This window comes from Mycolicibacterium phocaicum (assembly GCF_010731115.1).
Lineage (GTDB): Bacteria > Actinomycetota > Actinomycetes > Mycobacteriales > Mycobacteriaceae > Mycobacterium > Mycobacterium phocaicum.
Map to the genome: position 1 here is coordinate 1,027,731 of NZ_AP022616.1, position 112,817 is coordinate 1,140,547.

Below are 112,817 nucleotides of genomic sequence, written 5' to 3' on the forward strand. Positions count from 1 at the left end.
CGCGATTGGTACCACCGCGGTATCGATGACGGCCGCTTCGACCACCAGCCGTTCGACTACAACGGCCAGTGGGTGAACCCGGTGTTCGAGCCACGCTTCAGCGCGTGGGGCTTCTGGCTGGGGCCCATCTGGATTCCGCTGTGACATAGGTGCCCGGCCGGTACGTTCATGCCGATGGCTGTCGCGTACCGGTCGCTGTGCGTCCTGATGCTGCTGTTCGCCACGCTGACGGCGAACATCGCAGCGCCGGCCTGGGCGTGCGGTTGCGGCGCCTACATCCCGGACCATCCTGGCGCGACTGTCGTCGACGAACGTGCACTGATCGCCTGGGACGGCAGCACCGAGGACATCCTGATGTCGTTCGGGGTCAGCGGCGCCTCGGATCGGGCCGCCTGGGTGATGCCCGTGCCGTCGGCCGCGCAGGTCACGCTGGGCGATGACGCAGTGTTCGACGAGCTGGCGCGCCGCACTGCACCCCGGATCGAATACCGGGACAGCTGGTGGCCGACCTTCGGCTGGCTGGGAATCGGCGCGCAGGGTGCGCTCGAAGCGGCCGGCACGCGCCCCGGCGGCGTCAACGTGCTGGGCAGCCGGCGGATCGGGCCGTTCGACGTCACGCGCCTGGCCGGCGACGACCCCGCGGCCCTGGCGCACTGGTTGACGGCCAAAGGCTTCCCCCACCCCGACGGGCTCGATACCAACCTGGCGCCATACGTCGCGGCGCGCTGGGAGATCGTCGCGATCCAGCTCGCTCCGGATGCCGCCGGCGCGACACTGTCGGGAACCCTGCAGCCACTGCGGCTGTCGTTCGCCTCGGACACCGCCGTCTATCCGATGCGGCTGTCCCGGTCGGCGAAGGCACCGCAGCGTGTCGATCTGTACGTGCTGGCCGACCACCGGATGGATCCCAGTGCGTTGCCCGTGCCCGGTAACGCGGCGACGCTGCAGTACGCCGGACGCGTCGACGCACCGGCGCTCACGTCGTACCGCGGCCACTATCTGACCCGCTGGACGAATTACCTCGGCGAGCCGCAGCGCATCGACGGCGACTACGTATTCACGCGGGCCGCAACCGATTCCGACTACGCGCAGGTGATCTACCTGACGCGTAACCACGGCGATGTCTCGGGCCTGGCACTGATCGGCGCCGGGCTCGGCGCCGGGGTACTGGTCGCGGTGCTCTGGTGGCGCCGCAGGCGTCAGGCCAGATAGGCGACGGCGTCGCGGAGCTTCTCCCCCGCGGCGCGCACGGCCGCGACGTCCGGCCCGGCCCGCAGCACCTCCCGCGACACCGCGGGCAGCAAGGTGCCCGGCCGGGCGCCGCCGAGCCCGGCCAGCGCGTCCGGTCGGCCGCCTTGCGCGCCGACCCCGGGCAGCAGCACCGGCCCCCCGAGCTGCGACAGATCCGGCACCTCGGTCAGGGTGGCGCCGACGACGACACCCACCGAACCGTCACCCGCGGCGTTCGCCGCGGCGACATCGTCGACGATCGTCTGCGCGACGGTCCGCTCGCCGGTCAGCGCGCGCTGCACGGACGCGCCCTCCGGATTCGATGTGGCGGCCAGGACGAACACGCCGCGGCCATGCGCGGCCGCGACGTCGAGCAGCGGCTGCAGCGAGCCGAAGCCCAGGTACGGCGAGGCCGTCACCGCATCGGCGGCCAGCGGCGACTCCCCCGCCCACGCCTGCGCATAGGCGGCCATGGTCGAGCCGATGTCACCGCGCTTGGCGTCGGCCAGCACCAGCACACCGGCCTCCCGCAGCCGCGCGATGGTCCGTTCCAGCACGACGAAGCCCGCCGACCCGTACGCCTCGAAGAACGCGACCTGCGGCTTGACGATCGCGAAGCCCGCGAATGCCTCGACGCAGATGTCGCTGAACTTCGCCACGCCGTCGGCGGACACCGGCAGCCCCCAGGCGGTCAAGAGCTCGGGGTGCGGGTCGATGCCCAGGCACAGCGGACCCCGCTGTGCCATGGCGGCCCGAACCCGCGAGCCGAAACTCACTTCTCGGCCAACTGGCTGTGCAGTTCCTGCAGCGACCGCACGCCGATGTCACCGCGGATACCGGCCTCGATGCCCTGCACCGCGGCCGAGGCGCCCTGCACCGTCGTCACGCACGGGATGCTGGCCGACACCGCGGCCGAACGAATCTCGTAGCCGTCGATGCGCGGACCCGAGTTGCCGTACGGCGTGTTGATCACCATGTCGACCTCGCCGGCCTTGATGGCGTCGACCGCGGACATCGCCGGGCGGTCCGGGCTGGGCTCCTCGAAGTTCTTGCGGACGACCTCGCACGGAATGCCGTTGCGGCGCAACATCTCCGCGGTGCCCTCGGTGGCCAGCACCCGGAAGCCGAGATCGGCCAGACGCTTGACCGGGAACACCAGCGAACGCTTGTCGCGGTTGGCCACCGACACGAACACCGTGCCGCCCGAGGGCAGCGAGCCGTAGGCCGCGGTCTGGCTCTTGGCGAAGGCGGTACCGAAATCGCTGTCGATGCCCATGACCTCACCGGTCGACTTCATCTCCGGCCCGAGCAGCGAATCCACCTGCGAGCCATCGGCTTTGCGGAACCGGTGGAACGGCAGGACGGCTTCCTTCACCGCGATCGGCGCGTTGGGCGCGACGCTCGCGCCGTCGCCCTCGGCGGCCAGGATGCACTCGGCCCGCAGCTCGGCGATGGTGGCGCCCAGCATGACCCGGGCGCACGCCTTGGCCAGCGGTACCGCGGTGGCCTTCGAGACGAAGGGCACCGTGCGGCTGGCGCGCGGGTTGGCCTCCAGCACGTAGAGCACGTCGTCCTTGAGCGCGTACTGCACGTTGAGCAGACCGACCACGCCGATGCCGTGGGCGATGGCCTCGGTGGCCTTGCGCACGGCGGCGATGTCTGTGCGGCCCAACGTGACCGGCGGCAGCGCACAGGCCGAGTCGCCGGAGTGGATGCCGGCTTCCTCGATGTGCTCCATCACGCCGCCGATGTACACCTCGGTACCGTCGCACAGCGCGTCGACGTCGATCTCGATGGCGTCTTCCAGGAACCGGTCGACCAGCACGGGGTGTTCGGGCGAGAGCTCGGTGGCCCGCTCGATGTAGCCCTGCAGGGTCTGCTCGTCGTAGACGATCTCCATGCCGCGGCCGCCCAGGACGTACGACGGGCGCACCAGCACCGGGTAGCCGATGTCGGAGGCGATCCGGCGGGCCTGCTCGAAACTCGTTGCGGTGCCGAAGCGCGGCGCCGGCAGGCCGGCGGCGCGCAGCACCTCACCGAATTCGCCACGGTCCTCGGCGAGGTCGATGGCCTTGGGGCTGGTGCCGACGACGGGCACCCCGGCCTTCTCGAGCCGGTCCGCCAGACCCAGCGGGGTCTGGCCACCGAGCTGCACGATCACGCCGACCACGCCCGGACCACCGGCCCCGGAGGCCTGCTCGGCGTGGTACACCTCGAGCACGTCCTCGAAGGTGAGCGGCTCGAAGTACAGCCGGTCGGCGGTGTCGTAGTCGGTCGAGACCGTCTCCGGGTTGCAGTTGACCATGACGGTCTCGAAACCGGCCTGGCTCAACGTGGTTGCCGCGTGCACACAGCTGTAGTCGAACTCGATGCCCTGCCCGATGCGGTTCGGGCCCGAGCCCAGGATCAGCACCTTGGGCTTCTCGGTCTGCGGCGCCACCTCGGTCTCGGCCGCGGGGTCCAGCTCGTAGCTGCTGTAGTGGTACGGCGTCTTGGCGTCGAACTCGGCCGCGCAGGTGTCGACGGTCTTGTACACCGGACGGATGCCGAGCCGCTCGCGCAGTGCGCGCACCCCGACCTCGCCCGCCAGTTCCGGCCGCAGCGCGGCGATCTGGCGGTCGGACAGACCGCTGTGCTTGGCGCGGCGCAGCAGGCGCTCGTCGAGCACGGGGGCGTCGACGAGTTCGCCGCGCAGGGCCACCAGGGTGGCGATCTGGTCGACGAACCACGGGTCCACACCGGACGCCTCGGCCACGGCCTCGACCGAACCACCAAGGCGCAGTGCCTGTTCGATGTCGTAGAGCCGGCCGTCGGTCGCGGTACGCAGCCCGGTCAGCAGCTCATCGAGCGTCTTGTCGGGATCGTCCCCGGTCCAGAATCCGGTGCGCTTGGTCTCGAGCGACCGCATCACCTTGCCGAGCGCCTCGATGAAGTTGCGGCCCAACGACATCGCCTCGCCGACAGACTTCATGGTGGTGGTCAGCGTCTGGTCGGCGCCGGGGAACTTCTCGAACGCGAACCGCGGCGCCTTGACCACGACGTAGTCAAGGGTCGGCTCGAAACAGGCCGGGGTCTCCTTGGTGATGTCGTTGACGATCTCGTCGAGCGTGTAGCCGATGGCCAGCTTGGCGGCGATCTTGGCGATCGGGAAACCCGTTGCCTTGGAAGCCAATGCGCTCGAGCGGGACACGCGCGGGTTCATCTCGATGACGATGAGGCGACCGTCGGCCGGGTTGATGGCGAACTGGATGTTGCAACCACCGGTGTCGACGCCGACCTCGCGCAGGATCGCGATGCCCAGGTCACGCAGCTTCTGGTATTCGCGGTCGGTCAGGGTCATCGCGGGCGCGACGGTCACCGAGTCGCCGGTGTGCACACCCATCGGGTCGAAGTTCTCGATCGAGCAGACCACCACGACGTTGTCGCGGTGGTCGCGCATCAGCTCGAGCTCGTATTCCTTCCAGCCGTAGATCGATTCCTCGATCAGCACGTTGGCCGTCGGCGATGCGGACAGTCCGTCGCCGGCCATCCGCTCGACGTCTTCCTTCGTGTACGCCATGCCCGAGCCCAGGCCGCCCATCGTGAAAGAGGGGCGGACGACGACAGGCAGTCCCAGCTCGGCGACGGTGTCGCGCACCTCGTCCATGGTGTGGCAGACGCGGGACCGCGCCGATTCACCACCGACCTTGGCGACGATGTCCTTGAACTTCTGCCGGTCCTCGCCGCGTTGGATGGCATCGAAATCGGCGCCGATCATCTCGACGTCGTACTTCTCGAGGACGCCGTTCTCGTGCAGCGCGACGGCGGTGTTCAGCGCCGTCTGCCCGCCCAGGGTGGCCAGCACGGCGTCGATCTTGTTGCCGCGCTCGGCTTGTTGCGCGATCACCTTCTCGACGAACGCCGGGGTGATCGGCTCGACATAGGTGTTGTCGGCGTACTCCGGGTCGGTCATGATCGTGGCCGGGTTCGAGTTGACCAGGCTGACCTGCAGGCCCTCGGCGCGCAGCACGCGGCAGGCCTGGGTGCCCGAATAGTCGAATTCGCAGGCCTGGCCGATGACGATCGGGCCGGAGCCGATCACCAGGACGTGGTTGAGGTCTGTGCGGCGTGGCATTACTTGCCCTCCCCTGCCATCAGGTTGGCGAACTTGTCGAACAGGTACTCGGCGTCGTGCGGACCGGCCGCGGCCTCCGGGTGGTACTGCACCGAGAAGGCGCGCCCGTCGAGCAGCGAAACACCTTCCACCACACCGTCGTTGGCGCAGGTGTGGCTGACCACGGCGCGGCCGAACGGGGTGTCGAACTCTTCCCCGGCTTCGCCTTCCAGCGCGAAACCGTGGTTCTGTGCGGTGATCGCGATGCGGCCGGTGGCCTGCTCAACGACCGGGATGTTGATGCCGCGGTGCCCGAAGGTCATCTTGTAGGTCGAGCGACCGAGCGCGCGGCCCAGAATCTGGTTGCCGAAGCAGATGCCGAACAACGGGATTCCGGCTGCAAGCACCTGCTGGGTGACCTCGACCATGTGGTCGGCCGTGGCCGGGTCGCCCGGGCCGTTGGACAGGAACACCCCGTCGACCTTGAGGGCGGCGATCTCGTCGAACGTCACCGCCGACGGCAGCACGTGGCTGCGGATGCCGCGGGCGGCGAAGTTCCGCGGGGTGTTGGTCTTGATCCCGAGGTCGATGGCCGCGATGGAGAAGCGCTCCGCGCCAACGGGTTCGACGACGTACCGGTCGCCGGTGCTGACCTCGCCGGCCAGGTCGGCGCCCAGCATCGACGGCTGGTTGCGGACGCGGTCCACCAGCGTGTCGATGTCGGCCAGGGCCGGACCGGAGAAGACGCCGGCCTTCATCGACCCGAAGTTGCGCAGGTGCCGCACGATGGCGCGGGTGTCGACGCCCGCGACACCGACGATGCCCTGGCGCACCAGTTCGTCGTCGAGGGTGCCGGTGGCGCGCCAGTTGGAAGCGCGCGGCGACGGGTCGCGCACGACGTAGCCGGCAACCCAGATCTTGTCGTCGCGGCTTTCGTTGTCCTCGCCGTTCCAGCCGGTGTTGCCGATCTGCGGGGCGGTGGCCACCACGATCTGCCGGTGGTAGCTCGGGTCGGTCAGCGTCTCCTGGTAGCCGGACATGCCGGTGGAGAACACTGCCTCACCCAGGGTCTCGCCCACGGCGCCGAACGGCGTGCCGGTGAACACCCGGCCGTCCTCCAGCACCAGTACGGCGGTCTGATCGCTCGTCACTTACTGTCCTCCTCAACCCATTTGGCCAGTTCGCGACGGTCGTCGCTGCGGAATCCGGTATCGATCTCGGTGCCCGACGGCAGCCGCCACCGGATGGCGAGAATCCCGTCGTACGTGAGCACCTTGCCGGCGATGGCCCGCTCGGTGCGGATCGCGGTGATGGATTCGTCGGGAATCCAGATCGGGCTGCCGCCCGTGAGCTGCAGCATGATGCCCTCGGGATACCGCGTCATCACGGCCTTGCTGCGAAATCCGAGGGAGCCCACCGCAATTCGGTCCTGCCAGCTCGGTGCCAGGGTGCTGCCGACGTACAAGCCCTTGGTGGCCGAGACGATCGCCGGCCCCACGGTGTCGGGCAGCGCCGGGAGCAGTCCGACGGCGCCGGCCTGCCGCTGCACCCTGTGCATCCAGCCCTTGAGCATCTGCCGGATCGCGAACCCGGCCAGCACCACCACGACGGCGGCCAGTACCAGGTAGGTGATCAGCGTCCCGGTGTTCATGCGGGGCTGACTCCGTCCCGCGCGGTGACCTTGCCGCGCAGCATCGTCAGGGTGACGGTGGCGGGCAGCGTCATCGACTCGTACGGCGTGTTGTCCGAGCGACTGGCCAGTCCGGTGCCCTGCACCGTCCAGGTCGCCTCGGGGTCCACCACGGTCAGGTTGGCGGGTTCGCCGACCGCGAGCGGACGGCCCTGGTCGGGCAGACCGACGATGGCGGCCGGCGCCTCGCTCATCACGCGGGCGACGTCGCGCCAGCTGAGCAATCCGGGCGCCACCATGGTCTCCACGACGACCGACAGCGCGGTCTGCAGGCCCAGCATGCCGGGCCGGGCGTGGGCGAATTCGCACATCTTCTCGTGCTCGGCGTGCGGGGCGTGATCGGTTGCGACGCAGTCGATCACCCCGTCGGCGAGGGCCTGCCGCAGTGCCTCGGCGTCGCTGGCCTCGCGCAGCGGCGGGTTGACGCGGTTGCGGCCGTCGTAGTCCGCGAGCCGGCTGTCGTCGAGCAGCAGGTGGTGCGGCGTGACCTCGGCGGTGATCGAGATGCCCTGGGCCTTGGCCCATTTGATCAATTCGACGGTGCCCGCCGTGGAGGCGTGGCAGATGTGCACGCGGGCACCGGCGTCGCGGGCCAGGATCGCGTCGCGGGCGACGATCGACTCTTCCGCCGAGCGCGGCCAGCCGGCCAGTCCCAGCCGGGCGGCGTTCGGGCCCTCATGCGCGACGGCGCCCACGGTCAGGCGCGGTTCCTCGGCATGCTGGGCGATCAGAACACCAAGTCCCGCAGCATATTCCAGCGCCCGGCGCATCACCAGCGGATCGTCGACGCAGATGCCGTCGTCGGAGAACATCCGGACCTGACCGGCACCGGCGGCCATCAGGCCCATCTCGGTGAGCTGCTTGCCGTCGAGCCCGACGGTGACGGCGCCGACCGGATGCACGTCGACCAGGCCGACCTGCTGCCCGCGGTGCCAGACGTGGTCGGTGACCACCACGGTGTCGGCGACCGGATCGGTGTTGGCCATCGCGAACACCGCGGTGTAACCACCGAGTGCGGCTGCCGCCGAACCGGTTTCGATGTCCTCGGCGTACTCGCGGCCGGGCTCACGCAGGTGCGTGTGCAGGTCGACGAAGCCGGGCAGCATGATCTGGCCGGCGGCGTCGATGACCTCGTCGGCCGTCAGACCGCTACCGATTTCGGCGATCTGCCCGTCGGCGATCAACACATCGACCGGATCACCCTCGCCGTACAGCCGGACCCCGCGAATGAGAACCGTCATGAGATCACCCCCACCCCTTCAGGTCCGGCACCCACGAGAAGCTGGAACAGCACCGCCATACGAACATGCACCCCATTCGAAACCTGTTGCAGTACAGCTGATTGCGACGAATCGGCGACCGACGAGGCGATCTCCATGCCGCGCAGCATCGGACCGGGGTGCAGCACCACCGTGTCCTCGCTCAAGCCGGCCAGGCGCTTCTCGGACAGCCCGTAGCGCACCGAGTACTCGCGCGCCGACGGGAAGAAGGCGCCGTTCATCCGCTCGGCCTGCACCCGCAGCATCAGTACCGCGTCGGCGGCCGGCAGTTCGGCGTCCAGGTCGTGCGAGACCGTCACCGGCCAGTCCCCGACCCCGACCGGCAGTAGTGTCGGCGGCGCCACCAGCACGACCTCGGCGCCCAGCGTCGACAGCAGCGAGACGTTGGAGCGCGCCACCCGGCTGTGCAGGATGTCGCCGACGATCACCACGCGCCGGCCCTCGAGGCCGCCCAGGCGCTGGCGAATGGTCAGCGCGTCGAGCAGGGCCTGCGTCGGGTGCTCGTGGGTGCCGTCACCCGCGTTGATCACCGACGGCCCGCCGTGTTCGTCGCGGGTCCACGCCGCAAGTTGTTGTGCCGCACCGGAAGCCGGGTGCCGGATGATCAGCGCATCGGCGCCCGCGGCGCGCAGGGTCAGCGCGGTGTCCCGCAGCGACTCGCCCTTGGCCACCGACGAACCGGAGGCGCTGACGTTGATGACGTCGGCGCTCATCCACTTACCGGCCACCTCGAACGACACCCGCGTGCGGGTGGAGTTCTCGTAGAACATCGTGATGACGGTGCGGCCACGCAGCGTCGGGAGCTTCTTGACGTCGCGGCCCAGCAGCGCTTCGCGGAACTTGTCGGCGTCATCGAGAATGGCCGTCGCCGCGTCGCGGCTCAGGTCCGAGGCGGACAACAGGTGTTTCACCGGGTGGGTCCTCCATAGGGCGCAATGGAGACGTGATCGTCTCCGCCGTCGGTCTCTGACAGCCGCACCTTGACGTTCTCGGTGCGCGACGTCGGGACGTTCTTGCCGACGTAGTCGGCGCGGATGGGCAGTTCGCGGTGGCCGCGGTCGACGAGGACCGCCAGCTGCACCATGCGGGGGCGGCCGATGTCGCGCAGCGCGTCGAGGGCCGAGCGCACGGAGCGGCCCGAGTACAGGACGTCGTCGACGAGGATCACCGTCGCGTTGTCGATGCCGCCCTCCGGAATAGAGGTCGAGGCGAGCGCCCGCGGCGGTTTGAAGTTCAGGTCGTCGCGGTAGAGCGTGATGTCGAGGGCGCCGGCCGGCAGCTCGACACCGGAGAATTCCTTGACCTTTTCGGCGATCCGGGTGGCCAGGGTGACGCCGCGGGTCGGGATGCCGAGCAGCACCACGCGCGGGGCGTCGGCCGCGTCGAGCGCGGTCTTTTCGATGATCTGGTGCGCGATGCGCGAGATGGTCCGGCCGACATCAGCGGCGGACAACAGTTCCCGGTCCGAGCCGCCGGGCACGCCAGTTGCATCGTTGCCTGTGACAGCCACGAGTACCTGACCTCCTTCTCCGCCTCTCTGGACGGGTCGTTAAAGGACGTCTAACTAGCCGCGTAGCTTAGCAGGCCGCCAGGGCGTCCTCGTCGGGCATGTCGCCGGCCGTATCGTCGAGCTCCGTCCCCCGGGTTTCGGGCAACACCAGCGTGCAGACGATGCTGACCAGCACGAAGACGGCGATCATCAGCCCAACCGCCCAGCTCCCGAGGGCGGCGACGAGCGGGCCGGCGACCAGCGGCGGCAACGCGCCGCCGACGATTCCGGCGAGATTGAAGGCCATGCCGGCCCCGGTGTAGCGGTAGCGGGTGGCGAACGTCTCAGGCAGGAACGCGCCGATGGGTCCGTAGGCGAGCCCGAAGATGCAGAAGATGCCGGCGATCGCCACCGCGAACCCGACCGGCGAGCCGGAGTCGATGAGCGGCATGACGAGGAATGCCCACGGCAGCGCCAACCCGAACCCGACCAGGATGACGCGGCGCCGCCCGTACCGGTCGCACAGCACCGCCGAGATCGCCGAGAACACCATGAGCGACACCCCGGCCAGGACGCCGACCGACAGGATCAGCGTCCGCGGATGGTGGATGCGGGTGCTGGCGTAACTCATCAGATAGGTGCCGCCGAGGAAGCTCATGGTGAAGATGCCGACCATGCAGCCCGCACCCAGCAGTACCTGCTTGCCCTGCCGGCGCACCAGCTCCGAGAACGGCGCGCGAGGCACCGTGCCGCGCTTCTGCTCGGCGACGAAGACGGGAGTCTCGTCGATGGTCAGCCGCACGTAGAGCGCCACGGCCAGCAGCACCGCGCTGAAGAGGAACGGCAGCCGCCAGCCCCAGTCCAGGAACACCGGGCTCTTCTCCCCGATGGTCACGTTGGCGATCAGCACCACCAGATTGCTGACGGCCAGGCCGGCGCCGGCGCCCAGCTGAGTGAACATGCCGTAGGTGCCGCGCTTGCCGACCGGCGCGTACTCGGCGCTCAGCAGGGCCGAACCGGCCCATTCCCCGCCGACGGCGAAACCCTGGAACACCCGCAGGATCAACAGGATGATCGGCGCTGCCAGGCCGATCGTGGCCGAGCTGGGCACCAGGCCGACGCCGACGGTGGACAGCCCCATGATCAGCAGCGTCGCCACGAGAGTCTTCTTGCGGCCCAGCCGATCCCCGAAATGCCCGAAGACCGCCGCGCCGATGGGGCGGGCCAGGAACGCAACCGCGAATGTCGCCAGCGACGAGATGGTCGCCATGGCGGGCGGCAGGTTCGGGAAGAACACCTGCGGGAAGATCAGCGCCGCGGCCGTCCCGTAGATGTAGAAGTCGTAGAACTCGATCGCGGTGCCGATGAAACTGGCGAACGCCACCTTGTTCATCGGTGTGCTCGGGGTCGACGGGTCTGCAGCCACGTCAGGCAGGCTAACGTGACCGGGGTGAATCTCGACGCGAACACCGAATCGGTCAGCGCGGCGATCGACACCGGCCTGCTGGCCGGCGCGGTCACGCTGGTGTGGCAGGACGGCGCGGTGCGGCAGGTCAACACGCTCGGCCACCGCGACGTGGAAGCCAGGCTGCCGATGGAACGCGACACCGTCTTCCGCATCGCGTCGATGTCCAAGCCGATCACCGTGGCGGCGGCCATGACGCTCGTCGACGAGGGCCGGCTGGCCCTGACCGATCCCATCGCGAACTGGATTCCCGAGCTGGCCAACCCGCGTGTGATGACGAGCATCGACGGGCCGCTGGACCGGTCCGTGCCGGCCCGGCGGCCCATCACCGTCGAGGACCTGATGACGCATCGCGGCGGCCTGGCCTACGGGTTCACGGTGCCGCCGCCACTGGGCAAGGCCTACAACAAGCTGCAGTCGCTGCAGGATCCGGATCGCTGGCTGGCCGAGCTGGGACAGCTGCCGCTGGCTCATCAGCCCGGTGACGCGCTGACCTACAGCCAGTCGACCGACGTGCTGGGCTTCCTGCTGGCGCGCGTCGAGGGCAAGCCGCTGCCAGATGTGTTGGCGGAACGCATCTTCAAACCGCTGAACATGGTCGACACCGGGTTCGCGGTGACGCACTCGGGCCGGCGCCGTGCCGCGACCATGTACCAGCTGGCCGCCGACGGCGACGCCCTGCGCCTGCAGCCCGGGAAGATGGGGCCGCCGCAGGTGATGCCGCCGACCTTCTGTGCCGGCGGCGGCGGACTCTGGTCGACCGTCGACGACTATCTGACATTCGCGCGGATGCTGCTGGCCGGCGGCGAGGTCGACGGCGTGCGGGTGCTGTCGGAGGAATCGGTACGGGCCATGCGCACCGACCGGTTGACGGCCGAGCAGAAGTCACAGAACTTCCTGGGCGCGCCGTTCTGGATCGGCCGCGGCTTCGGGCTGAACCTGTCGCTGGTCACCGACGAGGCGAAGGCCACGCCGTTCTTCGGTCCGGGCGGCCCCGGCACATTCAGTTGGCCGGGTGCCTTCGGCACGTGGTGGCAGGCCGACCCGAACGCGAACCTGATCCTGATCTACCTGATCCAGAATCAGCCCGAACTCAGCGTGGATGCCGCGGCTGCCGTTGCCGGCAATGCCTCGCAGGCCAATCTCCGTTCCGCGCGACCGAAATTCGCGAAGCGTACCTACCAGGCGCTGGGCTTGTAGTTAGCCGGCCCGGGCGGCGGTCAGCCGCTGCATGTCGGCCATGCCCTGCTCCTGGGCGTCATGCATCCAGGCCGGCAGCGGTGCCCGCAGCTCGGGCAGCACCTCGCCCTCGAGCAACGCCTGCAGCTTGGCCTGCTTGCCGCTGCGGCCCGCCTGGTTGTCGAGTTCGTGTGCGCCCCCGGGCGATTCATAGTCGTAGAGCTCGTAGTCGACCTTGCGGGCATGATCGGCCTCCATGCCGCCGGGCTGCCAGTACGAGTAGCGGCCGAGCTTCGCATCGGGTGTCCGCACCGCGACGATGTGGCTGGGCGCCGAGGTCGGAATCTCGGTGGGCACCGGAGCGCCGCCGAACATCTTCTGTACCGCAGGCGATTTCATCAGCGTCGCCATTTCTTCGACCGACATGTCGTCGGTCGCGTGGGCCACCCAGGGGCGGCCCGCCGCACCGGGATCGGCCGCGATGGCGGCGATGTCGCCGCGCGCCTGCAGGTAGGCGTAGCGGCTGTCCGATCGCCAGCCGTTGCCGCCCGCGGCGATGGTGAGCAGCAGCGGCGCGATGTCGACGCTCGAGGTGAGCTGACGCCGGCGCTCACCCGGTTTGGGGGTCAGGTGACCCGCCGGGTCGTGGATGTACAGCGGCACCCGGATGGACTCTTCATAGATGGCCGCACCCTTGCCGCGCAGGCCGTGCGATCCGGCGTACTCGCCGTGGTCGGAGGTGAACACGACGACGGTGTCGCGTTCGACATCAGGGCGGGAGGCCAGAGTGTCGAGGACGCGGCCGATCTGGACATCCACCTGCTGGTGCAGCCACAGGTAGTTGTCGAGGCACCGGGCCCACTGCGCGGCCATGTCGGGACCCGAATACGGCACCGGGCCGGTCATCAGCGGCGACATGAAGTTCATGTAGTCGATCTGCAGCTGCGGCTTGCCGCGCCGTCGGAGATCGTCGGCGTTCTCGAAGTTGACGGGCGTCCCGGAGAACACGTGCGGAACGTCGTCCGGCAGCGGGTTTCTCGGCCACCAGCAGATGTCGTGCGGGTTCACCAGGGACACCGTGGTGCACCACGGGCCGCTGCCGGCGTGGTCGGCGAACCAGCCGTCGAACTGGTCGGCGATGCTGCCGTCGACCTTGAGCCCCTGGTTGGGGCCGCCGTTGGGCGACGGGTACGTGCCGCCGGAAAAGCCATGGGCGTCAAGGCCGTCCGGGTTGGTGTCGGCGATGTGGCCCAGGTGCCACTTCCCCCACCACCAGGTCTGGTAGCCCTGGTCGCGCAGCATGGTGCCCCACGTCGGAAAGCGGGGCGCCAGCGTGGATTCGGTGGGTCCCTCCCCGGTGTACAGGCACCCCGTCTGGTGCGAGTAAAGCCCGGTGGTGAGGACGCCGCGCGATGGCGTGCACATGTTGGATGCCGAGTAATGCGACTCGAAGGACACGCTGCGCTGCCGCAGGCGGTCCAGGTTGGGCAGTAGTTCGCCGAGCTGTCTGGCATCGGGAAACCATTGGGGCGCCCGCATCTGGTCGACGATGATCGCCAGGATGTTGGGTCTGCCCGCCGAATGCTCCCGGCCCGCCCGCGACAGGAACTGGTAGCCACCGATCCCCGCCGCGGCCACCCCCGCTGCCGCCGCCGTGCCTTTGAGGACGGTGCGCCGGTCGATGTCCGCCATGGGGCCAGCCTAGGAGCCAATGCTGAGAAAGCCATAGGCTTTCGCCATGGTGCAGCAGACGGTGTTGATCAGCGGCGCCGGAGTCGCCGGACCGGCCCTGGCCCACTGGCTGGCCGGCAACGGCTATCGGGTGGTCATCGTCGAGGCGGCACCGAGTATGCGCCCGGGCGGGCAGACGGTCGACCTGCGCGGCGCGGGTCGCGAGGTGGTCACCCGAATGGGCTTGTTGCCCACGATGACCGAGCGGTGCCTGTTTCAGCGCGGCATCGCCTGGGTGCGAGCCGACGGCACGCGGCGTGCGGAGATGCCGGTCGAGGCGTTCGACGGCAACGGGATCGTCTCGGCACTCGAGATCCTGCGCGGTGATCTGACCGACGTGCTCTACCAGGCCACCCGGGACGTGGCCGAGTACCGCTTCGGCACGCGGATATCCGCGCTCGAGGCGGACGAGTCCGGGGTCCGCGCCACGCTGACCGACGGCTCCGTGGTGGAGGCCGACCTGGTCGTCGGCGCCGACGGCCCGCATTCCGCGGTACGGCAGTTGACATTCGGCCCGGAGGAGCAGTTCGTTCGCCGCCTCGGTGGCTACAACGCGTGGTTCACCGCACCGGACATGATCGGGCTCGACGGCTGGTACCTGATGTTCCAGGCGGCCGGCGGGCTCAACGCCTCACTGCGGCCGTCGCACGACGCGGCGACCGCCAAGGCGGGTCTGGCATTCCGGTCCGAGCCGCTCGAGTACGACCGTCGCGACCCGGACGCGCAGCGCGCGCTCCTGGCCGAACGCTTCCGCGACGCTGGCTGGTACTGCGACGAACTACTCAGTGCCGCAGCGGAATCCGACGACTTCTATTTCGACGATTTCGTCCAGGTACACATGGACACCTGGTCGGCCGGCCGCATCACGCTGTGCGGTGATGCCGGGTACTGCGCATCGCCGCTGTCCGGCATGGGCACCAGCCTGGCGCTGGTCGGGGCCTATGTGCTGGCCGGGGAACTCGGGCCGGCCGCGGCGCTCGACGCGGCCGGCATCGCACCGGCGTTACGGCGCTACGAGACGGTCATGCGGCCGTACGTCGACCGGTGCCAGGACCTCCCCGGCGGCCTCGACGGGTATGCGCCGATGTCCGAACGCCAGATCGCGGGTGCGGCCTCCGCCATGAAGTGGGTGCAGCGCTGGCCGCTGCGGCGGTACGCCGGCCGCAAGTGGTTCGCCACGGCCGAGTCGATCGACCTGCCCGACTACCAACCGCGCTAACGGTCGTGCGTGGGCGGATGACCCGTCCATTTGATGTACGCCCGGCGGAATTCCCGCGGATCGGTGAATCCGACCTCGGTGGCGATGGCGTGGATCGGCATCGCGGTCTCGCGGACCAGGTACCGCGCGCGTTCACTGCGCACCTTGTCGCGCAATGCGATGAACTGCTGCCCACCGGCACTGAGGCGCCGCCGCAATGTGCGTTCGGTGATGTTGAGCCGCTTGGCGACCTGGGCCATGGTCAGCGGGTCGCGCACGCTCTCGCGCAGCATCGTCTCGACCGTCCGCACCACGTCGGTCGGCTGCTCGCCCTGCGTCACCATGTCGCGGCACGCGGCGACGGCGACGGCGTGCGTCGCCGGATCGGCGCGCGGTAGCCGCTGCGACCACAGCGGGTCCGGGAACGCCAGCCGGTTGGCGTCGGCGTTGAACAGGACCGGACAGCCGAAGAATTCGCGGTATCGCTGCGCGTACACCGGCGGCGGGTAACTGACCTGGACGTACTCGGGTGTCTGCTGCGGCAGCTCGAGCACGGTCCGCACGGTGACCAGCACGCTGCAGAACAACTCCTCGCACAGGAACGGCAGCAGCTCCGGTTCGGGGCGGCGCTCGTAGGCGCGCAGCGCGAAAGTGTCGCCGATCAGCTCGGCGCCGACGTCCATCAGGCTGCCGGCGCTCTGGTGCAATTCCAGACCCACTTGCATTGCCGCACCGAGGTTTTCGGCCGAACGGATGGCCAGGCCCAGCACGCCGAACGACACGAACATGTCGCGGGCCCCGACGTCGATGCCCAGGCCCCGGTCCGGCATGGCACGCACGGCACGCCGCAGCACGAGCGCCGCCTGCCGGAACGACACCCGGGTCTCGGGCGAATTGAGCGTCGCGGCCGTCAGCCCCGCCGCCGCCAGCCATTGCTCGGTGGGCAGACCGGCACGGTCGGCGACGTCGACGACGTTGACGAGCACCGACGTCGGGATGAGCGCCGCGCTTTCCCTGTCCACCCCACCTCCAACACGTGTCCGGTTTTCCCCCCATTGTGGTCACCGATGCCCTCGTGCGCACCCACCGACATGCGGTTAGCTCCCGACCCATGGTGTCGTCAATGCCGGTCGATCTGTCGGAATCGCTTTCCGCTGAGGGGTCGTGGGCGCGTCCGGACACGTATTGGCCGGCATTGACCGACGCGACCGCGCATCTGGAGACGCCGCTGGCCGCGATCGACCTCGGCGCATTGCGCCACAATGCGCACGATATGCGCCGCCGCGCGGCCGGGACACCGATCCGCGTGGCAGCCAAATCCGTGCGGTCGCGGACCATCCTGGACGCCGTCACGGCTCTCGACGGTTATGCGGGCGTACTGGCGTTCACATTGCCCGAAGCGCTGTGGTTGGCCGCCGGCGATGACGCGCACCCGCCGCAGGATGACGTCGTCGTCGGCTACCCGACGGCCGACCGCACCGCGATCGCCCGACTGGCGTCGTCCCCGGAGTTGGCGACGCGGGTGACGCTCATGGTCGACGACGTGGCGCAGCTCGATCTGGTAGACAGCGTCGCCGCGCCGTCGGCGCGACCGCCGCTGCGGGTCTGCCTCGACCTCGACGCGTCCTGGCAGGCTCCGGTACTCGGACACCTCGGGGTGCGCCGCTCCCCCGTCCACACCGCGGCGCAGGCCGCTGCCCTGGCCAGGACCGTCACCGCCCGCAGTGGTTTCGCGCTGGTGGGCCTCATGTCCTACGAAGCCCAGATCGCCGGCGTCGGCGACGACGTCCGGGGTCAGGCCGCACGCTCGCAGCTGATCCGGTGGATGCAACGACGGTCCAAGGACGAGCTGCTCGAACGCCGCGGTCTCGCGGTGTCCGCGGTACGGCAGGTGGCCGACCTCGAATTCGTCAACGGGGGCGGCACCGGATCGCTCGAATACACCGCCTCGGACCCGGCGGTCACCGAGATCGCGGCCGGCAGTGGGCTTTTCGGCCCGCACCTGTTCGACACCTATCGCGGCTTCGCGCCGGCGCCGGCCGCGGCGTTCGCGCTGTCGGTCGTGCGCAGGCCGGCCCCGCAGATCGCCACGGTACTGGGGGGCGGCTGGATCGCCTCCGGACCACCGGCCAGAGATCGTGTGCCGCTGCCGGTCTGGCCGCCGGGGCTGAGTCTGCTGTCCACCGAGATGGCCGGCGAGGTACAGACCCCGGTCACCGGGAAAGCCGCCGGGGCGCTGAACGTCGGCGACCGCGTGTGGTTCCGGCACTGCAAGGCCGGTGAACTCAGCGAGCACGTCGACGCGTTCGCCATGGTCGATGACGGTACGACCGTGGGCACGGCGCCCACCTACCGAGGCGAGGGGAAGACGTTTCTGTGAGCTGGACGAACTGGGGGCGCTGCGAGACTGCGCAACCGACGGAAGTGCTGCGGCCCAAGAACATTCAAGCAGTGTGTGACGCCGTCATCCGCGCGACGGCGACCGGCAGGCTGATCAAGGTCGTCGGGTCCGGGCACAGCTTCACCGGCATCGCCGTCGCGCCCGACATCCAGCTCGACCTGGGTGCCCTGACCGGCGTGATCGCCGTCGACCGCGATCGCCGGCAGGTCACCGTCGGCGGTGGAACTCCGCTGTGGCAGCTGACGCGGCTACTGGCACGACACGGACTCGCGCTCGAGAACATGGGCGACATCGACCGCCAGACCATCTCCGGCGCCATCTCGACCGGCACCCACGGCACGGGGCTGGCCTTCGGCGGCCTGGCAACCCAGGTGGTCGGGCTGACCCTGGTCTCGGGCACCGGCGAACTGGTGCGCATCGATGAGGAGCAGAGCAGCGAGTTGCTGCCCGCGGCACGGGTCGGGCTGGGCGCGCTGGGGATCATCGTCGAGGTGACGCTGCAGTGCGTGCCCGGCTTCGCGATCCACGCCATCGAACGTGTCGAGCCGGTAGACGAAGTCGTCGCAGCCTTCGACGAACGCTGCACGCACACAGACCATTTCGAGTTCTACTGGTTCCCGCACACTGACACCGCGTTCACCAAGGCCAATATCCGGCTGCCCGCCTACACCCCGCTCGAGTCCACCAACCGGGTATCGCAGTGGATCGAGGAGGAACTGGTCGAGAACGGTGTGCTGGGCGCGATCTGCGCCGTCGGCAGTGCACTGCCGGCCACGGTGCCCGTTCTCAACCGCACCGTCACCCGGTTTCTGTCCGATCGCGAACACACCCAGCGCTCGGACCGCGTGTTCACCTCGCCGCGGCGGGTGCGGTTCCGCGAGATGGAATACGCCGTCCCCTACGAATCGGTCGGGGCCGCGTTCGACGAGGTACGCAGCCTCATCGCGGAACGGGGTTGGCGCATCGGCTTTCCCATCGAGGTCCGCGCCGCCGCCGCCGACGAGAACTGGTTGTCCACCGCGTACGGGCGCCGCAGCGCCTACATAGCGGTGCACCGCTATGTACGTGACGATCCGGCCGAGTACTTCGCCGCGGTCGAGCAGATCATGCGCCGCTACGACGGGCGTCCGCACTGGGGCAAGATGCACAACCGCACGGCGGCTGATCTGCGGGACAGCTATCCACGATTCGACGACTTCCTCGCCGTCCGCGAAAAGCTCGATCCCCGAAGAACATTCGTCAACGACTATCTACACCGAGTACTCGGAGAATGAGGGCAGCCATGACCACGATCCACGCCTTCGGCGATGACGCACTCGGTGACCACGACGCCGTCGAGCTGGCCCGGTTGGTGCGCGATATGAAGGTCAGCCCAGATGAACTGGCCGCCGCCGCAACCACCCGAGCACAACTCGTCGACCCCGAACTGCGAGCGGTGGCATGCGATCTGCCACCGCGGCACGGCACGGACCCGGACGCCGAATTCTTCGGCGTTCCGACCTTCATCAAGGACAACACCGACGTCGCCGGCCTGCCGACCACGCACGGTTCGGAGGCCTTCACGGCCCGGCCCGCAAAGCAGGATGGCACCTACGCGACGCAGCTCCTCAGCACGGGACTGACGCTGCTGGGCAAGAGCCGGATGCCCGAGTTCGGTTTCAACGCCACCACGGAGTACATGACCGAGCCGCCGGTCCGGAACCCTTGGCACACAGAGTTTTCCGTCGGTGCCTCGTCGGGCGGATCGGCTGCCCTGGTCGCCGCCGGCGTCGTGCCCATCGCGCACGCCAACGACGGCGGCGGCTCCATCCGCATCCCCGCCGCCTGCGCGGGCCTGGTCGGGCTCAAGCCGAGCCGGGGCCGGCACCGCGACGGCGAACAGGCCGGTCATCTGCCGATCAACATGATCTCCGAGGGCGTCCTGACCCGCAGCGTCCGCGACACCGCCGCGTTCGTCGCGGCATGCGAGAACCATTGGCGCAATCCGAAACTCGCGCCCATCGGCCGGGTGAGCGGGCCGGCGCAACGGATGCTGCGCGTCGGCGTGCTGTTCGACAGCGTCACCGGCGAATCTGTCGACGCTGCCACTCGGGCAGCCGTCGAAGACACCGCGGCGCTGCTCGAGGCCGCAGGCCACGTCGTCGAGCCGATCACGTTGCCGGTCACCGCCCAGTTCGCCGACGACTTCGTCCAGTACTGGGCGCTGCTGGCCGATCTCGCGGTCGGCACCGGCCGGTTGATCCTGGACCGGTCGTTCGATACTGCCAAGGCCGACGGCCTGAGCCTGGGGCTGCGCGCGCACCATCGCCGGAACCTGCACCGCACCCCGGGTGCGTTGTGGCGCCTGCGCCGTGTCGCCGATCAGTACGCGCGGATGTTCGCCCGGCACGAAGTCGTGCTGTCGCCGGTGCTGTCGCACACCACTCCGCGTCTCGGCTACCTCGCGCCGACGGTCGAGTTCCCTGATCTGATCGACCGTCTGCGCCGGTATGTCGCCTACACCCCGCTCAACAACATCGCGGGGACGCCGGCCATCTCGCTGCCGGCAGGCCTGTCCCCCGATGGTCTCCCGGTCGGGGTCCAGCTGTCCGGCGCGTACGGCGATGAGCGCACGCTGCTCGAACTCGCGTTCCTGGTGGAAGCCCAGCGGCCGTTCGCCCGGATTCAGCAGGTAGCGAGCGCGTGTCGCGCGTAGGCCCGCACGTCGGCGTCGCCGTCCTCCAGCGCGATCCCCAGCGCCTGGCGGGCCGCCTCCTCGGAATCCGCCCAGCGGGTCAGGCTCAGCACCGCCGCCTTGCGCACATCCAGGTGCGGGTCGTGCAGCGCCTGCGACAGCGGTTCGACGGCGACCGCCGGGGCCGCGCCCGACAGTGCCCGCACCGCGCCCTGACGGATCTGCCACGCTGATTCCCGAAGCGCGCGTTGCACTTCCGGCACGTCCTGCTCGGCGCAACCCACGGCGGCCAACGCGGCGAGCGCGGCCGCACGCACCAGCGGGTCCCGGTCGGCCAGCAACTGCCGCACGGTGTCGGCACCGGAGCCGAGCGTGGCCAGACCATTGCTCGCGGCGATCCGCACCTCGCGGTTGTCGTCGTCCGCCGCCGCGGCCACCCCGTCGACATCGTCTACGGAGACCAGGGCACGTACCGCCTCGATCCGCACGCGGTGATCGGAATCGGTCACCGCGGCACGGTAATCCGGGGCCGCACCGACGCGGCGCGAGCTCAGGACGTACAGCGTCACGGCCCGCACGATGGGGTCGGCAGAGGTCAGGTACGGGGCGACGGCCGCCGGATCGGGCAGCACTTCGACCAGTTCGCGCAGGGCGTCGGCACTCTCCGCACGCACCGCGCCGTCCACGTCACCGAGCGCGGCAACCAGGTCCGCCTGGTAGCCGTCCGGCAGGTTCTCGACCAGCACGGCGACAGCGGCGCGGCGGACTCCCGCGTCGTCGTCCTGAAGGTATTCGGTCAGATCGGCGAGCGTCGGCTCGTCCAGGACCACCACGGCAGCGATGCGCGGCGACGGCGGCGTCGCCGGTTCGGTGGGCCGCAGCCGCGAGCCCGCCGTCGCAGGCGCCTTGCCACCGACCAGGTCCGGCTGGTGCACATGCTGCACGGCGTGGTCGGACGGTAGGTGGTCCAGGTCGGGCACCGGCACGAAATAGGGTGCCACGGGCCGCTTCAGGAACTCCATCTCACCGTCTGAGCCCTTGCGCAGGTTCAGGTGATAGCGCCACTGTTCGTCGTCGCGCTCGGGGATGTCGGCACGATCGTGGTACAGGCCCCAGCGTGATTCGGTCCGGGTGAGCGACGACCTGGCCGCCATCTCGGCACAGTCCCGGATGAACGAGACCTCGACGGTGCGCATCAGCTCGTGCGGCGTGCGGGCACCCATCTGCTCGATCTCCTCGGCCATCCGCTCGAACGTGCGGACCGCGATGGACAACTTGGTCGCTGTCTTCGGCGGCGCCACATAGTCATTCACGAAGCGGCGCAGCTTGTACTCGACCTGCGGCTGCGGGGGCCCGTCCGGATGCCGCAGGGGTCGGTAGATCAGCTCGTGCGCCTCGGCCAGCTGGTCCTGCGGAAGGTCCACGGGCGCTTCGACATCGGCGAGGGTCGACGCGGCGTGTTCGCCGGCCAGGTCGCCGTAGACGAACGCCCCGATCATGTAGTTGTGCGGGACGCACGCCATGTCGCCCGCCGCGTACAGCCCGGGCACGGTGGTGCGGGCGTGTTCGTCGACCCACACCCCGGACGCCGAATGCCCACTGCACAAACCGATCTCGGAAATGTGCATCTCGATGTCGTGCGTGCGGTAGTCGTGGCCACGGTTGGCGTGGAACGTACCGCGCGTCGGCCGCTCGGTGGTATGCAGGATGTTCTCCATCGCGGTGATGGTCTCGTCCGGCAGGTGCGTGACCTTGAGGTAGATCGGGCCGCGGGCCGATTCGATCTCACTCTTGACCTCGGCCATCATCTGGCCCGACCAGTAGTCCGAGTCGACGAACCGCTCCCCCAGTGCGTTCACCTGATAGCCGCCGAAAGGATTGGCAACGTAGGCGCAGGCGGGCCCGTTGTAGTCCTTGATCAGCGGGTTCACCTGGAAGCACTCGATGCCCGAGAGCTCGGCGCCCGCGTGGTACGCCATGGAGTAGCCGTCACCGGCGTTGGTCGGGTTCTCGTACGTGCCGTACAGGTACCCCGAGGCCGGCAGCCCGAGCCGGCCGCTGGCGCCGGTCGCCAGGATGACGGCCTTGGCCCCCACTGTGACGAATTCGCCTGTGCGCGTGTTGAAGGCGGCCGCACCCACGGCGCGCCCGTTCTCGGTCAGCACGCGTACCGGCATCAGCCGGTTCTCGATGCGCAGCTTCTCCCGGATGGACTTCTGCCGCATCACGCGATAGAGCGCCTTCTTGACGTCCTTGCCCTCGGGCATCGGCAGCACGTACGAGCCGGACCGGTGCACACGGCGCACCGCGTATTCGCCGTGCTCGTCCTTCTCGAACTTCACGCCATAGCGTTCCAGCCGCTGCACCATGGCGAAGCCGCGGGTCGCGGTCTGATAGATGGTGCGCTGGTTGACGATTCCATCGTTGGCCCGCGTGATCTCGGCGACGTAGTCCTCCGGGGTGGCCTTGCCGGGAACGACGGCGTTGTTGACGCCGTCCATGCCCATGGCCAGGGCTCCGGAGTGCCGCACGTGGGCCTTCTCCAGCAACAGCACCTGGGCGCCGTTCTCGGCGGCCGTCAGGGCCGCCATGGTGCCGGCAGTACCGCCACCGATCACCAGGACGTCGCAGTCGAGGCGGACGGGATCGGCGAGGTCTGGAATCTCCAGAGTGCTCATTGGTGTAGTGCTCCAAGGATTTCGGCCCGCAACTCGGTGCGGGACACTTCGGCATCACGGGGGCTCGGGACGTCCAGCAGCGCACGCAGCGGCCGGCCGGCGCGGCCGAGGACCGCCACCCGGTCGCCCAGGGCGAGGGCTTCGTCGACGTCGTGCGTGACGAACACGATGGTGGTCGGATGGGCCTGCCAGGTGTCGATCAGCAGGTGCTGCATGGCATTCCGGGTCTTGGCGTCCAGGGCGCCGAACGGCTCGTCCATCAGGACGGCCCGTGGCGCCCCGGCCAGTCCGCGCGCCAGCTGGACCCGCTGGCGCATGCCACCGGACAGGCTCTTGGGCAGGAAGTCGGCGAACCCGGTGAGCCCGACCTCGTCGATCCAGCGTTCGGCACGCTCGCGCCGGCCGGCCCGCGGCACGCCGCGCAGCTGCAGTGCCAGTTCGATGTTGGATCGCACTGTGCGCCACGGCAACAGCGCGCTGTCCTGGAACACCATGCCGCGGTCCCGCGACGTGGTGGTCACCGGTTCGCCGTCCGCCAGGACCCGCCCGGCGTCGGGCTTCAGCAGCCCGGCCAGCGCCCGCAGCACCGTCGATTTGCCGCAGCCCGATGGTCCGGTCAGCACCAGGATCTCCCCCGGCTGCACCGTCAGGCTCAGTTCGTCCACGACGGGCTCGCCGGTGTAGGACAGTCGGATTCGGTCGAGTTCGAGGCGGAGGCCGGAGGTCAGTACAGCGCTCATCGCCCGTTCTCCTCACCGCGCGGCAGCCAGCGGGTGAGCCGCCGGCCGATCAGTTCCACCGCGGCCGAGGTGCCGAACCCCAGCGCTCCGATGGTGATGATGCCGACGAAGACGCTCGGGTAGTCCAGCACCGTGTAGGCCTGCCAGGTGCGGTAGCCGACACCGAGCCGGCCGGAGATCATCTCCGCCGACACCACACAAATCCACGCCACACCCATGCCGACCGACAGGCCGCCGAACAGCCCGGGCAGGACACCCGGAAACACGACCTGCCGCAATACATCCCAGCGGCTGCCGCCGAGGGTCCGCACTGAGTCCTCCCACAGCGTCGGCAGCGCCCGCACGGCGTGCCGGGTGCTCACCATGATCGGGAAGAACGCCGCCAGGAACGTGATGAACACGATGCCGGCCTCGTCGGTCGGGAACAGCAGGATGGCGACGGGCACGAGGGCGATGGCCGGGATCGGCCGCGCCAACTCGGTGAGCGGCCCGACGACGTCGGCAAAAAGCCGCGACCGGCCCAGCGCGATACCGACAGCGGCGCCGATCACCGCCGCCAGCCCGAAGCCACTGACGATCCGGATCACCGACTGCGTGAGGTCGAGCCAGTACTGCGTGGCACCGAGTCGTTCGATGAACTTCGCGGCGATCTGGGTCACCGTCGGCAGGTTGTCGAACCGCAACCAGAACCGGACGTGGCCCGCCGTCAGCAGCTGCCAGATGCCCACGGCCGCAACGACCGACAGCGTCTTGACGGTGTAGCCGCGCCATTTCGCGGGTCCCTGCCGCCGCGACACCTCGGTCTCGGCCGGCCGCGCCGGCGCGGCGGTCACCGCGGCGATGGCTGTCATGCCACACCCACCAGCGCCTGTTGGTAGGTCACCACCGCGGAACCGGGATGGGCCGCCTGATAGCGGCGGGCGCCGGCGTCGGTGTCGAAGGGCACGAAGTCCGTACCCTGCTGCACCCACACGGATTTGTCTGCCAGCCAACGGGTTCCGAGCTCGGCATCCGGCACATAGGCGGCCCGGACCTTAGTGCCCTTGGCCTCCGCGGCCCGGATCGCCTTCAGCAGGCAGGTCGGGTTGGCCGCCGGCTGCGTGGTGTCGGAACCGTCCAGCCACAGCTCACCGGCCAGGGCGGGGTTGTCGACCGGAATGTTGCACACCGGATCGGTACCGTGCACGACCGACGGATTCGCGGTCCGGGCCACCTCGGCGTTGTAGTCGCGTCCCCGCGCGGCCAGCGCCTTGCGCAGCGGTCCGTCCTCGACGAACGTGGCGACGTCCAGGTCGGCGAAGTCACCGATCGACTTCAGGTACGGCACATCACCTTTCAGCGCGTCCACGAGCGACGGCTTGAGCGTGGTGTCGAACCGGGTGCCGCCGGGCCCGTTGTAGAGGTAGACGACTTCCGGCGGCAGGCTGCTGCCCTGCGCGACGATCTTCGCCGCCTCCAGCGGTTTGGTGTTGAGGAAGTCGGTGGCATCGAGCTGTGCCTGCAGGAACGCGTCGAGCACCTCGGGGTGTGCGGCGGCGTAGGCCCGCCGCGCGACGACGCCATGCCAGGTCGGGTAGTTCAGCTCGGCTCCGTCGTACAGCAGGCGGGCCTTGTTCTGGAAGACCAGCAGCCCCGGCCAGGCGACGAACTGCGAAAGCGCCTTCACCTGACCCGATTCCAGCGCCGACGCGCCGATCTGCGGCTGCTGGTTGAGCACCTCGACGCCGGTCTTGGGGTCGATGCCGATCTTCGACAGCGCGCGTACCAAGGTGCCGTGGCCGGCCGAACCGACGCTGGCGGACACCTTCTGCCCGGCCAGCTCGTTCAGCGACTGCACCGGTGAATCCGGGCTCACCACAACCATGTTCAACGATCCGGTCGGGCTGGAGCCCGTGGCCGCCACCAGTTCGGTCTTGGCGCGCTCGTTGCTCTGGGTCTTCGATCCATTGATCAGCATCGGGTAGTCACCCATCGAGCCGATGTCGATCTTCTCGGCGACCATCTGCGCGGTGATCGGCGCACCGGTGTCATAGTCCTGCCATTCGACGTGGTACTTCTTGCCCGTCTTGGCGCCGATGTCGTCGAGGCGTCGCTCGAGATAGCCCTGGGCGCGCAACAACGTGCCCGCGGTGACGGTGTTGATGGTCTTGGACTGGTAGCCGATGACCACGTTGACGGCGTTGTCGTCCTTGCCGGCCGAATCGACCGAGCAGCCGGTCGCGGCCAGGACGACGGTGGCGACCAGGGCGGTGAAGTGCTTCATGGGGGTCCTTAGCGGATGAGGTAGGGCATGTTGACGGAGACGGCACCGGTTGGGCAGCGCGCGGCGCACGGCCCGCAGTACCAACATTCGTCGACGTGCATGTAGGCCTTGCCGTTGTCGGGATTGATGGCCAGCGAGTCGAGCGGGCAGACATCGACGCACAGCGTGCAGCCCTCGATACACAGCGACTCGTCGATGGTGACGGGCACGTCGGCTCGTTGGTTGTTGACCAGCGTCATGATTCACTCCGTAACAGGTTGCCGCGCATGGTGATCCGGTCACCACGCAATCGGATGTATTCGAGGTCGACGGGACGCCCGTCGTCGAGAGTCGTGAGCCGTTCGAGCATCAGGATCGCGCCGCCGGCCGGGATGTCCAGCGTGGCCGCGGTGTGCGGATCGGCCGAAACCGCTTCCAGCGCAATGTCCGCCGAGCCCAGACGTTGTCCGGTGACCTGCTCGATCAGCGCGAACACATCGTTGTTCTCCAGCGAGTGCTCGAGTACCGCCGCGCCGATGTCGGGCACCAGGTACGTCAGATCCAGGCTCAGCGGCAGGTCGCCCAGGTACCGCAGCCGCTCGATGAACACGACGGGCTCTCCGGGAGTCAGCTGCAGGCGGCGCGCCACGGCCGCCGGGGCCGGCAGGTGCGTGGCGGCGCGCACTTCATTGCGGACGTCGCCGTAGTCCTTGAAGGTCTCCTTGAGCCCGACCAGCGCGTGTAGCCCGTGATCGTATTTGCGCTGCGCCACGTGGGTGCCGACGCGCGGTCCCCGGTCGATCAGCCCCTCGGCCTTGAGGATCGCCAGCGCCTCGCGCACGGTATTGCGGGACACCGAGAACTCGGCGACCAGCTCGGCCTCACCGGGCAGACCCGCCGCGTAGACCCCGTCGCGCACCTGGTGGCGCAGCACGTCGGCCACCTGGCGGGCGCGGTCGGCGCGCCGGCGCAGTGGCGTCGGGGAGGACTCGGGCATGCGGATGACGGTAGGGACCTGCGCCCCTCAGGTCAGCACCGGAGAATCGGGGGGTTCGACGGTACCTGCATTGCGCCGCCTTGCCCCAGGCTTGACCTGCGCAAATACCCATTTCAACCACCATTGCGCCACCTCGAAAACGCCCGACATTTCAAATCTCGGTGAGTCCAACCGAGCCTGCCGCTCGCGCCAACCTTCGACTCCGCGAAAGTGCGTGAGTTCAATCGTGATGAAAATTTGCCGTGGTGATTGAGCTGAGGGACCGCTGACGGCCCGAAGTAGTACCTGGCTTCAACCGGGACGTCCAACAGTGCCTGCTGAGTGAAACCAAGTATCTCTCCGCGCACTCGGCAGGCCGTAGAACGCAGCCGCTAGCTCCCCGCGGCCGACACCGTCACCGGAATCCCGTTGAGCGCACCATTGCCGGACGGCTCGTCGAGGAAGTCGGGCAGCGACAGGATGTTGGTGTTCACCCCGGGCGAGGAGTTGGCGATGCCCAGGCGGGTGCCGGCCTGTCCGTGCCCCCAGCCGTGCGGCATGGACACCACACCCGGCTTGATCGCATCGGTCACCTCGACGGGGACGACGATCTTCCCGGCGCCTGAGGCGACTTCGGCGTCGTCGCCGTCCGCGATGCCCCGCGCGGCGGCGTCGCGGCTGTGCATCAGCAGCGTGCAGCGGTCGCGGCCTTTCATCAGCGCGCCCACGTTGTGCAGCCAGGAGTTGTTGGACCGCATATGCCGCCGGCTGACCAGCACCAGCTCGTCGGCCGGACGCTCCAGCCGCGCGGCGAGCCGGGGCAGGTCATCGAGCAGGTACTGGGGGGCCACGCGGATCTTCTTGTCGGCGGTACCGAGAATCTCGGGCACGCGCGGCACCATCGGGCCGTAGTTGATGCCGTCCGGGTGGGCCTTGAGCTTCTCGAGTGTCAGCCCGTCGGGTTTCTCGCCGTACCGGTCGCCGAATGCCGCGGTCCGCAGCGTCAGGTCGAGCATGCGCTCGGGGCCGCCGTGGTCGTACTTCTTGCGAATCTCGGCGCCGTCGAGCCCCTGCGTGAAGCACAGGTAGTCGAACCAGCCGTCGTCGAGCGCGGCGACGTCGACGTCCTCGGCCGGGGTGCCGGTGCACAGCCCGGTGAGCCGGATCAGGATCTCCCACTCCTCCGGCGCGGCGGGGTCCTCGCGGTGGAACACCGGCGGTGAGTACCGCGCAAAGCTGTTGATGGCCGCACCCAGGAGCAGGTCCGCGGAGTGCGCCTGCTCGAGAGGCGAGGCGCCGGGCAGGATGACGTCGGCGTGCCGGGTGGTCTCGTTGAGCCACAGGTCCACCGCGATCATGGCATCCAGATGCGGCAACGCCTTGTCGAGTTTGTCGCCGCCCGGCGTCGACAGCACGGGGTTGCCCGCAACGGTGATGAGGGCTTTGAGTTGGCCCGCGCCCGGGGTGGTGATCTCCTCGAGCATGCACGAGATCGGGACCTGGCCGAGCACTTCCTTGGCGCCGCGAACCCGGGTCTGGTAGCGGCCGAAGTTCGGCGCCCCGTCCTCCAGTCCCGGGATGGTCTGGCTGGTGACGGTCCATGCGGTCGGGGTGGCGAACATCGCGCCGCCGGGGACGTCGAAATGTCCGGTGACGATGTTGACGACGTCGATGAGCCAACTCGCGAGGCTGCCGAATTCCTGATTGCAGGTACCGATCCGGCCGTAGACGACGGCGCGGGGCGTGCCGGCCAGCTCACGGGCCAGCGCCCTGATGCGTTCCGCATCGATACCGGTTGCCGCGCAGACTCTTTCGGGTGACCAGTCGGCGACGGCCCGGCACAGCTCGCCCACCCCGTCAAGGTGCTGCTCCACTTGGCCGAGGTTCACCAGCCCTTCGTCGAACACCGCGTGGATGACGCCAAGTAGTAGCGCTGCATCGGTGCCCGGCGTGATCGGCAGCCACTCGTCGGCCTTGGCGGCGGTCTGGGTACGCACCGGGTCGATGACGATCACCTTGCCGCGCTTACGGATTCCGCCGATGATGCCCATGATGTCGGGGGCGGCCAGCAACGAACCCTGCGACGCCGCGGGGTTGGCGCCCATCACCACCAGCAGGTCGGTGCGCTGCACGTCCGGTGTCGGGAAGGCCCACCAGCTGCCGTACATCAGGTGCGACGACAGATTCTTCGGCCACTGATCGATGGTGCCCGGCGAATAGGTGATCGGCATGCCGGACAGTCCCAGCAGGATCGCGGCATACCGGGACAGCGAAAACGAGTGCGCCAGTGGGTTTCCCGTGTACGCCGCGACCGCGCCGATGCCGTGCTCTGCGATGATCGGAGCGAGCAGCTCGGTGCAGCGGCGGAACGCGGTGTCCCAGTCGACCTCGTGCCACTGTCCGTCGACCTTGATCATCGGCCGGCGGATGCGGTCGGGGTCTTCGTGCAGCGCGCCGAGCGACGCGCCCTTCGGACAGATATGACCCGCGCTCCACGCGTCGGCCTTGTTGGGCCGGATGCCGGCGACTTTGCCGCCGGACACCCGAATCTCCAAGCCGCACATGGCTTCACACAGGCTGCAGGCGTGCAGGTGCAGGCCGTCTTCGCCGACCTCGGCGATCACTCGCTCGGTTCCCATCATCCGACTGTAACGGCGTTACTGAGACGTGGGTCACGATTTCTCCCGATGTCCGGGAGGTGGGCTACAGCGCGTGCGAAAGCTCCCGGCCGAACTGCAGCAGCCGCTGCATCTGGGCCAGACCGCCGTCGTCGACGGATTTGGTGTACCGGAACGACTCGCAGAAGAAGTCGGTATCGATGGCCGACTTCTGCCGGCTACGGGTGATCAGCTGGGTGTACATCCGCAGCCGCACCTCGGCCAGGCGCCGGGTGCCATCGGCCAGGACCTCGAACTGGGTCGTCAGGATGTGGTCGGTGATGGTGGACAACAGGATGGTCCGCACCGACGTGTCCAGCGTCCGGCGCAGGTGTTCGTCGTCGCCAGTGGCGTCGTCGTCGGCCCGCCACATGATCAGCCGCTCACCGTCGGTGAGGACGACCTCCTGCCACACGGCGTCGCCCCACGACTCCTCGGACGCGCCGCGCGACATGATGAAGGACTTGATGGACCGGAAGTCGACCACCGACCGCAACTGCTCGAGCGCCAACTCCGGATCGCGCAGGTAGACCTTCGCCGCGTCCGTGACACTCGAGTACGGCGCCCAGTCCTGCGGCTCGTCCACGGCTACTCGCCCCGGACCGCCGCCGCAGCCGCCCGGATCTGCGGCGTCACCAGCATCACCTGGCCGAGGACGCCGTTGACGAAGCCGGGCGACTCATCGGTGGACAACGTCTTCGCCAGCTCGACCGCCTCGTCGACGGCGACCGGTTCCGGCACGTCTGTCGCATGCAGCAGTTCCCACACCGCGACGCGCAGGATCGCCCGGTCGACCGCGGGCAGCCGCTCCAGGGTCCAGCCCTGCAGATGCGCCGAGATCAGATCGTCGATGTGCGCCGCGTGCTCGGTGACGCCGTTGGCGACGGTCACCGTGTACGGGTTCAGCGCCGATACCTCGGGGTCGCTGTCGGCGAGGGTGTTGCGCAGCTTCGCGCCCTCGGCCGCGGTGATGCCGCGGGCCTCGGCCTCGAACAGCAGGTCGACGGCGCGCTTGCGCGCCTGGTGCCGACCTTTGTCGGAACGACGGTCAGGCATTGACGCGGCTGATGTAGCTGCTGTCGCGGGTGTCCACCTTGAGCTTGTCGCCGACGTTGATGAACAGCGGCACCTGGATCTCGGCGCCGGTCTCGAGGGTGGCGGGCTTGGTGCCGGCGTTCGAGCGGTCGCCCTGCAGGCCCGGCTCGGTGTGCGCGACGACGACCTCGATGCTGACGGGCAGCTCCAGGTACAGCGGCGCACCGTTGTGGAACGCGATCTGCACCTGCAGGTTCTCCAGCAGGAAGCCGGCGGCGTCGCCGACGAGTGCCTCGGTCAGCGGGTGCTGCTCGAAGTCCTCGGCGTCCATGAAGACGAAGTCGCTGCCATCGCGGTACAGGTAGGTGGCGTCCCGACGGTCGACGGTCGCGGTCTCCACCTTCACACCGGCGTTGAAGGTCTTGTCGACGACCTTGCCCGACAGCACATTCTTGAGCTTGGTGCGCACGAAGGCCGGGCCCTTGCCGGGCTTGACGTGCTGGAACTCGATGATCTGCCACAGCTGGCCCTCGATGTTGAGGACGAGACCATTCTTGAAGTCGGCGGTAGATGCCACGGTCGGTACTGCTCCTAGCTCTCTGTCATCAGAGGATGGCCAGTTCCTTGGGGAACCGGGTAAGCAACTCGGGTGTGTGTGTCGTATCGCCGCTGACGACGAGCGTGTCCTCGATCCGGACGCCGCCCCGGCCGGGCAGGTAGACACCGGGCTCCACGGTGACCACGGAGCCAGCAAGCAGTGTACCGGCGGCGGCGGAGTTGATTCCCGGCGCTTCGTGAATCTGCAACCCGACCCCGTGCCCGAGTCCGTGGGAGAACTGCTCGCCGTACCCGGCATCGATGATGACCTGCCGCGACGCGCGGTCCACCGCCGACAGCGTCGTACCCGGCACCAGTGCTTCCCGGCCGGCCCGCTGCGACGTCGCGACCAGGTCGTAGATGTCGCGCTGCCACTGTGCCACCGGCGACAGCACGAAGGTTCGGGTCATATCGGAGTGGTAGCCCGCGACCAGCGCGCCGAAGTCGATCTTGACGAAGTCGCCGGCCGCCAGCACCGCGTCCGTCGGGCGGTGGTGCGGTATCGCCGAATTGGCGCCGGTCGCGACGATGGTCTCGAACGACGGGCCGTCGGCACCGTGGTCGAGCATCCGCGCCTCCAGTTCGCGGCCGACCTCCTTCTCGGTGCGGCCGGCCCGCAACCCACCGGATTCGATGAGGTCTTTGAGCGCGGCGTCAGCGGCCTCGCAGGCCAGCCGCAGGATCGCGATCTCTCCGGCGTCCTTGACCTCACGTAGCGCCTCCACCATGCCGGGTGCCCGGACCAGTTCGAGATCGCCGCCGACCCGCTGCAGCGCCGCGTGGGCGTCCACCGTCAGGACGTGGCTTTCGAAGCCGAGCCGCTTCACGCCCGCGGCCTCCGCGGCGCGCACCAACGCAGGCGCGCACGCCCGCTCGATGACGATCTGCGCGTCCGGGGCCTGCTGCGCGGCCTGCGTCCGGTACCGCCCGTCGGTGGCCAGGACGGGAGTCTCCCCGTGAGTGGGAATCAGCAGTGCCGCGTTCGATCCGGTGAAGCCGGACAGATAACGGACGTTGACCAGGTCGGTTACCAGGATCGCATCCAGCTCGGCGGCCGCCAGATGGCGACGCAGAATGTGGCGCCGGTGGGAAATTGTCACGATATGTGACGCTACTCGCTACGCTGTCTGCTCATGAGTAAGTGGTTGCTGCGCGGAATCGTCTTTGCGGCGTTGATGGTGATCGTCCGATTGCTGCAGGGCGCGATGATCGGTGCCTGGGAAAAACAGTCACTGATCATCAGTGTCACGCTCGTCGTGCTGTACATCGCCGCCGCCTTTGCCTGGGGCGTTCTCGACGGCCAGAGCGACGCGAAGGCGCAGCCCGACCCTGACCGCCGCGAGGACCTGGCCATGGCATGGCTGGTCGGCGGTCTGTTCGCCGGCATCGTCAGCGGTTTCTTCGCGTGGCTGATCGGCCAGTTCTACGACAACATCTATGTCGACGCCCTCGCCGCCGAGGTCACCACGTTTGCCGCGTTCACCGCGCTGATCGTCTTCGTGGGCGGCGTCTGCGGTGTCTCACTGGGCCGTTGGCTGATCGACCGCAAGGCCCCGCCGGCCCCGAAGCACGACCACGCCGGTGAGGGCGAGCGCGCCGACACCGACGTCTTCGCTGCGGTCGCCGTCGCGGTCCCGGTCGAAGGTGCCGAAGGCAAAACCGAGGTCATCGAGACGACCCCCAAAACCAACCCCGAGTCCTGAGCACCCACACCAAAATCGCGGCCCGTCCTCGGACGGGCCGCGATTTTTTTTGCCGAAAAAGTGTAAGACTCGCGCGGCCTGATTCCTCTTACCAGTGAAAGCGGCTCAACCGGAGCCGCAAACCCGAAAGAGGAACACCATGAACCGCACGAAGTCCGTCACCGCCGCAGCTGCCCTGGCGATGATCTGCCTCGGAACAGGAACCGCGCACGCCGCTTCTGTGCTCGATACGGCAAGCGACGCGGCGGGCGTCACGGTCCACATCACCTCCACCGGAAGCGAAGGCCTGTGCTTCTACTCCGCCGAGCCGTGGTTCGGCTGGCAGACGGTCAAGCACCTGCCGGTGTACAAGGTGCCGTTCCAGCTGCAGGCGAACCAGAGCCACAACCTGTGGTTCCCGGGCATTCAGACCGGCACGACGTGGAAAGCCGAGGTCGAATGCCCCGTCGGCGGCACCGACTTTTTCAATCCCGTCTACTGAGCGCGGCTCAGTCCTTCGCCACCACCGAGTAGGCGGCCGCCAGCAGCGAGGGGTCCGGGCCTTCCAGTCGGCCCGGCTTGGCGAGCCCGTCGAGCACCACGAAGCGCAGCACGCCCGAACGGGTCTTCTTGTCCCCCGCCATCGACTCCAGCAGTTGCGGGAAGGCGTCGGCGTCGTAGCTGACCGGCAGACCCAGGGCGGTGAGCACGCGGCGGTGGCGGTCAGCGGTGTCGTCGTCGAGACGTCCGGCAAGCCGGCCGAGCTCGGCGGCGAACACCAGGCCCACCGAGACGGCGGCGCCGTGCCGCCACTGGTAGCGCTCGCGCCGCTCGATGGCGTGCGCCAAAGTGTGTCCGTAGTTGAGGATTTCGCGCAGCGCCGACTCCTTCTCGTCGGCGGCGACCACCTCGGCCTTGACGGCGATGGCGCGGCGGATGAGTTCGGGCAGCACGGTGCCGGCGGGGTCCAGCGCGGCCTCCGGGTCGGCCTCGATCAGGTCCAGGATCACCGGGTCGGCGATGAAGCCGGCCTTCACGATCTCGGCCATGCCGGCGATGATCTCGTTGCGCGGCAACGAGTCCAGCGTCGCGAGGTCGACCAGCACGGCCAGCGGCTGGTGGAAGGCGCCGACCAGGTTCTTGCCGGCGTCGGTGTTGATGCCGGTCTTGCCACCGACGGCAGCGTCGACCATGCCGAGCAGCGTCGTGGGCACGTGCACGATGTCCACACCGCGCAGCCAGGTGGCGGCGGCGAACCCGGCGACGTCGGTCGCCGCACCGCCGCCGAGGCTGACGATGGCGTCCTTGCGGTCGATCCCGATGCGCCCCAACACTTCCCAGATGAACCCGACGACGGGCAGTTCCTTGCCCGCCTCGGCGTCCGGGATTTCGATGCGGTGCGCGTCGATTCCGTTGTCCGCCAGGTAACTACGGATCGCTTCGGCCGTCTGCGTCAGTACCGGCTGGTGCAGGATCGCCACGCGGTGCCGGCCCTGCAGGACACGGCCGAGGTCGCCGAGCAGCCCCGTCCCGATGATCACCGGGTACGGCCGGTCGACGTTCACATTCACAACTACGGGGTCGACGACAGCGTCAGTCACACTGCGAGCCTTTCAATCGTTTTGCCAGTGCCGCAGGGCTCGGCGGGGCCTCGGTGGTCGGTCCGGGGTTCAGGACCGTGGGCAGCCGGCGCCATGCCGAGCGGCGGCGGCGCCGGGAGTGCTCGTCGCAGCGTGGCTGCTCGAGCCGGTGCACGATGTGGCGGACCACGGCGCCGGGATTGCGCCGGTTGGTGTTCACCCGCAGCGTGGCGACCTGCCGGAACAGCGGCACGCGCTGCGCCATCAGCTCGCGGTACTTGGCGCCCGGATCGTCGCCGGCCAGCAGCGGACGCCCGCCGCCCGCGGTACGCCGAACACCTTCTGCCGCACTGATTTCCAGGTAGACGACGGTGTGGCCGACGAGCGCTTCGCGCACCTCCGGAGTGGTCACCGCACCGCCGCCGAGCGACACGACACCGTCGTGTTCGGCCAGCGCGTCGCGGATCACGTCGGCCTCGATCTTGCGGAACACCGGTTCGCCTTCGGCGAAGATGTCGGCGATGCTGCGACCGGTGGTCTCGACGATCTTGGCGTCGGTGTCGAGCATCGGCACCTGCAGCGCCTTCGCCAACCGTCGACCGATCGTCGACTTGCCCGAACCGGGCATGCCGACCAGTACAGCCTTGGGCGCCATCGAGCTATCCGGACATCTGCGGTTCGCGCTCATGCACCGCACGCAGGTAGTTCTCGACGTTGGCGCGGGTCTCGGCCAGCGAGTCGCCGCCGAACTTGTCCAGCGCGGCCCGGGCCAGCACCAGCGCCACCATGGCCTCGACGACCACACCCGCCGCGGGCACGGCGCACACGTCGGACCGCTGGTGGATGGCGACGGCCTCTTCGCCGGTGGCCATGTCGACGGTCGCCAGCGCGCGCGGCACCGTCGAGATCGGCTTCATCGCGGCGCGGACGCGCAGCGGCTGGCCGTTGGTCATGCCGCCTTCCAGACCGCCGGCCCGGTTGGTGGAGCGGGTGATGCCGTCGGCGCCCGGGTAGATCTCGTCGTGGGCGACGCTGCCGCGGCGCCGTGCGGTCTCGAAGCCGTCACCGATCTCGACGCCCTTGATGGCCTGGATGCCCATGACGGCGGCGGCCAGCTGGCTGTCCAGCCGGTTGTCGCCGCTGATGAACGAGCCGAGCCCGACGGGCAGTCCACTGACCACCACTTCGACGACACCGCCGAGGGTGTCGCCGTCCTTCTTGGCGGCCTCGATCTCGGTGATCATCGATTCTTCGGCGGCCTTGTCGAAGGCACGCACCGGGCTGTCGTCGATGGCCGCCAGATCCTCGGGCTGCGGGACGGGGCCGTCGTAAGGCTTCGATGCGCCGATGGAGATGACGTGCGAGACGACCTCGACGCCGAGGGCCTGCTTCAGGAACGCGCGGGCGACGGTGCCGGCCGCGACGCGGGCCGCGGTCTCGCGGGCGCTGGCGCGTTCGAGCACCGGGCGGGCGTCGTCGAAGCCGTACTTGAGCATGCCGGCGTAGTCGGCGTGCCCGGGCCGGGGCCGGGTCAGCGGTTCGTTGCGCGCGGTGTTGGCCAGCGCCTCCGGGTCGACCGGGTCGGAGGCCATGACGGTCTCCCACTTGGGCCATTCGGTGTTGCCGATCTGGATGGCGATCGGGCCACCCAGCGTCTGACCGTGCCGAACGCCGCCGAGCAGCGTGACTTCGTCCTTTTCGAACTTCATCCGGGCACCGCGGCCGTAACCGAGACGACGCCGCTGCAACTGCGTGGCGATGTCGTCCGAGGTCACCGAGAGACCGGCCACCATGCCTTCGAGCATGGCCACCAGGGCGCGGCCGTGGGATTCACCTGCTGTGGTCCATCGCAACACGTGTCCCATTGTCCCATGAGGGCCTTTACCGGCTGAAATCCGTCAGCCCAGGCTGCATTGCAGCAGCACGGTGTCGATGTCGCGGCCGTGCTTGTGACCGACCTGCCGCAGCCGTCCGGCCTCGTCGAAACCCAGCTTCTTGTGCAGCGCGATCGACGACGCGTCGCCGCTGTCGGCGATCACCGCGATCACCTCACGCACGCCCGCGGCGCGAGCGCCATCCAGCAGCGCGCCCAGCAGTTCTCGGCCGGCGCCCTGTCCGGTGGCCCACGGCGCCAGGTAGATCGAGTCCTCCACCGTGCCCTGATAGGCCGGCCGTGATTTCCAGGGCAGGCAGTACGCGTACCCCGCGACCTTGCCCTCGCGCTCGACGACCAGGAACGGCAGGCCCGCGGCGGTGACCTTGGCGAACCGCGCCTGCCATTCGTCGGCCGCGGGCGGCTCGAGCTCGAACGACGCCACGCTATTGAGGACGTAGTGCGCGTAGATGTCGGCAATGGCAGGCAGGTCAGCGGTGGTGGCGGCGCGGGTGGTCATGGTGAGGCAAAGGTACCGAGCGCGACGGCCGCGGCGCTCGCCAGGCACATCGACGGGCCGTGCGGGACGGTCCGGTCATGCCGCCGCAGTAGGACGACCACCGCACAGACCGCGGTCAGCAGCGGCGCCCCGATCGCCGCGAGCACCCAGACATCGGCGCCGCACATCCCGGTGAGCGCGCCGAGACCGAGCGCGAGTTTGACGTCGCCGCCGCCCATGGCGCGTGGGCTGACCACATGAATGAGGAGATACAGTCCGAAGAGTGCGGCTGCCCCGGCCAGCGCGGCAATGCCCTTGCCCGTCATCGCCCCAGCCACCAGCATCACCGCCGCGCCCGGCAACGTGAGCCAGTTCGGCAACCGGCGCTCACGAAGGTCGTAGACGCACAGCGCGGTCATCCACGCACCAATAGCCAAGCCCGCCCCCATGTTTCGAGGCTAAGTGCGCTGCGCCGGGCGTCCCGACACGAATGTGCCACGGGTGCCACACAGAAAAGTACGTGGCTTCATTCACGAGAAACGTGGCGCGCGATGATTGAAGTCAGGTACCTTTCCAGGCTCGCCGACGTCCCTGAGTTCAATAACCCCCGGTGGATCACGACCGCGATTGCAGTCATGTACTTCTTGACCCCAATTTCGGCTCTACCAGCTGAGCCGCGGGTCACGGGCAGGCGCTCGGAACTGAATTGCCACGACCGTGGTCTCACGCGCTCGTGCTTTTATGCCCAGCAGGCGGTGGCTCACGACTGTGCAATCAGAGCGCCTCACACGCGGATCTGACGGTCTTTACGCACCCTCGACGCAGACCAGACTCAGCTCGCAGCCAGCGCCGCCGCCATCACCTCGCGCGGCGCGGGCATCCCGGTGAACTGCTCCACCTGCGCGTAGGCCTGGTTCAGCAGCATCTGCAGGCCGCTGACCACCCGGCCACCGGCCGCGGCAACCGCGGCGGCAAGCGGCGTCGGCCACGGGTCGTAGATGGCGTCGAGCAGCACCGCCGTGTCGGCCACAGTCCCGGAGAACTGGCCGGCCACCGTGGCGGGCAGCGTATTGACCACCACGCCAAGGGAATTCAGCTTCTCGCCGAGGGCGACCCACCGGGTCGCGACGCCCAGCCGCTCCCCCAGCTCCACGAGCGCCCCGGCCTTCGAGGCATTGCGCGCGACCACCGCGACGTCCGTGATGCCCAAAGAAGCCAAGGCCACGACTGCCGCGGGCGCAGTGCCACCGGAGCCCAGTACCGCCGCCGCACCGGACACCTCACCCAGCGCGCCGACGACCCCGTCGACGTCGGTGTTGTCGGCGCGCCAGCCACCGTCGACGCGCACCAGGGTGTTGGCCGAGCCGACGAGCTCAGCGCGCTGCGTGCGTTCGGTCGCGAACCGCAGCGCCGCGAACTTGCCGGGCATCGTGACCGACACCCCGACCCATTCCGGGCCGAAACCGCCCACCAGGCCCGGCAACTGCTCCCCGGTGCACTCGATGCGGTCGTAGGTCCAGTCGGTGAGCCCGAGCTCCCGGTAGGCCGCCAGATGCAGCTGCGGGGACCGCGAATGTGCGATGGGCGAGCCCAGGACCGCGGCCCTCATCGGGCACTGTCGAGCACGCCGTTGCGTTTGGCGAGCTCGATGCTGGCGAGGTGCTGCTGGTAGTCGCGGGTGAAGACCGTCGTGCCCTGCAGGTCGATGGTCACGAAGTACAGCCAGTCGCCCGGGGCCGGATCCTGCGCCGCGACGACGGCGGGCGCCCCGGGTGAACAGATCGGCGTGACCGGAAGTCCTTCGCGCGCATAGGTGTTCCACGGCGTCGGCTGCTCGCGGTCGGCGTCGGTGGTGGCCACCTCCTGCCGGTCCAGCGGGTAGTTCACCGTCGAGTCGAACTGCAGCCGGCGATGGTCCGGGGTCGCCAGCCGGTTGTAGATGACGCGGGCCACCTTGGCGAAGTCCTGCGGGTTGGACTCGCGCTGCACCAGCGATGCCACGATCAGAATCTGGTACGGCGTCATGCCCGCGGTCGCGCCGGCGTCGAGCAGGCCGCCCTGCTCGTACTGGCGGCTGCTCGAGCTGATCAGGCCCGACAGGATCGACGTCGGCGTGCCGGCCGGATCGACGTTCCACGTGCCGGGTGCGATGAGGCCCTCGAGCCTGCGGTGGTCGGCGCCCAGCGACTTCACCGGCCCCGCTGCCCAGCTCGGTATCAGCAACGCCGAGACGTCGGCGGCACCGGCGGCCTTCTTCAGCTCCTCGGCGGACACGCACTTGCGTTTGCCGTCCAGGTCGACGCAGGAGGCCGCCGAGATCAGGCTGAAGATGCCCTGGTTGATCTTGTTGGTCTTGACGTCGGTGGTGTCGTCGAGCTGGCGGCCCTCCGGGATCACCAGGCGGCCCACCCGGTTGTTCTTCTCGGTGAGCCGGGACACCGCGTTGGCGGCCGAGATCTCGGTCCGCAGCTTGTAGAAGCCCGGCTGAATCTCGGTCATCGCCTTGTTGCCCTCGGCGGCCTGGACGAACGTCTTCACGTTCGCGACGACGCCGTGATCGAACAGGGTCTGCCCGATCGCGGTGGTCGAGTCGCCGTTGTGCACCTCGACGACGAGGTCGCTGCCACCGTCACCGGAGTAGTCGTTGCCCGACCCGAAGATGCCGTGCCACAGCCGCGAACCGAGGAACACCGCGGCGACCACGACGACGATGAACACCGTCAGCGCCACGACGCTGCGGCGCCGGCGGCGCTTGCGGTTGCGCTCGGCGCGGACCCGCTCGGCCCGGCTCATGCCGCGGCGGGGCCGGCCCACCGATTCGGGCTTGATGCGGGTGCTGCTGCCCCACTCGTCGTCATCGCCCGGGGCGTCGGGACGCATGTCCTCGGCCGGGGTCACTCGCCGGCCTCGCGCTCCGCGGCGGCCAGCACCGACCGGCGCATGTCCAGCCAGTTCTGGAGGATGCCGACGGCTGCCACCTGATCGATCATCTGCCGCTGGCCTTTCGCGCGTACTCCGGCTTCCCGCAACGAACGCTGCGCGGTGACCGTCGTCAACCGTTCGTCGGCCATCCGCACCGGGATCGGGGCCACCCGAACCGCCAGCGCGTCGGCCACCTCGATCGCATCCCGCGCCGAGGCGCTCGACTTGTCCTTCAGTGTGCGCGGCAATCCGACGACGATCTCGACCGCCTCCTGCTCACCGGCCAGCTTCACCAGCCGGCCCAGGTGCTTGTCGGTCTTGTCGCGACGCACGGTCTCCAGCGGAGTCGCCAGGATGCCGTCGGGGTCGCACACCGCGACACCGATCCGCACCGTGCCGACGTCGATGCCGAGCCGTCGACCGCGACCGGGGTCACCGGTCCCGGGACGGTCGGGCATGCGGTCGGTATCGGCCAAAGCTAGCTCCGGCCCAGTTCAGCGCGTAGCGCGGCCAGACCCGCGTCGATACCCGCTGCCCCCTTACCGGAACCCTGTGCCAGATCGGCCTTTCCACCACCACGACCACCGACGGCGGTGCCCAGCTGCTGCACCAGTTCGTTGGCCTTCAATCCGAGGTCCTGCGCGGCGGGGTTGACGGCCACCACGTACGGCACCGAGTCGCCCGCGTCGGCGATGAGTGCGATCACCGCCGGCTCCGAGCCGAGCTTGCCCTTGATGTCGCCGACAAGCGTGCGCAGGTCGCCACCGGAGAAGCCGCCGGCCATCCGCTGCGCGACGACGCGCACCTTGCCGATCAGCTCGGCACCGGCCGCGGCGTTCGCGGCGGCGGCCTTGGCACCGGCCAGGCGAACCTTGTCGAGTTCCTTCTCGGCGGCCTTGAGCTTCTCGACCAGCGTGGCCACGCGGGCGGGCACCTCTTCCGAGGGCACCTTCAGCGACGAGGCCAGCCCGGCCATCAGCGCGCGCTCCTTGGCCAGGTGGCGGAACGAGTCCAGACCGACGTAGGCCTCGACGCGACGCACACCCGAACCCACCGAGGACTCGCCGAGGATGGTGACGGGGCCGATCTGCGCAGAGCGCTGCACGTGGGTACCACCGCACAGCTCCATGGAGAACGGTCCGCCGATCTCGACGACGCGGACCTCGTCCGGGTAGGACTCGCCGAACATCGCCATGGCGCCCATCGCCTTGGCCTTCTCCAGCTTCTCGTTGAAGGTGTGCACCTCGAAGTCGGCCTGCACCGCTTCGTTGGTGACCTCCTCGACCGCGGTGCGCTGCTCGTCGCTGAGCGCGCCCTGGTAGTTGAAGTCGAACCGCAGGTAGCCCGGACGGTTCAGCGAACCGGCCTGACCGGCGTTGGGGCCCAACACCTGTCGCAGCGCGGCGTGCACCATGTGCGTGCCGGAGTGGCCCTGCGTGGCGCCGCGGCGCCACGTCGGGTCGACGGCAGCGGTCACGGTGTCGCCTTCGACGAACTCACCGGACTCGACGTTGATGGTGTGCACCCACAGCGACTTGGCGATCTTCTGCACATCGGTGACCGCGGCCTTGGCGGTGGCCGACGAGCCGGTGCCGGTGATGGAGCCGGTGTCGGCGATCTGGCCACCCGACTCGGCGTACAGCGGCGTCCGATCCAGGACGAGCTCGACACGGTCGGAGCCTTCGGTGCCGTGCGTCACCACGGGAACCCGCTTGCCGTCGACGAAGATGCCGAGAATCCTTGCCTCGGAAGTCAATTCGTCGAAGCCGGTGAACTCGGTCGGGCCGGCGTCGACCAGGTCGCGGAAGGCGGACAGATCGGCGTGCGCGTGCTTGCGGGCGGCGGCGTCGGCCTTGGCCCGGGCGCGCTGCTCGGCCATCAGGCCGCGGAAGCCCTCTTCGTCGACCGACAGGCCGGCTTCGGCCGCCATCTCGAGGGTCAGCTCGACGGGGAAACCGTAGGTGTCGTGCAGCGTGAAGGCGTCGCTACCGGAGACGACGGTCTTGCCGGCGGCTTTGGTGGCTGCCGCGGCGTCCTCGAACAGCCGCGAGCCCGCCGCGAGCGTGCGGTTGAAGGCGGCCTCCTCGGCGACCGCGATGCGGTTGATGCGCTCGAAGTCGGTGACCAGTTCCGGGTACGACGGACCCATCGTGTCGCGCACGGTGGCCATCAGGTCGGACATGATCGGCTGCTCGACGCCGAGCAGCTTGGCGGCCCGGATGATGCGGCGCAGCAGGCGGCGCAGCACGTAGCCGCGGCCCTCGTTACCCGGGGTGACGCCGTCGCCGATGATGATCGCGGCGGTGCGGCTGTGGTCGGCGATGACGCGGTAGCGCACGTCGTCGGCGTGGTTGTCGGCGCCGTAGTGCCGGGGCGCCACCGACGCCACCTTGTCGATGACGGGACGGACCAGGTCGGTCTCGTAGACGTTGTCGACGCCCTGCAGCAGGCACGCGATGCGCTCGACACCCATGCCGGTGTCGATGTTCTGGCGCGGCAGCGGGCCGAGGATTTCGAAGTCCGTCTTGCTGGTGCCCTCGCCGCGCTCGTTCTCCATGAACACGAGGTTCCAGATTTCGATGTAGCGGTCCTCGTTGGCCTCGGGGCCACCGTCGATGCCGTACTCGGGTCCGCGGTCGTAGTAGATCTCCGAACACGGGCCGCAGGGTCCCGGAATGCCCATGGACCAGTAGTTGTCGGCCTTGCCGCGGCGCTGGATGCGCTCGGGCGGCAGCCCGGCGATCTCCTCCCAGAGTCCGATGGCCTCGTCGTCATCGAGATAGACGGTGGCCCAGAGCTTTTCGGGGTCGAAGCCGTAGCCACCCTCGGAGACCGGGTTGGTCAGCAGATCCCAGGCGAGCGCGATGGCGCCACGCTTGAAGTAGTCGCCGAACGAGAAGTTGCCGGCCATCTGGAAGAAGGTGTTGTGCCGGGTGGTGATTCCGACCTCGTCGATGTCCGGCGTCCGGATGCATTTCTGGACGCTGGTCGCCTTGTCGTACGGCGGGGTGCGGTCGCCCAGGAAATACGGCACGAACTGCACCATGCCGGCGTTGACGAACAACAGGTTCGGATCGTCCAGGATCACCGATGCGCTCGGCACCTCGGTGTGGCCCGCTTTCACGAAATGATCGAGGAATCGTTTCCTGATCTCGTGTGTCTGCACGTGCTGCTGTCCTTCATCGACCGGGTAGTTGCCCGCATAACAGTACCGGGTGCGGTTTTCGCCCCCGCCCAAGAACCATTGTGCGTCGCGGCGCCGCGGAGGACAGTTGTCTCTATCCGGTGGCGCCACCGGAGCGCCGCCCTGAATAACGAGGGGGTGGACCGTGTTCGCACGTTCTACCACGATGATGGCGCGCCCTGATCAGATCGATGCCGGCACTGCCTACATCCGCGACGAGGTCATGCCTACGCTGCAGGAACTTCCCGGGTCGATCGGCCTGTCTCTGATGGTCGACCGGGAATCCGGCCGGTGCATCGCCACCAGCGCGTGGGAGTCCGAGGACGCCCTGCATTACAGCGCCGGCGAGGGCCGCCGGCTCCGCAATCTGGCCGCCGAACGCTTCGGTGGCGGCGCCCCGCTGGTCGAGGAGTGGGAGATCGCCGTGCTGCACCGCGAACGCGGCAACGGCGCGTGCGTGCGCGCGACGTGGCTCACCGTGCCGCCGGATCTCATGGAGGCCGGCATCGACTACTACCGCGACACGGTGCTGCGCCAGATCGAGCATCTGCCCGGGTTCTGCAGCGCCAGCCTGCTGGTCGACCGCGGCTCGGGCCGTGCGGTGTCATCGGCGTCGTTCCGCACCCGCGAGTTGATGGAGGACTACTGGCCGCAGGCCACCGCACTGAAGGTCGAATCGGTGCGGACCGCCGGCGCGACGGAGATCGACGACTGCGCCTTCGATCTGGTCATCGCGCACCTGCGGGTGCCGGAACTGGTTTAGCGCTTGCGCCGGATGATGGCGCGCAGCTTCTCCAGGCGGCCCGCGATCTCGCGTTCCGCCCCGTACGGGGTTGGCCGGTAGTAGTCGACCCCGACCAGCTCATCGGGTGGATACTGTTGCGCCGCAACGCCACCCGGGTGGTCGTGCGCGTACTTGTAGCCCTGGGCGTGCCCGAGAGCGGCAGCACCCGCATAGTGCCCATCCCGCAGATGCGCGGGCACCATGCCGGCCTTGCCGGCCCTGATGTCGGCCATCGCCGCGCCGAGGGCGACGGTCACGGCGTTGGATTTCGGCGCCGTCGCCAGGTGCACCGTCGCCTGGGCGAGCGTCAGCTGGGCTTCCGGTAGCCCGATGAGTTGCACGGTCTGCGCGGCGGCCACCGCCGTCGGCAGTGCGGTCGGGTCGGCGATGCCGATGTCCTCGCTGGCCAGGATCATCAGCCGGCGGGCGATGAACCGCGGGTCCTCCCCCGCGGTCAGCATCCGGGCCAGGTAGTGCAGCGCGGCGTCGACGTCCGAGCCGCGCACCGATTTGATGAACGCGCTGACGACGTCGTAGTGCTGGTCACCGTCGCGGTCGTAGCGCACGGCGGCCTTGTCGAGGGACTGCTCGATGACGTCGACGGTGACGCGTTCGCCCGCTTCGGCCGCGACCTCCAGCGCCGTCAGCGCCCGCCGGGCGTCGCCCGCCGACAGTGTCACCAGCAGCGCGACGGCGTCGTCGTCGACGTCGACGGCACCGCCCAGGCCGCGCGGATCGGTGATCGCCCGCTGCACGACGGTCCGCACGGCGTCGGCCGTCAGCGGTTGCAGCTGCAGGATCAGCGACCGCGACAGCAGCGGTGCCACCACCGAGAACGACGGGTTCTCCGTGGTCGCCGCCACCAGCAGCACCACCCGGTTCTCGACCGCCGCGAGCAGGGCGTCCTGCTGGGTCTTGGAGAAGCGGTGCACCTCATCGATGAACAGCACGGTCTGGCGGCCGTGAATGGCGCTGCGGCGGGCCTCGTCGATCACCGCGCGCACGTCCTTGACGCCGGCCGACAGCGCCGACAGCGCCTCGAACCGGCGGCCGGTGGCCCCCGAGATCAGCGACGCCAGGGTGGTCTTGCCGGTGCCGGGCGGTCCGTAGAGGATGACGCTGGCCGCGCCCGAGCCCTCGACCAGGCGGCGCAGCGGCGAACCGGGTTTGAGCAGGTGGTCCTGGCCGACGACCTCGTCGAGGCCGGCCGGCCGCATCCGTACGGCCAGCGGCGCCTGCACGACGGAGCTCGATGCCGGCTCGGCATCGCCTACGTCGAACAGGCCATCAGACACGGTTCAGGCTTACCACGCCGCACCGACCGGCGGTTCATTCGGCAGGTGCGGTCACGAAGTCGATCAGTTCCTCGACGCGTCCGATCAGCGCGGGTTCCAGGTCGTTCCAGTCCCGCACGCGGCCGCGGATGCGCTGCCACGCCTGGGCGATGTCGGCCTGGTCGGCATGTGGCCAACCCAGCGCGTCGCAGACGCCGTGCTTCCACTCGATACCGCGCGGAATGACCGGCCACGCCGCACGCCCGATCCGGGCGGGCTTGACGGCCTCCCAGATGTCGATGAACGGGTGGCCCACCACCAGCGTGTGTTCACCCCCCGGGCCGCGCCGCACCTGCTCGGCGATGCGCGCCTCCTTCGATCCGGACACCAGGTGGTCGACGAGGACGCCGAGCCGGCGGCCCGGCCCCGGCTGGAATTCACGCACGATGGCCGCCAGATCGTCGACACCGCCGAGGTACTCGACGACGACGCCCTCGACCCGCAGATCGTGTCCCCACACCTGCTCGACCAGTTCGGCGTCGTGGCGGCCTTCCACGTAGATGCGGCTCGCCAGTGCGGTGCGGGCCCGATGTCCTTGCACGGCAACAGAACCCGACGCCGTGCGGGTGGGCGCGGCCGGCGCGGTGCGCTTGGGTGCGGTGAGGATGACGGGCTTGCCGTCGACCAGATAGCCCGGGCCGATGGGGAACGGTTTGCGGTAACCCTCGAAGTCTTCGAGGACCATCCGGCCGTACTCGACCGAGATCACGGCGCCCACGAAGCCGGTCGTGGCGCACTCGACCACGAGCCCCTTCTCGGCGGGCTGCTCGGTCGAACGCTTCCTGGCGTTCGGGTTGCGGGACAGCACATCGGATCCGTATCGGTCACTCACGGCACCGATCCTAGGAACGATCGCGGGCCAGATCCGGTTGCGCCACCCGCGTTTTCGTCACAGACCGGTTACGGGGCCTTCTCGACCTTGATGTCGCAGGTGATGCGCTCACCGTCGACCTTCACGATCTTCATGTGCGCGACGTACTGGACCTTGCGCGGACCGGTGAAGTGACAGTCGAACTGGGCGCCCTTGGTGGCCTCCACGTCGGACGGACACTTCACATCGGTCGGGGTGAACTTGTTCTGATCCGAAACCAGCTTGACGACCTGCTTGGCGGCGTCGTCCGCCTTGACCGTGGTCTTTGAGCTACACGCAGCCGGCGACAGGGCCACCAGACCCATCAGCACCGCTGCCCCCACCCGTACGCGCATCATGGGCGCGATCGTGTCCTATCGCCGTGGGCCGAGTCAACGCGCCGCGCGGGGGGCACCGGCCTCGTCGACCGCCGTGTGGATGAACCGCATCTTCTCGAGCACCGCGGCCGGCAGCACGAACGGGTACAGGTCGTCCTTGCCCATCGACCGGTTGACCATGTTCAACGCCCAGGCCAGCGGTAGCCAGAGCTCGATGAGGGTGTCAAATCCGCTGGGGCCCAGCACCCGACGTTCGAAGGTGGCACCGGCGGGCGCGAAACCGAAGGCCGCCGCGGTGTCGAGTGCGTCCCGGATGTGCAGATAGTGCGCGAACGTCTCGGCCCAGTCCTCGGCCGGATGCATCGTCGCGTAGGACGACACGTACTGCTCCTCCCACCCGGCGGGCGCACCATCGCGGTAGTGCCGGTCCAGCGCCGCCTGGTAGTCGGCGTCGGGGTCCCCGAACAGTTCGGTGAACCGCGCGACGGCATCGGGCGACGGCTGCACCAGCCGGTAGAAGTAGTAATGCCCGATCTCGTGGCGGAAGTGGCCCAGCAGAGTTCGGTAGGGCTCGGCCATGGCGATGCGCAGTTGTTCGCGGTGCACGTCGTCACCCTCGGCGAGGTCCAGGGTGATGACCCCGTCCTGATGGCCGGTGAACACCTTGTCCACCTCGCTGGACAGCAGGTCGAAGGCCAGACCCTGAGCCGGGTCGCTGTCGCGCCCGATGATCGGCAGGCCCAGCTCCGACAGTTCGGCGATCAGCCGGCGCTTGGCCTGCTCGGCGACCGCGAAGGCCGCCATGGCCTTGGTGTCATCGTCGGCGGGCCGGGTCCGGGTCAACGCGCACGATGGGCACAGTTGCCGCACCGGCTCGATCCGGACCAGCCAATTGCATTGCGCCAAATGCAGATTCGCGCACAGCTGGTAGTCGGTCGAGGCCACCGCGCCGGCATGGTCGCTGTCGCCGTTGCTGTCCGGCGGCGCGATCACCAGCAGCGCCATGTCGTCCAGGGAGAAGCCGAGCGCGCTGCCGCAGCCCAGGCACAGCGAGTTCTCGAAGGCCAGTCGCTGCCCGCAGTTCGGGCAGTTGAAGTCACGCACGCAGTTGTCCTCCCACAATTGGTGCGACGTCGACGGAGACGTCGATGATGCTGCTCTCGGAGTCGGTGTAGATGATGCCGCGCAGCGGCGGCACATCGGCGTAGTCCCTGCCGAACCCCACCACGATGTAGCGCTCGTCGACCATCTGGTCGTTGGTCGGGTCGAGCCCCAGCCACTGGTTCTGCGGCGTCCACACCGACGCCCAGGCATGGGTGGCGTCGATACCCACCATCCGTTCCTTCCCCGGCGGCGGGTCGGTCGCCAGATATCCCGAGACATAGCTCGCCGCAAGACCGTTCGCCCGCAGGCACGCGATGGCCAGGCGGGCGAAGTCCTGACATACCCCTTCGCGGGCGGCCAAAACCTCCGCGACCCGGGTGGACACCGTCGTCGACCCGGACCGGTAGGTGAAGTCGGCGAAGATGCGCGAGTTCAGCTCGCGCAGCACCTCGATCAGCGGCCGGCCGGGCGCGAAACTCGGTGCGGCGTAATCCCGCACCTCGTCGGTGATCTCCGCGGGCTGCAGATCCAGCACGAATTCGGTGGCCAGCGCACCGTCCGGCCCGGACGGCCGGGAGTCCTCCCACGGCGCCACGGCGGCTCCCGCCGCATACCACTCGGCGGGCGGCGGGTCGACCTCGACGATGCTGCGCCCGGTCACGACGAGTTCCTGATGTGGTTGTGTCACATGGAAATACGAGCTGATGTTGCCGTAGGCGTCCCGGCTCGTGGAACGGTCGGCGGGTTCAGGATCGATGTTGAGCCGATACGACTGGCAGCGCTGCTGGCCGCTGTCGCGCGGGGTGAGGAATCCGCGGCCGTACGAGCTGGTGACGACGTCCGAGTAGCGATAGCGCGTGCGGTGGGTGATCTGGTACTCGCGGCTCATGGCATCTGCCGCCGTTCGTCGGGACCCCACAGCGGCTGCATGCCACTCGGCAGGGCCAGGTGGGCGGCGCGGATCAGCTCGGACAGCTCCCGCAGATCGGTGTGCATACCGTCGAGCAGCTCGGCGAGTTCGTCGCGCCGCCCGTCGTCGGTGACGTGCTCGAGGTCGGCCGGATCCTGGCGGCGTAGCCGGGCGGCGATCTCGTCGATCATCCGCTCCGGCCGGGTGGATCCGGTCGAGGACGGCAGTGCCCGCAGATCGGCGCGCAACCGCTCGAACTGGAAGGCCAGCGACCGCGGATTCTCCTCGTCGAACAACACCAGGTCGGCGATGGCTGCCACGCTCACCTGTCCCAGCATGCGCCTGCGGTACATCACCGCCGATTCGCACACCACGAGGACGGACTCGCTGACGGTCCGTTCGGTCTCGGCGCTGTGGGCGGTGGTGAGGGTGGCCCGCAGCAGCGCGGTCAGGCCGAGACCGCGCTCGATGCGCTTGCCGATGTCCATCATCGTCCAGCCGACGTCGCGGACCATGGATTCGGCCGCCACGCCCGACAGGGCCAGCATGCCGGCCAGCGTCTGACTCGGCGCGGTGGACAGGTACGCCTCGCCCTTGGTCTTCGAATCCGGCGGTGGCAGCGTCGTGCCCTGGCGGTGTCGAGCGCGGTCGGACGGCTGCAGCACCGCACGTTCGACGGCGGCCAGCACCATCCAGGTGTCGTTCGACATCTGGTCGCGGACCGCACGCGCGGCCAGGCCCAGCCGTTCCACCGACTGCGCCAGCGAACCCGGGCGGTGCCGGTCCGCGGTGAGCGCCCACAGCGTCGTCGGCGTGATGGCCAGCTGTTCGGCGTAGTCGCCGTCGGCACCGGTGTCGGTGCCGGTGATCCGGCCCAGTGCGGTCAGCAGGACCGGCACGCAGTCGCTGCCGCCGAGGTCCCGCCGGTACCGGAATTCGTGGTAGCGCTCGCGGGTGACGGTGAGCAGCCGCGCGGTGAACTCGGCGCGTTCGGCGTACCGGCCCAGCCAGAACAGGTCGGAGAGCACACGCGGCGAGCTCACGGCGCGGGTCGGGCTCGCCGTCATCCCCGGCAGCTCGACCGGCTGCGCCTGCACGACCGCGGCCCGGTCGGGCGATCGCACCCAGACATCCTTGGCCGCAACGGTTTCCATGCCGTAGGCGGCGTGCCCCCGCGCCAGCACGTAGCCCAGGCCGCCGATCATCGGCGCGTAACCGCCACGCTGGGCGACGGTGAACAGCCGCATCCCGACGCTGCCTGCGGACAGTCCGCTCGGCAGCAGGTCCATCGGGGCCGTGGAGAACTCGGGCAGTTCCTGGCCCATCCATTGCCAGGGGGCGGCGGTGATCCGGGCGGCCAGCGCGGACCGCTTGGCGGCGGACAGGGCCGGGCCGACGATCGCCGGGCCGCCGGTCACCGGCCGGATCAAGAGGGTGGACAGCTTGCTCAACAGATGCGAACGCTCGGCGTCGATGCCGCCCCAGAAACATCGGGCACTCGGCAGGTCCGGCGACTCCCCGGTGAGCAGCTCGGCCAGCTCGGGCAGGAACCGGGTGATTCCCGGGCTCTCGAGGATGCCGCTGCCCAGCGTGTTCACGACCGTCACCGCCCCGCGGCGCAGCACCTCGACGAGTCCCACCACGCCGAGGCGGGAGTCCGGACGCAGATCCAGCGGATCGACGTACTCGGCATCGACCCGGCGAAGTACGACATCGACGCGCTTGAGGGTGCCCAGGGAGCGCATCCAGAGGTTGCCGTCGCGCACGACGAGGTCGGCGCTCTCGACCAACGGGAAGCCCAGCACACCCGCCAGGTAGGCCTGGTCGAAGGCGGTCTCGGAATGACTGCCGGGGCTGAGTACGACGACCACCGGTTCCCGCGCGGCCTCGGGCGCCGCGTCGATCAGTGCCAGCCGCAGCGCCTGCGCCCACGGCGACGCCGGACGCGGGGCCACCTTCTCGTACAGCTCGGGCATGGCGTGCGCGACGACCCGCCGGTCGGCGAGCGCGTATCCGGCCCCCGAGGGCGCCTGCGTCCAGTCCGCGTTGACGACGAAGCCGCCGTCGCGGTGGCGGCTGACGTCGCAGCCGTGCAGGAACAGCTGGTGACGGCCCGGCACCGTGATGCCGCGGGCCGCCCGGACGTAGCCGGGGTGGGCGTACACCAGCTCCGGCGGCAGCACCCCGGAGGTGATGGCGCGGCGCGCGCCGTACAGGTCGGTGAGCACCGCGTCGAGCAGCCGGGAACGCTGCACCAGTCCGGATTCGAGGGTGCGCCAGTCGGCCGCGGACAACACCAGGGGCAGCGCATCGAGCTGCCAGGTGTCCACCACCGGCGTGCCGTCGACATCGGTGACGGTCTCACCGTCGCGGTCGACCTGCACGTAGCTGATGCCGTCGTTGTCGACGAGCTCTCGGACTACGCCACGCAGCTGATTCAGGCCGGCTCGGCCGCGGTCGCGGACGCAGTCGGTCAGCTCCTGCCAGGCCGGCCGGATCGCGCCCGACTCATCGACCAGTTCGTCGTAACCGGCCCCGGCGACGTCCCGGACGTCGAACAACGGTTCCTGGGCCCGGTCGGCCCGATACCCGGCCAGTGGGTCGCCGACGGGCGCCGCCTCCTCGGCCAGCTCTGGGGATCTGTGTGTACGGAGAACCATTACCGCAGAACGGTACGCACCCGGCGCAGATCGAGGATGCCCGACGCACCGCCATCGGTGGATTGACGGGCCCGCTTCTCCCGGAGATCGGCCAGATCAACAGTGCCCGGGGTGAATCCGATGGCCTCGAAACGACGGCCCCGACGCGACTCGGCCTCGACGGCGTTGACCGGCGGGGTGTCGTAGGCGCGGCCGCCGGGGTGTGAGACGTGGTAGGTACAGCCACCTTTGGAGAATCCCGTGAAGCCGTCCACCAGCTCGAACCGCAGCGGCCCGTCGACGGTGATGGTGGGGTGCAGCGCGCTCGGAGGTTGCCACGCCCGGTACCGGACGCCGCCGACCTGGACGTCCGGTGAGTCGGTGGCGAGCAGCGGGATGGGATGGCCGTTGACCGTGACCAGGTACCGGTTGCGGTCGGCGCCGATCAACCGGACCTGCAGCCGTTCCACCGAGGAGTCGACGTAGCGCGCGGTGCCGGTGCCGGTCGATTCCTCACCCAGGGTGTTCCACGGCTCGATGGCGCCGCGCAGCTCCAGTTCGGCGCCGTCCAGGATCACGCTGCCGATCCGCGGAAAGCGGAACTCGGTGAACGGGTCCAGCCAGCTGGTGTCGAACGCGATGCCGTGCGCCCGCAGGTCGGCCGCGACCTCGGCGATGTCTTGGATGATGAAGTGCGGCAACAGGTATCGGCCGTGCAGGTTCTCGCCGTGCCGGATCAGCGGGGCCCGCAGTGGCTCGTCCCAGAACCAGGCGACCAGTGACCGCACCAGCAGCGACTGCACCATGGCCATCTGGAAATGCGGCGGCATCTCGAAGCCGCGGAGCTCGAGCAGGCCGAGCCGGCCGCGGGCGCTGTCGGGGTTGTAGAGCTTGTCGATGCAGAACTCGGCGCGGTGCGTGTTCCCGGTGATGTCGGTCAGGAGGTGCCGCAGGGCGCGGTCGATGGCCCACGGCGATCCCTCAGCGACTCGGTCGATCTCCGCGAATGCGATCTCGAGCTCGTACAGCGCCTCGAGGCGGCCTTCGTCGACACGCGGGGCCTGCGACGTGGTCCCGATGAACCGGCCGGAGAACAGGTACGACAGCGCCGGATGCCGTTGCCAGTACGTCAACATCGACACCAGCAGGTCGGGCCGGCGCAGCAGCGGTGAGTCGGCGGGCGTGACGCCGCCGAGGGTGATGTGGTTGCCGCCACCGGTGCCACCGTGGGTGCCGTCGACGTCGAAGGACTCCGTGCCGAGCCGGGCCTGCCGGGCCGCCTCGTACAGCGTCTCCAGTTGTGCGGCCTGCTCGGCGAAGCCCGCCGTCGGCGCCACGTTGACCTCGATGACGCCGGGGTCGGGGGTGACGGTCATCTGCTGGAGCCTGGCGTCCGGCGGCGGTCCGTAGCCTTCGAGCACGACGGGCACGCCGATGTTCGCGGCGGCCTTCTCGATCCGTCCGACCAGATCGGCGAAATCGTCGAATTCCGTTGTGGGCGGCAGGAATACGTACAGCAGGCCGTCACGTACCTCGGCCACCAGGGCGGTGGTGGGCGCGCCGTCGGCGCTGACGACGGTCGCCGGTCCGGCGGGGTTGTCGGCGCGCCCGGGCGCCAGCGGGTCGGCGTCGGGCACCGGCCGCGGCGGCTGCCAACTGATCGAGTTCAGCGGCAACCGCAAGCCCGCCGGGGAATCGCCGCCCGTGAGCACCAGTCGCCCGCGGCGCAGGCGCCAGTCGGCGGAGACCCAGCCGGAGTCGTCGTCGCTGCGGTGCAGCGGCAGGACGTGGGCCGCGGGTTCGGTGACCGCGGCATCGAGCTTGTCCGCCAGGGCTTTCCGCTGTGCCGCGCCGTCGTCGGCCAGATCGTCGGTGACCGGATCCCCTTCGGGCCGGCGGACGGCGTCGGCCAGCCGGGCGAGGGCGTCCTCGTACGCCGGACGCACCTGGCTGTCCGGCAATCCGAGTCCGGCGGCGATCTCGGCAAGCAGCCGGCGCGCCGCATCCGTTGCGGCCGCATGAGACTCCCCGGACCATGGATCGGCCAGCAGCGTCGCATCGGTCCACAGCGGCGTCCCGTCGGTGCGCCACATCAGCCCGATCTGCCAGCGCGGCAACGGCTCTCCCGGATACCACTTACCCTGGCTGCGCTGCACCAGCCCGTCGGGCGCCCAGGCGGCTTTCAGCTGCGCGGTCAGCGCGGAAGCGAGTGTGCGCTTGTGCGGTCCGTCGGCGGCCGTGGTCCATTCGTCGTCGGTCTGGTTGTCGATCGAGACGAAGGTGGGTTCGCCGCCGACCGTCAGGCGCACGTCGCGTTCGGCCATCCGGTCGTCGATGACTGCGCCGAGGGCTTGGATCGATTCCCACGCCTGTTCGGTGTAGGGCAGGGTGACGCGCGGGTCCTCGTGCACCCGCGTCACCACGTTGACGAAGTCGAGGGTGGATTCGCACGGTTCGACGGCGCCGGTGATCGGGGCCGCCGATTCCGGGTGCGGCGTCGCCGACAGCGGGATGTGGCCCTCCCCGGCGAGCAGACCGGAGGTCGGGTCGAGGCCGACCCAGCCGGCGCCAGGGATGTACACCTCGGTCCAGGCGTGCAGGTCGGTGAAGTCGGCGGCGGGGCCCGAGGGTCCGTCGAGCGCCTCGATGTCGGCGCTCAGCTGTACGAGATAACCGGACACGAAGCGGGCCGCGAAGCCCATCTTCCGCAGGATCGCGACCAGGAGCCAGGCGGAGTCCCGGCACGAGCCGATGCCGGTGCGCAGGGTGAAATCCGGTGTCTGGACGCCGGGTTCGAGGCGGACGCTGTAGCCGACGTCGGCGGTGACCGCCCGGTTCAGCGACACCAGGAAGTCGATGGTGCCGGTGCCCGGCACCACGTCGAAGTTCCGGACCCAGGCCGCCGTCAGATCGTCGGCGTCGTCGACGGGACGCAGGTAGGGCTTGAGGTCCTCGAGCAGGTTGTCCGGGTAGGCGAACGGGACGGTTTCGGCCCATTCCTCGATGAAGAAGTCGAACGGGTTGATGACCTTGAGGTCGGCGATCAGGCCGACGGTGATGCTCAGGCGGGTGGCGCGGTTCGGAAATACCAAGCGCCCCACGAAGTTACCGAAGGCGTCCTGTTGCCAGTTGATGAAGTGGTCGGCGGGTTCGACCTGCAGCGAGTAGGCCTCGATCGGCGTGCGCGAGTGCGGCGCGGGACGCAGCCGGACCACGTGCGGGTACACCTTGACCAGCCGGTCGAACGTGTAGCTCGTGCGGTGCTCCAGCGCCACCTTGATTGCCATAGCGATCGATCCCACCACAAGAACCGGCAGGTCGCAGGGCGAGAAAATTAGTGGCGGCGGGCCCGGTTGTACCCGGCCAGGACCAGCACCCCCGCCGCCACGATGCCGACCATGTTGACTGCCAGCTGTCCGGCCGACGCCAGGGCCACATCCCAGTCGCGTGTGGTGGCCGCGACCACCGACATGCCGGCCGCGGGGACCGTCGTCACCGAGATGAAGACCCCAACCAGTGCAGCCGATTTCGAGGTCACGAGGGAAAGCATCCCGGCCGCTCCGGCCAGCAGTGCCACCACGAACGAGAACGGGCCGACCTGGAAGATGAAGTCGACGTTCTGCAGCTGGTGGATGCTGCGCAGCGTCACCCAGCCCAGCGCCTCGAAGCCGAGCGTGGCCACGGCTGTGACGAGCATCGCCGCCGGGAAGCCGACGAGCAGGGCCAGCGCCGCGCGTTTGGCGAGATAGCCCTTGCGCCGCACCACCGCCACCGCCAGCGCGGCCAGCGGCCCGAATTCGGGGCCCACCACCATCGCGCCGACGACGGTGATCGCCGAATCGGTCAGGACGCCGACCGCGGCCAGCAGACATGCGATGCACAGGAACGCCATGTAGGAGATGCCGAGGCTGCTCTGCTCCCGGGTGCGCAGCACCAGCTCGTCCCAGACCACGGCGTCTTCGCCGTCGCCGTCGATCTCGTCCTCGGCGCGGTAGGCGGCCGTCGACAGCACGGTGTCGAGCACCTCCATCGTGATGGCGCCGTCCTGGTCGATGCCGAGCGCCCGCAGCCCGCTGATCAGCCCGTCGGCGGCGTCGCGGGCGATGTCGGCGGTGATCACGTCGCCGCGCGGATCGATCGCGGCGCCCGGGTGGGCCACCACGTTGGCGATGCCGCCGTGGTGCCGGTAGAGCTCGAGCACCGAATCGGCGAGTTCCGGCGGGGTGATCACGCGTAGATGCAGCACGGCCGAAGATTACCGACCGCGGCGGCGTGCCAGCTTCATCCCGAGTTCGTCGGGCGGCACTTCGTGTCCGTCCGCGCACCGAATCTGGACCGTGGCATCGGCGCCGCAGCCCAGGTGGGTCAGCCGCAGGCCGGTGTCGCCCAGGTGTTTGCGGCCCCACTCGAACATCGCCCACACCACCGGCATGAAGTCCGTGCCGGCCTGCGTCAGCACATACTCGTCGCGGCTGCGCTGACCCGGCTCCTGGTACGGTCGTTTCGTCAGCAGGCCGGCCGCCACCAGTTCCGCGAGCCGTGCCGACGTGGCGGCCTTGGTGATGCCGACCCGCTTGGCGAAGTCGTCGAAACGTGTTGTGCCGTAGTAGGCCTCGCGCATGAGCAGCATGGCGGATTTGGTGCCCACCAACGACATCGTCTTCTCGATGGCGCACTGACCGACCGCCGACCACTTGTCGCGTTCGGCGAGCACACCCTGTAGCGCTGTCATGCGGATCACTCTACCGCTGGGTTGCTCTTGCCATACCCAGGTGTTAGATCTGAGTATAGGAAGCAGTACTCAGCGTGGAGTTACAGGAGGATTCTCATGTCGGGATACACAGACCGCGATGCCGTGATCGTCGCGGCGGTACGCACGCCGGTCGGCAAGGGTAAGGCGAACGGCGCGCTGCACGACGTCCTCCCCGCCGATCTGCTCGCCCACAGCCTGCGGTCCGTGGTCGAACGCACGGGCGTCGACCCCGTCCTGGTCGACGACGTCATCAGCGGCGCGGTCACGCAAGCCGGCGATCAGGCCGCCAACATCGCCCGAAACGCCGTGCTGGGCGCGGGTTTTCCCGAGAGTGTGCCCGGCACCACCGTCGACCGGCAGTGTGGCAGTTCGCAGCAGGCCATCTCGTTCGCCGCGCAGGGCGTGCTGGCCGGGTCCTACGACGCGGTGATCGCCGCGGGCGTCGAGTCGATGTCCCGCGTCCCGATGGGCGCCGCCGTCCTGCCGGGCAGCAACCCGTTCGGTGTCGGCATGGCCGAGCGCTACCCCGAGGGGCTTGTCCCCCAGGGCATCAGCGCCGAGCTGATCGCGGCGCGCTGGAACTTCTCCCGGACCCAGCTGGACGAATTCTCCGCCGCCAGCCACGAGAAGGCGGCCCGCGCCGCCAAGGACGGGCTGTTCGACAACGAACTGGTGCCGGTGGCGGGCCTGACCGCCGATGAGATCATCCGGCCGGGCACCTCGGTGGAGACGCTGTCCGGCCTGAAGCCGGCGTTCTACAGCGACGCCTACGCCGCGCGCTTCCCCCAAATCCGTTGGGAGATCACGCCCGGCAACTCGTCGCCGCTGTCCGACGGCAGCGCCGCGGTCATGATCACCAGCGGTGCCTTCGCCCGCGGCCACGGGCTCACGCCACTCGCCCGCATCCACACCATGACCGCGGTGGGATCGGATCCGCTGTATATGCTGACCGGCGTCATCCCGGCGACCGAGAAGGTGCTGGCCCGCTCCGGGCTGTCACTGTCCGACATCGACCTGTTCGAGGTGAACGAGGCGTTCGCGCCGGTCGTGCTCGCCTGGGCGGCCGACACCGGGGCGGACCTCGCCAAGACCAACGTCAACGGCGGCGCCATCGCCATCGGCCACCCGCTCGGCGCCAGCGGCGCCCGCATCATGAGCACCCTGGTCAATGCCCTCGACCAGCGCGGCGGACGCTACGGCCTGCAGGTCATGTGTGAGGGCGGCGGCATGGCGAACGCCACCATCATCGAGCGGCTGTAGCGCTCAGGCGCGGACGAGTTCGAACAGCGGGATGACGCGCGACGTCTTCGCCTGGTAGTCGGCGAAGACGGGGGCCACGGCCGTGATCAGCGGATACGTGGCCTCGCGCTCGTCATCGGGCAGTTCGCGGGCGACGACGTCGTACTCGTCTTCGCCGATCTCGATGCGGGCCGCCGGGTTGGCGCGCAGGTTGTGGACCCAGTCGGGGTGCGTGGGAGCGCCGGCCTTGGAACCGACGATGAGGATCTTCCCGTCGACCGGGAGGTACGCCAGCGGCGACATGCGCGGCTGACCCGACTTGGCGCCCGTGGTGTGCAACAGCAGCAGGTTGCCACCCTCGAACTGTCCACCGACCTTGCCGCCGTTGGCGCGGAACTCGTCGACGATGGCGGCATTGAAGGCATGGAAGGACGCGGCGTCCGTGAATTCGGTCATGCCTGACCCAACCGCCTAAACCGGCACAAATGTTCCCGTCACGGCGCGATACTTGCGTGGGAATTGACGGAGGTGCCAATGACGTCCGAAGTCGACGCCGTCGTGGTCGGAGCCGGGTTCGCCGGCCTGTATCTGGTGCACCGGCTCCGCGAGCGCGGATTTTCGGTGCGCGTCTTCGAAGCCGCCGACGACGTCGGCGGCACCTGGTACTGGAACCGGTACCCGGGCGCGCGCGTCGACATCCCGAGCCTCGACTACATGTTCAGCTTCGACCCGGACTGGCACCGCGACTGGCAATGGTCGGAGAAGTACGCCACCCAGCCGGAGCTCCTGCGGTACCTGAACCATGTCGCCGACAAATTCGACCTGCGCCGCGACATCACGTTCGGCACCCGCGTCACCAGCGCGCACTGGGCCGACGACGGCTGGCGCGTCCGCACCGACCACGGAGACGACGTGGTGTGCGGTCATCTGGTGCTGGCCACCGGCTGCCTGTCGGTCCCCAAGGAACCCGACATCGCGGGCATCGAAACCTTTACGGGCGAAAGGTATTACACCAGTCGCTGGCCCCACGAACCGGTTGACTTCACCGGCAAGCGCGTCGGGGTGATCGGCACCGGGTCCTCGGGCATCCAGTCGATTCCGCTGATCGCCGCACAGGCGGCGCAGCTGACCGTCTTCCAGCGCACGCCGTGTTTCTCCATCCCGGCGCACAACGGGCCGGTGTCGGAGGAGAAGCAGGCCGCGCTGGCCGACGAACCCGCCTACCGCGCGGCGGCACGAGCGTCGTTCGGCGGCGTGCCCCAGGAGCGCACACTGATCCCGACATTCGCGGTGCCCGAGGCCTACCGCCAGCAGCGGTACGAACGCGCCTGGGAGATCGGCGAACTCCTCGAGACGCTCAACATGTTCTCGGACCTGATGAGCAACCCGGCCGCCAACGAGTCGTTCGCCGACTTCGTCCGCGACAAGATCCGCGCCGCGGTGCATGATCCACAGACCGCGGACCTGTTGTGCCCCAAAGATTATCCGGTCGGCGCGAAACGGCTGTGCCTCGACACCGACTACTACGCCACGTTCAACCAGCCCCACGTGCGGTTGGTCGACCTGCGAACCCAGCCACTGGTCGGCGTCACCGGGAGCGGCGTCGCGACCGTGGGTGAATCGTTCGACTTCGACGCGCTGGTGTTCGCGACCGGGTTCGACGCCATCACCGGTGCGGTGACAGCCATCGACATCGTCGGACGCGACGGACTCGCACTGAAAGACAAATGGGCACAAGGGCCGTCGACCTACCTCGGCCTCACCACCACCGGATTCCCGAACCTGTTCCTCATCACCGGACCGGGCAGTCCCTCGGTGCTCTCCAACATGGCGGTGTCCATCGAGCAGCATGTCGAACTCGTCACCGACACCATGGCATATCTCCGAGAACACGGCTTCGACACCATCGAACCAACGCCGACAGCCGAGGCCGGCTGGATGCAGCACGTCGCCGACGCCGGCGCCATCACCATGTTCCCGCAAGCCAATTCGTGGTATGTGGGCGCCAACATCCCCGGCAAGCCCCGCGTCTTCATGCCCTACGCGGCCGGCGTCGACTTCTACGGTGCGGCCTGCGCCGACGTCGTCGGCCGGGACTACCTGGGTTTCCAGCTGACCGGACCGGCCGGCGCGCAGTGCCACGACGGCGTCGTCCGGCGGCTGCAACCGGACGTGCAGGCGGCGCTGGAGATGGTGGCGGCCATGAATCCCCGCCACTGGAATCACTACCGGTCGAGGTGGCCCGCGCCGCCATGACCGAGGCCAATGCCGCCCGGCCACCGGGCCCCGACGTCGGCGAGATCATCGACGGCCGATTCCCCGGCGCCGCAGGCGAACTCGAGTACCGGCTGCACCGCCCGGCGACGCCGCGCCCGCACCCGGTGGTCGTCTACTTCCACGGCGGCGGCTGGGTGCTGGGCGACGCGACGTCCGACGATCCGCTGTGCCGCGACCTGTGCGTGCGGGCCGATGCGGTGGTCTTCTCGATGAACTACCGGCACGCACCGGAGCATCCGTTCCCCGCGGCCTTCGACGACGGCGTCGCCGCGCTGCAGTGGGTGGCCGAAAACGCCGCCGCACTCGGCGGACTCCCCGACCGGCTGGCCGTCGCCGGTTGGAGCGCGGGCGGCAACATCGCCGCGGCCGTGTGCCAGTGGGCGCGCGACCACGGCGGCCCGCGCATCAGTGGGCAACTCCTGCTCACCCCGGTGACCGACGCGCAGCCATATCCGTCGTATCAGGAGAACGCCGACGGCTACGGACTCACCGCTCCGCTCATGCAGTGGTTCGCAGACCTCTACGCCGGTCCCGCCGACGATCCGCGGCGGTCACCGTTGCGCGGCAACCTCGCCGGCCTGCCCCCGGCGATGGTGGTGACCTGTGAGTTCGATCCGCTGCGCGACGAAGGCAACGCCTACGCCGCCGCGCTGGCCGCAGCCGGGGTGCCCACCGAGCACGTCCAGGCCCGCGGCCACACGCACCTGTCGACGACGATGGTCGACCTGGTCGTGTCGGGAGCCCCGATCCGCGAGCAAATGGCCGAAGCCCTGCGGAGGTTCCTTACTTCGCCTCAGGCTTGACGTCGATGCCCGACTCCTTGCGCTGCTGCGCGGTGATCGGCGCGGGGGCCTCGGTCAGCGGGTCGACGCCGCCGCCGGACTTCGGGAACGCGATGACGTCGCGGATCGAGTCCACCCCGGCCAGCAGTGCGGTGATGCGGTCCCAGCCGAAGGCCAGACCACCGTGGGGCGGCGCGCCAAAGGTGAAGGCGTCCAACAGGAATCCGAACTTGTCCCGGGCCTCGTCATGGCCGATGCCCATCATCGCGAACACCCGCTCCTGCACGTCGCTGCGGTGGATACGGATCGAACCACCGCCGATCTCGTTGCCGTTGCAGACGATGTCGTAGGCGTTGGACAGCGCCGCGCCGGGATCGGTGTCGAACGTCGACTCCGACTCGGGCGCCGGCGACGTGAACGCGTGGTGCATCGCGGTCCATTTCCCCGAACCGACGGCCACGTCACCGGACGCGGTGGCCTCTTCGGCCGACTCGAACATCGGCCAGTCGACCACCCAGGTGAACGCCCAGGCATTCGGATCGATGAGATCGAGGCGCTTGGCGATCTCGATGCGCGTGGCGCCCAGCAGGGCGCGGGCACCCTTGGCCGCTCCGGCCGCGAAGAAGATGCAGTCCCCCACCTTCGCGCCGACGTGCGCGGCCAGACCGGCGCGCTCGTCGTCGGTGAGGTTCTTGGCCACCGGGCCACCCAGCTCGCCGTCCTCGCCGACGAGCACATAGGCCAGGCCCTTGTGGCCGCGCTGCTTGGCGAACTCCTGCCAGCCGTCCAGCGTGCGGCGCGGCTGCGACGCCCCGCCCGGCATGACGACCGCGCCGACATACGGCGCCTGGAACACCCGGAACGGGGTGTTCTTGAAGTAGTCGGTGCACTCGACGAGCTCGACGGCGAAGCGCAGGTCCGGCTTGTCCGAGCCGTAGCGGCGCATGGCCTCCTCGTAGCTGATGCGCGGCAGCGGCAGCGGCAGGTCGACGCCGATCAGCTGCCACAGCGCCGCGAGCACCTCTTCGGCCACGCCCATGACATCGTCGGCGTCCACGAAGCTCATCTCGAGGTCCAGCTGGGTGAACTCGGGCTGGCGGTCGGCGCGGAAATCCTCGTCGCGGTAGCAGCGCGCGATCTGGTAGTAGCGCTCCATGCCCGCCACCATGAGCAGCTGCTTGAACAGCTGCGGGCTCTGCGGCAGCGCGTAGAACGAGCCCGGCTGCAGGCGGGCGGGCACCAGGAAGTCGCGGGCGCCCTCGGGGGTCGACCGGGTCATGGTCGGCGTCTCGATCTCGACGAAGTCGTGCCTGTCGAGCACGGCGCGGGCCGCGGCGTTGACCTTGGAGCGCAACCGGATTGCGTTGCCCGGGCCTTCCCGGCGCAGGTCCAGATAGCGGTACTTCAGACGTGCTTCCTCGCCCGGGGTCTCGTCGAGCTGGAACGGCAGCGGCGCGCTCTCCGAGAGCACTTCCAGCGTCGTCGCGTTGACCTCGATGTCGCCGGTGGCGATGTCCTTGTTGGCGTTGCCGTCCGGCCGCACCTCGACGACGCCCGTGACCAGGACGCAGAACTCGGCGCGCAGCCGGTGCGCCTGCTCCAGCACTGCGGCGTCGCGGAACACCACCTGGGAGACCCCGGAGGCGTCGCGCAAGTCGATGAAGATGACGCCGCCGTGGTCGCGCCGGCGCGCCACCCATCCGGCGAGGGTCACCGTCTGACCGGCATCGGTGGACCGCAACGAACCGGCGGCGTGGCTGCGCAACACGAAAATCTCCTCTGACGTCTGAATCGACCGCTAAGTCTAAGGGGCGCCCCGACCGGTACTTTGGCGACAGTGAGCTTTGCCCTCGTCGGACCGGGTGCCATCGGATCAACCATCGCCGCGCTGCTGTACGCCGCGGGCCATGAGGTGCAGCTGTGCGGCCGGACCGCGCGGCAACAGATCGAGGTTCGGGTCGATGGCCAGGAGCCCATCGTCGTCCCGGGCCCGGTGCACACCGACCCTGACACCGTCGCCGGGCCGGTCGACGTGGTGCGACTGGCGGTCAAGGACACCCAGTACGCCGCGTCCGGGCCGTGGCTGGCCCGTTTGTGCGGCCCGAACACCGTGGTCTGCGCACTGCAGAACGGTGTCGAGCAGACTGACCGGCTGCGGCCCTACTGCCCTGAATCGGCCGTCGTACCCGCGGCGATCTGGATCGCCGCGGAGACCCGCCCCGAGGGCTGGGTGCAGGTGCTGAGCGCTCCCCGGCTGGTGCTGCCCGACGACGCGGCCGCGGCCCGTCTCGCGGCGGACCTGGACGGCAGCGGGATCGCCGTCGAGCTGGACCCGGACTTCCTGAGCGCGGCATGGCGCAAGCTGTTGGTCAACGCCGTGGTGGGATTGATGGTGCTGTCCGGCCGGCGCTCCGGGATGTTCCGGCGCGACGATGTCGCCGCCCTGGCCCGCAGGTATCTGGCCGAGTGCCTCGCGGTCGCGCGAGCCGAGGGCGCGACACTGCCCGACGGCGTCGTCGACGAGATCGCCGACATGTTGAAGCAGGCCCCGACCGACATGGCGACGTCGATGCTGATCGACCGCGAAGCGCATCGCCCGCTGGAATGGGACATCCGTAACGGTGTCATCCAGCGAAAGGGCGCCGCGCACGGCATCCCCACCCCGATCAGTGACGTCCTGGTGCCGCTGCTCGCCGCGGCCGGCGACGGACCGGGCTAGCGCCGGCCGAAGACGAGCTCGACCAACTGGTCGCGGCTGTTGACGCCGACGCGCTGACACGCCCGGAAGATGTGCCCCTCCACGGAGCGACGGGACATCCCGAGCCGCTCGGCGATGGCGGTGTTGGTCAGCCCCTTGGCCGCCAAGGCGACGATCTCGCGTTGCCGGACGGTGATCGCCGGCGGGGTGGCCGCGGCCCGCAGCGCCGGGGTGTCGGCGCCGCCGCATTCGGCCGCCAGTCGCGCGGCGGTGGTTGCCGCGCCGAGGCCCGATCCGCGCAGTCCGGCCTGCTGGTAGACGGCCGCGGCCTGCGCCGCGGCGTCGGCGGCGGCCAGCCGGTCCCCGAAGTGTTCGTAACGTTTGGACGCCTCGACCAGCCCGTCACCGTCGGCGGCCGCCAGCGCGACGGCGTGTGCGGCAGCGGCCGCCGCTCGCGGACCCCGTACCGTCAGCGAGAGCTCGGCGAGACGATCAGCGGTGGTCTGATCACCGAATTGCGTTGCGGTCTGCAGGAGCATGACCTCCCAGCCCACCCTGCCGAGCCGCCGCTCCCGCTCAGCAGCCGTGCGGACTATCGAAATCGCTTCGGACACAGCACCTTCGGCGGCGCTGACCCACGCGCGGGCCAGGATGCGGTCGGGATCGCGCGCACAGGCGTCCGGGTCCGCCTGCCACCAGGGCGTGGCGTCGAATTCGCGGCGGGCGTCGACAGCACGACCGGCCATGGCGTCGGCACTGGCCAGCCAGAGGCGGGCGAGCATCTTGCGCATACTGCCGCTGTCGCGGGCACCGAAGTCGGCGAGCGACTCCTGGCACAGCCGGTGGGCATCGGTCAGGGCACCCCGGCTGATGGCGGACAGCCCCGCTACGAACGCATGCCACGACTCGGCGACCTGCCATGACCCCTCGATCGGCACATCGACGGTGTCGCGGCGGATGCGCGCGATGGTGACGTCGGCCTGATCGAGCGTCCCGGCGAGGCGTTGCATGTGCGCGTACAGGAAGGCCAGCGGCAGCCGTAGGTGTGACACCTCCGGCGCGGTGTCGGCTAGGCGGTACCCGGCCTCGACCACCTCGTCGACCTCGTCGATGCGGCCGAGCTCACCCAGGCTGCTCACCAGCGCCCACGTCGACAGCATCCGGGCGATCGCATCCGAGTCCGGGTCATCGATGACCCTGCGGGCCTGCTCGATGGCCGCTGCCGACCGGCCGCGCGCCACGTCGATCGATGCCCGCAACGCCAGTGCGGTGGCCGCGACAGTCGCGTCCCCGGCGGGCACTTCGGCATCGAGTTCGGCTTCGGCTCGGGCCGTGTGGCCGAGAATCACCGCGAAGTTCAGGGCACGCAACAGCGCGATCTGTACGCGCAGCGGACCCGATGTCTCCGCGGCAAGTTGAGCGAAGATGGCCTCGACTTCCTCGCCACGCTCCTGCCAGATCAACGCCATCGACAGCGCGATGCTGGCTTCCAACCCACCCCCGGCTGCGACCGCACGCGTGCCCAGCGACTCGGCGAGCCGCATGTCGGTCAGCTGGATGGCGGCCGACGTGGCCGCGTTCAGCACCGCGGGATCCGGTGCGAGATCGGAGCCAAGGGCCAGTACCGCGCGACGAACCAGGTCCCGCGGATCGGTGGCGGGCCGGGCGGTGAGCGCAGCGGCGATCTGGCCGTGCAGGCGCCGCATCCGTACCGAACCGGTGCGCCGGACTTCACCGAGCATCGGATGGGACAACCGCACCGAAGCGGGTGCCGTGCTGCGGTCGACACGGATCAGGCCGAGCGATTCCGCCTCGGCGACAGCGCCCGGTTCGGTGACCGCGGCCAGGATGTCGGTGTCGAGCGGTTCGGTGACGGCGAGCGCATCGAGCACGTCGCGCGCCGCCTCCGGAATCTGGCCGATCCTGGTGGTGAGCAGTTCGGCGAGAGTCGGTGTGAGCCGCGGCTGGCCCGCCCAGAGCCATACCCCCGAATGCCGCGTCAGCCGACCGGCACTGACCTCGGTGTCCAACAGATGGCGCAGATACAGCACGTTGCCCTGCGTGTACTGCCACAGTTGCTGCACGCACCGGGAGTGCACCGGACCGCCCAGGATGTGCTCCACCAGCTTTCCGATCTCGGGCAGCGAAAGCGGTTGCAGCTCAATGCGTTCCAGCACATCGTCTTTCCAGATGACGGTGATGGCATCCGGGGCCGGTTCACCGGACCGCACGGTCAGCACGACGGTGGCCAGCCGGCGGGTGACGAGTTGGTGCACCGCGAATGCCGACAGGTCGTCGAGCAGGTGGGCGTCATCGACGCCGACCACCACGCTTCCGTTCGGCGCAGTCCCGATCACCCCGTCGATCACCTCGCGTACCCGCCGCAGCGGATCGGGGCCGAAGTCGCTGACGACATCGGCGAACGCACCCAGTGGAATGGTGCGCGCCGATGCGGTTCCGGCGATCCACCGCGAGCGCCCGGGTGGCCGGCATACAGCGACGGCTTCACGGGCCAGGCGTGTCTTCCCGACCCCCGCCTCGCCCGCCAACACGATGCCGCGGGCCCGGTCCGCGCCGCGCCGAGTCGCACCCGAGATCACGCGCAGTTCCTCGGCTCGTCCGTGCAGGGGCCATTCGTGGAGCACCGACCGATCACCCCCGGGCCACAGCAAACTCACACCATTTGCATCAGATGCTGCCAGGTTGGCCGGGGCCAAACAATAGCTGCTCTAACGCAGCAGCTCGCGCACCTCCTCGTCACTGACCTGACCGAAATCACGGTAGGACTCCCCCACGGCGGCAAAGGGCGTCGGCATATCGGCGCACACCACGTCGTCCGCGATCCCCATGAGTTGGCGGCACGCCGCTTCGGTGCCGACGGGCACCGCCACGACCAACGTCCGCGGCCCGCGCTCGCGCACCACTTCGGCGGCGACACGCATGCTGGCTCCGGTGGCCATGCCGTCGTCGGCGAGGATCACGGTGCGCCCCTTGACGTTCGGCGGTGGCCGCCCCTGGCGGTAATCGGTTTCGCGCCGTTGTAACTCACGGCCCTCGGCTTCCGCGACCGCGGACAGCGTCTGCTGCGAAATCTGCAGTGGCCCAACGACATCCTGATTCACGACGACGTGACCGCCGCCGCCGATCGCGCCCATCGCGTACTCCTCGTGACCGGGGACGCCCAGTTTGCGAATGATCAGCGCGTCCAGCGGCGCGTCGAGAGCGCCGGCGATCTCCCGAGCGACGGGCACGCCGCCCCGGGCCAGACCGAGCACGACGACATCACGCCTGCCGCGGTACGCCGTCAGCAGACCGGCCAATACGCGCCCCGCTTCTGAACGATCACGAAAGACGCGCCTCGATGCATGGTGTCGCGTAGTTCCGATCCTATTCCCATCAGCGCTTTTCAGTGGTAATCCGTAATTGACAGGGTCAGATGAAAACCGTTTCGAGGAGGCAGAAGTGAAGGTCACCGGAACAGCTGTTGCGGTTCTCTCGGTCATCGGCATCGCCAGCGCGCCGATCGCGTCGGCCGGTTATCCACTCGTCGGCAAGCTGGGTAGCGCCATGACCATGACGGACAGCGTCGGTCAGGTCCAGCTGAGCTGGCAGGTCTCCGACCTCAAGCCGAGCTCCGATGTCATGCCGGGCTACCGGGTCGCCGGAAAGCTCTGGGAGGCCACCGCCACCGTCCGCGCCCTGAGCGGCCCGGTTACCCCGGGCATTTCGCAGTTCAACGCCGTCGCACCGAACCAGGCGGCGTACCGCGTGCTGTGGATGGTCGCGAGCCCGGTCAACATCAGCGGTGCGACCATCCCACAAGGCGGGCAATCGACCGGAAAGATCCACTTCGACGTCACCGGCCCCGCCCCCACGACCGTGACGATGAACAACGGCATGGAAGACCTGATGGTCTGGACACCGTGAACCCGTAGACACCCTGTTCTAGGGTGTCTACTCATGAAGACCTACCAGTGCGAGCCCGTCGGGGTCGACTTCATCGACAGCGCACCGTTCCGCTTTGTCAGCAAAGTCGATCTGGCGATCAAGCCGGAGCAGTTGTTCGAGGTCTTCTCGGATGAGACCTCCTGGCCGCGCTGGGCGACGCTGATCACCGACGTGGAGTGGACCAGCCCGAAACCGTACGGCGTCGGCACCACCCGCACGGTGACCATGCGCGGCCACATCGTCGGCGATGAGGAGTTCATCGGCTGGGAACCCTTCTCCTACATGGCGTTCCGGTTCAACACCAGCACCTCGAACATGCTGTCGGCCTTCGCTGAGGGGTACACCGTCGAGGAAACCGCCGACGGTTGTCACCTGACGTGGGTCATGGCGATGAAGCCCAAGGGCCTCGCCGGCGAGCTGGGCATGCGGGCGGGCCGCCCGATGATGGCGTGGCTTTTCCAGCGGTTCCTGCACAATCTGCGCCGCTATACCGACGAGCGTTACGGCGCGTAGAGCCCTTCCCACACCTCGCGGCGGGCCTGGTCCGGGTCGTCGATGGTTTCGTCACGCATCGAGCCGATGACCCGCGTGGCCCGACGGTCGGTGTCGTAGGTCGGCCAATTGGCCAGCGCCGCAGTCGCGAAATCCAGCCAGGTGCGCTGCATACGCCGGCCGACCGACGGCTGCACCTGACGCCCGAGCGGATGCAACATCCGGCCGAGGTACGAACCGTAGCTGTGCTGGATGTGCACGATCTCGCTGCCATGCGTGGCACCGAGGCCCAGCACCTTCAGCGTCCAGGTCGTGTGGTCGAACCGGTAGACGTGCGTCGGCGCGTGGCCGCTGTAGGCGTCCGCGAAGGCCCACGTCGGGGCGCCGAACATGACGTCGGAGCCGATAGCGATCAGCGCCCGGCGCCGCGGGTAGCTCGGATAGGCCTGCAGCACAGCGTCTTTGGCGTCGGGTGCGATACGCGCGAAGTAGTCGTCGACCATGGGCACGGTGGTGGGCAGCATCGGCGGCCTGCCCCAGGCGAACATCGACGCCTCGCGGCTGTTGGTCCCGACGATCAACGGCACCTTGGCCACGGCCCCGGCCCGGGCGGCGAGCACCGGATGCGCGGGCAACAGCTCGACGCCATAGGTCAGCCCGTACGCCAGTTTGGGACTGCTGGCCGCGCTCTCCCCCTGCAGCTGACCGGCGGCGCGGCGCAGCTGACGCTGCGGCAGGGCGACGATCTCGTCGATGGGGACGTCCAGGCGGCGCACGAATTCGTGCGCCTGGCGGGCCCGGGTCTCGCGGTCGGCGATGAGCGGAAGCGCCGGACTCTGCGCGATGGCCCGGCCGAACAGTCCGTCGGCCGCCGGACTTGCCAGCAGCGCCAGCACGGATGTCGCGCCGGCGGACTCACCGAAGACGGTGACCTGCTCGGGGTCGCCGCCGAACGCGGCGATGTTGTCGCGCACCCACTGCAGTGCCGCGATCTGGTCCCGCAGACACAGGTTGTCGTCGAACCCCGGGCCGAGGTCGCCGAGTTCGAAACCGCCGAAGACACCGAGCCGGTAGGTGACGTTGACGACCACCACGTTGCCGTTGGCCGCCAGCCGGGACCCGTTGTACAGCTGCAACTGACCGGCGCCGAACACGAAGGCGCCGCCGGGAATCCACACCATCACCGGCAGTGCGCCCGTCACATCGGGTGACCACACCGTCACGGTGAGGCAGGCCTCGTCGCGCATCTTGGGGTCGTCGCGGCCGCCGCCGACGAACGACTTGCCCTGCGGCGGGATGGGTCCGTGATCGATGGCGTCGCGAATGCCGGACCACGGGATCAGCGGCTGCGGTGCGCGGAACCGCAACGGCCCGACGGGCTGCTCGGCGTAACCGACGCCACGCCAGACGTGCACACTGCCCTCGGTGGTGCCTCTGAGGGCGCCGGCGACGGTGTGAACGATGGTCGAACGGTCGATGGTTTCGGGCTGGACGGCCACACCGGAAATCCTAGTGTGGAAAGCTGACATCCAGTCGTATTCGAGGCCCGGACGGAGCGGTGATGTCCTTCAACGAAGGTATGCAGATCGACACGAGCAACACGTCGACCAGCGGGGGCGGTGGTTTCGGCGGTCGCGGGATGGCGATCGGCGGCGGCATGGGTGGCTTGGTGATCGTGGTGGTCGCCATGTTCCTCGGTGTGGATCCCAGTTCGATCCTCGGCAACCAGAACCAGGCACCTCAGTCCAGCCAGGGGTCCAGCGCCTACGACCTGAGCAAGTGCAAGACCGGCGCGGACGCCAACAAATACCTCGAGTGCCGCATCGTGGCCACCGGCAACTCGGTGGACGGCGTGTGGTCACAGCTGTTGAAGGGCTACACGCCGCCGAAGATTCGGCTGTTCCGCGGGCAGGTCAACACCGCGTGCGGCCCGGCCGACACCTCGGTCGGCCCGTTCTACTGCCCAGGCGACAAGGTCGCCTACTTCGACACCAGCTTCTTCCAGACCCTGGTCGACGAATTCGGTTCCAGCGGCGGCCCTTTGGCACAGGAGTACGTGGTGGCCCACGAGTTCGGTCACCACGTGCAGAACCTGCTCGGCGACATCGGCAAGGCGCAGCGCGGGCCGAAGGGCGCCGAGGGCAACAGCGTGCGCACCGAGCTGCAGGCCGACTGCTACGCCGGCGTGTGGGCGCACTACGCGTCGACGGTGAAGCAGAAGAGCACCGGCGTGCCGTTCCTGCAGCCGTTGAGCGACAAGGACATTGCCGACGCGCTGTCGGCGGCATCGTCGGTCGGTGACGATCACATCCAGAAGCAGGCCACCGGACGCGTCAACCCGGAGTCGTGGACGCACGGCTCGTCGGCCGAGCGGCAGAAGTGGTTCACCACCGGTTATCAGACCGGCGACCCCAAGCAGTGCGACACGTACAACGCGCAGGACCTCGGCTAGGCCGCAGGATTGATCCGCGCGATGTGGACATCGCGGGTGAAGATGCGCAAGCCGTCGGGTGTCGGTGGCGCCGTCGAGGTGTACACCGCGCCCGATGGCGTGGTCAGCGCGATGGTGTGCCGGCCGTACCGGTCATAACTCGCCGCCGCCTGCCAACCCGGTTCTTCCTTGACGTAATTGCAGTGCTCGCACAGCCCGTCGCCGTTGTGTGAGCTCGTCGGCCCCCGCTTGGCATGCGGCGTGACGTGGTCGGTGTGCCGAATCCGCGCATTGCAGTACGGGGTCCGGCAAATCTGGTCCCGCAACCCGATGAACGTCGCGAGCGCCTTCGGAAACGCCCGCGCCTTCGACTCCATCGCGACGAGCTTGTTGGTGCCCGGCTGGGCGTAGAGGCGCCGCAATGCCGCCCCCACCGTCGCATCGGCCGCCGCGGCCAGCACCAGATCCCGGGCCAGCACCGCCGGAATCGGCCCATAGCCGTCCAACTGCGCGGGCTGCTCACCCCCGGTCAGCAGCGTCTCATCCGACATCACCAGGTTCAGTGTCACCGGCACCGGTGTCGTGACCGGATCACGACCCGTGACCCGCTCCACCACCACATCGGCCATCACCTGCGCGCGGCTGCGCTCCGAGCCCGCCGCCACCGCCGACGCCGCCTCACGAGCCAGCGTCTGGCGCACCAACTGACCTTGGGCCGCCGGCATCAGCACCGTCATCGACATCATGCCGTCAGCGGCCACCCGGAACCGCACATGCCGCGCGGACCGCGCCCGCCTCATCTTCTCCACCACGGTCTGCTGATCCAGCTCATAGGCGATCCGCGCGGCCTCCGCCGATACCTCGGCGTTCCCCAACCCCGCCAGCGGGCCCGGATCCCCACACAATTCGGCATCCAGCAGCCGGCGATCCAACACCGACAGGCACGCCGCCTCTTTGGTGATCAGCTCGGCCCGGTGCTCGGAGAGCACACCCGACTCCAACGCGGCCAGCGTGCACGGCATGTCCGCGACCAGGATGCGGGCCATCGCCATCAACCGCTCACCCCGATGCGGGGACTCGCGCCGCGCCAAACCGATCTCCGAACCCAGCGCGGCCCGCGACACCCGCGGCCCACCCGTCTTCGCCGCCGCCACCCGCCGGGCCTCCAACGCCACCGCAATCCGAGCCTGCTCGGCCGCCGCACGCGCCTTGACCCGCTCGAGCTCCGCCATGCGACCCAGCGACGCCGCCTCGCCGGCGTCGGGGTCCACCAAAGCTTCGCTCATACGTTCGAATGTACACCGCGCCCCCGACACGCGCCACCACCGAAATCGATTTCCCGAATCGCTGACCACATTGAACAAATTTCGTTAATGTGTGCAAATGCCCGCCAAGCCGCCGACGCCGCGCACCATCTCGCCGGCCCTACTCGAAGCCACCGCGGAGACGCTCCATCGTTTGGGCCCAAGGCAATTCAGCCTCACCGCGGTGGCCGAAGCCGCCGGCGTCTCGCGTGGCACCGTCTACAACGCGCTGGGCGGTCGTGACCACGCCATCAGCGTCGCGCTGGACCATCTGGCCTCGAGGTTCGTCGACGGCATGGCCGCCGAGATCGACAAACAGTCCACGCTGGCCGACCAGGTGGCCGCCGCCGCCGTCCTGATCTGCACGCACCGGCAGAGTTCACCCTCGGCGCCACAGAAGGGCATCAACGAGGGCATCGTCGTCCTGCTGTTGCGCAACATCGGCGAAGACCTCATGAAGCGCGCCGTCGAACTCTGGAAGCCGCGCGTCAAGGCCGCGCAGCGCGACGGTGAGATCGGCGCCGGCGTCGACCCGGCGCGCGCCGGCGAATGGATCGTCCGGGTGCTGCTGAGCTTCGAACTGCTCCCGCCCATCGGCGTCAACCTCGACAATCCCCGCGCCATCCGGCGCTTCGTCACCGACCACATCATCAATGGACTCAACGGAGAGGCACCATGACCACACCCGACCACGAAGTGGTCATCATCGGCGCCGGGCCGGGCGGCATCGCCTCGGCCCACCTGCTGCAGCAGAAAGGGATTCACGACTTCGTCATCGTCGACCGGGGCGACGACTTCGGTGGCACCTGGCGTGACAACCACTATCCGGGGCTCGCCGTCGACATCCCGTCGCTGTGGTACCAGCTGTCGTTCGCGCCCAACCCCGACTGGTCCCGGTTCTTCGCGCCGGGGCCCGAGATCTACGCCTACCTGCGCGACACCGCCGACAAGCTGGGCCTGCGACCGCACCTGCGTGCGGGTGCCGAGGTGCTGCGCCAGCAGTGGGACGACGACGCCGGCCTGTGGCGGCTGTCGATTCGCAACCAGCCCGACGTGACGGCCCGGTTCCTGATCAGCTCGGTCGGCGGATACGTCAACGCCAAGAACGTCATCGACATCGACGGCATCGAGGATTTCGAGGGCACCATCCTGCGTCCCAACGACTGGGACGACGACTACGACGTGCGCGGCAAGCGCGTCGCGGTGATCGGCACCGGCTCCAGCGGAGTGCAGATCACCGGGGCATTGTCCGGGGTCGCCGCCAATCTCGATGTGTACCAACGCACTCCGGCCTGGGTACTGCCCAAGGTCGACTTCGACATCCCGCCGTGGCTGCGGCGGCTGCTCAGAGTGCCCGGTGTCGTCAGCGCGGCCAACATCTTCGGACGGCTGCTGATGGACGTCGCCATGGTCGTGCCGATCGTCCACGTCTTCTCCCGGCTGCCCCGCTCGGTGCTGACCAGGCTCATGCCGCTGTACGACGGCAACAGCCGCAACCTCTACCGGTTGCTGCTGCGGTCGACAGTGCAGGACCCGGCGACCCGCAAGGCGCTGTTGCCCCGCTACGGCATCATGGCCAAACGGCCGGTGATCTCCAGCGATTTCCTGCCGGCCCTGAACCACCCCGACACACACCTCATCACCACACCCATCGAACGGATCACCCGCGACGGGATCCGCACGGCCGACGGCGTGGACCACCCGGCCGACCTGCTGGTCGCCGCCACGGGCTACGAGCTGTGGACCGACCCGGAAACCTACCGGCCCGGAACCATCATGGGCGCAGGCGGGTTCGACCTCGCCGAGTACTACCGCGCCCACGGCCTGCACGCCTACGCCGGCACGGCCCACCCCCGGTTGCCCAACCGCTGGGAGATCGTCGGCCCGCTCGGGTTCGTCGGGTTCGCCTGGATGGACTACGTGGAAACCGTTGCCGCCCATGCGGTTCGGATCATTGCAGAAGCCCGGGGCCGCGCCGGCGCCCCAGTCGTCGCGGTGACGGGCGACGCGTTCCACAAGTGGAACGCCCTGATGGACCGCCGCGGCCGGACCGCGCACACCTACTACACCCGCAAATCGGCGCTACGCACCTATTTCGTCAACTCCCAGCACGAAACGCCGTACTACCGGCCGCAGACCATCACCGGGGCAAGGGTTTTCGCGCGGCGATCGCCGCTCACCGACTACGAGTTCAGCGCCGTCCAGGCGGCCACGATGAGCGAGGAGCTCAGCGCATGACCGATCAACCGCTGGCCGGCAAGGTCGCGTTCGTCACCGGAGCCGCGCGCGGACAGGGCCGTTCGCACTGTGCCCGGCTGGCACGAGCCGGTGCCGACATCGTCGCCATCGACGCCTGCGCGCCCGTGGCGGAGGCCAACGGGTACGCGCCGGCGACTCCCGCGGATCTGGCCGAGACGGTGAACCTCGTCGAAGGTGAAGGCCGCAAGATCTACGCGAAGCAGGTCGACGTCCGGGACGCCGAAGGCCAGCAGCGCGTGGTCGCCGAGACCATCGAACAGTTCGGCCGGCTGGACATCGTGGTGGCCAACGCGGGCGTGCTGAACTGGGGGCGACTCTGGGAGATTTCCCCGCAGCAGTGGCAGGACACCCTGGACATCAACCTGACCGGCATGTGGAACACCATCCGGGCCGTGGTGCCGGCGATGATCGCGGCCGGCAACGGTGGGTCGATCATCGCCACCAGTTCGGCCGCCGGCATCAAGGCCGTGCCGGGTTGCGGGCACTACTGCGCCAGCAAGTTCGGCGTCGTGGGCATGATCAACGCGCTCGCCGTAGAGCTGGGCGAGTTCGGCATCCGCGTGAATTCGGTACACCCGTACGGCACCGACACGCCCATGGGCAACGACGTGTCCATGTACCAGGTCCTACAGGATCATCCGCAGTACATCCACAGCTTCTCCCCCGGCGCGCTGCCGACGGATTCGCTGATCAAGCCGGATCAGATCTCGGACATCGTGGTCTGGTTGGCGAGCGACGCGTCGTCGTTGGTGACGGCCGCGCAAATCCCGGCAGACAAGGGTTATCTCAAGATCTGACCGGGTAACCTCAGTCGCCATGGCGAAGTCGAACGCCGGGGTGGCAAACAACAGTCTCGACGCGCAGGCGCGCGCCACACAGTTCATGCGCTCGGCCCTCGACATCCTCGGCGAGACCGGCCGCACAGAGTTCACGGTGCTCGAGGTCGTGGAGCGGTCGAAGACGTCGTTGCGGGCCTTCTATCAGCACTTCGCCACCAAGGACGAGCTGGTGCTGGCCTTGATCGACGCGATGCTGACCGAGTTCACCACCACGTGGCAGGCCGAGGCGGCCGGGCTGAGCCCCGCCGAGGCGCTGCGGGAGCTGGTAGACCGCATCTGCGTGCCGCCCGCGTCCAGCACGCAGGACAGCATCAATCGTGGGCTGACCTTCTACCACGATCGCCTGGCCGAGACGATGCCGGACGACTACGGCCGCGTGCTGACACCGTTGCATGCGCTCATCGTCGACATCGTCGAACGCGGAATGGCCGATGGCACCTTTGCGCCCGGCCTCGACGTCGAAGCCACCGCGGCTCTCGTCATGCAGACCATCTTCGGCGCCCTACGGCTGCGCGCACTCGGACCTGGCCTCGAGCTCACCCCGATCGGCAGCGAGCGCATCTACGCGTTCTGCCTGCGCGCGTTGGAGAACTGATGACTTCCGGCCCTGTCTGAGCCGGTCCATGGCGGGCAGTGTGAACTCATGATGAAAACCGCCGTCGCACTTGGAGAAATCGAGGACGCAGTTCATTCGGCCTGTCGCGCACCGTCGTTCCACAACAGCCAGCCGTGGATCTGGGTGCTCGAATCGACCACGTTGCGGCTTTTTCTCGATCCCGACCAACTGGTGGACACCGACAGCGCCGGCCGTCAGGCACTGCTGAGCTGCGGCGCGGCCCTCGACCATCTGCGCGTGGTCATGGCGGCGCGCGGCTGGGAGATCCTGGTCGACCGCTTTCCGAATCCGAACAACCGGCACCACCTGGCCGACATCGACTTCCGGCAATCGGCCGGCATCACCGCCGCCCAGCGCAGGGACGCCGACGCCGTCGCGCGCCGGCGCTCCGACCGGCTGCCCTACGGCCCGGTCGAGAATCTGGCGGCGTTCGAGATGCTGCTGCGGCTGGCGGTGAAGGACCGCCCCACCCACGTCGATCTGATCACGCCGCAACAGCGGGTCAAATTGGCCGAAGCCTCGCATCTCGCCGAGGCGCTACGCATGTACGACACCGAGTATCACGCTGAACTGGCCTGGTGGACAGCTCCTTTCGGGGCCACCACCGGAATTCCGCACAGCGCACTGGTGTCGGCCGCCGAATCCGACCGAGTCGAGGTCGGGCGCACCTTTCCGGTGACGCATATCAGGGAACGGCGGCAGGACGTGGGCGACGATCAGGCCACCATCGTGGTGATATCGGCACTCGACGACACCCCGCGCGGCATCCTGGCGTGTGGCGAGACATTGTCGGCGGTGCTCATCGAAGCCACCGGCGCCAGCCTGGCAAGTTGCACCCTGACCCATGTGACCGAGCACCCCGCCACGCGCGCCATGATCAGTACGCTGACGGGCCATCCGCTGCCGCAGGTTCTGGTCCGGATCGGCGTCGCACCCGAATTCGACGACGTGCCGCCACCGACACCGCGCCGTCCGCTGTCGGACGTCTTCCACGTCCGGGCCGGATGACCTTCGACGTAGGCTGAGCCCATGCGCGCATGGCGGGTGCGTGAGCCCGCGCCGATCGGGCGCGGCCCGCTCGAATTCGGCTCTGTCGAGGTCCCGGCGCCCGGTGCCGGTGAAGTGCTCATCGCCGTCCGGGCGTGCGGCGTGTGTCGCACGGACCTCCACATCGCCGAGGGCGACCTGCCGGTCCACCGACCGCTCGTCATCCCCGGCCATGAGGTCGTGGGCGAGGTGGTCGCGCTCGGCGAACACACCGATGCGCAGCTCGCCGTCGGTGATCGGGTCGGGGTGGCCTGGCTCCGGCACACCTGCGGCAGCTGCCGATTCTGCCTGCGCGGCGCGGAGAACCTCTGCCCGAATTCTCGCTACACCGGCTGGGACGCCGACGGTGGCTACGCGGAATTCGTCACGGCACCAGCCGTTTACGTCCACCGGCTGCCCGCGGGCTACACCGATGCCGAACTGGCGCCGCTGCTGTGCGCCGGCATCATCGGCTACCGGTCGCTGCTTCGGGCCAACCTGCCGGCCGGTGGCCGGCTCGGCATCTACGGCTTCGGCGGCAGCGCACACATCACGGCGCAGGTGGCGCTCGCCCGCGGCGCCGAGGTGCACGTCATGACCCGCGGCGAGGCCGCCCAGCAACTCGCGCTCGATCTCGGTGCCGCCTCGGCCCAGGGCGCCACCGACCGGCCGCCCGTCGCCCTGGACGCCGCGATCCTGTTCGCCCCCGTGGGCGATCTGGTGTTGCCGGCGCTCGAGGCCCTCGATCGTGGCGGCACGCTGGCGATCGCCGGTATCCACCTCAGTGACATCCCCGCGCTGAACTACCAGCGGCACCTGTTCCAGGAACGCCAGGTGCGGTCGGTGGCATCGAACACCCGCGCCGACGCCCGGGAATTCCTCGCCTTCGCCGGCACGCATCGCATCGACGTCACCGCCCCGATCTATCCCCTGAATCAGGCGGACCGCGCCCTGGGGGATCTGGCGGCCGGACGCATCTCGGGCGCCGCGGTCCTGCAGGTCGGTTGACTCAGAACAACGCAGGCTGCACCGCCCCGGCGGACACTGCCGCCGGGGCGGTACGCATGGTGTCAAGTCTGTTGACCCGGCCGCCGAGTCCGTATCGCGCCACCAGCGGTGCCACCCGCTTGCGCAGCTGTTCGCGGTACTCCGGGCCGAGATACGCACCGCGCCCGTACAATTCGCGATATCTAAGCAGCAGCTCCGGATACGTCGAGCCCAGCCACGCCAGGAACCAGCCACGGGTCGCGCCGCGCAGATGCAGCCCGAAGACCGTCACGCCCGTGGCACCGGCGGCCGCGATCCGCGACAGCAGCGCCTCCAGGTGTGCTTCCGAGTCGGTCAGGTACGGCAGCACGGGCGCGACCATCACATGGCAGTCGAGCCCGGCCTGCGTGATGGCCGAGATGAGCTCCAAACGCGCTGCGGGCGTAGGGGTTCCGGGTTCGACCGACCGATGCAGGTCCGGGTCCAGCATCGCCAGCGACACCGCGACACTGACCCCGACCCGGGTACCCGCCTCGACGATCAGCGGCAGGTCGCGGCGCAGCAGCGTGCCCTTGGTCAGGATCGAGAACGGTGTCCCCGAATCGGTCAGTGCCGTGATGATTCCCGGCATCAGCGCGTACCGGCCCTCGGCCCGCTGGTAGGGATCGGTGTTGGTGCCCAGTGCGACCGCGTCACGCGTCCACGAGCGCCGAAAGAGCTCCCGCCGCAACACTTCCGCGACGTTCGTCTTCACCACGAGTTCACGGTCGAAATCATTTCCGGAGTCGAAGTCCAGATACTCATGTGTGGGGCGGGCGAAGCAGTACCGGCACGCGTGCGAACATCCGCGGTAGGCGTTGACGGTGTAGCGGAACGGCAGATTCGACGCCTCGGGCACCTTGTTCAGCGCCGACTTGCACAGCACCTCGTGGAACGTGATGCCGTCGAACTTGGGAACCCGGACACTGCGGACCAGCCCGAGCCGTTCAAGGCCCGGTAGGGCACCGTCCGCTTCGGCCCGCGCCACCGCCTGCCCGTCCCACCGCACACTTCATTCGAACATTTGTTCGACGCGTTTGTCAAGCCTCGGCTGGTCCGTCGATGAGCAACAGATGGTCGATCGCGGTGACGGTCTCGGGCGCCAGGCCTTCGCGGATCACCGCGTCCAGCAAGCGGGCGGCGACGGTCCGCAGCTTCATCTGCGTGGCCTGCGAACGCCATTTCAGAATCTCGAAAGCGCGGTCCGCGTCGATGCCGTAGGCGGCCATCAAGATGCCCTTGGCCTGGTCGATCACGGAGCGCGATTCCACCACCGAGGCCATGGCCACGGAGAGGTCGGACTGGATGCCGGCGGTGACGTCGATGTAGTAGCCGTGGGTGCCGGTGATCTCGCCGTCCTCGTCGGTCATCCGGTCACTGACGACCACGACCCAGTGGATTTTTCCAGCGGAATCGACGATTCGGTGCCGGCTGCTGAACAACCCACCGGTCTGCACGCGCTCGAGAATCTCGGCGACCTTGGCGCGGTCGTCCGGATGCTTGTGACTCAGCAGCAACTCGGTGGTGGGCTCGACCTCCCCCAACGCATAACCGTGCATGCGGGCCACCGCTTCAGACCACACCCAGCGCTGCTCGGCGAGATGGAACTGGAAACTGCCGACGTGTTGCGCATCGCCGCCGCTGAACACGGCAGCGACGTCCCAGGATTCGGACTCGGCGATCTCGCCGTTGGTTTCACTCATGACGTTGTGGTGGCAGGTGGCCGTAGTCATCGTAACGCGCCAACGGGATTGCCGGCCCGGCTTGCCGGGTACGCGGCCCACATGACGCATATCGGTTATTTCCTCTGCTGCGAACAGTTCGATCCCCACGACCTGATCTCTCAGGCCAGACGAGCCGAGGAAGCCGGTTTTCACGCGCTGTGGATATCTGATCACTTCCACCCGTGGCACGACGAACAGGGCCAGAGTCCGTTCGTCTGGGGCGTTCTGGGCGCGCTGTCCGAGGTCACGGCACTGCCCGTCACCACCGCCGTCACCTGCCCGACGTTCCGGATGCATCCCGCGATCATCGCGCAGGCCGCCGCCACCGCCGCCGTTCAGCTGCGCGGCGGTTTCCGGCTGGGTGTCGGCAGCGGTGAGGCGCTCAACGAGCACATCCTGGGCGACCCATGGCCGTCGGCCGGAGAACGGCTGGACCGACTCGCGGAAGCGGTGGCGCTCATCCGGGCCCTGCACCGCGGGGAAGAGCTGAACCACGACGGCCGCTACTTCCGGGTCCAGGACGCCCGCATCTACACGCTGCCGGATCACCGCATACCGATCTACGTATCGGGGTTCGGCCCGCAGGCGACCCGGCTGGCCGGGCGGATCGGCGACGGTTACTGCATCACGATGCCCGACGCCGAGCGGGTCGCCCTGTTCCGGGAAGCCGGTGGCGGCCGCAAGCCGGTGCAGGCCGGGATGAAGGTCTGCTGGGACGTCGACCCGGAATTCGCGGCCGACACGGCGCACAGACTGTGGGCCACCGAGCAACTACCCGGACAACTCAACCAGATACTGCCCCGGCCAACGGATTTCGTGTCCGCCGCGAGCCTGGTGCCGCGCGAGGCTGTGACGGACGCGATCGTGTGCGGGCCCGACATCGACGCCCACATCCAGCAGGTGCGCAAGTATGTCGATGCCGGCGTCGACGAGATCTACGTTCAGCAGATCGGCCCGGACATGGACGGTTTCTTCGACGCCTGGGAGCGCGACGTCCTGCCCGAATTCCAGACCTCGGCCTACGCCTGAGCCGCCGCCTGGCGCTCGGTGTGCGCACCGCCGCTGGCGAGCTCGCCGCCGGCCGATTCCAGATGGGCACGAACGAACCACTGGAACTTCTCCAGTTCGGCGACCTGACCGATCAGCATGTCCTGGGTGACCAGGTCGAGCTCGTCGAGTTCTTCGATGGCCTTACGCGCGTCCCTGATAACGCCGCCGTAGACCAAATCCAGCGCGGCAAGGTGCGCCTGCGCGGTATCGCGGCCGATCGAGTAGTCGTCCCAGGTGCGATGTTTGAGAATCGCCCCCGGCGTACCGTTCGGCGAGGCGCCCAATGCCGCCAGTCGCTCCGCGGTCTGATCCGCGTAACCGCGCACCAGCTCCACCTGCGGATCGATCATCTCGTGCACGCCAATGAAATTGGGGCCCACGACATTCCAATGCACATGCTTCAGCGTGAGATGCAGGTCGTTGTACGTGCTCAGCTGGATTTGCAACAGCACTCGGATCCGGCTGCTCTGTTCTTCGGAAAGTCCTGGAATGGTGAATTCGCTCATTGCCTGCCACTACCCATGGGGCCTCGGGGGCAAACACCGTTTAGCACGGCTGCGCCCCGGGTACCGCCCCCGGGTGACCGCTGTCGAAGTGCCGTTGACACCCGGGCGGCCGTTCCCGGCGCGCCGAAAGAGTTTGGGCGCCGTGCTGTACGGACTCGTCAGCACGACCGACCACAAGTTGATCGGCCAGATGTACCTGGCGGCATCGTTCGCGTTCTTCTTCAGCGCCGGAATCATGGCACTGCTGATGCGCACCGAACTCGCGATGCCGGGACTGCAGTTCCTGTCCAACGAACAGTACAACCAGCTGTTCACCGTGCACGGCACCGTGATGCTGCTGTTGTACGCGACGCCCGTCGTCTTCGGTTTCGCGAATCTGGTGCTGCCCCTGCAGATCGGCGCACCCGACGTCGCCTTCCCGCGGCTCAACGCGCTGTCGTTCTGGCTGTTCCTGTTCGGCGGGCTGCTGGTGCTGGCCGGATTCGTCGTGCCCGGCGGCGCAGCCGATTTCGGATGGACGGGGTACACCCCGCTGTCCGACGCCGTGCGCTCACCGGGGTCCGGCGGGGACCTGTGGGCGGTGGGCCTGATCGTGTCGGGCCTCGGCACCATCCTCGGCGCCGTCAACATGGTCACCACCGTGGTCTGTATGCGCTGTCCGGGGATGACCATGTTCCGCATGCCCATCTTCACCTGGAACATCGTCGCCACCGGCGTGCTGATTCTCCTCGCCTTCCCGATCCTGACCGCGGCCCTGTTCGGCCTGCTGGCACAGCGTCATCTGGGTGCCCACATCTACGATGCGGCCAACGGCGGCGCGATCCTCTGGCAACACTTGTTCTGGTTCTTCGGCCACCCCGAGGTGTACATCGTCGCGCTGCCGTTCTTCGGCATCGTCACCGAGATCATCCCGGTGTTCTCCCGAAAGCCGATATTCGGTTACACCACACTGATTTACGCGACGTGGGCCATCACGGTGCTGTCGGTCGCCGTGTGGGCGCACCACATGTTCGCCACGGGAGCCGTACTGCTGCCGTTCTTCTCGTTCATGACATTCCTGATCGCGGTCCCCACCGGCATCAAATTCTGGAACTGGATCGGCACCATGTGGAAGGGCCAGTTGACCTTCGAGACGCCCATGCTCTTCGCGGTCGGATTCCTCGTCACCTTCCTGTTGGGCGGACTTTCGGGCGTGCTGCTGGCCAGCCCGCCGCTGGACTTCCATGTGACGGACTCGTATTTCGTTGTGGCGCACTTCCATTACGTGCTGTTCGGCACCATCGTTTTTGCCACCTACGCCGGCATCTACTTCTGGTTCCCCAAGATGTGCGGCCGGCTGCTCGACGAGCGCCTGGGCAAACTGCACTTCTGGCTGACCTTCATCGGTTTCCACACGACCTTCCTCGTACAGCATTGGCTGGGCGACCAGGGCATGCCGCGCCGTTACGCGGATTACCTGCCCGGCGACGGCTTCGACGCGCTCAATCTGGTCTCCACGATCGGGTCGTTCATCCTGGCGCTGTCGGTACTTCCGTTCGTGTGGAACGTGTTCAAGAGCTGGCGTTACGGCGAGCCCGTCGTGGTCGACGACCCGTGGGGGCACGGTAACTCGCTGGAGTGGGCCACCAGCTGCCCGCCGCCGCGGCACAACTTCACCGAGCTGCCCCGGATCCGTTCGGAGCGGCCGGCGTTCGAGCTGCACTACCCGCACATGACCGAACGGATGCATGCCGAGTCGCATGTGGGCCGGTGACCGTCAGCAGCGGTTGACGCTCAGTGGTGCAGGCGGTCGTGCAGTTTCTCTTGTTCTGCGGTGTCGCGGCGTTCGGCGTCGATGACCTCGTCGCGGGCCGTCGCTGAGGTGACGATCAGTTCGTCGAGTTTGAGCAGAATCGCGCCGGTCTGGCGGTTGGTGGTTTGCTGAATGACGAAGAGCATCACCAGGGCAACCGGCCAGCAGGGCCGCGGCGGCCACCGCGAAAACTGCGACGCTGGCGTGCAGCGAACCGGCCCAACCGGTGATGGTGTCCATGAACCGGGCACCGGGTCTGGTGCCGTTCATCGTCAGCCGGTGCTTTCGCGCTCTTCGAGTCCGACGGCCTCGCGCAGTTGTTTCTCGTCGTCGCGGATGCTGTCGTTTTCATTGCCTTGGTGGTGCATCAAATCTGCCAGTGCGTCGGCGATGGCGTTGAGTTTGTGCTGGAGCGCGTCATCGGCACGCCTCTGGGTGTTCTGCAGCAGGGCGACCAGCAGGAACGTGATGATCGTCGTGATCGTGTTGATGACCAGCTGCCAGGTGTCGATGGTCATGAAGGCGAAAGTCGGCGCCCACACGACCACCAGCAGCACGCACGCGAGGAAGAACCAAGCGCGGGAGACGATTTCGGATGTGCTGGTGGCGAATCGGTCGAACCAGGGCACTTTACCGGAGACGCCGGACGGCATCACCTCAGAATCAGGGTTGTCGGTAGCGGTCATGGCGCATCCTTTCCGGATGTAGCCCTGTTTACCCGGGGCGCGCCCGCGAGAAACTCCACCAGCACCTCGGACAGTGTCTCGATGCCACCGCGCGGCACCACCTCATATCCGTGGGTGCTCAGTGTGGGCAGGCACAGCAGCCCGGCCGCAGCCGTGTGCCCATTCGACTTCGCATGCGACGCATCGGATTCGAACGCGCCCAGGACCGCCGGCTGTGGATCGGCGCCCAACGCCGTCGCCACGTCCATCAGCCGGTCCGCGACGCCCTTGTCGTAGACACACTGCGCGTCGCTGTAGCCGACGATCGGTCCACCGGTGACGGTGGTGCCGTACTCGGCTTCGGTCGGGCCGACCTCGAGTGCCAGGGTCAATTCACCGGGCAGGGCCCGGCTGGCGTACGAACCGCCGAGCCCGCCGACCTCCTCGCTGACCGTGCACACGAAGTACACGTCCTGCGGCGGTCGTTCCGGCCGCTGCCGCAACTCGCGTGCCGCCGACAGCAGCACCACCAGCAGCGCTCTGTCATCCATGAAGTACGACCCCAGGAAATCGTCGATCTCGACCAGTTCCCGCTTGCTTCGGTGGACGCACACGCGAGTGCCCGGGCGGATGCCGGCCGCGGTCAACTGCTCCGGCGTGCGGCCCGTGAACACGTACACGTCCGACCAGTTCAGTGCCCGGTCACCGCCGTCGGGTTTGGTCTGCCAGATCTGTGGACTTTCCTGCGTGGTGTGTTCGGATCCCACTGTGAGAACACCACATACATGCTCACGGTCACCCAGCATCAGCACCGGCCCGAGGCCGAAGTTCGCCGGATACATCGTGCCCAGCGGCGTCAGCCGCACTCTGCCGTCCGGCTGCACCCGCTTCACGAGCATCGACAATTCGTCCATGTGAGCCATGACGCGGATGGGCGGGTGCTCCTCCTCGCGCGCCGAGGAGGACACCCGCCCGACCACATTGCCCGCCCGGTCGACCCAAGCACTGTCGACCACGGGTGCCAGCTCCCGCAGGCAGATCTCGCGGACGGCGTCCTCCTGCCCACAGGGCCCGTACGCACGCAACAGTTCCTGCAGCAGCTCGATCATTGGACTCAGCGGACGCTCGAGATCACGTCCCGTACCCGGTCCAGCATCGCGGCGAACGGCCCGGCGATGAGGTTCGCAGCCGCGGACTCCACGCCGGGATGCGGCCGGGTCGGTGCCACCGCTTCGGCGAGTTTGGCGATCTCACCCATGCGTTCGAGTTCCTGCTGCGACAGCTCGGTCCCGAGTTTGGCGAACTCTTCCTTCTCCTCATGCTCGGCGTGCGCGAGCACGGCGTCGCGGAGTTTCGTCAGCTTGCCGGTGAACTCCTTGCTGTCGACGTCGAGTGACTCCAGCTCGGCCAGAAGCTTTTTCGCCTCGTGCTCTTCTTCCAGCCTGGCATCGACGACCTTCTCTCCGCCGGGGAGCTTCTGCTTCGCCCGCGGATGCACGATCTCCTCCTCAGCGGTTTCGTGCACCGCGAGGAGCCGGCGCAGATCCCGGAACGACCTCGCTCTCTCGTCGCCGGCCAGCACCAGGGTCTCGGTGAACAGTGCCTTGATCTGCTCGTGCTGATCAGTGAGGAGATCGATCACATCAGACGGGGATTTGAGGGCGTGTGAAGCCATATTTCCTCCTGTGAGAACGTCAGACGCGCTCGGGCTGTGAGCGCGTCCCCCACCGATTACCCGGTGCGCAGGCGGTCAAACGGGCCAGTGCTGCAGCGACGGGCACCCTGCCGCCCAGCTGGACAGCATGTGATCGGCGAGCCGTCCCTCGATCGCGTCGAAGGCCCGAATACCGAAAACGATGTCCCGCTCCAGGCCGGGCTCGCGCGACAGCAGGTCTGCCACGACCTCCCTGCGGACCACCTGTTCATGAACCGCGTCGGCCTCGACGTGCTCGCGGTAGAAGTCGACGCACGGCTGCGGGGCACCAAGTCTCTTGAGCCCCTTCACGATTCGGTGCGATCCCGGCGACGAGGTCAGTTCGGTTGCGGCGAAGTGGCCGACGGCCGCGCCACGCAGGTGGCGGTGCAGACCGAACATCGACATGAGGTTCACCGCGGCCAGGGTGCTGCCCGTGGCATTGCCGAGGTAGTGCAGATAGTCGCTGCGCAGACCCGCCGCATCGAGCAGATCGGCGAACAGCCGCTGGTGCATGGTTTCGTATCCGCCACGGCCGCCGTATTCGTCGTATTCCACCGCCACGAACGCGGCTTTCGCGCGACCGGTCAACCGCGGAATGATCCACGACTGCGGGTCGGCTTCCTTGAGGTGGTACAGCGAGCGATGCACGAAGTACTCCTGCATCTGCGGCCACGTCGCCTGATCTTGTAGGTAGACAGACAGACTCGAATCATCGACAGGTTCGGTGTCACAGCGGGCCAGCTCGGCGTGGGCCGTGCTGTCCGGGTCGATGTCGCCGACGAGTTCCCGGACGGCAGCCAGGAACCGCTCCTCGATGCGATGGCGAACGTCGAGGAGGGCAGGGTTCCATTCCCACTTTTCGTCGGTGTCGGCAAAACCCCGGTAGTGCAGTTCGTAGCAGACATACAGCGCCAGCTGCAGGTCGAGGCCGAAAGGGTCCGCATTCGCCAGCGGTAGCTGTATCCGCGCCAGGTATTGCGTGGGCAGCCGCTCGCCCAGCAGTCCGATCACGACATTGGACACGGGACCGCGGGCGTCCGGCAGCAAAGGCTGAACAAGTTCTTCTGTGCACATGAGACCTCCCCGATACCCGCAGGCGTGTGGCGCTAAACCCGCACCGTCCCAGCGGATTGGATGCCGTGGGCGCGCAGCCGTTCTGGGATGAGGTGAGTCACCGCACAGCGGGTGTAAAACCGCCTCGCACCGGGCATTACAACGTCGAGGACTGATCCCCCCAGGAGGCATTCCATGAAAGACCCCGTCGACCATGCTCGCACCACCCGGCCGCATGTCGGCGAATCCTTCAAGGACGGCACGAATGCTCCGGGTCTGGTGGCTGTTGGACTCGCGGTGGCGACCCTGGTCGTGAGCCTGTACTTCTTCGCCAGCGGGCAAGCGGGTACCGGTGGCGTGACCTTGGCGATCGCGGCCGTGCTGGCCGTGGGTGGCGGCGCGTGGCTGTTCGCACGGCACCGCCGCATCCGCCGCCGCGAACTCGACTATCTCCAGACGCACCCCGGTGCGCCGCGGACGCCACCGACGAGCTGAATCTGCCGATCACCCTTGCGCTGCAATCGATCTCGTGCACCGTGCGCCACCTGATCCGTAGAGTTTTTCCAGCGCGCGGGACGGGTATCCGCAGTGTCATGACACCAGAACAGTTCCCGGACGCGGTCCCCGACGCAGACGCCGCCGAGCAGTCACGCGACGTTCACGAACAGGTCCTCGACGACGAGGCCGCGGTCAGCGGCCGCGACAACCCGCCGACGGAGGCCGCCCCGCATGACTGGTTGGAGCAGACCGCGGACGTCGAAATAGACGCCGACGAGGACGATTTCGGGCGCGATGCCTGATGGACACACCGATCCCCTATCCCGGGCATACCGCCGACATGGCAGAGCAGCCGCATGACGAGATGCGCCGGTACGTCGGCCGCGGCCTCCTGAAAGGTCGCCGGGCCCTCATCACCGGCGGCGACTCCGGCATCGGGCGTGCGGTGGCGGCGGCGTTCGCCAAGGAAGGCGCAGACATCGCCATCGCCTACCTCGAAGAGCACGACGACGCGACCCACACCGCGACCGTGGTGGGTGCGGCCGGCCAGACGTGCGCCCTGTTCGCCGGTGATCTCGGCGAGCCCGCCCACTGCCGCGAGGTGGTGGCGCGCACCCTCGCCGAACTGGGCGGCCTCGACATCATCGTCAACAACGCCGCCTACCAATCGCCGGCAGACGATCTCACCGACATCACCGATGAACAATGGCGGCGGACGTTCGCCGTGAACATCGACAGTTATTTCCAGGTGACCAAAGCCGCGCTGGCTCATCTGCCGGACGGCGCGGCGATCATCAACACGGCGTCGGTGAACGGGCTACGCGGCAATGCGTCGCTGATGGACTATTCGGCCACCAAGGGCGCCGTCATCGCATTCACCTACGCGCTGGCCCAGTCACTGGCGAAACGTCGCGTCCGGGTGAACTGCGTTGCCCCCGGACCGGTCTGGACGCCGCTCATTCCGGCCACCATGCCGCAGGAGAAGGTCGAGTCGTTCGGCGACCACGCGCCGTTCGAGCGGCCGGCCCAGCCGGACGAGATCGCGCCGTCGTACGTCTTCTTCGCCGCCGACCAGTTGTCGTCGTACTACAGCGGTGAGGTACTGGCGCCCCTCGGCGGCGAGACGATGCCGGGGTGATGTTTGGGCCAGAGCCGCGGGGGAAACCCCTGCTTCATGATCATTCGTAGGATCGCCCGTCCGCTTCTTGCCACAGCGTTCATCGGACAGGGCGTCGAAACCCTGTTGAACACCGACTCCGGTGCCGAGGCCGTACGCCCCGCGCTCGACGGACTGAAGGACATGCCGGATCCCGTGGCACGCAACGTGCCGTCCAACGCCGTCGCCGTGGCGCAGGCGACTGCGGCCGCCCAGATCGCGGGCGGGCTGCTGCTGGCCACCGGACGCATTCCGCGCGTGGCCTCCGCGGTACTCGCGGCGACGGTGATTCCGGCAAATCTCGGCCATCACATGTTCTGGGCCGAGGACGATCCGGAGGCCAAGGCCGCCAAACGCCGGGGCTTCCTGGCCGACCTCAGCCTGCTGGGCGGCCTGATCCTCGCCTCGGCGGACACCGCCGGGAAGCCTTCGCTGGGCTGGCGGGGACGGCGCGCCGCCCAACGGGCCGCCGAGGCCCTCTCGTCGACGGTTCCGTCCAGGACCGAGATCGCCCTGGCCCGGATGCCGGAGTTGGGTGAGAAGGTCGGCCACGGTGTCCAAACCGGATTCGAGCACGGCCGCGAACTCGCCGGAGTCGCGCTCGAGAAATTGGAGGACGGCCTCGAGAAAGCCGCACCGTATGCGGAGTCCGCCTACCGGAAAGCCAGCGCACGTGCGTCGGAGTTGGCCGACACCGCTGCCCCCTATGCGGAATCCGCGTACCGGAAGGCCAGCGCACGCGCTGCGGAATTGGCCGATACCGCGGTCACCACCGCAAAGAAGGCAAAAGCCCGGGCCTGAGGCCCGGGCTTTTGCCCCTCGCGTCGCGTCAATACCAGTATCGGCGTCCGGCGACCGCATGACCGGCGGCCCCGAGGAGCCAGAAGATCGCGCCCACCACGACGAGCACGATGCCCAGGGTCCACAGCAGATACACGTTGAAGACGAAGCCCAGGATGAGCAGGACCACTCCCAAAGCAATCATGATGATCGTTTCCTTATCTCGGATGCGGCTTACCGCATCGCACTTGGTTGAGGCAGTCGGCAATCGACGACCTTCGGATTGACCCCGGCGTAGTTCAACGGCCCGGCTATCACGGTCAGCGCGATACGCCCTGCCGAACCGCAGCTGGTGTCGCCGCCGCGGAAATAGTCGCGCTGCCAGGCGGCCAGTACACCGATCAGCAGCCAGACCACCACGATGACGCCCACGCTTCCTCGCAACATGGCTCCTCCTACACAGACCCCTGTGGTCTCATCGGAAGAAGTACCCATGGGCGCGTGATGGCAAACTAACGCGCAAGAAAAAGACCCCGTCACCGGTCCAGACGGAGACGTGCCGCCAGCTCGAGAAAAGCCATGGCGAAGTCGTTTTCGGCCGCCAGCTCTCGAATTCGTGGCCAGTCGAGCTGCTCGCGAACGGCCCGCACCGCCGGGAGCAGTGGCGCGAAGTCGCAGTGATGTTCATTGAGCGTCAGCAGCTTCTGGGTTATCACCGCATCTGGGGTCAGGACCGGCATCGAGATGGCCAGCACGTCGCGCACCACGGCCCCGGCGAGCAGGACCGAGTCCACCGGAACACCGTTGATCCGGTGTAAGACATCGACGAGCACGCCGTCGAAGTACGCTTTGAAGAGCCAATCTTCGGGCGTTCGTTCGATGTCGAACCCGTTCTGCCCCAATATTTTCGCCGCTGACTCGGTGTCCGGCTCGGGAACGACGAAGTCGACGTCGTGGTCGGGTTCCGGAGCGCCGTACACCCACAGGGCGTAGCTGCCGGCAAGGGCGAAACTCTGGGCGTTCGCCTTGAAGGCGCTCGCCGCGGCGCGCAGTGCATTGCGCAGTGGGGTGCGTTCAGGACACATGATGGACCGAGCAATCAAAGCCGGCGTTCGTGGGTATCGAGTCATCATGACTTCGATGCGCCTCGCGACCTTCAACATCCTGCACGGCCGCACCGTCGGCGACGGCGTACATCTCGACAGACTGCGCCGCAGTATCAGCCTCCTCGACCCGGACATTCTGGCGCTGCAGGAAGTGGACTTCGACCAATCGCGTTCCGGCCGAGCGGATCTGACGGCGATCGCCGCCGAGGTGATGAACGCGGTGTCGCACCGTTTCGTCGCCGCCATCACCGGAACGCCCGGCGCCACCTGGATCGCGGCTACCGGCGAGGAACAGCCGGCGTCGGCGGCGTACGGCATCTCCCTGCTCTCGCGTTATCCGGCGAGCAGCTGGCAGGTGCTGCGGCTGCCCCGCATACCGACACGCTTTCCGATGTATCTGTCGGTACCCGGGAAAGTGCTGATCGTGCACGAGGAGCCACGCGCCGCCGTGCTGGCACGGCTCGATACGCCGTTGGGCGCCATGACGATCGCCAGCACGCATTTGTCGTTCGTGCCCGGCTGGAACCGGCATCAACTGCGGCAGTTGGCACGTACCGTCCGCGCCCTGCCGGGGCCACACGTCATTGCCGGCGATTTGAACATGGCAGCGGGCCCTGCAGCGCGCTGGTCGGGTATGCGGCCGCTGGCGTGTGCCGACACATTCCCGGCCGAGGCACCGACCCAGCAGCTCGACCACCTTCTGACCGACGACCGGCAGCTGACGGCGCTCCGACACACCACCCCACAGGTGGAACTCTCGGATCACCGCCCGTTGGCTGTCACCGTGACCCGGCATTGAGCCTTGTTACCCGTTCCCGGCGACATCAAAACCGTCCACCTCGTGCGGCGTTACCGATTCGAGGCGTTTGCCGAAGCCACTTCGCGGTTATATCGGAGAGGTTGATCCAGAGAGGAAGCCCGATGCTGAGCTCCGAAATCTCGCCTGAGTGCGCAAACGTTTATCTGCCGCAACATGATTCGCGGCTGTTGATCGAGGTCATGCGCCACCGCTGCCACCCGGCGGGCATGCGCGTCGCGGACCTGTGTACCGGCAGTGGGGTGGCAGCGATTGCTGCTTCCGATGCCGGAGCGGACACCGTGGTCGCCTTCGATACCTCGCACGCCGCCATCGCGGCGGCGCGTGCCAATGCCCGACTCGTCGGTGTTCCGATCGATGCGCGGCTCGGCTCCTGGTCTGCGGCAGTGGAACTCGAGCCGTTCGATCTGGTGTTGTGCAACCCGCCGTACGTACCGGAGCCGGCGAGCCGCGAACCGGTGATCGTCGGCGCCGGTGGCCCTCCCGCATCCTTCAACGCCGGTCCCGATGGCCGGCTCATCCTCGATCCGCTCTGCGCCGCGGCGCCCGGGCTGCTGCGGCGCGGCGGCACGGCACTGATCGTCCAGTCCGAGTTCGCCGACGTCGCGAGGAGCGTCACCGCCTTGCGGGACGGCGGGCTTCAGGCCGATGTGGTGGCGCGCCGCACCATCGCATTCGGGCCCGTGATGACCGCGCGCGCCCGCTGGTTGGAGGACACCGGTCGTTTGACCCCCGGACGGCGCACCGAAGAACTGGCCGTCATCAGGGCGGTGAAACGATGAGCCCCACCCGCAGAACCGTGCGAATCGTGCCGCGTGGCCCGATGTTGATCCAGGGTCCGGTCGAAGTCGAACTCGACGACGGGACCCGGGTCTGCTCCGACCGATTCATGGTCGCCATCTGCTGCTGCCAGCGCAGCAAGACCTATCCGTGGTGCGACACCAGTCATCGGCGGCAGACCCGGTCCGCCGCCGATGGCCGAAAGGGCGCCGCCGATCAGGCGCAACCCACTTGAGCTCGCAGGTCCCGCAAGGTCCGGTCCAATATCCGTGACACATGCATCTGCGAAACGCCGATCGAGTCCGCGATCTGCCGCTGCGTCATGGCACCGAAGTACCGGAGATAGAGCACCTTCTGCTCGCGGCGCGGCAGCGCTGCCAGCAGTGACCGTACCGATTCGCGATCGGTCACCCGGTCGAAGCCGGCATCCATCTCACCGAGCGAGTCACCGAGAGCCTGCGTTCGTGCGTCGTCGTCGCTGACGTTCACGTCCAGCGACTGGGGCTGGTACGCCTTGGCCGCCACGATGCTCTCGACGACCTGGTCGCGGTCGATCTCCAACTCTTCGGCGAGCTCCTCGATACTCGGCGCCCGCCTCAGGTCGTTCGTCAAATATGCGGTGGCACAAGCAATATCGTGCTGACGATCACGAATTCGCCTGGGTACGTGGACCTTCCAGCCATAGTCACGGAAGTATCGGCGCAACTCCCCCATCATCGTGGGCAGGGCGAATGCCACGAACCGTGACCCCCGCTCGGGGTCGAACCGGTTGACTGCCTGTAGCAAACCCACCCGGGCCACCTGGATCAGGTCTTCGAGATTCTCGCCGCGGCGGTCGAAGTGGCGCGCCACCCGGTCCGCCAGCGGGCAGCACCGCAGCACGATGCGTTCGAGTTGACGGGCGTAGGCGTCGGAGTTCGGCGGTAATTGACGGAGCAGCGCGACCATTGTGACCACATCCGCGTATTCGTCCTGGCTCGAGTCGTCCTCGAGCGGCTCGCTCACTTCACGAGAATCGTTTTCCAACAGAGAAACTGACATGCAGCACCCCTTCCAGGGTGTTACAGCACGCACGACACCAACGATTGACATCATTGACAATTACGAGAATGCGACATGCTGTTTTCCGCCTTACAGACGGAACGGCAATTTGCCGTAGTCGAACCCGACCACACTCGGCGAATCCTGAGAATTGAGGCCCCGCTCTGGACCGGATTCACGCGCCGAGTTGTAGTCCCTCGACTGATGCCGCTTTTGGCTAAGCGGTCACGCTGTGCAACAGCGTTGTGTTTCTCACACTACACGCGGCTACCCGGCGCCACCACCAGAACGGGTGATGAACTCCTGCGCCTTGGTTTTCATGCCCTGATAGACCAGGTGCCAGCCGTTGGGGTCACCCTTGAGAACCGCGGCGGTCATGTCTTTGATCTGTTCGTAGGTGGCATGCGGAGGAATCGGCGGCACTTCGGGATCGCACCTGACGTCCAATACGACGGGGCGGTCGGCACCCAGCGCCCGGTCCCAGGCCTCGCCGAGCCGATCGGGGTTGTCGACGGTGATGCCTTCCAGTCCCACGGCACAGGCGATCTCGGCATACGAGACGTCCGGTAGCGTTTGTGACGGCAGGAATTTGGGCGCCCCGCCCATTGCCCGCAGCTCCCAGGTGACCTGATTCAGGTCGCCATTGTGGAAGACACACACCACCAGCCGCGGGTCGGACCACTGCGCCATGTAGCGCTTGATGGTCAACAGCTCGGCCATCCCGTTCATCTGCATCGCACCGTCTCCGACGAGCGCCACAATCGGGCGGTCCGGATGCACGAACTTCGCACCGATCGCGTACGGCACCGCGGGTCCCATGGTGGCGAGGGTGCCCGACAGCGAACCGCGCATCTCACCGCGGAACTTGAGGCAACGCGCGTACCAATTGGTGGACGAACCGGAATCGGCCGTCACGATGGCGTTCGACGGTATCCGCAGCGAAAGCTCCCACGCGACCCGCATCGGGTTCACCGGCCGGGCCGACAGCATGCATTGGCGCTCGACGATGTCCCACCAGCGAGAGACGTTGTGCTCGAGGGTATCTCGCCACTTCCGGTCGGTTTTCGGCTCCACCAGTGGCAGTAGTGCACCGAGCGCGGCACTCGCATCGGCGACGATGTTGACCTCCGTCGGGTAACGCATGCCGATCGCCGCCCCGTCGATGTCGATCTGAATCGCCCGGGCCTGGCCGAACTTCGGCAGAAACTGGCTGTACGGAAAGTTCGATCCGACGATCAGCAGGGTGTCGCAGTCGCGCATCATCTCGTAGCTGGGTCGCGAGCCGAGCAGCCCGATCGAACCGGTGACATACGGCAGATCGTCGGACAGCACGTCCTTACCCAACAGCGCCTTGGCGACACCGGCCCCCGTCTTGTCGGCGAGTTCGCGTACCTGGCCGGCGGCACCGCGGGCACCCTGGCCGACCAGAATCGCCACGCGCTCACCGGCATTGAGTACCTCGGCAGCCTTGCGGACCTGTTCGTCCTGCGGATGCACCGCGGGTGGCACATACCGCGCATCGCTCGACGGCACCTGCTTGAACTCGTGTTGCGGAGGTTCGCACGGCTGCTCCTGCAGATCAGACGGGATCACCAGGGCCGTCGGCGCCCGCCGGGCCAGAGCGGTGCGGATCGCGCGGTCGAGCGCGTTGGGCAGTTGGTTGGCGACGTTGACCTCGACCAGGTAGTCGCTCGCGACATCCTTGTAGAGACTGTGCAGATCGACCTCCTGCTGATAACTACCGCCCATCGCGCTGCGCGCCGTCTGCCCGACGATCGCCACCACCGGAACGTGGTCGAGCTTCGCGTCGTACAGCCCGTTCAGCAGGTGGATGGCCCCGGGACCCGACGTCGCCATACAGACACCGACGCCACCGCCGAATTTGGCGTACCCGGTGGCTCCGAACGCAGCCATTTCTTCGTGGCGGGTCTGAATGAATTGCGGCTCATCGTCACTACGCCCGAACGCGGCCACGATCCCGTTGATGCCGTCGCCCGGATAGGCGAAGACGTGGCGGACATGCCATTGCCTGAGCCGCTCGAGCAGGTAATCCCCAACAGTCGTCGTCATACGGGCGACGTACCCCCGCGATACCGGACGAAACAGGCGTTTCGCGGTTCGACCGCCCGGGTACGCCCACCACAGGACAGTACGAATGAAACCCGCTATCACCGGGAGGTGTCGATGTCTGAGGTCCAGACCGGGGCGATCGCGCAACACGATGCAGACGCACAGGGAGACGGACACCGGCGCCGCACCGTCATCAATTGGGTGCTGGCCGGCCTCACCGTGCCGGGTGCTCTTGCCATCATCTTGTATCAGTACGCCCAGGTCCTCGCGACCGCGGGCTGCTCCGAACGCACCTGCGCCAAGCTGGGTCCGAGCCCGTTCGTGTTCGGGCTGATCGAGTACGGTGCGCCTGTTGTCGCGGTGCTGGCCGTCGCGCTGTCGTTCGTGACCGCGAAGACCCGACGCGGCATCGTGGTGCCGCTCGTCGCCTGGGCGCTGTTGATCGCCGGATTCGCCGTCCTCACGTTCAGTTTCGAAACCCCCTGACGGGAAAGGGGTTCCGGTGACCACCGACACCACGACCGAAACCGTCCGCCCCGCCGACGTCACGGAGGGTGACGTCATCGAGGACCCGGCGGGAGGCCGCTGGCTCACCGTCCGCGAAATCCAGGTGGAATCCTTGCCCCACAAGGACATCTTCAGTTTCTACGGTTCGGGGCCCGACGACCGCATCACTGTCGTCGACCGCGAAAAAGTTCGACGCAAGAGCGATGTGTCTGATGACGGGCGAGCACGTTGACGAGGGACCATCCGACCAGCGATGGGACCGGATGGCCCGTCACGAGACCGAAATGGAGCGACTGGACCGCAATTGGTCGAGTCTGTTGCAGGAACTCCGCGTCGCCCAGACCGGAGTGCAACTGCTCACCGGATTTCTGATGACCCTGCCGTTCCAACAACGGTTCACCACACTGGATGACCAGAGCCAGACCGTCTACCTGGCGACCGTGGCCTTCTCCGTTGCGTCGGCGATTCTGCTGATAGCGCCAGTTGGCATGCACCGCATACTCTTTCGGCAACGACGCATGTCGCTGATCGTTGCCGCGGCGCACCGGTGCGCCTTCTATGGCCTGCTCCTGCTCGGCATGGCACTGACCGGGGTGACCGAGCTGATCTTCGGTACCGTCGCGGGCCAGGTGGCGGGCTGGATCGCCGGCGGCATCGGCCTGGCCGGATTCTGCACGTTCTGGGTGCTGGTGCCATTGGCGATGCAGAACAGCGGACCCAACGATACCGCTCGCGCACAATAGTTTTCGCGCAAGAAGCGGCCCGGCCTCCCCACAGTTCAAGGAAGCCGGGCCGTTCTGGCTCTACTGGTTCTGCTGCTGTCGCTTCTCGGCGGCCTCCGCCCCGGAGCGGGCCGACTCGGCCTGCGCCTCGTGCTTGGCCGCATCACGTTCGGCGTCCGCCTTGTCCTGCTGGGCCTGCCCCTCACGGACCATGTCGTCCCGGCCGACAACGCTACCTGCGGCTTCCTTCAGCTTGCCCTTGACACCCTCGACGGTGCCCTTGATGCCCTCTTCAGGACCACTCTTGTTCTCTCCCAATGCATTTCCTCCTTGTGTTGTACTCAGGTGCGATCGAAGTCCGTCACACCACGCGCTTGGCGAGCAGCGCCTTGCCCTGCTCGGCGCCCTTGCGGCTTTCGTGCTGCGCCCGCTTGAACAGATCGATGAGTTCGGTATCGCCCTGGCGCTCAGCGTCGGCGCAGTAGCGTTCCATGCGGAGCGCGTTGCTCAGGCAGTTCTCCACGAACCAGATCAGGTTGTAGTCCTTGTCCGCGGTTCCGGTGAAGACGCCGGTGTCGGAGCCGGTATCGATATGCGTGGTCATACGCCATTCCTCCAAACATGCTTGATTCCGTTGAACAATCCGGCACTACCGACATACCTGGTCCATGCCCATCGGAAACCTGCTCCGGCACAACGTTTGACCAAATCTGGCACGGGTATCGAGTGCGCAGGAGTTGATCACAATGCGAAATACCCGGCATGGCCAGGGCGTACGGCATCACCACCGCCGCAGCCCGCAATCTCACGCAATCGGCGCCATGTGCCGGGTATTCGTGAAGAACGCGGTGCGGATGTGGTCACTGCAACCGAATCTGCACTGGCCCTTCAGCGCCATCGATCAGATCGCCGCGCTGGCCCCGCTGCCCAGGTCGGCGACCGTTCGGCGCGTCCGCTTGCCGTCCTGTCGGGCCGAATTGATCGGCACCGGCGCGTCGGCCCGGCGCGCCATTCTCTATCTGCACGGCGGCGCGTTCCTCACCTGTGGTCTCAACACGCACCGGTCCTTTGCCGCCCAGCTGTCCCGCAGTGCAGATGCCGACGTGCTCAACGTCGGATACCGCATGCTGCCCGAGCACGGACTGTCGGCAGCGCTGTCCGACGCCGTCGACGGGCTGCGCTGGCTGCTGCGCCGCGGGTACCACTGGTCCGACATCGTGGTTGCCGGAGATTCCGCGGGCGGCTACCTGGCCCTGCAGACCGCCGCCGACCTGCTTCGGCACGGTAACCCGCCCACCGCCGGCGTGGTGGCCATCTCGCCACTGACAACGCTGAATCCGCACGACAAAGCCCCCGGCGGCAAAGACCGCTGCGCGATGTTCACGGCGCGCGCGATGACATCGTTCATGCGCTACGTCGCCGCGCACGGTGAGAAGAACCCGGCCGGGCAGCCCATCGCCTCGCCTGTCGACGCCGACCTGCACCGGATGCCGCCGGTGTCGATCCACGTCAGCAGCGACGAGTTTCTCCGGCCCGACGCGGAACTGATGTACGAGCGGCTGACCGCGGCCGGGGCACAGTGCGAACTTCATATGTGGGACGGGCAGATTCACGATTTCCCGCTCGCCGCCGCCGTCCTGCCCGAGGGGCGGCGGGCAATTCGTTACCTCGGCGACTTCGTCCAGCAGGTCGCCCCCGCGCCGAACGAACACCGGGAGTACCCACCGGCCGCGTCGCTGTGAACCAGGAGTACCAACCGCCGCGTTTGTTGCCGATCGCGACGGGTAACCAGACACGGTGGACGAAACATCGAATGCGAAGAACGAGCAGCTCGAAGCCGCGCGGGTCGACAACAACGCGGGTTTCCTGACCACGCAACAGGGCGTCCGGGTTCCGCACACCGACGACGCCCTCACCGCAGGTGAGCGCGGTCCCACCCTGCTGGAGGACTTCCATGCACGGGAGAAGATCACGCACTTCGACCACGAACGCATCCCCGAGCGGGTCGTGCACGCGCGCGGCGCGGGCGCGTATGGATACTTCGAGCCCTACGACGATTCGCTGACCGACTTCACCACGGCGAAATTCCTGACCACACCGGGCCTGCGCACGCCGGTGTTCGTCCGCTTCTCCACCGTCGCGGGGTCCCGCGGCTCCGCCGATACCGTGCGCGACGTACGCGGCTTCGCCACCAAGTTCTATACCGAACAGGGCAACTACGACCTCGTCGGCAACAACTTTCCTGTCTTCTTCATCCAGGACGGCATCAAGTTCCCCGACTTCGTCCACGCGGTGAAGCCGGAGCCGCACAACGAGATTCCGCAAGCGGCGTCGGCCCACAACACGCTGTGGGACTTCGTGTCGCTGCAGCCGGAGACGCTGCACGCGATCATGTGGCTGATGTCCGACCGGGCCCTGCCGCGCAGCTACCGGATGATGGAGGGTTTCGGCGTGCACACCTTCCGGCTGGTGAACGCCGCCGGCGAGGGCGTGTTCGTGAAGTTCCATTGGAAGCCGAAACTCGGTGTGCACTCACTACTGTGGGAGGAATGCCAGCAGATCGCCGGTAAGGACCCGGACTTCAATCGTCGTGACCTGTGGGACGCCATCGAGGCCGGCCAGTTCCCTGAGTGGGAGCTCGGTGTCCAGCTGATCCCCGAATCCGACGAGTTCGCGTTCCCGTTCGATCTGCTCGACTCGACCAAACTTGTTCCAGAGGAACGGGTTCCGGTGATCCCCGTCGGCCGGATGGTGCTCGACCGCAACCCGGACAACTTCTTCGCCGAGACCGAGCAGGTCGCGTTCCACACCGCCAATCTGGTCCCGGGCATCGATTTCACCAACGATCCCCTGCTGCAGTTCCGCAACTTCTCCTACCTCGACACCCAGCTGATCCGGTTGGGTGGGCCGAATTTCGCGCACCTGCCGGTAAACCGGCCCATCGCGGCGGTCACCAACAATCAGCGCGACGGCTCCGGTCAGCACACCATCCCCCAGGGGACCACGAGTTACCTCAAGAACAACCTCGGCGGTGGCTGTCCCGCACTGGCGGACGAGGATGCCTTCCGGCACTACACCGAACGCGTCGACGGTCACAAGATCCGCAGCCGCGCAGAGAGTTTCAAGGATTACTACAGCCAGCCCCGAATGTTCTGGCTCAGCATGTCGACCGCAGAGCAGGACCACATTGTCGCCGCGTTCGCGTTCGAACTCGGCAAGGTCGGCCCCGAGACCGGCATCCGGCCACGAGTCATCGCACAGCTCAACATGATCGACCACGAACTCGCCGAGCGGGTCGCCGCCAAGCTCGGAGCACTGGCGCCGGATGAGGTCGCCGTTCCCGATCGCGTGGTGTCGTCGCCGGCGTTGTCGCAGCTGAACACCGCGACCGATTCCATCGTCAGCCGCCGAATCGCCGTCCTGGCCGCCGACGGCGTGGACCTGCGGGGCACCGAACGGACCGCGGCCGCCCTCAGGGAGTTGGGCGCCACCGTCGACGTCGTCGGCCTCATCGGTGGCGGCACCATCACCACCGACACCGGCCAGGAACTCGCCGTCGACCTCGGCCTCAACACCACCTCGTCGTCGGTCTACGACGCGGTATTGGTCCCGGGGGCGCTGGACTCCGTTCAGCTACTCGCACAGGACGGTTCGGCGATCCATTTCGTCGGCGAGGCCTACAAACACCTGAAGCCGGTCGCCGCGTTCGGTGCGGGCATCGGTTTACTACGCGCCGCGGGGATCAATCCCGAATCCGCCGGTCTGACCGAAACCCACACGGACAGAGGCGTTGTCACGACGACATCGCACGGCGGCGCGCTCGACGAGCTGTTCATCGAGGCGTTCATCGACACGATCCGGCGGCACCGGACGTGGAACCGGGCGACCGAGGCGGTGCCGGCCTGATGTCTGTACCGGGCGATCCCCACTCCGAGCCGGACGACGACCACATGCTCACCCCGAGCGAGTCGACGGACTCCGACGAGTTGCACAACCGCGACGGCGATCAGACCGTCGAGCCACCCGAAGGCTGGCATGGGGCAGATCAATTCGGTCTGCTCGAGGAAGAAGCGGAAGAGGGTGAGTCCCTCGACGACAAGCTGGCCGCAGAAGAGCCGGATGTGGTCGGCGGCCCGGTCACACCTCAAGCCGAGGAAGACGCCTCGTTCTTCCCGGTCGTCGACGACGATTCGGACACCAATTGATCTGCCCGCCAGATGTTTTCACACCGTGAGGAGGAGTGTCATGCCGAAGACCACCAAGAAGGGGCAAGCCAAGAAGAGTGAGCTGCCCAGCACGCTGCAGAAGTCGAGTCCCAAGGCACAACGTACGTTCGCGAAAGCGCACGACTCGGCCGCCGAGGAATACGGCGAAGGTGAACGTGCCCACCGGGTCGCGTACTCAGCGCTCAAGCACAGCTACGAGAAGGTCGGCGACCACTGGGAGAAGAAGGACCACAAGGGCCCGTCGGATGAGCGGGCGCGCAGCGGCGGGCCCAACGCCCGCGGCAAGACCGCCGAGGGCGTCGATACCCAGGCCACCAAGAAACATCTCATGGACGTCGCGCGCCGGCTCGACATCCGGGGCCGGTCGACCATGAACAAAGGCGAGCTGGTCGACGCGATCGAGAAGGCCAACCGGCGGGCGAGCCGCCGCTAGCGAACTACCACTGACCGAGCTGGCACTGCACGTTGTACGGCGCGGTCTGGTGCGCTGCCGACTGCCCGTCGACCGCGATGTCGCACGTCGAGTCCGGAGCGGCCTGGCCACCGTGCGTGGTGCTGCTGACGGTGAAGATCGCCCACTGCGGGTCGGCGAGCGTCGTGGTGAACACCCACGGGGCGTCGGGACCGACGGTGACCGTCTCGCGCTTGAGGTAGGCGTAGGCGTCGGCGTTGTACGCGGCCTTGTTCGCCGGCTGATTGACCAGGTAGAGCAGGTCGAAGGTGGCCGGGCCGCCCACCGACAGCGTGTACCGGACCTCGTGGCCGGCCGGGGCGGCAGACGCCACCGGCGCCATCAGCCCAGCGGCCGCCACTGCTGCCGCGCCACACACCACTGACAACTTGACTGTCGCTTTACGCATGCCGGTCATATCGACTGACCGTACCGGACCGTTACACCCTGCATCAGACGTATCACCCCGCCTGCAGCTCCAACAGCACCGTCACGGGCCCGTCGTTGACCAGTTCGACCTGCATATGGGCGCCGAACCGCCCGGTGGCGACCTCTGCGCCCAGCGCCCGCAGCGCCGCCGCGAACTCGTCGACGAGCGGCTCGGCGACCGGCCCGGGCGCCGCGGCGTTCCACGACGGCCGGCGGCCCTTGGCGGTGTCGGCGTAGAGGGTGAACTGACTGATCACGAGAATCGGGGCACCGGCATCGGCGGCGCTCAGCTCGCCGTCGAGGATGCGCAGCCGCCACAGTTTGTCGGCCATCTTGCGCACCACCGCGGCGTCGTCGGTGTGGGTGAGACCGACGAGCGCGACCAGGCCCTGAGGATTCGGGGCGATCGCACCGACCGTCTGCCCGTCGACCGTCACCCGCGCCGACGTCACCCGCTGCACCAGTACCCGCACGTTCGCAGATGTTGCCACAGCAGTTTGTGGTACCTGTGGTGGTCATGGACGGCCCATCCTGGCGCGGTACTCCCCTGACCCGGCGTTCGGTCCTGGTTGGCCTCGGCGCCGTCGGGGCGTTCCTCGCCGTGGACCTCGGACTGGTCGCATACACCAGCCGCGCGGGCACGCTGACCCGCCAGACGTTCCTGGACGGCTTCCGGAAAGTCTTCGGCGATCACCCCGGATTCCGGAAGAACCACGCCAAAGGGCTCTCGGTCGTCGGCCATTTCATGAGCAACGGCAACGCGGCGGCCCTGTCCCGCGCCGTGGTCTTCGGCCCGGGTGAAACGCCCGTCGCGGGCCGGTTCTCCCTGGCCGGCGGCAACCCGACGGTCGCCGACACCCCCGGCGCGGCCCGCGGGCTCGGCCTGGCCATCGGCTTCCCTGGTGCCGGTCAGTGGCGGACCGCGATGCTGAACCTCCCGGTGTTCCTCGACAACTCACCGCAGGGCTTCTATGACCGGCTGCTGGCGTCCAAACCGGTCGCCGACGGCAAGCCCGACCCGAAGGCCATGGCCGACTTCCTCAGCCGGCACCCCGAGACCGCGGCGGCGACGGCTTTGGTCAAGAAAAGCCCGCCCACACCGGGTTTCGCCGACAGCACCTTCTCGGGTCTGCACAAGTTCTATCTGGTGAACCATGCCGGTGTCCGTACGCCGGTCCGCTGGTCGTTCGTTCCTCAGCAGGCCGCGCTACCGCCGAAGTCCGACGACCCCAACGCGTTGTTCGACGCGTTGGTCCTGCAGTTGAAAAAGGCTCCGCTGCAGTGGAATCTGCGACTGACCGTCGGCCGTGACGGTGACCCGACCGATCCGACGCTGCCGTGGCCGGCCGACCGGCAGGTCATCGACGCCGGCGTCCTGACCCTCACCGAAGCCCAGACCGATGCCGCCGGCAATGCCCGCGACATCAACTTCGATCCCCTGGTCCTGCCCGACGGCATCGAACCCTCCGATGATCCGCTGCTCAGCGCCCGGTCGGCCGTGTACGCCGGGTCGTACCGGGCCCGGACCATCGAGCCGAAAACCGCTCCGGCCGTTCAGGTTCAGGAGGTCAAGCCATGACCGGCCGCTTCCCCATCCGCACCCGCGTGCTGCACTGGCTGACCGCGGTGGCGGTCTTCGCCGCGCTGCTGATCGGCTTCACGATGACCAACCAGATCGGCTCCCACGCAGCCCTGGTCGCCGTCCACATGACACTGGGCATCAGCATCCTGGTCATCGTGATCGTCCGGGCGGCAAACAGATTCACCCACAAGCCGCCGAAGTGGCCCGACACGGTGGGACCGCTGGAAGGCAGACTGATTGCCGGGTCCGAGCTGGCGATGTACGCCATGCTGCTGGTGCAGCCGCTGGTCGGCTGGGCCATGGTGTCGGCGTCGGACACCCCGGTACGGGCCTTCGGATTGACGCTGCCCGGCCTCGTCCCCTTCGACGCCGACCTGTACGGCATTCTGCGGCAGGCACATTCGGTGGTGGCCTACCTGCTGGTGGCCGCCATCGCCGCGCACGTCAGCGCCATCCTGCTCCACACCCTGACCCTCCGCGACGGCATGCTCCGCCGCATGACCCACTGAGCGCTCTCCCGCGCCACCTCTCCCGCGCCCCCCTTCCCGCGAGACCTCTCCCGCGAGCGGCCGTGTTTGTACCCGACACGCCGTCAACCCATGACATTGTGGGGCCACTCGTCGGCCGCGAGCGACCCCAAAGTGCACACACGATCCGGCGTGTTGCCGTACAGACACGGCCGCTCGCGGGAAGTGTTGTTTCCGCGGGAAGTGGTTACTGCAGTCGGGCGGCGACAGCGGCAGCGACGTCTGCGATGGGCACGTCGACCTGCTCGCCGTTCGACAGATCCTTGACGCCGACGGTGCCGGCCTCGATGTCGCGGTCACCGGCGACCAGGGCCACCTTGGCACCGGAGCGGTCGGCGGCCTTCATCGCGCCCTTGAGGCCGCGGTCGCCGTAGCACATGTCGGTACGCACACCCGAACCACGCAGGGCCGCAACGATCTTCGCCAGTTCCAGCTTGGCCGGCGCGCCCAGCGGCACGGCGTACACATCGACCGCCGCAGGCGACGCCACCGTCTTGCCCTCGGCCTTGAGCGCCAGCACCGTGCGGTCGACGCCCAGACCGAAGCCGATGCCCGACAGGTCCTGCCCGCCCAGCTGCTTCATCAGGCCGTCGTACCGGCCACCGCCGCCGATGCCGGACTGCGCGCCGAGGCCGTCGTGCACGAACTCGAACGTGGTCTTGGTGTAGTAGTCGAGGCCGCGGACCATGCGTGGGTTGATGACGTACGGCACGCCGAGGGCGTCCAGGTGTGCCAGCACGGTGTCGAAGTGTTCCTTGGCGGCCTCCGACAGGTGATCCAGCATCACCGGGGCGTCGGCCGTCATCTCCTTGACGTGTGGCCGCTTGTCGTCGAGCACGCGCAGCGGGTTGATCTCGGCGCGGCGTCGGGTGTCCTCGTCGAGGTCCAGCTTGAACAGGAAGTCCTGCAACAACTTCCGGTACTGCGGGCGACAGGTGTCGTCACCCAGTGAGGTGATCTCCAGGCGGAACCCGTCGAGGCCCAGCGAGCGGAAACCGGCGTCGGCCACCGCGATCACCTCGGCGTCCAGCGCGGGGTCGTCGATGCCGATGGCCTCCACACCCACCTGCTGCAGCTGGCGGTAGCGGCCGGCCTGCGGCCGCTCGTAGCGGAAGAACGGTCCGGAGTACCGCAGCTTGGCGGGCAGCGCGCCGCGGTCGAGGCCGTGTTCGATGACGGCCCGCATGACGCCGGCGGTACCCTCCGGGCGCAGCGTGACGGAGCGGTCACCGCGGTCGGCGAAGGTGTACATCTCCTTGGACACCACATCGGTGGACTCCCCCACACCGCGGGCGAACAGCGCGGTGTCCTCGAACACCGGCAACTCGATGTGGCCGTACCCGGCCAGCCGCGCGACGTTCAGCAGACCATCGCGCACCGCGACGAATTCGGCCGAGTCCGGGGGCAGGTAATCCGGGACGCCCTTGGGCGCCTGAAAATCGCTCAACTTGATAAGCCTTCGAGGAATGGGTTGGTACGGCGTTCGGCGCCGATCGTGGTCTGCGGGCCGTGCCCAGGTAGTACCACGGTGTCGTCGTCGAGCACCAACAGTTTTGTCACGATCGAGTCCAGCAGGTCCCGGCCGCTGCCGCCCGGGAGATCGGTGCGGCCCACCGACTGCTTGAACAAGGTGTCGCCGGTGAATGCCAGGTCGGCCGGCCCATCGCTGACGCGGAACACCACCGACCCCCGGGTGTGGCCCGGCGTGTGGTCCACGGTGACGGTGATGCCGCCCAGGTCGAGCTTGTCACCGTCGCGGTCCAGTTCGACAACCTGCTTGGGCTCGGAGAACAGCACCCCGAACGCCAGCTGGGCCAGCCGCGGACCGAACCCCTTGATCGGATCGGTCAGCATGAACCGGTCCTCGGGGTGGATGTACACCGGGCAGCCGTAGGTGTCCGCCACCTTCTGCGCCGACCAGATGTGGTCGACGTGGCCATGGGTGAGCAGCACCGCCGCCGGGGTGAGCCGATTTTCATCCAGGATTTCGCGGATGCGGCCCATGGCCCGCTGGCCCGGGTCGACGATGATGGCGTCCGACCCGGCGCGCGCCGCGAGGATGTAGCAGTTGCACTGCAACATCCCGGCCGGAAACCCCGTCAACAACACGAAGCCATTTTCCCACGTGGGAAACTGCCTCCATGACGCAGCCAGGCCCCTGGGGACCCCCGCCGCAATACGGTCCGGGCTTTCCGCCACCGAAGAAGTCCCGCACCGGCTGGGTGATGTTCGCCGTGATCGCCGTCATCGCGCTGGTCGCGGCGGGTGTCGCCGCCGTCATCGTGCTTCGCCACGAGAACGAGCCCGTCGGTGGCGCCGCCGCGACGTCATCGACGGATTCCGGGCCGACGCCCCTGCACTCGATCCACCTCGCCGCGGCGAACGTCGTGACCAAGCCGGGCAGTTCCGAGCCGAAGGCCACGCTCACGGTCTACGAGGACTTCCTGTGCCCGTTCTGCCGCCGGTTCGAGCAGGTCTACGGTCCGACCATCGGCAAGCTGATCACCGACGGCCGCGTCGCCGTGGACTACACCATGGTGTCGATCCTGGGCCGTGGCGACGTGACGTCGTACTCAGTGCGGGCGGGCGCGGCGGCATACTGCGTGGCCGACGCCGACACCGCGGCGTTCCAGCGGTTCCATGCCGCGCTGTTCGCGCATCAGCCCGAGGAGGGGGCGGCGTCGTACCCGTCCGATGACGAGCTGGTCGCACAGGCCGGGAAAGCCGGCGCACCTGATTCGGTTGCCGACTGCATCACCAGTGGCAAGTACCGCGGCATGGTCAACAACGCGGTGAAGAGCGCAGGTATCAACTCGACGCCGACGGTGCTGCTCAACGGCGCCGACATCGGCGACGCCGTGCTGCAGAGCCCCGATCCACAGGCGCTGCTGGACCAGCTCAAGACCGTCTCAGGGTGACCTGGCACACTCGGTTCCGAACAAGGCGGGGCACTTGCCCCGACCGTGACAAGGAGGACTTCGGCGGTGCCGACGAACGAACAACGGCGGGAGACCGCCAAGCGCAAGCTGGAACGGCAGTTGGAGCGCCGGGCCGAGAAGGCCCGTAAGCAGCGCATCATGACGATCGCCGCGTCGGTGGTCGCGGTGCTCGCGGTGATCGGCGGCGTCACCTTCGGCGTCATCTACCTGAACAAGGACTCCAAGTCGTCGTCGGCGACGGCCTCGGCGTCGACCGAGAGCTCGACCGCGCCGGCGCAGAACCCGCCCGCCGACGGCAAGCTGCCGCCGTTCGTGGCGCCCGCCGGCCTCGGTGAGAACTGCCAGTACCCGGCGTCGTCGGAGCAGGCCAGCAAGAAGGTCAACCCGCCGCGCACCGGCAAGATCCCCACCACGCCGCCGACGGTGACGGCCAGCATGAGCACCAGCCAGGGCAACTTGGGACTGACGCTGGACAACGCCAAGGCCCCGTGCACCGTCAACAGCTTCGCCAGCCTGGCGCAGCAGGGTTACTTCAACGACACCCCCTGCCACCGGCTCACCAAGGGCGGCCTGGCAGTCCTGCAGTGTGGTGACCCGACCGGCTCCGGCATGGGCGGCCCGGGCTACCAGTTCGCCAACGAGTACCCGACCAACCAGTACCAGCCCGACAGCCCCGCGCTGAGCCAGCCGGTCGTCTACCCGCGCGGCACGCTCGCGATGGCCAACGCCGGCCCGAACACCAACGGCAGCCAGTTCTTCCTGGTCTACCAGGACTCGCAGCTGCCGCCGGGCTACACCGCGTTCGGCACCGTCGACGCCACCGGCCTGGCCACGCTGGACAAGATCGCCCAGAACGGCATCGAGGGCGGCGCCGGCGACGGCAAGCCCGCGCAGCCGGTCACGGTGAAGTACATCCAGTTGGACTGACAGTTCACGAAGAAGGCCCGGTCACCACGGTGACCGGGCCTTCTTCGTGTTAGGCCCTGCACGGACCCGGCAGCGGTGGAATCATGCGCATCGTGGCGAACACCAAACCGCAGACCATCTCGTACCCGGCGCCCGGCTCGCGGCCGAACCGCCACGACGATGTCGCCGTCGACCCTCACGTGATCGTGCTGTTCGGCGCGACCGGCGACCTCGCCAAGCGCAAACTGCTGCCCGGTCTGGCCTATCTGGACCAGTCCGAACTCGCGCCCGACATCCAGATCGTCGGGACCTCGCTGGAGAACCTGACCATCGACGAGTTCCGGGAGCTGGCCAAGGCCGCGATCGATGAATTCGGCAGCCATCATCTGACCGACGAGCAATGGGAGCGGTTCGCCGCGACGCTCACGTACGTGCCGCAGAGCGCCGGGCCGTCGGGGCTGGCGGCAGCGGTGGCCGCCGCCGAGAAGAAGCTGGGCCCGAATGCGCGCCGGCTGCACTATCTTTCGGTGCCGCCGAAGGCCGCGCGGGCCGTGATCGCGACGCTGGACGAGGCCGGGCTGGTCGAGCGCTCCCGGGTCGTCATGGAGAAGCCGTTCGGGACCGATCTGGCCAGCGCGGTCGAGCTGAACAACTTCGTCCACGAGACCTTCGACGAGACACAGATTTTCCGGATCGACCACTTCCTCGGCAAGGAGGCCGCGCAGAACATCCTGGCGTTCCGGTTCGCCAACGGCCTGTTCGAGCCGATCTGGAACCGCAACTTCATCGACCACATCCAGATCGACATTCCCGAGATGCTCGGACTGGACGCCCGCGCCAACTTCTACGAGAGCACCGGTGCCTACAAGGACATGGTCGTCACCCACCTGTTCCAGGTGATGGCCTTCGTGGTGATGGAGCCGCCGACGGCGCTGGAACCGCGCGCCATCAGCGAGGAGAAGAACAAGGTTTTCCGGTCCATGCTGCCGGTCAAGGTGTCCGACGTCGTCCGCGGCCAGTTCACCGGATACCGTGAACTCGAGGGCGTGGCAAGGGATTCCGACACGGAAACGTTCATCGCACTCAAGGTCGGCATCGACAACTGGCGGTGGGCGGGCGTACCGATCTACCTGCGTACGGGCAAGAAGATGGCCGAGGGCATGCGCATCATCTCGATCGCCTTCAAAGAGGCGCCGCGCACCATGTTCCCGTCCGGCTCGGGCGTCGGCTCCCAGGGACCCGACCACCTGACCTTCGACCTGGCCGACAACTCGAAGGTGTCACTGTCGTTCTACGGCAAGCGGCCTGGGCCGGGCATGAAGTTGGAGAAGCTGTCGATGCAGTTCTCCGCCACGGAGGCCGATGGCGCCGATCAGGTGCTGGAGGCCTACGAGCGGTTGATCCTCGACGCCATGCGCGGCGACCACACGCTGTTCACCACCGCCGAGGGCATCGAGTCACTGTGGGCGAATTCGGCTGCGCTGCTGGCAGATCCGCCGCCCGTCAAGAATTACCAGCCCGGCACGTGGGGCCCCAACGCCATCCACCAACTGATCGCCCCCAATGCCTGGCGGCTGCCGTTCGAACGGGGCTGGCGCGAGGCGAAGAAGAAGTAGGGCCTACGGCCGCGACGCCGCGGCCGCCTGCTCGAGCTGCAGGATCGCGGCGTCGACCATGGTCTGAATGATTTCGCAGGTGCTGAAATCGCTCATCCACAAATGCGGGGTGTCGGTGCGGTGCAGCATGGCAACGCCGTGCAGCGCGACCGACAGCGCCGCGGCCACCCGCTGCGCGTCGGGGCCCGGCTCGGAGTCGGGGTCCATACCGCCGGCGGCCAGCAGGCCGCGGGTGACCACCTCGAGAGCCTGGCGTGCCGACGGGGTGATCTCGTCCACCTTGACCATCAGGACGTACCGCAGCGGAAAGCGTTGGGCGAACGCGACATACGCCTGACAGCCGAGCAGCAGGCGCTCACGCCGGGTCTTGCCCGCCGGCACCTGCTCGGCGATGTCCTGACGGACCTGATCCCAGCTCAACTCCGCAACGGCCGCCAGCACGTCCTCACGACTGTCGAAGTGGGCGTACACCGACATGTTGGAGATACCGGCTTCGCGCGCAATGCTGCGCAATGACACCTCGTTCGTGGACTCCGAGGAATCGACGACCCGGATCGCGGCGGCCAGGATCTCGTCGCGCAGGAGCGCGCCTTGTCCTCGCACATTCCGCTGCCGTGTCGAGCCCGCCATGCCTTCACCCTAATCGCCGTCGTGACGAGGTGTGATGGTCGCCACCGCACCGTAACTATACATGCGTATGCATACGGTCGTATGGTGCTGTTCATGAACTGGTTGCTCAAGACCGCGCAGCGCGGCTGGGTGCTGCTGACGGTTGTCGGGGTCGTCACGGTCGGCGGTTTCGTCATCGACCGCTTCCACGGCGTGTTCGGCAGCCAGGATTCCATCGAAACCCGCACGGACAACATCGTTTCCACGATCCCGAAGTACGTGACGTACGAGGTCGACGGACCATCCGACACCACCGGGATGATCAGCTACGTCGACGAGCGGGCCCAGCCGCAACAGGAGCGCTTCACCTCGCTGCCCTGGTCGAAGACCCTGACCACCACGGTGCCGAGCGTGTTCGCCAACCTGGTCGCCCAGGGCGACAGCAGCCGGCTGACCTGCCGCATCACGGTCAATGGCGAGCTGCGTGATCACCAGGCCGCCGACGGCGCCTCGGCGACCACCTTCTGTCTGGTGAAGGCAGCATGAGCGGCCAGCACAGTTCGCGGGGCGGTTATCCCCGCTGGATTCGCATCCTGTCGGTGCCGATCATCCTGATCTGGCTGGCGGCCACCGCCGCCACCAACCTGCTTGTGCCCAAACTCGAAGTCGTCGGCGCGAACAATGCCGTGTCCCTCTCGCCACAGGACGCCCCGTCGGTCATCGCGACCAAGCACATCGGCACCACGTTCGGCGAATTCGACTCCGACAGCGTCCTGATGATCATCATCGAGTCGGACCAGGCGCTGGGCGACACCGCACGGCAGTACTACGGCGATCTGGTTCACCAGCTCGAGCAGGACACCGCGCACATCGAGCACGTGCAGGACTTCTGGGGCGACCGCATCACCTCGGCCGGCTCCGAGAGCGAGGACCACAAGGCCGCTTACGTCCAGGTCAACCTGCGCGGTGACCAGGGCTCCACTCAGGGCGTCGAATCCGTCGACGCGGTGCGGCACATCGTCGACCACAGCCATCCGCCTGCCGGGGTGAAGGCGTTCGTCACCGGCCAGGCCGCCCTGGTCGCCGACACCAACGAGGCCGGCGACAAGAGCATGGTCAAGATGACGGTGGTGACACTCGTCGTCATCGCCGTGATGCTGCTGGTCGTATACCGGTCCCTCGCAACAACTTTCATCGCACTATTGGTCGTGCTGACCGAGATGAGCATGGCCCGCGGACTGGTCGCCGTCCTGGGCAACGCCCAATTGATCAGCCTGTCGACATTCGCCGTCAGTGTGCTGACGGCCCTGGCGATCGCTGCCGGCACCGACTACTGGATCTTCCTGGTCGGCCGCTACCACGAGGCCCGCAATGCCGGCGAGGATCGGGAAACCGCCTACTACTCAACATTTTCCAGCGTCTACCACGTGATCCTGGGTTCCGGGCTGACCATCGCCGGCGCCATGATGTGTCTGTTGTTCACCCGGTTGAACTACTTCAACACCCTGGCGTTGCCGTGCGCGACCGCGATGGCCGTCATTCTGGTCATGGCGCTGACCTTCGCGCCCGCCGTGATGGTCGTCAGCACCCACTTCGGGCTGCTGGACCCCAAGCGCGCCAACAAGTCCCGCGGCTGGCGCAGGGTCGGCACCGCCGTCGTCCGCTGGCCCGGGCCCATCCTGGTCGCGGCGACCGCCGCCGCGCTGGTCGGGGTGCTGGCCCTGCCCGGGTACCGCACCAACTACGACAACCGGTTCTACGTACCGAACGACGTGCCATCCAACATCGGCTACGCGGCTGCCGAAAAGCATTTCACCTCAGCACGAATGAACCCCGACATGCTGATGGTCGAGGCCGACCACGACCTGCGGAACTCCCGCGACATGCTGGTGCTGGACCGGATCGCCAAGAACATCTTCCGGGTACCGGGCATCGCCCGGGTGCAGAGCATCACCCGGCCACTCGGCCCGCCGATGGAACACGGCTCGGTGCCGTTCCAGATCAGCGCCCAGGCCGTTTCGATGAACGAGAACCTGCAGTTCCTCAAGGCCCGTCTCGGCGACGTGCAGACCATGACGGACCACCTCACCTCGATGATCGGCATCATGCGGCACATGCACGACCTCAGCGTGCAACTGGCCGATGCCACGCATGCCGGAGATGTTGCCGCCCAGGACATGTCGGCCACCACCGCCGAGTTGCGTGACCAGATCGCCGACTTCGACGACTTCTTCCGACCGCTGCGGAACTACTTCTACTGGGAGCCGCACTGCTTCGACATTCCGATCTGTCACGCCATGCGTTCGGTGTTCGACGCCACCGACGGCTTCGACCGGCTGGCCGACAACACCAAGGCGCTGGCCGACGCGATGGGCAAGCTCGACGTGGTGACGCCGCAGATCGCCGCCCAGCTGCCGCCGCTGATCAGCCTGTCCACCGACGTCCGCAATCTGATGCAGACCATGCGCAGCACCTTCGACGGCATGGTCACCCAGATGGAGCGCATGACCGACACCGCCGCGGCCATGGGGCAGACGTTCGACGACGCAAAGAACGACGACATGTTCTACCTGCCGCCAGAAGCGTTCAGCAGCCCCGACTTCCAGCGCGGCATGGAGCTGATGCTCTCCCCCGACGGCAAGGCGGCCCGCTTCATCGTCACTCACGATGTGGATCCCGCGACCCTGGAGGGCATTTCGCACGTCGACGCCGAGCTGCAGGCCGCCAAGGAAGCCGTCAAGGGCACGCCGCTGGCCAGTGCGAAGTTCTATCTGGGCGGTACCGCCGCAACCTACAAGGACATCCAGCAGGGCGCGCACTACGACCTGCTGATCGCCGCCCTCGCAGCGATCATCCTGATCTTCGTGGTGATGCTGCTGATCACCAGGGCGCTGGTCGCATCGATCGTCATCGTCGGCACCGTGGTGCTGTCTCTCGCCGCGTCCTTCGGTCTGTCGGTACTCATCTGGCAGTACTTCCTGGGCATCGAGCTGCAGTGGCTGGTGATCGCCATGTCGGTCATCGTGCTACTGGCTGTCGGCTCCGACTACAACCTGCTGGTGGTGTCGCGCTTCAAGGAAGAGATCGGCGCCGGCCTGCGCACCGGGTTGATCCGCGCGACCGGCGCGACGGGTGGCGTCGTCACCGCCGCCGGCCTGGTGTTCGCGTTCACCATGATCTCGATGATCGCGAGCGACCTGCGGTCGGTCGGCCAGATCGGCACGACGATCGGGCTCGGCCTGTTGTTCGACACCTTCGTCGTGCGATCCCTGATCACGCCGTCGATCGCGGCGCTACTCGGGCGCTGGTTCTGGTGGCCGCTGAAAGTCAGGTCCCGCCCCGCCCGCACGAACCGAACTGTAAGCACAACAACTGAATTGGAGATGGCATGAGCATCCACCCGTTCACGGACCTGACCACCGTCACCGCGATCGATTCCGGCGTGTTCGTCGCCAACATCGACGACAGGTGGACCATCGGCCCCAAGGTGCACGGCGGTTGCATGATGGCGCTGTGCGCCGCTGCCGCTCGACGCAGCGTTCCCGATGCCGCCGAGCTGGCTCCCGTTGCGTTGAGCGCCAACTACCTCAACGCACCCGACCCCGGCGAGGTCCAGCTGAGCACCACGATCCGCAAACGTGGCCGGCAGGTGAACCTGGTCGAGGTCGAGCTGTCGCAACGCGGCCGGGGAGCCGTCACGTGCTCGGTCGCCCTCGGTCCGCTCGATGCCAAGCCGCCGCGCCATCAGGTGCCGCTGGATGTCTGCTCGATGGCGGTCGAGCCACCGGCTGATGCGGTGCCCGTCACGCCTGACCATCCTCTCGGGCAGGTCGTCCACGTCGCCCAGGGCTGCGACATGCGACTGGACGCCGCCACGCCGTTCCTCACCGGCGCCGAAGGCGACCCCGTCACCCGGATATGGTTGCGTCCCTTTGCTTCCGACGAAGCCGATCCGGATACGGCCTTGCTCTTCGGACTGATGGCCGGTGACATCACACCGCCGGTCACCATGAATCGCGGGCACTTCGGGTGGACGCCGACGGTCCAGCTGACCACCTACCTGCGCCGCAGGCCCGCACCCGGGTGGCTGCGCGTCATGGCCAGCTCGACCGTCATCGGCGACACCTGGTTCGAGGAGGACCACCTCATCGTCGACGCCAACGGCCAGGTGGTCGTACAGAGCCGGCAGCTGGCGATGCTGCCGTTGGGTTCCTGAGGGTCAGTACGTCGACACCGCGTTCTCTGCTACCCAACGCTTTTCGGCATCGGAGCCCATGGGCGGCGGGATGAGGCCGTCGATCATCCAGAGGTCCTCACTGGTCTCATCGACGTGGAACTCCCAGTGCGGGTTGTCATGCGCTTCCAGGTACGGACTGAGGATCGCCTTGATCCAGTGCGCAATCCGGTGGCGATGGTCTTTGTCGGCAGCCCGACGCGCGATGTGGTCGATGACCACCCGCAGCCCGACGTCGGTCTGCTCACCACCGACATACAGGTCGCCCGAACGGGTTTCGTTGAAGATCACGACAACGTAGAACCGCGGCAGCCCGGCCTTCTCGTAATGATCGGTGATGCTGCGCGCCAGCGCACGCTTGTCCTCAGCGCTGAAGAAATCCGGTGTGTGGTGAATGGTCCACAGCGGCATGCTGTTCAGACCGCCATGGCGAAGGTCAGGTTCTCCACGGGACCGGACAACGCAGACTTCACGCCCACCGACACCTCGTCGGCCAAGACCTCGACCGCGCCGGCCTCGAGACCGTCGATGATGCGTGTCGCGATGTCCACCGCGGTCGTCTTGGGACCGGGGATGTCTGCGACCATGTCG

At 68.1% G+C, this 112,817-nt stretch carries 113 protein-coding genes and 1 pseudogene (2 of these 114 cut by a window edge); 47 read left to right on the top strand and 67 right to left on the bottom strand.

Annotated elements, in window-relative coordinates; genetic code table 11:
- Together G6N46_RS04945 and G6N46_RS04950 are read left to right on the top strand one after the other, a co-directional pair.
- Positions 1–144: the 3' end of a hypothetical protein gene (locus tag G6N46_RS04945; RefSeq protein ID WP_138249133.1), read on the top strand. It extends 219 nt beyond the left edge of the window; only the last 144 of its 363 coding nucleotides appear in the window; its start codon lies beyond the left edge, outside the window; its stop codon occupies positions 142–144.
- Positions 145–174: 30 nt separating this feature from the next.
- The gene (locus G6N46_RS04950) at positions 175–1,212 is read left to right on the top strand and encodes a DUF2330 domain-containing protein (RefSeq protein ID WP_234880635.1); all 1,038 of its coding nucleotides are present in this window, start codon (positions 175–177) and stop codon (positions 1,210–1,212) included.
- On the opposite strand, the gene pyrF is transcribed toward G6N46_RS04950, so the two are convergent.
- The 8 genes from pyrF to G6N46_RS04990 form a co-directional block, all read right to left on the bottom strand.
- The gene (gene pyrF / locus G6N46_RS04955; RefSeq protein ID WP_138249131.1) at positions 1,200–2,006 is read right to left on the bottom strand and encodes an orotidine-5'-phosphate decarboxylase; all 807 of its coding nucleotides are present in this window, start codon (positions 2,004–2,006) and stop codon (positions 1,200–1,202) included. The genes G6N46_RS04950 and pyrF overlap by 13 nt on opposite strands.
- Complete coding sequence (gene carB, locus G6N46_RS04960; RefSeq protein ID WP_138249130.1) at positions 2,003–5,344, bottom strand: carbamoyl-phosphate synthase large subunit; 3,342 nt, start codon at positions 5,342–5,344, stop codon at positions 2,003–2,005. The genes pyrF and carB overlap by 4 nt, the downstream gene beginning before the upstream one ends.
- Positions 5,344–6,474 (bottom strand): glutamine-hydrolyzing carbamoyl-phosphate synthase small subunit, encoded by a 1,131-nt coding sequence (gene carA / locus G6N46_RS04965; RefSeq protein WP_135356405.1) that lies wholly within the window; start codon positions 6,472–6,474, stop codon positions 5,344–5,346. The genes carB and carA overlap by 1 nt, the downstream gene beginning before the upstream one ends.
- Positions 6,471–6,974, bottom strand: a complete 504-nt coding sequence (locus tag G6N46_RS04970; protein WP_061006663.1) for a PH-like domain-containing protein — start codon at positions 6,972–6,974, stop codon at positions 6,471–6,473. Before G6N46_RS04970 ends, carA begins: the two co-directional genes overlap by 4 nt.
- Positions 6,971–8,254, bottom strand: a complete 1,284-nt coding sequence (locus G6N46_RS04975; RefSeq protein WP_138249129.1) for a dihydroorotase — start codon at positions 8,252–8,254, stop codon at positions 6,971–6,973. The genes G6N46_RS04970 and G6N46_RS04975 overlap by 4 nt, the downstream gene beginning before the upstream one ends.
- Positions 8,251–9,204 (bottom strand): aspartate carbamoyltransferase catalytic subunit, encoded by a 954-nt coding sequence (locus G6N46_RS04980; RefSeq protein ID WP_133426673.1) that lies wholly within the window; start codon positions 9,202–9,204, stop codon positions 8,251–8,253. The genes G6N46_RS04975 and G6N46_RS04980 overlap by 4 nt, the downstream gene beginning before the upstream one ends.
- Entirely contained in the window at positions 9,201–9,803 is a 603-nt protein-coding gene (gene pyrR / locus G6N46_RS04985) for a bifunctional pyr operon transcriptional regulator/uracil phosphoribosyltransferase PyrR (protein ID WP_407665079.1), read from the bottom strand. Before pyrR ends, G6N46_RS04980 begins: the two co-directional genes overlap by 4 nt.
- A 67-nt stretch (positions 9,804–9,870) precedes the next feature.
- Positions 9,871–11,217, bottom strand: coding sequence for an MFS transporter (locus G6N46_RS04990; RefSeq protein ID WP_197746742.1), 1,347 nt, complete (start codon positions 11,215–11,217; stop codon positions 9,871–9,873).
- 15 nt (positions 11,218–11,232) lie between these two features.
- Here G6N46_RS04990 and G6N46_RS04995 point away from each other — a divergent pair, with 15 nt between their 5' ends.
- On the top strand, positions 11,233–12,447 hold the full coding sequence (locus tag G6N46_RS04995; RefSeq protein ID WP_138249222.1) for a serine hydrolase domain-containing protein: 1,215 nt from the start codon (positions 11,233–11,235) through the stop codon (positions 12,445–12,447).
- Here G6N46_RS04995 and G6N46_RS05000 read toward each other — a convergent pair whose 3' ends face one another.
- On the bottom strand, positions 12,448–14,118 hold the full coding sequence (locus tag G6N46_RS05000; protein ID WP_138249127.1) for a sulfatase-like hydrolase/transferase: 1,671 nt from the start codon (positions 14,116–14,118) through the stop codon (positions 12,448–12,450).
- Positions 14,119–14,164: 46 nt separating this feature from the next.
- On the opposite strand from G6N46_RS05000, the gene G6N46_RS05005 reads away from it, so the two are divergent.
- On the top strand, positions 14,165–15,376 hold the full coding sequence (locus G6N46_RS05005) for an FAD-dependent monooxygenase (protein ID WP_138249126.1): 1,212 nt from the start codon (positions 14,165–14,167) through the stop codon (positions 15,374–15,376).
- Here G6N46_RS05005 and G6N46_RS05010 read toward each other — a convergent pair.
- Positions 15,373–16,377: an AraC family transcriptional regulator gene (locus G6N46_RS05010; protein WP_234880633.1), complete on the bottom strand. Its 1,005-nt coding sequence runs from the start codon at positions 16,375–16,377 to the stop codon at positions 15,373–15,375. The genes G6N46_RS05005 and G6N46_RS05010 overlap by 4 nt on opposite strands.
- A 101-nt stretch (positions 16,378–16,478) precedes the next feature.
- Between G6N46_RS05010 and G6N46_RS05015 the strand changes: the two genes are divergently transcribed.
- Genes G6N46_RS05015 through G6N46_RS05025 form a run of 3 tightly spaced genes read left to right on the top strand, consistent with a single transcriptional unit; the run spans position 16,479 to position 20,451 of the window.
- Entirely contained in the window at positions 16,479–17,735 is a 1,257-nt protein-coding gene (locus tag G6N46_RS05015) for an amino acid deaminase/aldolase (protein ID WP_138249125.1), read from the top strand.
- Positions 17,732–19,030, top strand: a complete 1,299-nt coding sequence (locus G6N46_RS05020; RefSeq protein ID WP_138249124.1) for an FAD-linked oxidoreductase, L-gulonolactone oxidase family — start codon at positions 17,732–17,734, stop codon at positions 19,028–19,030. Before G6N46_RS05015 ends, G6N46_RS05020 begins: the two co-directional genes overlap by 4 nt.
- Positions 19,031–19,038: 8 nt before the next feature.
- Entirely contained in the window at positions 19,039–20,451 is a 1,413-nt protein-coding gene (locus G6N46_RS05025; protein WP_138249123.1) for an amidase, read from the top strand.
- On the opposite strand, the gene G6N46_RS05030 is transcribed toward G6N46_RS05025, so the two are convergent.
- The 11 genes from G6N46_RS05030 to G6N46_RS05080 form a co-directional block, all read right to left on the bottom strand.
- Complete coding sequence (locus G6N46_RS05030; protein ID WP_174814019.1) at positions 20,421–23,108, bottom strand: fumarate reductase/succinate dehydrogenase flavoprotein subunit; 2,688 nt, start codon at positions 23,106–23,108, stop codon at positions 20,421–20,423. The genes G6N46_RS05025 and G6N46_RS05030 overlap by 31 nt on opposite strands.
- Positions 23,105–23,848: an ABC transporter ATP-binding protein gene (locus tag G6N46_RS05035; protein ID WP_138249122.1), complete on the bottom strand. Its 744-nt coding sequence runs from the start codon at positions 23,846–23,848 to the stop codon at positions 23,105–23,107. The genes G6N46_RS05030 and G6N46_RS05035 overlap by 4 nt, the downstream gene beginning before the upstream one ends.
- Positions 23,845–24,699 carry an ABC transporter permease gene (locus G6N46_RS05040; protein ID WP_138249121.1) on the bottom strand — a complete coding sequence of 285 codons (855 nt, stop codon included), beginning with the start codon at positions 24,697–24,699 and terminating at the stop codon, positions 23,845–23,847. The genes G6N46_RS05035 and G6N46_RS05040 overlap by 4 nt, the downstream gene beginning before the upstream one ends.
- Complete coding sequence (locus G6N46_RS05045; protein WP_138249120.1) at positions 24,696–26,111, bottom strand: ABC transporter substrate-binding protein; 1,416 nt, start codon at positions 26,109–26,111, stop codon at positions 24,696–24,698. The genes G6N46_RS05040 and G6N46_RS05045 overlap by 4 nt, the downstream gene beginning before the upstream one ends.
- A gap of 8 nt (positions 26,112–26,119) precedes the next feature.
- Positions 26,120–26,350, bottom strand: a complete 231-nt coding sequence (locus tag G6N46_RS05050) for a 4Fe-4S dicluster domain-containing protein (protein WP_061006677.1) — start codon at positions 26,348–26,350, stop codon at positions 26,120–26,122.
- Positions 26,347–27,087 carry a GntR family transcriptional regulator gene (locus tag G6N46_RS05055; RefSeq protein ID WP_138249119.1) on the bottom strand — a complete coding sequence of 247 codons (741 nt, stop codon included), beginning with the start codon at positions 27,085–27,087 and terminating at the stop codon, positions 26,347–26,349. Before G6N46_RS05055 ends, G6N46_RS05050 begins: the two co-directional genes overlap by 4 nt.
- A 371-nt stretch (positions 27,088–27,458) precedes the next feature.
- Complete coding sequence (locus tag G6N46_RS05060) at positions 27,459–29,705, bottom strand: molybdopterin-dependent oxidoreductase (protein ID WP_138249118.1); 2,247 nt, start codon at positions 29,703–29,705, stop codon at positions 27,459–27,461.
- Positions 29,706–29,769: 64 nt separating this feature from the next.
- Positions 29,770–30,309 carry a hypothetical protein gene (locus G6N46_RS05065; RefSeq protein ID WP_138249117.1) on the bottom strand — a complete coding sequence of 180 codons (540 nt, stop codon included), beginning with the start codon at positions 30,307–30,309 and terminating at the stop codon, positions 29,770–29,772.
- A 2-nt stretch (positions 30,310–30,311) separates the two neighbouring features.
- Positions 30,312–30,779, bottom strand: coding sequence for a transcription antitermination factor NusB (gene nusB, locus G6N46_RS05070; RefSeq protein WP_138249116.1), 468 nt, complete (start codon positions 30,777–30,779; stop codon positions 30,312–30,314).
- Positions 30,772–31,335, bottom strand: coding sequence for an elongation factor P (gene efp / locus G6N46_RS05075; RefSeq protein WP_138249115.1), 564 nt, complete (start codon positions 31,333–31,335; stop codon positions 30,772–30,774). Before efp ends, nusB begins: the two co-directional genes overlap by 8 nt.
- Before the next feature lie 28 nt (positions 31,336–31,363).
- Positions 31,364–32,455 carry a M24 family metallopeptidase gene (locus G6N46_RS05080; protein ID WP_138249114.1) on the bottom strand — a complete coding sequence of 364 codons (1,092 nt, stop codon included), beginning with the start codon at positions 32,453–32,455 and terminating at the stop codon, positions 31,364–31,366.
- 33 nt (positions 32,456–32,488) lie between these two features.
- Between G6N46_RS05080 and G6N46_RS05085 the strand changes: the two genes are divergently transcribed.
- Positions 32,489–33,058 carry a B-4DMT family transporter gene (locus tag G6N46_RS05085; RefSeq protein ID WP_138249113.1) on the top strand — a complete coding sequence of 190 codons (570 nt, stop codon included), beginning with the start codon at positions 32,489–32,491 and terminating at the stop codon, positions 33,056–33,058.
- 139 nt (positions 33,059–33,197) lie between these two features.
- Positions 33,198–33,539 (top strand): hypothetical protein, encoded by a 342-nt coding sequence (locus tag G6N46_RS05090; RefSeq protein WP_138249112.1) that lies wholly within the window; start codon positions 33,198–33,200, stop codon positions 33,537–33,539.
- 7 nt (positions 33,540–33,546) lie between these two features.
- Here the strand turns inward: G6N46_RS05090 and aroB are convergent, their stop codons facing one another.
- The 9 genes from aroB to alaS all read right to left on the bottom strand — a co-directional run bounded on the left by aroB (position 33,547) and on the right by alaS (position 43,077).
- A complete protein-coding gene (gene aroB, locus G6N46_RS05095) occupies positions 33,547–34,638 on the bottom strand; it encodes a 3-dehydroquinate synthase (protein WP_061009501.1) in 1,092 nt (363 codons plus the stop codon).
- Entirely contained in the window at positions 34,631–35,272 is a 642-nt protein-coding gene (locus G6N46_RS05100) for a shikimate kinase (RefSeq protein WP_061006688.1), read from the bottom strand. Before G6N46_RS05100 ends, aroB begins: the two co-directional genes overlap by 8 nt.
- Positions 35,273–35,276: 4 nt before the next feature.
- On the bottom strand, positions 35,277–36,473 hold the full coding sequence (gene aroC / locus G6N46_RS05105; RefSeq protein ID WP_061006704.1) for a chorismate synthase: 1,197 nt from the start codon (positions 36,471–36,473) through the stop codon (positions 35,277–35,279).
- Between the two features lie 42 nt (positions 36,474–36,515).
- A complete protein-coding gene (locus tag G6N46_RS05110) occupies positions 36,516–37,010 on the bottom strand; it encodes a GNAT family N-acetyltransferase (protein ID WP_138249111.1) in 495 nt (164 codons plus the stop codon).
- Positions 37,007–37,438, bottom strand: a complete 432-nt coding sequence (locus tag G6N46_RS05115) for a prepilin peptidase (RefSeq protein WP_163692606.1) — start codon at positions 37,436–37,438, stop codon at positions 37,007–37,009. The genes G6N46_RS05110 and G6N46_RS05115 overlap by 4 nt, the downstream gene beginning before the upstream one ends.
- A 383-nt stretch (positions 37,439–37,821) precedes the next feature.
- A complete protein-coding gene (locus tag G6N46_RS05120) occupies positions 37,822–38,598 on the bottom strand; it encodes a shikimate dehydrogenase (protein WP_138249110.1) in 777 nt (258 codons plus the stop codon).
- Positions 38,595–39,869 carry an endolytic transglycosylase MltG gene (locus G6N46_RS05125; RefSeq protein ID WP_133426809.1) on the bottom strand — a complete coding sequence of 425 codons (1,275 nt, stop codon included), beginning with the start codon at positions 39,867–39,869 and terminating at the stop codon, positions 38,595–38,597. The genes G6N46_RS05120 and G6N46_RS05125 overlap by 4 nt, the downstream gene beginning before the upstream one ends.
- A 14-nt stretch (positions 39,870–39,883) precedes the next feature.
- Entirely contained in the window at positions 39,884–40,387 is a 504-nt protein-coding gene (gene ruvX, locus G6N46_RS05130; protein ID WP_133426689.1) for a Holliday junction resolvase RuvX, read from the bottom strand.
- 2 nt (positions 40,388–40,389) lie between these two features.
- Complete coding sequence (gene alaS, locus G6N46_RS05135) at positions 40,390–43,077, bottom strand: alanine--tRNA ligase (RefSeq protein ID WP_138249109.1); 2,688 nt, start codon at positions 43,075–43,077, stop codon at positions 40,390–40,392.
- Between the two features lie 163 nt (positions 43,078–43,240).
- Between alaS and G6N46_RS05140 the strand changes: the two genes are divergently transcribed.
- Positions 43,241–43,858, top strand: a complete 618-nt coding sequence (locus tag G6N46_RS05140; protein WP_064859527.1) for an antibiotic biosynthesis monooxygenase — start codon at positions 43,241–43,243, stop codon at positions 43,856–43,858.
- Here the strand turns inward: G6N46_RS05140 and G6N46_RS05145 are convergent.
- From G6N46_RS05145 to G6N46_RS05185, 9 genes are all read right to left on the bottom strand, one after another.
- Positions 43,855–45,174: a replication-associated recombination protein A gene (locus G6N46_RS05145; protein ID WP_138249108.1), complete on the bottom strand. Its 1,320-nt coding sequence runs from the start codon at positions 45,172–45,174 to the stop codon at positions 43,855–43,857. The genes G6N46_RS05140 and G6N46_RS05145 overlap by 4 nt on opposite strands.
- 34 nt (positions 45,175–45,208) lie before the next feature.
- Positions 45,209–46,045: a DUF3097 domain-containing protein gene (locus tag G6N46_RS05150; protein ID WP_138249107.1), complete on the bottom strand. Its 837-nt coding sequence runs from the start codon at positions 46,043–46,045 to the stop codon at positions 45,209–45,211.
- A 68-nt stretch (positions 46,046–46,113) separates the two neighbouring features.
- Positions 46,114–46,422 carry a DUF4333 domain-containing protein gene (locus G6N46_RS05155; protein WP_226521868.1) on the bottom strand — a complete coding sequence of 103 codons (309 nt, stop codon included), beginning with the start codon at positions 46,420–46,422 and terminating at the stop codon, positions 46,114–46,116.
- Between the two features lie 33 nt (positions 46,423–46,455).
- Entirely contained in the window at positions 46,456–47,505 is a 1,050-nt protein-coding gene (locus tag G6N46_RS05160; RefSeq protein WP_138249106.1) for a zinc-binding metallopeptidase family protein, read from the bottom strand.
- Positions 47,498–48,394 carry a transglutaminase family protein gene (locus tag G6N46_RS05165; RefSeq protein WP_133426692.1) on the bottom strand — a complete coding sequence of 299 codons (897 nt, stop codon included), beginning with the start codon at positions 48,392–48,394 and terminating at the stop codon, positions 47,498–47,500. The genes G6N46_RS05160 and G6N46_RS05165 overlap by 8 nt, the downstream gene beginning before the upstream one ends.
- Positions 48,391–51,075, bottom strand: a complete 2,685-nt coding sequence (locus tag G6N46_RS05170; RefSeq protein WP_138249105.1) for a circularly permuted type 2 ATP-grasp protein — start codon at positions 51,073–51,075, stop codon at positions 48,391–48,393. Before G6N46_RS05170 ends, G6N46_RS05165 begins: the two co-directional genes overlap by 4 nt.
- Positions 51,075–54,341, bottom strand: coding sequence for a transglutaminase family protein (locus tag G6N46_RS05175; protein ID WP_138249104.1), 3,267 nt, complete (start codon positions 54,339–54,341; stop codon positions 51,075–51,077). Before G6N46_RS05175 ends, G6N46_RS05170 begins: the two co-directional genes overlap by 1 nt.
- A gap of 47 nt (positions 54,342–54,388) precedes the next feature.
- Positions 54,389–55,300, bottom strand: a complete 912-nt coding sequence (locus G6N46_RS05180) for a DUF389 domain-containing protein (protein WP_133426695.1) — start codon at positions 55,298–55,300, stop codon at positions 54,389–54,391.
- A 9-nt stretch (positions 55,301–55,309) separates the two neighbouring features.
- On the bottom strand, positions 55,310–55,786 hold the full coding sequence (locus G6N46_RS05185) for a winged helix-turn-helix transcriptional regulator (RefSeq protein WP_138249103.1): 477 nt from the start codon (positions 55,784–55,786) through the stop codon (positions 55,310–55,312).
- Between the two features lie 96 nt (positions 55,787–55,882).
- Here G6N46_RS05185 and G6N46_RS05190 point away from each other — a divergent pair, with 96 nt between their 5' ends.
- Positions 55,883–57,067, top strand: coding sequence for a thiolase family protein (locus G6N46_RS05190; RefSeq protein ID WP_138249102.1), 1,185 nt, complete (start codon positions 55,883–55,885; stop codon positions 57,065–57,067).
- A 3-nt stretch (positions 57,068–57,070) separates the two neighbouring features.
- Here the strand turns inward: G6N46_RS05190 and G6N46_RS05195 are convergent, their stop codons facing one another.
- Complete coding sequence (locus tag G6N46_RS05195; RefSeq protein ID WP_138249101.1) at positions 57,071–57,502, bottom strand: nitroreductase family deazaflavin-dependent oxidoreductase; 432 nt, start codon at positions 57,500–57,502, stop codon at positions 57,071–57,073.
- A 78-nt stretch (positions 57,503–57,580) separates the two neighbouring features.
- Between G6N46_RS05195 and G6N46_RS05200 the strand changes: the two genes are divergently transcribed.
- Both G6N46_RS05200 and G6N46_RS28590 read left to right on the top strand, forming a co-directional pair.
- Complete coding sequence (locus G6N46_RS05200; RefSeq protein WP_235688630.1) at positions 57,581–59,302, top strand: flavin-containing monooxygenase; 1,722 nt, start codon at positions 57,581–57,583, stop codon at positions 59,300–59,302.
- A complete protein-coding gene (locus G6N46_RS28590) occupies positions 59,299–60,126 on the top strand; it encodes an alpha/beta hydrolase (protein WP_235688631.1) in 828 nt (275 codons plus the stop codon). Before G6N46_RS05200 ends, G6N46_RS28590 begins: the two co-directional genes overlap by 4 nt.
- Here G6N46_RS28590 and aspS read toward each other — a convergent pair.
- Positions 60,107–61,873 carry an aspartate--tRNA ligase gene (aspS, locus tag G6N46_RS05205; RefSeq protein WP_138249099.1) on the bottom strand — a complete coding sequence of 589 codons (1,767 nt, stop codon included), beginning with the start codon at positions 61,871–61,873 and terminating at the stop codon, positions 60,107–60,109. The genes G6N46_RS28590 and aspS overlap by 20 nt on opposite strands.
- Positions 61,874–61,942: 69 nt before the next feature.
- Here aspS and G6N46_RS05210 point away from each other — a divergent pair, with 69 nt between their 5' ends.
- Positions 61,943–62,824, top strand: a complete 882-nt coding sequence (locus G6N46_RS05210) for an oxidoreductase (RefSeq protein WP_138249098.1) — start codon at positions 61,943–61,945, stop codon at positions 62,822–62,824.
- Here the strand turns inward: G6N46_RS05210 and G6N46_RS05215 are convergent.
- Together G6N46_RS05215 and G6N46_RS05220 are read right to left on the bottom strand one after the other, a co-directional pair.
- Complete coding sequence (locus G6N46_RS05215; protein WP_138249097.1) at positions 62,821–65,448, bottom strand: LuxR C-terminal-related transcriptional regulator; 2,628 nt, start codon at positions 65,446–65,448, stop codon at positions 62,821–62,823. The two genes, G6N46_RS05210 and G6N46_RS05215, sit on opposite strands and share 4 nt — an antisense overlap.
- A gap of 90 nt (positions 65,449–65,538) precedes the next feature.
- A pseudogene (locus G6N46_RS05220) lies at positions 65,539–66,189 on the bottom strand (phosphoribosyltransferase); the annotation flags it as partial.
- A gap of 76 nt (positions 66,190–66,265) precedes the next feature.
- On the opposite strand from G6N46_RS05220, the gene G6N46_RS05225 reads away from it, so the two are divergent.
- Together G6N46_RS05225 and G6N46_RS05230 are read left to right on the top strand one after the other, a co-directional pair.
- Positions 66,266–66,730 carry an MPT63 family protein gene (locus G6N46_RS05225; RefSeq protein WP_138249095.1) on the top strand — a complete coding sequence of 155 codons (465 nt, stop codon included), beginning with the start codon at positions 66,266–66,268 and terminating at the stop codon, positions 66,728–66,730.
- Positions 66,731–66,763: 33 nt separating this feature from the next.
- Positions 66,764–67,264 (top strand): SRPBCC family protein, encoded by a 501-nt coding sequence (locus G6N46_RS05230; RefSeq protein ID WP_138249094.1) that lies wholly within the window; start codon positions 66,764–66,766, stop codon positions 67,262–67,264.
- On the opposite strand, the gene G6N46_RS05235 is transcribed toward G6N46_RS05230, so the two are convergent.
- Positions 67,252–68,742, bottom strand: a complete 1,491-nt coding sequence (locus G6N46_RS05235) for a carboxylesterase/lipase family protein (RefSeq protein ID WP_235688632.1) — start codon at positions 68,740–68,742, stop codon at positions 67,252–67,254. The two genes, G6N46_RS05230 and G6N46_RS05235, sit on opposite strands and share 13 nt — an antisense overlap.
- A 62-nt stretch (positions 68,743–68,804) precedes the next feature.
- Here G6N46_RS05235 and ypfJ point away from each other — a divergent pair, with 62 nt between their 5' ends.
- Positions 68,805–69,695 (top strand): KPN_02809 family neutral zinc metallopeptidase, encoded by an 891-nt coding sequence (ypfJ, locus tag G6N46_RS05240; RefSeq protein WP_133426703.1) that lies wholly within the window; start codon positions 68,805–68,807, stop codon positions 69,693–69,695.
- Here the strand turns inward: ypfJ and G6N46_RS05245 are convergent.
- Complete coding sequence (locus G6N46_RS05245) at positions 69,692–70,960, bottom strand: HNH endonuclease (RefSeq protein WP_133426704.1); 1,269 nt, start codon at positions 70,958–70,960, stop codon at positions 69,692–69,694. The two genes, ypfJ and G6N46_RS05245, sit on opposite strands and share 4 nt — an antisense overlap.
- Before the next feature lie 97 nt (positions 70,961–71,057).
- Between G6N46_RS05245 and G6N46_RS05250 the strand changes: the two genes are divergently transcribed.
- From G6N46_RS05250 to G6N46_RS05275, 6 genes are read left to right on the top strand one after another with little or no spacing between them, the layout of a single operon-like run.
- A complete protein-coding gene (locus G6N46_RS05250; RefSeq protein ID WP_064859017.1) occupies positions 71,058–71,657 on the top strand; it encodes a TetR/AcrR family transcriptional regulator in 600 nt (199 codons plus the stop codon).
- Positions 71,654–73,216: a flavin-containing monooxygenase gene (locus G6N46_RS05255; RefSeq protein WP_133426705.1), complete on the top strand. Its 1,563-nt coding sequence runs from the start codon at positions 71,654–71,656 to the stop codon at positions 73,214–73,216. The genes G6N46_RS05250 and G6N46_RS05255 overlap by 4 nt, the downstream gene beginning before the upstream one ends.
- Positions 73,213–74,034, top strand: a complete 822-nt coding sequence (locus G6N46_RS05260; RefSeq protein ID WP_061000429.1) for a mycofactocin-coupled SDR family oxidoreductase — start codon at positions 73,213–73,215, stop codon at positions 74,032–74,034. Before G6N46_RS05255 ends, G6N46_RS05260 begins: the two co-directional genes overlap by 4 nt.
- A gap of 19 nt (positions 74,035–74,053) precedes the next feature.
- A complete protein-coding gene (locus tag G6N46_RS05265) occupies positions 74,054–74,671 on the top strand; it encodes a TetR/AcrR family transcriptional regulator (protein WP_133426707.1) in 618 nt (205 codons plus the stop codon).
- A gap of 48 nt (positions 74,672–74,719) precedes the next feature.
- A complete protein-coding gene (locus G6N46_RS05270; protein ID WP_133426708.1) occupies positions 74,720–75,700 on the top strand; it encodes an Acg family FMN-binding oxidoreductase in 981 nt (326 codons plus the stop codon).
- 21 nt (positions 75,701–75,721) lie between these two features.
- The gene (locus tag G6N46_RS05275; RefSeq protein ID WP_133426709.1) at positions 75,722–76,726 is read left to right on the top strand and encodes a zinc-binding alcohol dehydrogenase family protein; all 1,005 of its coding nucleotides are present in this window, start codon (positions 75,722–75,724) and stop codon (positions 76,724–76,726) included.
- Position 76,727: 1 nt separating this feature from the next.
- Here G6N46_RS05275 and G6N46_RS05280 read toward each other — a convergent pair whose 3' ends face one another.
- Both G6N46_RS05280 and G6N46_RS05285 read right to left on the bottom strand, forming a co-directional pair.
- On the bottom strand, positions 76,728–77,753 hold the full coding sequence (locus tag G6N46_RS05280) for an Rv2578c family radical SAM protein (RefSeq protein ID WP_138249092.1): 1,026 nt from the start codon (positions 77,751–77,753) through the stop codon (positions 76,728–76,730).
- Between the two features lie 31 nt (positions 77,754–77,784).
- Positions 77,785–78,447 (bottom strand): PAS and ANTAR domain-containing protein, encoded by a 663-nt coding sequence (locus G6N46_RS05285; RefSeq protein WP_133426711.1) that lies wholly within the window; start codon positions 78,445–78,447, stop codon positions 77,785–77,787.
- Positions 78,448–78,528: 81 nt separating this feature from the next.
- Here G6N46_RS05285 and G6N46_RS05290 point away from each other — a divergent pair, with 81 nt between their 5' ends.
- Positions 78,529–79,497, top strand: coding sequence for a TIGR03557 family F420-dependent LLM class oxidoreductase (locus G6N46_RS05290; RefSeq protein WP_138249091.1), 969 nt, complete (start codon positions 78,529–78,531; stop codon positions 79,495–79,497).
- Here the strand turns inward: G6N46_RS05290 and G6N46_RS05295 are convergent.
- Entirely contained in the window at positions 79,488–80,024 is a 537-nt protein-coding gene (locus tag G6N46_RS05295) for a Dps family protein (RefSeq protein ID WP_138249090.1), read from the bottom strand. The two genes, G6N46_RS05290 and G6N46_RS05295, sit on opposite strands and share 10 nt — an antisense overlap.
- A 73-nt stretch (positions 80,025–80,097) precedes the next feature.
- Between G6N46_RS05295 and ctaD the strand changes: the two genes are divergently transcribed.
- Positions 80,098–81,777: an aa3-type cytochrome oxidase subunit I gene (gene ctaD, locus G6N46_RS05300; protein ID WP_167526393.1), complete on the top strand. Its 1,680-nt coding sequence runs from the start codon at positions 80,098–80,100 to the stop codon at positions 81,775–81,777.
- A gap of 20 nt (positions 81,778–81,797) precedes the next feature.
- Here ctaD and G6N46_RS05305 read toward each other — a convergent pair whose 3' ends face one another.
- The 5 genes from G6N46_RS05305 to G6N46_RS05325 all read right to left on the bottom strand — a co-directional run bounded on the left by G6N46_RS05305 (position 81,798) and on the right by G6N46_RS05325 (position 85,251).
- On the bottom strand, positions 81,798–81,962 hold the full coding sequence (locus tag G6N46_RS05305; RefSeq protein ID WP_138249216.1) for a low affinity iron permease family protein: 165 nt from the start codon (positions 81,960–81,962) through the stop codon (positions 81,798–81,800).
- A 126-nt stretch (positions 81,963–82,088) separates the two neighbouring features.
- Positions 82,089–82,502, bottom strand: coding sequence for a low affinity iron permease family protein (locus G6N46_RS05310; protein WP_138249089.1), 414 nt, complete (start codon positions 82,500–82,502; stop codon positions 82,089–82,091).
- On the bottom strand, positions 82,499–83,590 hold the full coding sequence (locus tag G6N46_RS05315) for a M42 family metallopeptidase (protein WP_138249088.1): 1,092 nt from the start codon (positions 83,588–83,590) through the stop codon (positions 82,499–82,501). Before G6N46_RS05315 ends, G6N46_RS05310 begins: the two co-directional genes overlap by 4 nt.
- Before the next feature lie 5 nt (positions 83,591–83,595).
- The gene (locus G6N46_RS05320) at positions 83,596–84,156 is read right to left on the bottom strand and encodes a hemerythrin domain-containing protein (protein ID WP_138249087.1); all 561 of its coding nucleotides are present in this window, start codon (positions 84,154–84,156) and stop codon (positions 83,596–83,598) included.
- Between the two features lie 75 nt (positions 84,157–84,231).
- Positions 84,232–85,251 (bottom strand): iron-containing redox enzyme family protein, encoded by a 1,020-nt coding sequence (locus G6N46_RS05325; protein ID WP_138249086.1) that lies wholly within the window; start codon positions 85,249–85,251, stop codon positions 84,232–84,234.
- A gap of 174 nt (positions 85,252–85,425) precedes the next feature.
- On the opposite strand from G6N46_RS05325, the gene G6N46_RS05330 reads away from it, so the two are divergent.
- The 4 genes from G6N46_RS05330 (at position 85,426) to G6N46_RS05345 (ending at position 87,685) form a co-directional block, all read left to right on the top strand.
- Positions 85,426–85,725 (top strand): hypothetical protein, encoded by a 300-nt coding sequence (locus G6N46_RS05330; RefSeq protein ID WP_138249085.1) that lies wholly within the window; start codon positions 85,426–85,428, stop codon positions 85,723–85,725.
- A gap of 98 nt (positions 85,726–85,823) precedes the next feature.
- A complete protein-coding gene (locus tag G6N46_RS05335) occupies positions 85,824–86,030 on the top strand; it encodes an Rv3202a family protein (RefSeq protein ID WP_138249084.1) in 207 nt (68 codons plus the stop codon).
- Positions 86,030–86,866: an SDR family oxidoreductase gene (locus G6N46_RS05340; RefSeq protein WP_138249083.1), complete on the top strand. Its 837-nt coding sequence runs from the start codon at positions 86,030–86,032 to the stop codon at positions 86,864–86,866. The genes G6N46_RS05335 and G6N46_RS05340 overlap by 1 nt, the downstream gene beginning before the upstream one ends.
- Before the next feature lie 36 nt (positions 86,867–86,902).
- Positions 86,903–87,685, top strand: coding sequence for a DoxX family membrane protein (locus G6N46_RS05345; RefSeq protein WP_138249082.1), 783 nt, complete (start codon positions 86,903–86,905; stop codon positions 87,683–87,685).
- Between the two features lie 28 nt (positions 87,686–87,713).
- Here G6N46_RS05345 and G6N46_RS28240 read toward each other — a convergent pair whose 3' ends face one another.
- From G6N46_RS28240 to G6N46_RS05355, 3 genes are all read right to left on the bottom strand, one after another.
- Entirely contained in the window at positions 87,714–87,869 is a 156-nt protein-coding gene (locus tag G6N46_RS28240) for a DUF6131 family protein (protein ID WP_167526394.1), read from the bottom strand.
- 29 nt (positions 87,870–87,898) lie between these two features.
- Complete coding sequence (locus tag G6N46_RS05350) at positions 87,899–88,111, bottom strand: hypothetical protein (protein ID WP_138249081.1); 213 nt, start codon at positions 88,109–88,111, stop codon at positions 87,899–87,901.
- Between the two features lie 89 nt (positions 88,112–88,200).
- Positions 88,201–88,749, bottom strand: a complete 549-nt coding sequence (locus G6N46_RS05355) for a nucleotidyltransferase family protein (RefSeq protein ID WP_138249080.1) — start codon at positions 88,747–88,749, stop codon at positions 88,201–88,203.
- A gap of 55 nt (positions 88,750–88,804) precedes the next feature.
- On the opposite strand from G6N46_RS05355, the gene G6N46_RS05360 reads away from it, so the two are divergent.
- From G6N46_RS05360 to G6N46_RS05370, 3 genes are all read left to right on the top strand, one after another.
- The gene (locus G6N46_RS05360; RefSeq protein ID WP_138249215.1) at positions 88,805–89,569 is read left to right on the top strand and encodes an endonuclease/exonuclease/phosphatase family protein; all 765 of its coding nucleotides are present in this window, start codon (positions 88,805–88,807) and stop codon (positions 89,567–89,569) included.
- A gap of 122 nt (positions 89,570–89,691) precedes the next feature.
- Positions 89,692–90,369: a methyltransferase gene (locus G6N46_RS05365; RefSeq protein ID WP_138249079.1), complete on the top strand. Its 678-nt coding sequence runs from the start codon at positions 89,692–89,694 to the stop codon at positions 90,367–90,369.
- Positions 90,366–90,602, top strand: coding sequence for a CDGSH iron-sulfur domain-containing protein (locus G6N46_RS05370; protein WP_138249078.1), 237 nt, complete (start codon positions 90,366–90,368; stop codon positions 90,600–90,602). The genes G6N46_RS05365 and G6N46_RS05370 overlap by 4 nt, the downstream gene beginning before the upstream one ends.
- On the opposite strand, the gene G6N46_RS05375 is transcribed toward G6N46_RS05370, so the two are convergent.
- Both G6N46_RS05375 and G6N46_RS05380 read right to left on the bottom strand, forming a co-directional pair.
- On the bottom strand, positions 90,584–91,396 hold the full coding sequence (locus G6N46_RS05375) for a SigB/SigF/SigG family RNA polymerase sigma factor (RefSeq protein ID WP_138249214.1): 813 nt from the start codon (positions 91,394–91,396) through the stop codon (positions 90,584–90,586). The genes G6N46_RS05370 and G6N46_RS05375 overlap by 19 nt on opposite strands.
- A 279-nt stretch (positions 91,397–91,675) precedes the next feature.
- Positions 91,676–93,478 carry a thiamine pyrophosphate-requiring protein gene (locus tag G6N46_RS05380; RefSeq protein ID WP_138249077.1) on the bottom strand — a complete coding sequence of 601 codons (1,803 nt, stop codon included), beginning with the start codon at positions 93,476–93,478 and terminating at the stop codon, positions 91,676–91,678.
- A gap of 114 nt (positions 93,479–93,592) precedes the next feature.
- Here G6N46_RS05380 and G6N46_RS05385 point away from each other — a divergent pair, with 114 nt between their 5' ends.
- Genes G6N46_RS05385 through G6N46_RS05395 form a run of 3 tightly spaced genes read left to right on the top strand, consistent with a single transcriptional unit; the run spans position 93,593 to position 94,728 of the window.
- Positions 93,593–93,964 carry a hypothetical protein gene (locus tag G6N46_RS05385; RefSeq protein ID WP_226521837.1) on the top strand — a complete coding sequence of 124 codons (372 nt, stop codon included), beginning with the start codon at positions 93,593–93,595 and terminating at the stop codon, positions 93,962–93,964.
- A 16-nt stretch (positions 93,965–93,980) separates the two neighbouring features.
- Complete coding sequence (locus tag G6N46_RS05390; RefSeq protein ID WP_138249075.1) at positions 93,981–94,217, top strand: hypothetical protein; 237 nt, start codon at positions 93,981–93,983, stop codon at positions 94,215–94,217.
- On the top strand, positions 94,198–94,728 hold the full coding sequence (locus tag G6N46_RS05395; RefSeq protein ID WP_138249074.1) for a DUF6328 family protein: 531 nt from the start codon (positions 94,198–94,200) through the stop codon (positions 94,726–94,728). Before G6N46_RS05390 ends, G6N46_RS05395 begins: the two co-directional genes overlap by 20 nt.
- 60 nt (positions 94,729–94,788) lie before the next feature.
- Here the strand turns inward: G6N46_RS05395 and mbp1 are convergent, their stop codons facing one another.
- Entirely contained in the window at positions 94,789–95,025 is a 237-nt protein-coding gene (gene mbp1, locus G6N46_RS05400; protein WP_138249073.1) for a microaggregate-binding protein 1, read from the bottom strand.
- A 43-nt stretch (positions 95,026–95,068) separates the two neighbouring features.
- Complete coding sequence (locus G6N46_RS05405; RefSeq protein WP_138249072.1) at positions 95,069–95,311, bottom strand: hypothetical protein; 243 nt, start codon at positions 95,309–95,311, stop codon at positions 95,069–95,071.
- A 217-nt stretch (positions 95,312–95,528) separates the two neighbouring features.
- Here G6N46_RS05405 and G6N46_RS05410 point away from each other — a divergent pair, with 217 nt between their 5' ends.
- The 4 genes from G6N46_RS05410 to G6N46_RS05425 are packed head-to-tail and all read left to right on the top strand — an operon-like array spanning position 95,529 to position 99,366.
- Entirely contained in the window at positions 95,529–96,449 is a 921-nt protein-coding gene (locus tag G6N46_RS05410) for an alpha/beta hydrolase (protein WP_138249071.1), read from the top strand.
- Between the two features lie 55 nt (positions 96,450–96,504).
- Complete coding sequence (locus G6N46_RS05415; protein WP_138249070.1) at positions 96,505–98,613, top strand: catalase; 2,109 nt, start codon at positions 96,505–96,507, stop codon at positions 98,611–98,613.
- Positions 98,613–98,912 (top strand): hypothetical protein, encoded by a 300-nt coding sequence (locus G6N46_RS05420; RefSeq protein ID WP_138249069.1) that lies wholly within the window; start codon positions 98,613–98,615, stop codon positions 98,910–98,912. The genes G6N46_RS05415 and G6N46_RS05420 overlap by 1 nt, the downstream gene beginning before the upstream one ends.
- A 40-nt stretch (positions 98,913–98,952) precedes the next feature.
- Positions 98,953–99,366, top strand: coding sequence for a ChaB family protein (locus tag G6N46_RS05425; protein WP_061000666.1), 414 nt, complete (start codon positions 98,953–98,955; stop codon positions 99,364–99,366).
- 4 nt (positions 99,367–99,370) lie between these two features.
- On the opposite strand, the gene G6N46_RS05430 is transcribed toward G6N46_RS05425, so the two are convergent.
- Positions 99,371–99,802: an Rv2576c family protein gene (locus G6N46_RS05430; RefSeq protein ID WP_020101738.1), complete on the bottom strand. Its 432-nt coding sequence runs from the start codon at positions 99,800–99,802 to the stop codon at positions 99,371–99,373.
- A 43-nt stretch (positions 99,803–99,845) separates the two neighbouring features.
- Positions 99,846–100,286: a D-aminoacyl-tRNA deacylase gene (gene dtd, locus G6N46_RS05435; protein WP_133426815.1), complete on the bottom strand. Its 441-nt coding sequence runs from the start codon at positions 100,284–100,286 to the stop codon at positions 99,846–99,848.
- Positions 100,287–100,330: 44 nt separating this feature from the next.
- Here dtd and G6N46_RS05440 point away from each other — a divergent pair, with 44 nt between their 5' ends.
- Complete coding sequence (locus G6N46_RS05440) at positions 100,331–101,392, top strand: catalase family peroxidase (RefSeq protein WP_163692608.1); 1,062 nt, start codon at positions 100,331–100,333, stop codon at positions 101,390–101,392.
- Positions 101,389–101,904, top strand: coding sequence for a cytochrome b (locus G6N46_RS05445; RefSeq protein ID WP_138249068.1), 516 nt, complete (start codon positions 101,389–101,391; stop codon positions 101,902–101,904). The genes G6N46_RS05440 and G6N46_RS05445 overlap by 4 nt, the downstream gene beginning before the upstream one ends.
- A gap of 205 nt (positions 101,905–102,109) precedes the next feature.
- On the opposite strand, the gene hisS is transcribed toward G6N46_RS05445, so the two are convergent.
- Positions 102,110–103,369, bottom strand: coding sequence for a histidine--tRNA ligase (hisS, locus tag G6N46_RS05450; RefSeq protein WP_138249067.1), 1,260 nt, complete (start codon positions 103,367–103,369; stop codon positions 102,110–102,112).
- Complete coding sequence (locus tag G6N46_RS05455; protein ID WP_138249066.1) at positions 103,366–104,031, bottom strand: MBL fold metallo-hydrolase; 666 nt, start codon at positions 104,029–104,031, stop codon at positions 103,366–103,368. The genes hisS and G6N46_RS05455 overlap by 4 nt, the downstream gene beginning before the upstream one ends.
- Positions 104,032–104,063: 32 nt before the next feature.
- Here G6N46_RS05455 and G6N46_RS05460 point away from each other — a divergent pair, with 32 nt between their 5' ends.
- The 3 genes from G6N46_RS05460 (at position 104,064) to zwf (ending at position 107,383) form a co-directional block, all read left to right on the top strand.
- A complete protein-coding gene (locus G6N46_RS05460) occupies positions 104,064–104,840 on the top strand; it encodes a DsbA family protein (protein WP_138249065.1) in 777 nt (258 codons plus the stop codon).
- A gap of 66 nt (positions 104,841–104,906) precedes the next feature.
- Positions 104,907–105,788 carry a peptidylprolyl isomerase gene (locus tag G6N46_RS05465; protein ID WP_138249064.1) on the top strand — a complete coding sequence of 294 codons (882 nt, stop codon included), beginning with the start codon at positions 104,907–104,909 and terminating at the stop codon, positions 105,786–105,788.
- A 92-nt stretch (positions 105,789–105,880) separates the two neighbouring features.
- Positions 105,881–107,383 carry a glucose-6-phosphate dehydrogenase gene (zwf, locus tag G6N46_RS05470; RefSeq protein ID WP_138249212.1) on the top strand — a complete coding sequence of 501 codons (1,503 nt, stop codon included), beginning with the start codon at positions 105,881–105,883 and terminating at the stop codon, positions 107,381–107,383.
- A 3-nt stretch (positions 107,384–107,386) separates the two neighbouring features.
- Here zwf and G6N46_RS05475 read toward each other — a convergent pair whose 3' ends face one another.
- Positions 107,387–108,013, bottom strand: a complete 627-nt coding sequence (locus tag G6N46_RS05475; protein ID WP_234880630.1) for a TetR/AcrR family transcriptional regulator — start codon at positions 108,011–108,013, stop codon at positions 107,387–107,389.
- A 93-nt stretch (positions 108,014–108,106) separates the two neighbouring features.
- Between G6N46_RS05475 and G6N46_RS05480 the strand changes: the two genes are divergently transcribed.
- From G6N46_RS05480 to G6N46_RS05490, 3 genes are read left to right on the top strand one after another with little or no spacing between them, the layout of a single operon-like run.
- The gene (locus G6N46_RS05480) at positions 108,107–108,538 is read left to right on the top strand and encodes an MmpS family transport accessory protein (protein ID WP_234880629.1); all 432 of its coding nucleotides are present in this window, start codon (positions 108,107–108,109) and stop codon (positions 108,536–108,538) included.
- Positions 108,535–111,384: an MMPL/RND family transporter gene (locus tag G6N46_RS05485; RefSeq protein WP_138249062.1), complete on the top strand. Its 2,850-nt coding sequence runs from the start codon at positions 108,535–108,537 to the stop codon at positions 111,382–111,384. Before G6N46_RS05480 ends, G6N46_RS05485 begins: the two co-directional genes overlap by 4 nt.
- Positions 111,381–112,208, top strand: a complete 828-nt coding sequence (locus G6N46_RS05490; protein WP_138249061.1) for a thioesterase family protein — start codon at positions 111,381–111,383, stop codon at positions 112,206–112,208. The genes G6N46_RS05485 and G6N46_RS05490 overlap by 4 nt, the downstream gene beginning before the upstream one ends.
- A 3-nt stretch (positions 112,209–112,211) precedes the next feature.
- On the opposite strand, the gene G6N46_RS05495 is transcribed toward G6N46_RS05490, so the two are convergent.
- Together G6N46_RS05495 and G6N46_RS05500 are read right to left on the bottom strand one after the other, a co-directional pair.
- Positions 112,212–112,637, bottom strand: coding sequence for a tautomerase family protein (locus G6N46_RS05495; RefSeq protein ID WP_138249060.1), 426 nt, complete (start codon positions 112,635–112,637; stop codon positions 112,212–112,214).
- A 5-nt stretch (positions 112,638–112,642) separates the two neighbouring features.
- Positions 112,643–112,817, bottom strand: the 3' end of a protein-coding gene (locus tag G6N46_RS05500; RefSeq protein WP_138249059.1) for an SDR family oxidoreductase. 527 nt of this gene lie beyond the right edge of the window; 175 of the gene's 702 nt are visible here — the last part of the coding sequence; its start codon lies off the right edge, out of view; its stop codon occupies positions 112,643–112,645.

Bases quoted from the DNA above. Each gene is read 5' to 3' on its own strand.
- G6N46_RS05445 (WP_138249068.1), top strand. From the start codon at position 101,389: ATGACCGGCCGCTTCCCCATCCGCACCCGCGTGCTGCACTGGCTGACC.
- G6N46_RS05365 (WP_138249079.1), top strand. From the start codon at position 89,692: ATGCTGAGCTCCGAAATCTCGCCTGAGTGCGCAAACGTTTATCTGCCG.
- G6N46_RS05015 (WP_138249125.1), top strand. From the start codon at position 16,479: ATGCCGGTCGATCTGTCGGAATCGCTTTCCGCTGAGGGGTCGTGGGCG.
- G6N46_RS05090 (WP_138249112.1), top strand. From the start codon at position 33,198: ATGAACCGCACGAAGTCCGTCACCGCCGCAGCTGCCCTGGCGATGATC.
- G6N46_RS05490 (WP_138249061.1), top strand. From the start codon at position 111,381: ATGAGCATCCACCCGTTCACGGACCTGACCACCGTCACCGCGATCGAT.
- G6N46_RS05195 (WP_138249101.1), bottom strand. From the start codon at position 57,502: ATGACCGAATTCACGGACGCCGCGTCCTTCCATGCCTTCAATGCCGCC.
- G6N46_RS05045 (WP_138249120.1), bottom strand. From the start codon at position 26,111: ATGAAGCACTTCACCGCCCTGGTCGCCACCGTCGTCCTGGCCGCGACC.
- G6N46_RS05370 (WP_138249078.1), top strand. From the start codon at position 90,366: ATGAGCCCCACCCGCAGAACCGTGCGAATCGTGCCGCGTGGCCCGATG.
- G6N46_RS05340 (WP_138249083.1), top strand. From the start codon at position 86,030: ATGGACACACCGATCCCCTATCCCGGGCATACCGCCGACATGGCAGAG.
- G6N46_RS05255 (WP_133426705.1), top strand. From the start codon at position 71,654: ATGACCACACCCGACCACGAAGTGGTCATCATCGGCGCCGGGCCGGGC.
- G6N46_RS04950 (WP_234880635.1), top strand. From the start codon at position 175: ATGGCTGTCGCGTACCGGTCGCTGTGCGTCCTGATGCTGCTGTTCGCC.
- G6N46_RS05270 (WP_133426708.1), top strand. From the start codon at position 74,720: ATGATGAAAACCGCCGTCGCACTTGGAGAAATCGAGGACGCAGTTCAT.
- G6N46_RS05040 (WP_138249121.1), bottom strand. From the start codon at position 24,699: ATGACAGCCATCGCCGCGGTGACCGCCGCGCCGGCGCGGCCGGCCGAG.
- G6N46_RS05385 (WP_226521837.1), top strand. From the start codon at position 93,593: ATGTCTGAGGTCCAGACCGGGGCGATCGCGCAACACGATGCAGACGCA.
- G6N46_RS04975 (WP_138249129.1), bottom strand. From the start codon at position 8,254: ATGACGGTTCTCATTCGCGGGGTCCGGCTGTACGGCGAGGGTGATCCG.
- G6N46_RS05350 (WP_138249081.1), bottom strand. From the start codon at position 88,111: ATGTTGCGAGGAAGCGTGGGCGTCATCGTGGTGGTCTGGCTGCTGATC.
- G6N46_RS05310 (WP_138249089.1), bottom strand. From the start codon at position 82,502: ATGACCGCTACCGACAACCCTGATTCTGAGGTGATGCCGTCCGGCGTC.
- G6N46_RS05485 (WP_138249062.1), top strand. From the start codon at position 108,535: ATGAGCGGCCAGCACAGTTCGCGGGGCGGTTATCCCCGCTGGATTCGC.
- G6N46_RS05345 (WP_138249082.1), top strand. From the start codon at position 86,903: ATGATCATTCGTAGGATCGCCCGTCCGCTTCTTGCCACAGCGTTCATC.
- G6N46_RS05190 (WP_138249102.1), top strand. From the start codon at position 55,883: ATGTCGGGATACACAGACCGCGATGCCGTGATCGTCGCGGCGGTACGC.
- G6N46_RS05100 (WP_061006688.1), bottom strand. From the start codon at position 35,272: ATGGCGCCCAAGGCTGTACTGGTCGGCATGCCCGGTTCGGGCAAGTCG.
- G6N46_RS05355 (WP_138249080.1), bottom strand. From the start codon at position 88,749: ATGTGTCCTGAACGCACCCCACTGCGCAATGCACTGCGCGCCGCGGCG.
- G6N46_RS05380 (WP_138249077.1), bottom strand. From the start codon at position 93,478: ATGACGACGACTGTTGGGGATTACCTGCTCGAGCGGCTCAGGCAATGG.
- G6N46_RS05475 (WP_234880630.1), bottom strand. From the start codon at position 108,013: ATGGCGGGCTCGACACGGCAGCGGAATGTGCGAGGACAAGGCGCGCTC.
- G6N46_RS05060 (WP_138249118.1), bottom strand. From the start codon at position 29,705: ATGGGAACCGAGCGAGTGATCGCCGAGGTCGGCGAAGACGGCCTGCAC.
- G6N46_RS05175 (WP_138249104.1), bottom strand. From the start codon at position 54,341: ATGGCAATCAAGGTGGCGCTGGAGCACCGCACGAGCTACACGTTCGAC.
- G6N46_RS05425 (WP_061000666.1), top strand. From the start codon at position 98,953: ATGCCGAAGACCACCAAGAAGGGGCAAGCCAAGAAGAGTGAGCTGCCC.
- G6N46_RS05430 (WP_020101738.1), bottom strand. From the start codon at position 99,802: ATGACCGGCATGCGTAAAGCGACAGTCAAGTTGTCAGTGGTGTGTGGC.
- G6N46_RS05420 (WP_138249069.1), top strand. From the start codon at position 98,613: ATGTCTGTACCGGGCGATCCCCACTCCGAGCCGGACGACGACCACATG.
- G6N46_RS05230 (WP_138249094.1), top strand. From the start codon at position 66,764: ATGAAGACCTACCAGTGCGAGCCCGTCGGGGTCGACTTCATCGACAGC.
- G6N46_RS05275 (WP_133426709.1), top strand. From the start codon at position 75,722: ATGCGCGCATGGCGGGTGCGTGAGCCCGCGCCGATCGGGCGCGGCCCG.
- G6N46_RS05030 (WP_174814019.1), bottom strand. From the start codon at position 23,108: ATGAGCACTCTGGAGATTCCAGACCTCGCCGATCCCGTCCGCCTCGAC.
- G6N46_RS05460 (WP_138249065.1), top strand. From the start codon at position 104,064: ATGACGCAGCCAGGCCCCTGGGGACCCCCGCCGCAATACGGTCCGGGC.
- G6N46_RS05055 (WP_138249119.1), bottom strand. From the start codon at position 27,087: ATGCCCGAGTCCTCCCCGACGCCACTGCGCCGGCGCGCCGACCGCGCC.
- G6N46_RS05315 (WP_138249088.1), bottom strand. From the start codon at position 83,590: ATGATCGAGCTGCTGCAGGAACTGTTGCGTGCGTACGGGCCCTGTGGG.
- G6N46_RS28590 (WP_235688631.1), top strand. From the start codon at position 59,299: ATGACCGAGGCCAATGCCGCCCGGCCACCGGGCCCCGACGTCGGCGAG.
- G6N46_RS05320 (WP_138249087.1), bottom strand. From the start codon at position 84,156: ATGGCTTCACACGCCCTCAAATCCCCGTCTGATGTGATCGATCTCCTC.
- G6N46_RS05330 (WP_138249085.1), top strand. From the start codon at position 85,426: ATGAAAGACCCCGTCGACCATGCTCGCACCACCCGGCCGCATGTCGGC.
- G6N46_RS05325 (WP_138249086.1), bottom strand. From the start codon at position 85,251: ATGTGCACAGAAGAACTTGTTCAGCCTTTGCTGCCGGACGCCCGCGGT.
- G6N46_RS05410 (WP_138249071.1), top strand. From the start codon at position 95,529: ATGTGCCGGGTATTCGTGAAGAACGCGGTGCGGATGTGGTCACTGCAA.
- ypfJ (WP_133426703.1), top strand. From the start codon at position 68,805: ATGTCCTTCAACGAAGGTATGCAGATCGACACGAGCAACACGTCGACC.
- carB (WP_138249130.1), bottom strand. From the start codon at position 5,344: ATGCCACGCCGCACAGACCTCAACCACGTCCTGGTGATCGGCTCCGGC.
- G6N46_RS05110 (WP_138249111.1), bottom strand. From the start codon at position 37,010: ATGACCACCCGCGCCGCCACCACCGCTGACCTGCCTGCCATTGCCGAC.
- G6N46_RS05120 (WP_138249110.1), bottom strand. From the start codon at position 38,598: ATGAGGGCCGCGGTCCTGGGCTCGCCCATCGCACATTCGCGGTCCCCG.
- G6N46_RS05200 (WP_235688630.1), top strand. From the start codon at position 57,581: ATGACGTCCGAAGTCGACGCCGTCGTGGTCGGAGCCGGGTTCGCCGGC.
- G6N46_RS05085 (WP_138249113.1), top strand. From the start codon at position 32,489: ATGAGTAAGTGGTTGCTGCGCGGAATCGTCTTTGCGGCGTTGATGGTG.
- G6N46_RS05245 (WP_133426704.1), bottom strand. From the start codon at position 70,960: ATGAGCGAAGCTTTGGTGGACCCCGACGCCGGCGAGGCGGCGTCGCTG.
- G6N46_RS05170 (WP_138249105.1), bottom strand. From the start codon at position 51,075: ATGGTTCTCCGTACACACAGATCCCCAGAGCTGGCCGAGGAGGCGGCG.
- G6N46_RS05000 (WP_138249127.1), bottom strand. From the start codon at position 14,118: ATGGCGGACATCGACCGGCGCACCGTCCTCAAAGGCACGGCGGCGGCA.
- G6N46_RS28240 (WP_167526394.1), bottom strand. From the start codon at position 87,869: ATGATTGCTTTGGGAGTGGTCCTGCTCATCCTGGGCTTCGTCTTCAAC.
- G6N46_RS05005 (WP_138249126.1), top strand. From the start codon at position 14,165: ATGGTGCAGCAGACGGTGTTGATCAGCGGCGCCGGAGTCGCCGGACCG.
- G6N46_RS05250 (WP_064859017.1), top strand. From the start codon at position 71,058: ATGCCCGCCAAGCCGCCGACGCCGCGCACCATCTCGCCGGCCCTACTC.
- G6N46_RS05025 (WP_138249123.1), top strand. From the start codon at position 19,039: ATGACCACGATCCACGCCTTCGGCGATGACGCACTCGGTGACCACGAC.
- G6N46_RS05305 (WP_138249216.1), bottom strand. From the start codon at position 81,962: ATGCTCTTCGTCATTCAGCAAACCACCAACCGCCAGACCGGCGCGATT.
- G6N46_RS05155 (WP_226521868.1), bottom strand. From the start codon at position 46,422: ATGATGCGCGTACGGGTGGGGGCAGCGGTGCTGATGGGTCTGGTGGCC.
- G6N46_RS05295 (WP_138249090.1), bottom strand. From the start codon at position 80,024: ATGAGCGAATTCACCATTCCAGGACTTTCCGAAGAACAGAGCAGCCGG.
- G6N46_RS05265 (WP_133426707.1), top strand. From the start codon at position 74,054: ATGGCGAAGTCGAACGCCGGGGTGGCAAACAACAGTCTCGACGCGCAG.
- G6N46_RS05260 (WP_061000429.1), top strand. From the start codon at position 73,213: ATGACCGATCAACCGCTGGCCGGCAAGGTCGCGTTCGTCACCGGAGCC.
- G6N46_RS05405 (WP_138249072.1), bottom strand. From the start codon at position 95,311: ATGACCACGCATATCGATACCGGCTCCGACACCGGCGTCTTCACCGGA.
- G6N46_RS05360 (WP_138249215.1), top strand. From the start codon at position 88,805: ATGCGCCTCGCGACCTTCAACATCCTGCACGGCCGCACCGTCGGCGAC.
- G6N46_RS05165 (WP_133426692.1), bottom strand. From the start codon at position 48,394: ATGAGCCGCGAGTACCAGATCACCCACCGCACGCGCTATCGCTACTCG.
- G6N46_RS04970 (WP_061006663.1), bottom strand. From the start codon at position 6,974: ATGAACACCGGGACGCTGATCACCTACCTGGTACTGGCCGCCGTCGTG.
- G6N46_RS05480 (WP_234880629.1), top strand. From the start codon at position 108,107: ATGAACTGGTTGCTCAAGACCGCGCAGCGCGGCTGGGTGCTGCTGACG.
- G6N46_RS05290 (WP_138249091.1), top strand. From the start codon at position 78,529: ATGACGCATATCGGTTATTTCCTCTGCTGCGAACAGTTCGATCCCCAC.
- G6N46_RS05125 (WP_133426809.1), bottom strand. From the start codon at position 39,869: ATGCGTCCCGACGCCCCGGGCGATGACGACGAGTGGGGCAGCAGCACC.
- G6N46_RS05050 (WP_061006677.1), bottom strand. From the start codon at position 26,350: ATGACGCTGGTCAACAACCAACGAGCCGACGTGCCCGTCACCATCGAC.
- G6N46_RS05395 (WP_138249074.1), top strand. From the start codon at position 94,198: ATGACGGGCGAGCACGTTGACGAGGGACCATCCGACCAGCGATGGGAC.
- nusB (WP_138249116.1), bottom strand. From the start codon at position 30,779: ATGCCTGACCGTCGTTCCGACAAAGGTCGGCACCAGGCGCGCAAGCGC.
- G6N46_RS05185 (WP_138249103.1), bottom strand. From the start codon at position 55,786: ATGACAGCGCTACAGGGTGTGCTCGCCGAACGCGACAAGTGGTCGGCG.
- G6N46_RS05335 (WP_138249084.1), top strand. From the start codon at position 85,824: ATGACACCAGAACAGTTCCCGGACGCGGTCCCCGACGCAGACGCCGCC.
- G6N46_RS05285 (WP_133426711.1), bottom strand. From the start codon at position 78,447: ATGAGTGAAACCAACGGCGAGATCGCCGAGTCCGAATCCTGGGACGTC.
- G6N46_RS05115 (WP_163692606.1), bottom strand. From the start codon at position 37,438: ATGGGGGCGGGCTTGGCTATTGGTGCGTGGATGACCGCGCTGTGCGTC.
- G6N46_RS05035 (WP_138249122.1), bottom strand. From the start codon at position 23,848: ATGAGCGCTGTACTGACCTCCGGCCTCCGCCTCGAACTCGACCGAATC.
- G6N46_RS05440 (WP_163692608.1), top strand. From the start codon at position 100,331: ATGGACGGCCCATCCTGGCGCGGTACTCCCCTGACCCGGCGTTCGGTC.
- G6N46_RS05495 (WP_138249060.1), bottom strand. From the start codon at position 112,637: ATGCCGCTGTGGACCATTCACCACACACCGGATTTCTTCAGCGCTGAG.